The following is a 111,724-nucleotide window of genomic DNA, read 5'->3' as shown; positions in this document are numbered from 1 at the left end:
GCGCCGCCACGAAGCTGCGGATGCCGGGCTGGTCCTCGGCGCCGATCAGCAGGATCTCGCTGGCCGACAATGGGCCCAGCGGCCACAGGCACAGTACCAGCAGGCGCAACAGCAGGCTCATCAGAACTCCAGCTCCGCGCTGACGCTCAGGCGGTGGCGGCTGTCGTAGCGGTTCTGGACTGCCGTGGTCGGCTCATCGTCCAGGCGCTGTTGCCACAACGCCGCCAGCTCCAGGTTGCTGCCATATACCCGGAAACGCTTGGCCAGGCGCAGGTCCAGGCGCTCGTAGCGGTACGCGTTGAGAGCATCGTCGCCGTAGTAGAACAGCGCGCTCGACCAACCTGCACCCCAGTCGCGCATCCACCCGGCCGAACCGCTGTTGCGGGCGCTGAGGCGGCGATCGTCGGGGTTGCTGGCCCAGGCATCGACATAGGCGTAGGTCAGGCGCAGGCGGTCGCGCAGGGTAGGGCGCCAGTCCAGTTGTGCCTCGCTGCCGCTGAAGCGGGCCTTGTTGGCGTTGCTGGCGATGTACTGGTTGTTGCGCAGCGGCTCGCTGATCATGCCGGTGATCTCGTCGTAGAACAGCTTCACGTCCATGCTCAGGTCGATGTCGCTGAAATAGCCGTTGTAGCCCAGTTCGCGCGAGCGCATGCGCTCTTGCTCGAGGTCGCCGGGGCCGCGGGTCTTGACGAAGTATTCGCCGTTTTGCAGGCCGAATGCATTGGGCGTGAGGTTCTTGACCGTGTAGCTCCAGTTGACGTTGTTCTCGAACATGTCGGGCGAGCGCACGGCCTCGGAATACACCGCACGCAGGCCATGGCGCGGGGTGATCAGGTAGTTGACCGCCACACGCGGGGTCAGCGAGCTGCCGGACAGCTGCGAGTCCTCGAACATGGCGCCGCCCTGCAGGATCCAGTGCTCGTCGGCGCGCCATTCCAGTTGCCCGAACAGGCGCCAGGTCTGGTCGTCGACGCTGCCGTTGAAGTAGGTCTGCGAATCGGCCCGGTCATAGCGGTAGTTCATGCCGCTGAGCAGGCGCAGGCTGTCGGTCAGGCTCAGGGTGTCCTGGATTTCCAGGTCGTAGCGGGTTTCGCGGGTACTCTGGTCAACATCGCCGCATACCTGTTGCTTGCCGCCGTTCTGCCATTGCTCCTGCACTTTCTGCAAAAGCCCTTGCAGGGCCGGGTCGTTCGTGGCCAGGGGGGCACCTGTGGCAATGCCGCGCGCCACGCTTTCGGCAAAGTTCGGGTTCAGTTGCCAGAGCTGGGTCAGCTCGGGGCTGAACGACTGCACCGCATCACAGGCGCGCCACACTTGCTGGCGGTCAAAATGTTGCGCCGAGGCCTGAACATAAAGGCTGTGTTCAGCGCTGAATTCCTTGGTCCAGCGCAGCGAGCCGGCGTAGTCCTTGGCGTTGACGTCGGCGTTGTTGCCGGCTTCGTACTGCTGGAAAACCGGCTGGTAGGTGTAGGGCCGTTGATTGCTGCCTTCTTTGGCCGCAAGTTGCCATTCCAGGGTCTGGTCGATGGCCAGGGTATGACTGGCGCTGAGGTTGAAGCGGTTCAAACGGCGGCTGTCGCGGTAGTCCTGGCCGAACTGGTTCTCGTCGAAGCCGTCGTCGCGCTGGCCCGATACCGACAGGCGCATGTCGCCGCCCTCCCAGCCGAAGCCGTGGCTGAGGTAATAGTCGTTGATGCCATCCTGGCCGCGGGTCAGTTTCATCCGCGTGCCATGGCTGTCGGCCGGGTTGCGGGTCAGGATGTTGACCACGGCCATCAGCGCGTTGGCGCCATAGCTGACCGTGTTCGGGCCACGGAACACCTCGATACGCTCGATATCCTCCATGGCCAGGGGAATGTCGCTCCAGTCCACCGTGGCCAGGCCGGCGCGGTACACCGAGCGGCCATCGATCAGCACCTGCATGCGCCGCGCGTCGCTGGCGTTGCTGCCATGGTAGTTGACCGTGGGCTGGTTGCCGGCGCCGTAGCCGATCATCATGCCCGGTACCAGGCGCAGCAGCTCGGGGATGTCACGGGCACCGCTGGCGCGGATCAGTTCGCTGTCGATGACGGTCATGCTGCCCGGTACCGCTGCCGGCGACTGTTTCAGGCGCGTGGCGGTCAGAACCTGGGGCAGGTCGGTGTTGTCGATGAACAGATCCTCGGCCACGGCCGGGCTACCGAGCAGGGCGGTCAATATGAGCAGACGCGGGAAAGGGGGCGTGCCAGGGAACACAGAGCAGCCTTGTCTCAGGATGGAAACAGGCATGGTAACCGACCTTGGCGCAATTGCCAGTGACCCGCCTCAAGCTTCTGGCTGCAGGCATGCCGCGCCAGGCTTTTCTCGCTGCCGGTAGCTCGAAGCTTGCAGCTTGGCTTTATAATGCGCCGGTCGCCACTTACTTTATGGCTTTAACGGATTGAATATGACTGAACAGCAACCTGTTGCAGTTCTGGGCGGCGGCAGCTTCGGCACCGCCGTGGCGAACCTGCTGGCGGAAAACGGTGTGCCGGTGCGCCAATGGATGCGCGACCCGGCCCAGGCCGAGGCCATGCGTGTCAATCGTGAAAACCCGCGCTACCTCAAGGGCATTCGCCTGCACGACGGGGTGGAACCGGTCAATGACCTGCTGGCCACCTTGCAAGCCAGCGAGCTGGTGTTCGTGGCCCTGCCATCCAGCGCATTGCGCAGCGTGCTGGCGCCGCATGCCGAGCTGTTGCGCGGCAAGGGCCTGGTCAGCCTGACCAAGGGCATCGAGGCGCAGAGCTTCAAGCTGATGAGCCAGATCCTCGAAGAGATCGCCCCCCAGGCACGCATCGGCGTGTTGTCCGGGCCCAACCTGGCCCGCGAAATTGCCGAGCACGCGTTGACTGCCACGGTAGTGGCCAGCGAACACGAAGCGCTGTGCCAGCAGGTGCAAACGGTGTTGCACGGGCGTACCTTCCGCGTTTATGCCAGTGCTGACCGATTTGGCGTGGAGCTGGGCGGGGCGCTGAAGAACGTTTATGCGATCATCGCCGGCATGGCCGTGGCCTTGGGCATGGGCGAAAACACCAAGAGCATGCTGATTACCCGTGCCCTGGCCGAAATGACCCGCTTTGCCGTCAGCCTGGGCGCCAACCCCATGACCTTCCTGGGCCTGGCCGGGGTCGGTGACCTGATCGTCACCTGTTCGTCCCCCAAAAGCCGCAACTACCAGGTGGGTTTCGCACTGGGGCAGGGCCAGAGCCTGGAGGAGGCCGTTACCCGCCTGGGCGAAGTGGCCGAAGGCGTCAACACGCTCAAGGTGCTCAAGGCCAAGGCCCAGGAGGTGCAGGTGTACATGCCGCTGGTGGCGGGCCTGCATGCCATTCTGTTCGAGGGCCGCACGCTGAACCAGGTCATCGAGCACCTGATGCGTGCCGAGCCCAAGACCGACGTCGATTTCATTTCCATCAGCGGCTTCAACTGAGCCGAACAGAGCAAGGAGCGGTACATGAACGATACCCCGGAGCGCGCCCAACGCGAGTCGATCATCCTGCGGGTGCTGTGGATGCTGGTGTTCCTGGTGGTTTGGCAACTGGCTGAATTGCTGTTGGGCGGCCTGGTGCTGGTGCAACTGGTCTACCGCCTGGTGTATGGCGCACCCAGCGCCAGCCTGATGAATTTCGGCGACAGCCTGAGCCAGTACCTGGCGCAGATCGGCCGTTTCGGCACCTTCCATACCGACCAGAAACCCTGGCCGTTCGCCGATTGGCCAGCAGCGCGTGCGCCGGAAGGCGAGGCGCCGCACGCCGTAGCCCCGGCCCCGCACCCCGTGCGGGACGAGGAGCCCAAGCTGTGAAACTGTGGGTACTGCGCCACGGTGAGGCCGAACTGCGGGCCAACAGCGATGCCGAACGGCGCCTGACTGCGCATGGTCGCGAGCAGGTGGTGCGCAGCGCTGCCCATCTGCTGGGGCAGCCATTGCAGGCGATCATCGCCAGCCCTTATGTGCGGGCCCAGCAGACTGCGGCGCTGGTGCACGAGACCCTGGGGTTTGCCGAGCCACTGCGCACCGTGCCTTGGCTCACACCAGAGGCCGATGTGCAGCAGGTCATCGGCGCAATCGAGCGGCTGGGGCTGGAGCATGTGCTGCTGGTCAGCCATCAGCCGCTGGTGGGCAACCTGGTCGGGCTGTTGCAACATGGCCACCTGCAACAGCCAGCGGCCATGAGCACGGCCAGCCTGGCCGAGCTGGAAGGGGAATGGCCCCTGGCCGGGCTGATGACCCTGAAGGCGCTCAACGCCCCTGCCTGAGCTTGCGGGGGCCTGGGGCCCCAATACACCGAGATGGCAACTGACATTTTTGCCAGTTGTCCCTCGCGTCGACTGCTTGATAGCGTTGCCCGAAAACCAGCAGTCAGGGAGCGATGCATGAGCGGTGCGATGTGGGAGCTGCTGTGCTCCCTGGACCTGCAACCCACCATGGACCAGGTTGACCAAGGCGTTTCGTTGGACTTCGCCCAGTACAGCCTGCTGCGCGAGGCTGCCGACGCCAAGTTCTACCAGCTGATGCGCAAGGTCGAGGGTTATACGGTGCCGGGGCCGATCGCCCGGCCACAGAGCGAGCACGACCTGCAGACCCTGCAGGATGCCTGCCTGCGGGTATCCCATCTGCTGCAGTCCAGCTGCCTGGCCCTGCGCCGGCTGCAGCTGGATTACCAGGACCAGCGCCTGGCCCGTGAGGCGCTGCAGAGCCAACTGGCCTACATGCAGGCCTGCCTTCGCCGTTCACTGGAGAGTTTCGACCACGCTTCATGGCCTGATAGCCGCCGCCGATGACCTTTCCGGGCATTGCCGAACCGGCTCGCCATGCCGACAATGGGCCATCATTCCCGTCCGGATCAGGCGCCATGTCGCAGCAGATCTTTTTCGCCCATGCCAACGGTTTTCCCTCGGCCACCTACGGCAAGCTGTTCGCCGCGTTGGCGCCGGACTATCAGGTCCAACACCTGACTCAGCACGGCCATGACCCGCGCTTTCCGGTGGATGACAATTGGCAGAGCCTGGTCGATGAATTGCTGCACCACCTGGCGCAGCAGGAGCAGCCGGTGTGGGGCGTAGGCCATTCGCTGGGTGGGGTTTTGCACCTGCACGCGGCGTTGCGCTGCCCCGAGTACTACCGTGGGGTGGTCATGCTCGACTCGCCTGTGCTGACCCGTGCAGACCAATGGTTGCTGCGCACCGCCAAGCGCTTCGGCTTCATCGACCGCATCACCCCGGCCGGGCGCACCTTGGGGCGCCGTCAGCTTTTCACGGACCGCGACAGTGCCCGTGAGTACTTCGCCGGCAAGTCCCTGTTTCGCCAGTTCGACCCCGACTGCCTGGACGCTTACATAGAGCATGGCCTGCAGGCGATGCAGCAGGGCCTGCAACTGCGCTTCGACCCGGCCACCGAGATCAGCATCTACCGCAGTATCCCGCATACCAGCCCCGCCCCGGCGCGACAGTTGCAGGTGCCGCTGGCCATGGTGCGCGGTGACCGCAGCAAGGTCATCCGGCGCCACCATGCCCTGGCGGTGCGTGGCATGCCGCAAGGGGAGTACCACAGTGTGCCAGGGGGGCATATGTTCCCGTTGGAGCGGCCTGCCGATACCGCCAGCCTGCTCAAGGGCCTGTTCGACCGCTGGGGCCAGGCATGAGCGCGCAGGTCGAGGAAGTTCGCCTGAGTTTGGGCCACATCGAACTGGCCGCGCATCTGTTCGGGCCTGTGGACGGTCTGCCGGTGATCGCCCTGCATGGCTGGCTGGACAACGCCAACAGCTTCGCCCGCCTGGCGCCGCTGTTGCGCGGCTTGCGCATCGTTGCCCTGGACCTGGCCGGGCATGGCTATTCGGAGCACCGCCCGCCAGGGGCCAGCTATGCCCTGGCCGACTACGCCCACGATGTACTGCGGGTGGCCGAGCAACTGGGCTGGCAGCGTTTCGCCCTGCTGGGCCATTCGCTCGGCGCCATCATTGCGGTGCAAGTGGCCGGTGCGTTGCCGGAGCGGGTCAGCCACCTGGCCTTGATCGACGGCGTTATCCCACCCACCGGCGCCGAGCAGGATGCCGGTGAGCGCCTGGGCATGGCGTTGCTGGCGCAGCTGCGCCTGGATGGCAAGCGCAAATCGGTGTACACCACCCTCGAGCAAGGTGTGCAGGCGCGCATGAAGGGCATGGTCGCGGTAAGCCGGGAAGCGGCCGAACTGCTGGCGCAGCGCGGGCTGATGCCGGTGCCCGGGGGCTACAGCTGGCGCAGCGACAGCCGCCTGACCCTGCCTTCGCCGTTGCGCCTGAGCGACGCCCAGGCCATGGCCTACGTGCGCCGGGTGAATTGCCCGGCGCAACTGGTGATTGCCGCCGACGGGATGCTGGTGCGCCATACCGCATTGCTGGAGCAGCTACCCTTTGAGCAAATGACACTGCCGGGTGGCCACCACCTGCACTTGAACGATGAGCAGGGCGCGGCCCTTGTCGCAGACTGTTTCAATCGCTTCTTTGGCTTTGCTTGACTTGCACCGGACAAGTGTCGAGGCTTGGCGGGTTGAAAGGGAGACAACCATGCAATTGCCAGACAACCTGGAGCTTCACCTCGGCGCACGGCGCCGCCTGGGTCGCCGATGAGCGCGCCCCTGTCCATCCGCACCGTTGCAGCTGCCTGCCTGGCATTGGCCAGCCCGCTGCTGTGGGCTGGCAGCCTGCCGGTGCCTGCAGACGCCAACGTGGTCGACCAGCGCCCGGCCGTGGAGCAGGAGCGCGTCTACCCGCTGGGCCCATTGCGCAAGATCAGCGGCCGCCTGCGGGTTGACGACAAGGTCGAAAGCCGTGGCCAGGTCAGCTCGGTCACCTACGAGCTGCCGGTCGAACGCACCGCCCGCGAAGCCTTCACCAGCGCCCGCGAGGCGCTGCAGCGCGACGGTGGTTACCCGCTGTTCTGGTGCCAGGGCCGCGATTGCGGCGAGGCCAGCCTGTGGGCCAACGAGGTGTTTGCCAATGCCCGCCTCAACGGGGGGGACGAACAACAGGCGTTCATCCTGCTGCGCCGTTCGGCAGAACAGGCCGACACCCTGGTTGCGTTGTACAGCGTTACCCGCGGCAACCGCCGTGCGTATTTGCATGTGGAAGAGTTCGTCGCCGACAGCCCGTTGGGCGACTTGCTGCCCACGGCGGCCACGGTGCTGCGTGAAATGCGCGATACCGGCAAGCTCGACTACCCGGACCTAGCGGCACCCCAGCCTGCCTGGGCCAACCTGCTGGCACGCAGCCTGAACCTCGACAGTACCCTGCGTGCCAGCCTCAGCGGCGTTCAGGCCGAAGCCTGGCGCGAGGCGCTGATCAAGGCCGGGGTGCGCAACGGTCGCCTTGAAGTGGGCACTGCGCCTACCACTGGCTTGCACCTTGAACTGATTCGTTGAGCGGGTGCTGCGATGGTCAACAATGATCGCCTGCTGGTCCAGATTCTGTTGCTGGCGTTGCTGGGGGCCGGCCTTTGGGTGATGGCACCGTTCATATCGGCATTGCTGTGGGGCGCTATCCTGGCCTTTGCCAGCTGGCCGTTGATGCGCCTGCTCACACGGGTACTGGGGGGGCGCGAGACCCTGGCGGCCAGCCTGCTGACCATGGCCTGGATCCTGATCGTGGCGCTACCGCTGGTGTGGCTGGGTTTCAACCTGGCCGACCACATCCGTGATGCCACCGCGTTCGTCCGTGACGTGCAGGTCGACGGCCTGCCAGATGCCCCGGCCTGGCTGGGGGGGCTGCCGTTCGTGGGCGAGCGCCTGGTCAGCTGGTGGCAGTCGCTGGACCAGCAGGGGGCAGCCTTGCTGGCCTCGGTCAAACCGCACCTGGGGCAGGTTGGCAACTGGTTGCTGGCGCGCAGCGCGCAAATCGGCAGCGGCGTGCTGGAACTCACACTCAGCCTGGTGTTCGTGTTCTTTTTCTACCGTGACGGGCCGCGTTTGTCGGCGTTCGTGCTGCGCCTGCTGCACCGCTTGATGGGCGAGCGTGCCGCGTACTACCTGGAGCTGGTGGCCGCCACCGTGCAGCGGGTCGTCAACGGGGTGATTGGTACCGCCGCGGCGCAAGCGCTGTTGGCGTTGATCGGTTTTCTGATCGCCGGCGTGCCGGGGGCCATTGTGCTCGGCCTGGTGACCTTCATGCTCAGCCTGATTCCCATGGGGCCGCCACTGGCCTGGATCCCGGCCACCGCCTGGCTGGTGTGGAAGGGCGAGTACGGCATGGCGGTGTTCCTCGGTATCTGGGGCACGTTCGTCATCAGTGGCGTGGACAACGTGCTCAAGCCCTACCTGATCAGCCGGGGCGGCAACCTGCCGCTGGTGATCGTATTGCTGGGCGTGTTCGGCGGCCTGCTGGCGTTCGGCTTCATTGGCCTGTTCATCGGGCCTACCTTGCTGGCGGTCGGCTACAGCCTGTTGCTGGACTGGAGCCGTAACGCCGTAGAGCAACCGCCCCAGCACTAGCCTGTACGGGCCCGCTTCGCGCAGGCGTGCGCGAAGCGGGCCGCGCCGCCGCCTCGACACCCTGATCTTTACGCATTCTTTATACCCCTCGCTGCCCCTCCATCTCGTTCCTTTACACCCCTTCCTCGGACAATTCCCCAAAGCGGCCCAAGCCGCATCTCGGGGAGAACCACACATGAACATGCTCGACGGGCTGTCACTGCTACTGGCAGTGGCCTTGGCGTTTTATCTGCTGGTGGCGCTTTTGCGCGCCGATCGCGGCTAAGGAGCGGCCATGCACAGTTACGACTACGCCTTGCTCCTGGCATTCTTCGCCCTGGTGCTACTGCCGGCACCCTGGCTAGGGCGTTTCTATTTCAAGGTCATGGAAGGCCAGCGCACCTGGCTGTCACCCGTACTCGCCCCGGTCGAGCAGGCTTGCTACCGGCTGGCAGGGGTAGACGCGCGCCAAGAGCAGAACTGGCGCCAGTACACCCTGGCGTTGCTGAGCTTCAACCTGGCCGGCTTCCTGCTTCTGTTCACGGTATTGCTGTTGCAGGGCTACCTGCCCCTCAACCCGCAGCACCTGCCTGGCCAGGAATGGTCGCTGGCATTCAATACCGCCGTCAGCTTCGTCACCAATACCAACTGGCAGGCTTACAGCGGCGAGGCGTCGGTCAGCTACCTGAGCCAGATGCTTGGCCTGACGGTGCAGAACTTCGTCAGCGCCGCCACGGGCCTGGCCGTGCTGGTCGCGCTGTGCCGCGGTATTGCCCGGCGTAGCAGCGCAACGCTGGGCAACTTCTGGGCCGACATGACCCGCGCCACCCTTTACGGTTTGCTGCCGTTGTGCCTGTTGCTGGCGCTGCTGCTGGTATGGCAGGGCGTGCCGCAGACCTTTGCCGACTATGCCCACGCGTTGACCCTGCAAGGTGCCGACCAGAGCATCCCGTTGGGCCCGGCCGCCAGCCAGATCGCCATCAAGCAGTTGGGCACCAACGGCGGCGGTTTTTTCGGCGTGAACTCGGCGCACCCGTTCGAGAACCCCACGGCCTGGAGCAACCTGTTCGAGGTGGCATCGATCATCCTCATTCCGGCGGCCCTGGTGTTCACCTTCGGCCACTACGTCAAGGACCTGCGCCAGAGCCGCGCCGTCCTTGCCTGCATGCTCGCATTGTTCCTGATTGGCGGCAGCACGGCGCTGTGGGCCGAGCACCAGCCCAACCCGGCGCTTGCAGGCGAACAGGTCCAGCAGAGCGGCCCCATGGAAGGCAAGGAAAGCCGCTTCGGGACTACCGCTTCGGTGCTGTGGACCGTGACCACCACTGCCGCATCCAATGGCTCGGTCAATGCCATGCACGACAGCCTCAACCCGCTGACTGGCATGGTGGCGATGGTCAACATGATGGTCGGTGAGGTGATTTTTGGCGGTGTCGGCGCAGGGCTGTACGGCATGTTGCTGTTCGTGTTGATCGCCGTGTTCCTGGCCGGGCTGATGATTGGTCGTACGCCGGAGTACCTGGGCAAGAAGCTGCAGGCCCGTGAGGTGCAGTTGCTGGTGGCCACGCTGCTGGTGATGCCGCTGGGTGTGCTGGTGCTTGGCGCCATCGCTGCCAGCCTGCCCGGCCCGGCGGGGGCGGTCAGCAACCCGGGGGCGCATGGTTTCAGCCAACTGCTGTACGCCTACACCTCGGGTGCCGCCAACAACGGCTCGGCGTTCGCCGGGTTCGGTGCCAACACGGTGTACCACAACCTGATGATCGGCTTGGCCATGCTGATCGGCCGCTTCGGCTACATCCTGCCGGTACTGGCCTTGGCCGGCAGCCTGGCGGCCAAGAAGACCGCGCCCCTTGGAGTCAACAGCTTCCCCACCCACGGCCCGCTGTTCACCGGCCTGCTGCTGGTGACCATCCTGCTGGTCGGTGGCCTGACATTTTTGCCGACCTTGGCCCTTGGGCCGATCGCCGAACATTTGAGCCTGGGTTTTTGAGGATCGACCATGAATATGCCCATTCCTGAAATGAAAGCCCGGCACAGTGCCAAAGACCAGACCCGGTTTGCGGCGCTGTGGCGCCCAGCGCTGGTACAGGCCTTGGTCAAGCTCGACCCACGCCAGTTGCAGCGCTCGCCGGTCATGCTGGTGGTGGCGGTGACGGCGCTGCTGACCACGGTACTGTGTTTTGCCCCTGGCAGTGGCGTCAGCCGCGGCGTGGCCGTGCAGATTGCCCTGTGGCTGTGGTTCACCGTGTTGTTCGCCAACTTTGCCGAAGCCCTTGCCGAAGGGCGCGGTAAAGCCCGCGCCGACAGCCTCAAGGCCGGCAGCCAAGGCTTGACCGCCCAGCGCCGTCAGCGTGACGGCCACTATGAAACGGTAGCTGCCGGCGCCTTGCGCAAAGACGATGTGGTGCGTGTAGTGGCCGGTGAAATGATCCCCGCCGATGGTGAGGTGCTCGAAGGGATCGCAGCGGTCAACGAGGCAGCGATCACGGGTGAGTCGGCGCCGGTCATTCGTGAATCCGGTGGCGACCGCTCGGCCGTCACCGGTAACACCCGGCTGGTTTCCGACTGGCTGCTGATCCGCATCACCAGCAACCCGGGCGAGTCCACCCTGGACCGCATGATTGCCCTGGTCGAAGGTGCCAAGCGGCAGAAAACCCCCAATGAAGTCGCCCTCGACATCCTGCTGATCGGGCTGACGCTGATCTTCCTGATCGTGGTGGTGACCTTGCAGCCATTCGCCCACTTCGTCGGCGGCAGCCTGCCGCTGATCTTTCTCGCTGCCTTGCTGGTGACGTTGATCCCCACCACCATCGGTGGCCTGTTGTCGGCCATCGGCATTGCCGGTATGGACCGGCTGGTACGGTTGAACGTGATCGCCCGCTCGGGCCGTGCCGTGGAAGCGGCCGGGGACGTGCATACCCTGATGCTCGACAAGACCGGCACCATTACCTTCGGCAACCGCCGTTGCAGCGCACTGCACGCCGCGCCGGGCGTAACCGCACGGGAACTGGGGGAGGGCGCCCTGCTGGCCTCGCTGGCTGACGATACCGCAGAAGGCAAGTCGATCGTCGAGTACCTGCGTCAGTTGCATGCCGTTGTCGAACCCCCTGCCGGGCACTACGAAGCCGTGGCATTCAGTGCCGAAACGCGTCTGTCGGGCATCGACTTCCAGCAGCGCCGCTACCGCAAGGGGGCCGTCGATGCGGTGCTGGCATTCGTCGGCATGCAGCGCCTGGACATGCCGCCAGCGCTGGCCCGTGAGGTTGAACGCATCGCCCAGAGCGGTGGCACGCCCTTGCTGGTGTGCCTGGACAAGCGCCTGCTTGGGGTGATCCACCTCAAGGACGTGGTCAAGCCTGGCATCCGCGAACGCTTCGCCGAATTGCGCAAGCTGGGTATCCGCACCGTGATGGTGACCGGTGACAACCCGTTGACGGCTGCTGCCATCGCAGCGGAGGCCGGGGTGGATGATGTGCTGGCCGAGGCCACGCCGGAGAAAAAGCTGGCGCGCATTCGCCAGGAGCAGAACGACGGCCGCCTGGTGGCCATGTGCGGCGACGGTGCCAACGACGCCCCGGCGCTGGCCCAGGCCGACGTGGGCATGGCCATGAATGACGGCACCCAGGCGGCGCGCGAGGCGGCCAACATGGTCGACCTGGACAGCGACCCGACCAAGCTGCTGGACGTGGTGCAGGTCGGCAAGCAGTTGCTGGTGACCCGGGGGGCGCTGACCACCTTTTCCATCGCCAATGACGTGGCCAAGTACTTCGCCATCCTGCCGGCGCTGTTCGCTGCCATCTACCCGCAGTTGGGGGTGCTCAACCTGATGCACCTGGCCAGCCCGCAAAGCGCGATCCTCTCGGCCATCGTGTTCAATGCCCTGATCATCGTCGTGCTGATTCCTTTGGCGCTACGGGGTGTCCGGGTCCAGGCGGCCAGCGCTGCCCACCTGTTGCGGCGCAACCTGTTGATCTACGGGCTGGGCGGCATCGTGGTGCCGTTTGCCGGCATCAAGCTGATCGATCTGTTGCTCAACGCCCTGCACCTGGTCTGAGGAGGCCACCATGAACGCTTATCTACGCCCTGCCTTGAGCCTGGCCTTGACGATGACCTTGATCACTGGCGCGCTATACCCCCTGGTGGTGACCGGGGTCGCCCAGGTGGCTTTCCCGGTACAGGCCAACGGCAGCCTGGTGCGCGATGACCAGGGCCAGGTGCGGGGTTCGGCCCTGATTGCCCAGAACTTCCAGGGCGATGGCTGGTTCCATTCACGGCCTTCGGCAGGCGCCTACGCCACCGTGGCCAGCAGCGCCAGCAACCTTGCGCCGAGCAACCCGGCGCTGGTGGCGCGGGTCCAGGGCGATGCGGCGCTGCTGTACCAGGCCCAGCAAGGGCCGGTACCGCAGGCGCTGCTGACCACCTCGGGCAGCGGCCTGGACCCGCACCTGCCACCGGCGGCGGTGGCCTACCAGATTCCCCGGGTCGCAGCGGCGCGGCAGTTGCCCGTGGCGCGCTTGCAAGCCTTGCAGGAAGAGGCCACCCTCAGGCCATTGATCGGCCCGCCGGTGGTCAATGTGCTGGCGTTGAACCGGGCCCTGGAAAAACTCGCCAGCAAGAGCAAAGGATGAAACATGAGTGATTCCGCGCGTGCAGACGCGTTGTTGGCTACCCTGCCGCGCACCGGCCGTGGCCGGCTGAAGGTGTTCCTCGGTGCTGCGCCGGGGGTGGGCAAGACCTTCGCCATGCTGCAAGCCGCGCATGCCCAGCAACGCCAGGGCGTGCAGGTAGTGGCCGGGGTGGTCGAAACCCACGGCCGTGGCGAAACCGAGGCGCTGCTTGCCGGCTTGTTGCAGCAGCCCATGCTGCGCAGCCAGTATCGGGGGGTCACCCTTGAGGAAATGGACCTCGACGGCCTGCTCGCGTGTGCGCCAGCCTTGGCACTGGTCGATGAGCTGGCGCACACCAACGCCCCCGGCAGCCGCCACGCCAAGCGCTGGCAGGACGTGCAGGAGCTGCTGGCCGCGGGCATCGACGTGTACACCACGGTCAATGTGCAGCACCTGGAAAGCCTCAACGACAAGGTGCGCGACATCACCGGCGTGCACGTGCGCGAAACCTTGCCTGACTGGGTGCTGCAGGAAGCCTTCGAGCTGGTGCTGATCGACCTGCCACCGCGTGAGTTGCTGGAGCGCTTGCGTGAAGGCAAGGTGTACGTGCCCGAGCAGGCGCGGGCCGCCATCGATGCGTTTTTCTCGCAAACCAACCTCACCGCTCTGCGCGAACTGGCCATGCAGACGGCAGCCGCCCAGGTCGATGCCGACCTGGCCCATGGCTACCGCCAGCGCGGGCAGGCAGCCCCCGCGTTGCGCGGCCGGCTGCTGGTCGGTGTGGATGGCGATGACCAGGCCGAGCGCCTGGTGCGTCACGCCAGCCGCGTGGCCCAGCGCCGCCACTTGCCGTGGAGCCTGGTGCATGTGGACAACGGCCGTTTGCGTGACGAGGCAGCCCGCCAGCGCCTGCAGGCGGCCCAGCAACTGGCCGAGCGCCTGGGAGGCGAAGTGGTGTTGCTGCGTGCCGGTGAAGTGGCGCGCACGCTGATCCAGCATGCGGCCGAGCGGCGCGCCAGCCTGGTACTGGTCGGCCAGTCGCGCGACCGTGTGCACCGGCGCTGGTTCGGTGCAGGGGTGGCTGCCCGGCTGTTGCGTGAAAGCCATGGGCTGGAAATCAACGTGCTGGACCGCGATGTACAGCCCTCGGCGCCGCGTTCGGCGGTGCGCCGGGTGTGGGTCTGGCGGCACTACCTGCTGGCGTTGCTGGCCACCGGGATGGCCGCAGGCCTGGCTTGGGCCGTGTCGAGCGTGCTGGCACTGCCGAACATCTCGCTGGTGTTTCTGGCCGCGGTGCTGCTGGTGGCGGTACGCAGCAGCCTGGGGCCGGCCCTGGCCTGCGCGGCACTGTCGTTCCTGGCGTATGACTTTCTGTTCATTCCGCCCAATTTCTCGTTCAGCATCCAGCGCGAAGAAGATGTGCTGACGCTGGTGTTCTTCCTGCTGATGGCCGCCCTTACCGGCAACCTGGCCGCCCGCCAGCGCCGCCAGTTGCAGGCGCTGCGCGAAACCCAGGCGCAGACCAGCCAATTGCTCGACCTGTCGCGCAGGCTGACGGTGGCCACTGACCGCCAGGCCGTGTTCAACGCCGCCGGGCAGCACCTGGGCGGCTGGCGCGACCTGCAAGTGTGCCTGCTGCAGCGCACTGCCGATGGCCAGCTGCAGGTGGCCAGCGGCGAGCACCAGGGCTTCAGCGCCACCGAGCGGGCCGCCGCCGATTGGGCCTGGCAACACGGGCAGGCCGCCGGGCACGGCAGCGACACCCTGCCGGAGGGGCGCTGGTGGTGGTGGCCACTGGCGGTGGATGAGCAACCGCTGGCGCTGTTGGGCGTGCGCCCACGCTCAGGCCAGCCGCTGAGCGACCCGCGTCGGCGCCTGCTGATCGCCCTTGGCCAGCCGCTGGCCCAGGCCCTGGCCCGTGCCCGCCTTGCCGAACAACTGGAAGCCGCGCGCTTGCATGGCGAGACCGAGCAGCTGCGCAGTGCCTTGCTGGCTTCGGTATCCCACGACCTGCGCACCCCATTGACGGCCATGCGCGGCAGCATCGACAGCTTGCTGGCGCTGGGCGAAGCGATTCCGCTCGACGACCGCCGCGAGCTGTTGGAGGGCACCCGCGACGAGGCCGAGCGCCTGGACCGCTACATCCAGAACCTGTTGGACATGACACGCCTGGGGCACGGTGGCCTCAAGCTGGCCCGCGACTGGGTGGCGCCAGCCGATATCGTTGGCAGTGCGCTCAACCGCCTGCGCGTGGTGTTGGCGCCGCTTCGCGTGCACACCGACGTGCCTGGCGATCTGCCGCTGCTGTTCGTGCATGCGGCATTGATCGAGCAGGCATTGGTCAATGTGCTGGAGAACGCTGCGCGCTTCTCGCCGGCCAATGGTCGGCTGGAACTGCGGGTGGCGGTGCAGGACGAGCGGCTGTGCCTGACCGTGAGCGACCAGGGGCCGGGCATTCCCGTGGGCGAGCGCGAAAAGATCTTCGACATGTTCTACACCGCCGCCCGTGGCGATCGCGGCGGGCAGGGGACTGGCCTGGGCCTGGCCATCTGCCAGGGCATGATCGGTGCCCATGGCGGGCAGATCCTGGTGGGCGAAGGCATTGATGGCCAGGGCACCGGCATCACTTTATGCTTGCCGCTGCCCCCGCAACCTGCAGCCGAAAGTGAAAGCCCATGAGCCAGCCCGCCACCCTGTTGGTTATCGACGATGAACCGCAGATCCGCAAATTCCTGCGTATCAGCCTGGCCTCGCAAGGCTACAAGGTGCTCGAGGCGGCTACCGGTGCCGAAGGCTTGGCCCAGGCGGCCTTGGGCAAGCCGGACCTGGTCGTGCTGGACCTGGGGCTGCCTGACATGGACGGCCAGCAGGTGTTGCGGGAGCTGCGGGAATGGAGCTCGGTCCCGGTGTTGGTGCTGTCAGTGCGTGCCAGTGAGCTGCAGAAGGTCGATGCGCTGGATGGTGGGGCCAACGACTATGTGACCAAGCCGTTCGGTATCCAGGAATTTCTCGCACGGGTCCGTGCGTTATTGCGCCAGGTGCCGCAAGCCGGGGGCTCGGAAGTGAAGGCCAGCTTCGGGCCGTTGACGGTGGACTTCGCCTTTCGCCGGGTAACCCTGGAGGGCGTGGAAGTGGCGCTGACACGCAAGGAGTACGCGCTGCTGGCGTTATTGGCCGGGCACCCGGGGCGAGTGATGACCCAGCAGCAGTTGCTCAAGGATATCTGGGGGCCCAGCCATGTGGAGGATACCCATTACCTGCGCATCGTGGTCGGGCACCTGCGCCAGAAACTAGGCGATGACCCCACGGCGCCACGCTTCATCATCACCGAAGCGGGGGTGGGTTACAGGCTGGTGGCGCCTGTTGCCTAGCGGAAAGTCGCGCTGGTTGCGGCTGGACCAGGCAGCGCCGACCACGCGGCTGCCTGGGGGGAACAGGTTCTTCGCCCGGTGAATTGAGCATCGGGTGACTTCAAGGGGCTGTTCTTGACTCCAGGTCCATTTCGGCTGGCCATTCCACTTTAGGGGCAAGACGCAGGGCGAACTCACACCAGAGCACGTCGTTGTGATCCTTCGGTTCCCCAGGTGGGGGTAAGGCGCTGGGGCCATGCTGCATGTAAGTGCAGACGTAAGCCCAGGCATGTTGATCCGCCCCCATGGTACTCAGGGGAAACCGGTCGATGACATTGTTCGTTCCGGGTGCGACGATGGACAGCATGACCCCACATTTGAAACTGGGCGCACCGCTTCCCGGCAGGCCACGCTGAAACCAGCGCTCGGCGCGCACTTGCGACCAGTCGTAGCAGACTGGCTCGACTCTCCAGGTTCCGAAAGGCTTCCACCAACAGTATTTGAAGTTGTAGGCATAGATTTTTTTTCGTTTCCGGTTGAAACGAATGGGTTCGTCGCGGGGGAGAGATAGACTGATTCGAATGAAAAAAACGGATCCCCATACTCCGCTGACTAATGAAAAAATGCTAATGATTAGGAACTCAAAGTCAAATTGTTCGAGAGTTTTTATTGTCTCAATGGGTAAGTAGGCAGTGAAAAAAATAACGGGCAGTGAAATTATGGCCATTAATTCCCTGGCTCCGCTTATATTTCTAGCTATTTCAAGGTAGATTGAATCTTGGTGGTTTGGGGGTTGGTAACCTAAGCCAGGTATACTTGTGCAGGGAGCATCGGGTAGGGGAAGGTCTTCCTTCCAACCAGCACAAGGAGGATTCAGTAGCGGCCGGGGCATTAGAAGATACTCCAGGTGGAATTAGTTTTATTCTCGAGTGTTATCACTTTTGCATGGTTCGATTTATCGTGTCTGTTGGGCCAATAGGCAAGAGTCAACTCTATCCCCTCTATATTATGATTGTCCAAAAGGGGAAGTGAACCAGTGATGCGAATGGTTCTGTCGAGGGCTCTGAAGATAAAGTGTTTATCGAGACTCGCAGGCTCAGCGAGGACACCTTCTGAAGCTCTTGAGTTGTATTCGATTCTCCCAGTATCAGAGTTATAAGCGGCGATGCAACATGGTTGACCAACGCGTGATGGGATTATTACAAGATGCCATTCGTACTGCGTCAATTCGGAGGTCGGGTTCGGCAGACTGAGATCTACGTCTAGATAGAAGCCCGCCGCAACAGCGTTTCCGTCATTAAGCATCCCTCCTGCTGAATATGGCGTATTTGCGGTGTGGGAGGAATGAAATCTCGTTTCGATCGACACGTAAGCGTGTAGACCAATGACTGCTGCATTGAATGCGCTAACAGCGTTGTCGAGGTCTTTGTCTTCGATCCAGCGTCGATGGCCCTCTGGCTTTCCCCATTTACTGTGTCGTGTCCACAGCTCTAACAATGAAGACTCATGGTCTTTGGCGTTTATCGCCAGTGCGTAGGCCGCCAGTCCAAATAAAACAACAGTGCCTAGCGCGATGAGAAGAGAGGTCGTCAATATGGCGCTAACAATACCAGCGCCAGCAGAGAGTACTGATGCTGCGGCTGCGTGCTTGTATGAGAGGCTCGCTAACTCATCACCCTCACGGCCAGTTCGAAGGCCGGCATTCCAGTACTGCACGGCATCCATAACACCAGCCATCGCCGCGATGCCACCGCCGTACCGCGCAATACTGATGCCCAAACCCGCCGTTAGGATTTGCCCGGGGCGCTGTGTGCGTGCGAATACCTGCGCAACAACCAGTCCTGCGGCCTCAACACTGGCACCCAGCACCCCCAGCGATGAAGACCAGACCGCCGCCTGCGCCTCGGGGTTGTGCTGATGGGTCTGCTGTAACGCCCGGTAGTTTCTACGCAGGCTGTCCTGCTGAAACCACAGCCCGCCCAGCGCAAGCAGCAGGCCGATGCTGCCCGTACCGGTCGCCGCATCCCGCAGGCTACGCATTGCATCGCTGGCCACGCTTTGCGCCGCCATCGAACTGATCTGCAGCCCGGCAGACACCTGTGCCTTTACCGAGGCTGCACCGATCGCCACATTGCGCACCAGCGCGCCGAAACCTTCGGCCGTCGACGTTTTCAGCTGGACCAACCGTGCCTGTAATTGCTCGGCGCTCTCGAATGTCCACAGCACCACGTCGATCATCTGGTTGCGGTTACCGACCGCGGCGATATTGATTGCGCCGCTCAGCACCATGGCGCGGACCTTGCGCCCCACGGGGTCGCGGAACTGCTGGTCGACCTGCTGCAGAAATGCATCGGTACGGATTTGCAGGGCCTCGTCGAGCACGCTCAGGTACTCGCCGACAGTCAATGAAACGCGCAGCGGGGTTACGTGCTGCCCGGCATACAGCGCGAAAGCCGCACGGTGCACATGGCCGACCAGGGTGCGGCTGCGTTCGCTGAGGTGCTGGGCGAGCGTATTCCCTGCGCTGGTGGTCGCGGCCAGCAGTTGACCGACGGCATCCTGCAGCGGCTTGACCATCAGCAACTGGCCCTCGGGGGTGCCTGCGATGGCTTTGATGATGTCGTAGACCTTGCCGAAGTCGTCGCCTGCCAAGCCGCCGATCACGTGCTGCAGCAGCGTCTGGTTCCTGGCCATCAGCGCCTGGTACAACAAGCTGTGCTCGTCTTCCAGCAGTTGCTGCCAGACGAGCTGCGTCATACCCAGCGGCTGACCTTCCTCGGGCATCAGTTCGCTAGGGCCCCCGGCCAGGCAGTCGGCCATCATCTGGATGAAGTACTCGACCGAGACCGGGTCGGCAGCGTCGTAGTCGAAGCGACCGATCTGGTGAAACGCCGGCTTGGCGTAGTGCAGCGCGTACAGCTGGCCAACCTGGTCGATCATCGACTGCCAGTGGTTCAGTTCACGGTCGTAGCCAGCCTGGAACGCCGCGCGGGCGCTTTCGTCATAGCGCGCTTGCAAGCGGTCCCGGGCCTGCTCCTGGTTGCGGGCGGTGTTGCGGCGGGTCTGCCTTGCGATATCCACTGGCGGCAGGTGCGCCTTGATGCCGACGGGGCTGTCGTTCCACTGTTCGACCTGGCGTGCCTCACGCTCAGCTGCCTCGGCGCCCTGTGCGGCGGCCGTGGCAGCATGCAGTTGCTGGATGCCCAGCAACGCCTGGGAGGTGAAGTACTCGAAGTGCCGCTGCGGCTGCGCGCGCCATGCCTGCATGGCCTGGACCCAACCTGTGCGCTGGGCGTTCAGTTCCACCACCATGCCGACGGGGTCGGGCAAGGTCAGCGCCAGCACACCGTTTGGCAATTGTTCCCGGGCAATGACGGTACGCAGATAGTTGTGGGTTTCGGACCACCGACCCAAACGGCTGTAGAAGCCGTGAGCACTCGTGAACCGGGCCGATGAAAAGGTGGAGAACTCGAGCACGCTCTCCATGCCGAAGCGGAAACTGTCGGTCATGGCGATGCCGAGGCTGGCGGGGTCGTTGCGTGCACGGTGCAGGTCGACTTCGACGAAGCGGGCGAGGGTGGCCGGGTCTGACTGGGCGATGCCTTTGCGGTAGCGGTCGAGCACGGTGCGCGGCCACGGATCGTTGGCGAAGGCAACCCAAGCGGTGCGGTACAGCGACGTGTCGATGTTGATGAACGAGGCGATGACGTCATGGCCTGCGGTGGCACACCCTTTGGGCAATGGCCTGGGTGGCCCCAGCGGCATCTGCGATACCGGAAACCGCTGCAAGCTGGCATCGGCCGCCACTGCGTAGGCCTGCCAGGTGGCCTGGTCGAGCAGAACGTAAACGTAGCCCTGGCGCAACAGGCGGAGCTGGTCGGTATGCATCGGGTGGTAGGTGATTTCGCTATCACTGGCCCAGCGAAACAGGTGCCCGGCATCGGGGCGCGGGGCATAGGCCTCGCGCAGCAGCAGGATGGGCAGGCCAATACGCCCGCAGGCGTTGCAGCCGCCGTGGCTGTTGGGGATTTCTTCCTGCATGGCGGCATGGATGGTTGCACTGATGCTCATGAGTAGCCTCCTGCCTGCGGCAGGTCGGCGACGATGCGCGCCCAGGCACTGTCGCCGTAGCGGGCGAAGCAGGCGGCCAGGCGTTGCTGGCCAGCCACCGCCTGTGCCACGTCGCGCTGGATGGTCGGGTGCTGTAGCAGCAAGGGGTGGACCATGAGCAGGTGCAGGCACATGCACTGGATATCGCCACGATCGCGCAGGCCCTGCTTGAAGGCCCTGATCATCAGGTTCATGACATGGACGGGCGCGTTGGCCGGCAAGCCGGATGAGCCTGGGCATTGGCCACGGGTGGCGCCAGTTTGCGCGGTCGCCAGGCGATGCCAGGCACTGAGCAACTGAATGATCTGTGGCGCGACGCTCTGGGTTGCGCGGACTTCCCGGGTGATGCGCAGCTCGCCAGCCGGCGATGGCCGTTCGAGCACCGTGCAACTGCCGCAACCATCGGGATGCAGCCAGCTGCGAATCGGCCCGAGTACTGCGCCAGCATTGTTCAGGGTGACGCGCAGCAACGCCAGCCTCACGGGTTCGTACCAGGCCGTGATGCCATGCGGGGCGGGCTGATGCAGCACATGGCACTGCTGGCTGATATGCCGGGCAATGGCTTCGGCGGGTTGATCGCTGAGCAGCCAGGCACACACGTAGTGCCAGGTGGCCGTAGCCTCTCGGGCGGCGTAGGTTGCGCTCAATGCGGCCAGAGCGCCGCACGCCTGGCCGGGGCGGGCCAGCCGCACCAGCGCAGGCCAGCGTTCAGGGGCCTGCACCAGGCCGCTGCTGTCGATGCGCGTTACGGCGTCACTGCCCAGCGCCTCGGCCAGCATGGCGATGTCCAGCGGGTGCCCGCCCGGGCAGCCAGCGAAGGGGGCCAGCAGCAGGTAGAAGGCTTCATCGGGGTGGCGGTGCCGGTGCGCGAAGTCATCCACCGACTGCTGGTAGCCGCGTGCGGCTTGGCTCGACATGAGAAGTTCCTTTTCTTCTGGATGGCGAGCGCGAATCTAGCGAGGAATCGCTTCAGTGGGCAGTTACTGGAGTCTTAGCGGGCTGTAAGAATTTTCTTTTTTTGAATCAGGCCGCAGCGTGCCGCCGGCACCCCTTGGCCCGCCCGGCGCTGGGCGACCGCCGTTCAGGCCCTGGGCGGCTCTGCCTCGAAGCACTGGCGCATGACGTCCAGATAACGGCGGGCGCCCAGGCCCAAGGGGCGTGCCTTGAGCCAGATGATGTCCACCCACAAGCGCAAGCGGCTGGCCATGTTGTCGAAGCGCACTTCGGCCAGCGCGCCGGATGCAATCAGCGGTTCCACCAGGGGTTGTGGCAGGTATGCCCAACCCAGCCCGGACTGCACCAGATCCAGGGTGGCCAGGTAGCTGTCGGTCAGCCAGATGCGCCGCGACAGCACCATGCGCGGGTCCGAGCCGGTGGGCTTGCCCGAAGCCACGATGATTTGCCGTTGCTCGGCGAAGGCTTCTTCGGGCAACGGCGTGCCGCTGTTCTGCCCGGCCGGATGGCGCGGCGAGGCCACCGCAACCAGCAGCTGGCTACCGGCTTCGAGGAATGACTCGCGCTCATCGATGCCTGGCCGCTCGAACACCAGTGCCAGTTGCACGCTGCCTTCGTGCAGCAGGCGAATGGCCTCGGTCTGGGTGGCCGAGCGCACTTCCACTTCCAGGCTGGGAAACGCCTGGGCGAGGGTTTCCAGTGGCTGGCTCCAGCGCCCGGTCTGCAGTTCGGGCGCCATGGCGATGGTCAGGCGTTTCTCCAGGCCCTGGTGCAATTGCAAGGCCTGGGCGTCGAGCAGGTTGAGCTGGCAGATCACTTGCCTGGCTTGAGGCTCCAGGGCCAGGGCGGCGCTGGTGGGCAGGGCCTTGCGCGTTGCCCGGTCGAACAGCGGCAGGTCCAGTTCGGCCTCGAGTTGAGCGATTGCCATGCTCACCGCGGACGGCACGCGCCCCAGCTTGCGGGCGGCGGCGGAGAACGAGCCGGCATCCAGCACTGCGAGGAAGATTGCCAGGGAGTCGCTGGAGAAGGCCATGTTCGCTGAACCTGATGTGGAGGCGTTGATAGCCGATGGTACTGGATGGGGTGGCCGGTGGAGGGTTCGAGTTTTTCGAGGCCTGAAATCGCGCGCCTTGAAGGCGAACCCTTCACAATTCAACACTTACCGCGGGGCAGGGCTGCAGCGTGGGAGCGCAGGACTCCCACCGAGGGCGGGGGGGAATCAGAGGTCGATGGCTTTAGCGGCGATGCGTGCCTGGTCCAGCAACACGTTCAGCTCGGCGACCTGTTGGCGCAGTTGGTCACGTTCGTCTTTGAGTTTACGCAGCTCATCACGGCGCACGGAGACATAGAGGGTCTGGGTTGGGGTTGCAGGCATCAAGGTACCCATGAGCACACCTCGCGGTTTTGGCTGGTGACAATTCAAAGCGTAGACGCTTCTGGCGGCCGCATTTTGAATTCTTTCACAAGCCTTGGGAACTTTTTTGTTTATCGTGGTCTTGCCGTTCGTCGCTGAACCCTCGGGCGGCATGCTGGACTAACCTGAACAGCTGGACTGTTGTCATCTATTTCGAAAGGGGAGCATCGGCTCATGCAACTGGGAATCGTCGGGCTGGGCCGCATGGGCGGCAATATCGCAAGGCGCCTGATGCGCGCTGGCCACCGCACCGTGGTGCACGACCGTAACCGCGAGGCGGTTACCGGCCTTGAAGGCGAGGGCGCCCAGGGCGCACACGACCTTGGCGCGCTGGTGCAAAAACTGAAAGCGCCACGCGCGGTATGGGTGATGCTGCCGGCTGGCGAGCCGACCGAGCAGACCATCGCGCAACTGGCCGAGCTGCTGGAGCCGGGCGATGCCATCATCGACGGCGGCAACACCTTCTACAAGGACGACATGCGCCGCGCCGCCGAGCTGGCCAAGCGTGGCCTGCGTTACCTGGACGTAGGTACCTCTGGCGGGGTATGGGGCCTGGACCGCGGCTACTGCATGATGATCGGTGGCGAGAAGGACGTGTTCGAGCGCCTGGAACCGCTGTTCAAGGCGTTGGCACCGGGTGTAGGCGACATTCCGCGCACCCATGGCCGCAGCGGCGAACACCAGCGCGCCGAGCATGGTTATATCCACGCTGGCCCACCGGGCGCCGGCCACTACGTGAAAATGGTGCACAACGGCATCGAATACGGCCTGATGCAGGCCTATGCCGAAGGCTTCGACCTGCTGCGCAGCAAAGGCGGCAACGAACTGCCGGAAGACCAGCGCTTCGACCTCGATGTGGCCCAAATCGCCGAGGTATGGCGCCGGGGCAGTGTGGTTACCTCGTGGCTGCTCGACCTCACCGCCGATGCGCTGGTGGCCGATCCGCAGCTGTCGCAGTTCAGTGGCTCGGTATCCGACAGTGGCGAGGGCCGCTGGACCATCGATGCCGCCGTGGAGCAGGCAGTGCCGGTACCGGTCCTGTCCAGCGCATTGTTTGCCCGTTTCCGCTCGCGTCAGCAGCAGGGCACCTACGGTGACAAAGTGCTCTCGGCCATGCGCCTGGGCTTCGGTGGCCATGTCGAGAAAAAAGACGAATGACTAAAAAGAGCACTCCGGCCGCACCCCCCTGCACGCTGTTTCTGTTCGGCGCCAATGGCGACCTGGTCAAGCGCTTGCTCATGCCTGCGCTGTACAACCTCAGCCGCGACGGTTTGCTCGACCGCAACCTGCGCATCGTTGGCGTTGACCACAACCCTGCCACGGCCGAGGAGTTTGCCGCACGCCTGCATGCGTTCATGGCCGAGCGGGACAAGGGCGGCGAAGGCGCCGCCCAGTGCCTGGACGAAAAACTCTGGGCGCGGCTGGCCAAGCGCCTGGACTACCAGACGGGCGATTTCCTCGACCCGGCCACTTACCAGGCCCTGGGCAAGCGCATCGACAAGACCAGCCACGGCAACGCCATCTTTTACCTGGCCACCTCGCCGCGTTTCTTCCCTGAAGTGGCCCAGCGCCTTGGCGAGGCCGGCTTGCTCGACGAGTCTGCCGGCGGCTTTCGCCGGGTCGTGGTGGAGAAGCCGTTCGGCACCGACCTGGCCAGTGCCGAGGCGTTGAACGCCTGCCTGCTGAAGGTGATGGGCGAGCGGCAGATCTACCGTATTGACCACTACTTGGGCAAAGAAACGGTGCAGAACATTCTGGTCAGCCGGTTCTCCAATGGGTTGTTCGAGTCGTTCTGGAACAACCACTACATCGACCATGTGCAGATCACCGCCGCGGAAACCGTCGGTGTCGAGACGCGGGGTGGCTTCTACGACGCCACCGGCGCCTTGCGCGACATGGTGCCCAACCACCTGTTCCAGCTGCTGGCGATGGTTGCCATGGAACCGCCGGCAGCGTTCGGCGCCGACGCCGTGCGCGGCGAAAAGGCCAAGGTGATCGGCGCCATCCGCCCGTGGTCGGCGAAGATGGCGCTGAAGCATTCCGTGCGGGGCCAGTACAGCGCCGGCAAGCAGGGGCGCAAGCACCTGCCCGGCTACCGCGAGGAGGCCAACGTCGCGCCCGACAGCCAGACCGAAACCTACGTGGCGCTGAAGGTGATGATCGACAACTGGCGTTGGGCGGGCGTGCCGTTCTACTTGCGTACCGGCAAGCGCATGAGCGTGCGTGACACCGAGATTGCCATCTGCTTCAAGCCGGCACCGTACGCGCAGTTCCGCGAGTCGGAGCTGGAGCGGCCCAAACCCAACTACCTGAAAATCCAGATTCAGCCCAACGAAGGCATGTGGTTCGACCTGCAGGCCAAGCGCCCCGGGCCGGAGTTGGTAATGGAGAACGTCGAGCTGGGCTTTGCCTACAAGGACTTCTTCAAGATGACCCCGGCGACCGGCTACGAGACCTTGATCTATGACTGCCTGACCGGTGACCAGACCCTGTTCCAGCGGGCCGACAACATCGAGAACGGCTGGCGTGCCGTGCAGCCGTTCCTCGACGCCTGGGCCCAGGGGGGCGAGGTGCACGAGTACCCGGCGGGTGAAGATGGCCCCGAGGCGGGCAATGACCTGCTGAGCCGGGACAAGCGGGAATGGCACCGATTGGGGTAACAGGTTTTTCGGCGTGTGCCGGCCGCTTGGCGAGTGACCCCCCTCTGACAGGTGCTGCACAACCCCTTGGGCGGTGCAGCCCTGTGGGGCGGGTTGACAAGCGAAAGGGCCAGCACAGGCAACCACTTTAAGGAAACGCGATGCCCGCCCACATAGAAGATTACGCCCTGTTGGGCAATTGCCGCAGCGCCGCCCTGGTCAGCCGGGATGGCTCGCTCGACTGGCTATGCCTGCCACGCTTCGACGCCCCGGCGGTGTTCGCCGCCTTGCTGGGCAACGAAGAAAACGGCCGCTGGCGCCTGGCCCCTTGCGACCCGGTCGAGCACTGCAGCCGGCAGTACCTGAACGACACGCTGGTGCTGGAAACCACGTGGGTCACTGCCACTGGCCGAGCCCGCGTACTCGATTTCATGCCGCTGGGTGACGTCAACGCCGTGGTGCGCATCGTCGAAGGCCTCTCGGGCGAAACCAATTTCGAAATGGACCTGGTCATGCGCTTCGACTACGGGCGCAGCGTGCCATGGGTCGAACGCCTGGACCCGCTCACCCTCAGCGCGGTGGCCGGCCCCGACCGCCTGATCCTGTGCAGCACCGTACCGCCCCATGCCCGCGACCACCACACCGGCGCGCGCTTTCGCGTGGCGGCCGGCCAGCGCCAGGTGTTCAGCCTGCGCCACCAGCCCTCGCACCTGCCGGTGCAGCCCGGCTGCGATGCCGACGCGGCCCTGGCCCATACCTGCGAACACTGGCAGGCGTTCGCCGACCGCTGCCCTCAGGTAGGCCCCTACAGCGCACTGGTCCGTCGCTCGTTGCTCACCCTGAAAGCCATGACATATGCGCCTACTGGCGGCATCGTTGCGGCCGTCACCACGTCGTTGCCGGAACAACTCGGCGGCGAGCGCAACTGGGATTACCGTTTCTGCTGGCTGCGCGACGCCACCATGACCTTGCTGGCATTCATGAACCTGGGCTATTTCGACGAGGCCCAGGCCTGGCGCGAATGGCTGCTGCGCTCGGTGGCCGGCAACCCCGAACAGATGCAGATCATGTACGGCCTGGGTGGCGAGCGCGATCTGCAGGAATACACCTTGCCCTGGTTGCCGGGGTACGAGCACTCGCAACCGGTGCGGGTGGGCAATGCCGCGTCGGCCCAGGCGCAGCTGGATATCTATGGCGAACTGGCCGATGCCATGAGCCAGGCAATCAAGGGCGGCTTGCCGCGCCATCCGCGTAGCGCCGCCATCTCTCGGCTGATCCTGCCCTATGTGGAGCGTATCTGGCGCGAGCCGGACGAAGGGATCTGGGAGGTGCGCGGCGGCCGCCAGCAGTTCGTGCACTCCAAGGTGATGGCCTGGGTGGCGTTCGACCGCGCTGCCGGCTTGGCAGACACCACCGAAGAAGGCCGTGAGCATGGCCAGCATTACCGCCAGGTGGCCGACCAGATCCGCCGTGAAGTGTGTGAGCAAGGGCTCGACAGCAGCGGCAGTTTCTTCGTTCAGGCCTATGGTTCGCACGAGATGGACGCCAGCCTGTTGCAGATCGCCCTGACCGGCTTCCTGCCTGCCGATGACCCGCGCTTTCTGCGCACACTGGAACAGATCGAGCAACGCTTGCTGAAAAACGGTTTGCTGATGCGCTACGACAGTGACAGTGCCGGGGATGGCCTGACCCCAGGCGAAGGTACGTTCCTGGTCTGCTCGTTCTGGCTGGCCGACGTCTACATCCTGCTGGGCCGGATGGCGCAAGCGCAGGCGTTGTACGAGCGTTTGACCGGCCTGTGCAACGACGTGGGCCTGCTGGCCGAGCAATACGACCCGGCCTGCCAGCGCATGCTTGGCAACTACCCGCAGGCGTTCAGCCATATCGGCATCATCAATACCGCCCTGAACCTCCAGCAGGCCCGCTGCCCGGCCCGCGACCGGGCCAGTTGCGGTTGAGCCGGCTGCACCGAATTTGTGCACGCTCCGGCAAGCGAGCGGGGTAGACTAGGTCAAATCTCATTCGGCAAGGAGCGTCCATGGGTATCCGCGGTTCGGATCGGCAGATCGACAACATCGAGTTCAATGTCAGCGATATCGCACGCAGCAAGGCGTTCTATGGGCATGTTTTCGGCTGGCGCTTTACCGACTACGGGCCAACCTACAGCGAATTCAGCGACGGCCGCCTGACGGGCGGCTTTACCACGGGGGAGCCGGTGCGCACGGGGGGGCCGCTGATCATCCTTTACGCCGATGACCTGCAAGCCACGCAGCAGCGCGTGACCGCGGCGGGGGGCAGTATCAGCCGCGCGACCTTTGCCTTCCCCGGTGGGCGGCGTTTCCATTTCATTGACCCGGACGGTCATGAACTGGCGGTGTGGACGGCTCAAGCCTGATGGCCAATCACAAGATCGAAATTCGCCGGCGCAACGTTGGCAAGATCCTGCACGCGGCGGAAAAGGTGTTCGCCGAAAAAGGCTACGGCGCGACCTCCATGGGCGATATCGCCGAGCAGGCCGAACTGCCGCGTTCCAACCTGCATTACTACTTCAGCACCAAGGACGATCTGTTCCGTGCGGTGCTGCAGGACCTGCTGGATGTGTGGAAGCAGGACGCGCTGTGTTTCGAGAATTTCGACGACCCACGGGTGGTGCTGACCAGCTACATCCGCGCGAAAATGGGGCATTCGCGGTCACGGCCGCTAGGCTCGAAGATCTGGGCCGAGGAAATGCTGCATGGGGCACCGGTGCTGGGGGGCAACCTGGATGACAGCCTGGTGCCGTGGGCAAAGCTGAAGGAGGCGAAGATCCGCCGCTGGGTGGAGGAGGGGCGCATTCTGCCGGTCGAGCCCTCGGCGCTGCTGTACATGATCTGGGCCTCGACCCAGCATTACGCCGACTTCGGTTACCAGGTGCAGTTGCTCAACGGCGGCGATGAACTGTCGGACCTGGCGTTCGAAAGTGCGGTGCAAACGGTGACCAGTGTGATCCTGCGGGGGATTGGCCTGGAGCCGTGACCGGCCATGCCTGCCGCGCACGGTCTTTTTGCTGCCCACAAAAAGGCCGTGCCAGTGCGGCAGGCGCCGGTCTACATCAGCTCGCTTCGCGGTAGGGGTTGCGCGGGTCCTGGGTCCAGTTCAGGTAAGGCTTGCCAGTGTCCTGCGCCTGCATGTCGATGCAGTTCTCCACCGGGCAGGTGATCTGGCACAGGTTGCAGCCCACACATTCTTCCTCGATCACGCTGTAGGCATGCGTACCGTCTGCCTTCAGCGTACTGGCGATGGCCTGGTGCGAAGTGTCCTCGCAGGCGATGTGGCAGCGACCGCAACCGATGCACGCCTGCTGGTCGATATGCGCCACCGACTTGTAGTTGATGTCCAAGTACTTCCAGTCGGTGGTATGCCCTACCGCCTGGCCACGGAACGCCTCGATGTTGGCGTGGCCGTGCTGGTCCATCCAGCGGGCCAGGCCGTCTTTCATGTCTTCGACGATGCGAAAGCCATGCAGCATGGCCGCCGTGCACACCTGCACCGCGCCGCTGCCCAGCGCCATGAATTCGGCCGCGTCGCGCCAGTTGCCGATGCCGCCGATGCCGCAAATCGGCAGGCCATGGGTGGCCGGGTCACGGGCAATCTCCGCCACCATGTTCAGCGCGATCGGCTTCACCGCCGAGCCGCAGTATCCGCCATGGGTGCTCTGGTCACCGACGATGGGGTGAGCGACCATGCGGTCAAGGTCGACGCTGGTGATCGAGTTGATGGTGTTGATCAGCGACACTGCATCGGCCCCGCCGCGATGCGCAGCCCGTGCCGATTGGCGGATGTCGGTGATGTTCGGCGTCAGCTTGACGATCACCGGCAGCGAGCAGTGCTGCTTGCACCAGCGGGTGACCATTTCCACGTACTCCGGCACCTGGCCGACCGCCGCGCCCATGCCGCGCTCCGGCATGCCGTGCGGGCAGCCGAAGTTCAGCTCGATGCCATCGGCACCGGTGGCTTCCACCAGCGGCAGGATGAACTTCCACGACGCTTCCTCGCACGGCACCATCAGCGACACGATCAACGCGCGGTCGGGCCAGTCCTTCTTCACCTGGGTGATTTCGCGCAGGTTGATTTCCAGTGAACGGTCGGTGATCAGTTCGATGTTGTTGATACCCTGCACCTGGCGGTTGGCGCCGTAGTGGGCCGAGTAGCGCGACGAGACGTTGACCGCGGCCGGGTCTTCGCCAAGGGTCTTCCACACCACGCCACCCCAGCCGGCTTCAAAGGCGCGGACCACGTTGTAGGCTTTGTCGGTGGGCGGCGCGGACGCCAGCCAGAACGGGTTGGGGGCCTTGATCCCGGCGAACACGATAGACAAATCGGCCATTATGCTGCCTCCACGTTGAGCATGAGTTGGGCATGGATGGCTTCGGCGGCCACTTTGCCGTGTTGTACGGCCTGAACGGTGAGGTCCTGGCCCAGCGCGGTGCAGTCGCCACCGGCGTATACCCCTGGCAGGCTGGTCTGCATGTTCACGTCAACGCGAATGCGCTCACCGTCGCGGGCCAGTTGTGCGGCCACAGGGTCGGCGAGGCTGCTGTCGTCGAAACGCTGGCCGATGGCCTTGAAGATCGCGTCGGCGGCCAGTTCGAAGGTTTCGCCGGTGTCGCACAGGCGGCCGTCGGCCAATTCGGTACGGGCAAAGCGCATGCCGCGCACGTTGCCGGTGTCATCCAGCAGCACGCTGTCGGGGCGGGCCCAGGTGTGCAAACGCACCTGGTTGGCCTTGGCGATGTCCTGCTCGTGCCCGGTGGCCCCCATGTCGGCGTGGCCGCGGCGGTACACCAGGTTGACGTCGCGGGCACCCAGGCGGCTCATTTGCACTGCCATGTCGATGGCGGTGTTGCCAGCACCGATCACCAGGCAGCGCTCGGCCAGCGGCAGTTGGCTGAGGTCGTCTGCCTGGCGCAACTCGCGGATGTAAGCGGTGGCGGCGAGCAGGCCGGGGGCCTCTTCATCGGCCAGCCCCAGCTGGCGCACGGCATTCAGGCCCAGGCCAAGGAACACCGCATCGTATTGTTCGCGCAGTTCGCCCAGGCTGAGGTTGCCCCCCAGGCGCTGGCCATGGCGCAGCTCGATACCGCCGATACCCAGCAGGAATGCCACTTCCCGCTGGGCATAATCGTCAACCAGCTTGTAGCGGGCGATGCCGTATTCATTGAGGCCACCCGGCTTGTCACAGGCTTCGAACACCACCACGTCATGGCCATGCATGGCCAGCCGGTGTGCGCAGGCCAGCCCCGCAGGGCCAGCGCCGACCACCGCAATGCGCTTGCCCGTGGCCGGTGAACGCTGGAACGGGTGGTCGCTGAACTGGGCATTGTCCAGGGCGTAGCGCTGCAACTGGCCGATCAGTACCGGGGCGCATTCCTGCGCGTTGTTGCGCACACACGCTTGCTGGCACAGGATTTCGGTCGGGCACACGCGGGCACAGCTGCCGCCGAGAATGTTGGCCGACAGAATCCGTTCGGCAGCGCCTTGCACGTTCTCGTCGCTGATGCGGTGGATGAATGACGGGATGTCGATTTCGCTGGGGCACGCGTTGACGCAGGGCGCGTCGTAGCAATACAGGCAGCGGGCGCTTTCCACGGCGGCCTGGCGTGCGGTGAGGGGTGGGGCCAGGTCGCTGAAGCACTCGGCCAATTGGTCGGCGCCGGCCCGGGGGCGCGGCAAATGGTTCAGGGCGTCGATCACGGTTGTAGCCTCTCTATTTTTTTAGGGTTCAGGCGACAGCTGTTGTGGTGGGATCGGGGGCCGCTGTGCGGCCCATCGCGACGCAAGGCCGCTCCTACAAGGGACCGCGCATTCCTGTTGGAGCGGCCTTGTGTCGCGATGGGCTGCGCAGCAGCCCCAATGGCTTCAGCGCTGAACGGGCGTCGGCCGCTGCTGGTCGGCCCGACGCTCCAGCACCTCATACACCGACGGATACGCCGGCCGCTCCACATAGCGCCCCGCGCCCGCCTCGGCGCGCAGGTCACCATCAGCCCAGACCACTTTGCCCTGGCTGATGGTGTGGCTGGGGACGCCACGTACAGTGCGGCCTTCGAAGATGTTGAAGTCCACCCGTTGGTGGTGGGTCTGGGCCGAGATGGTGCGCGTGCCTTGCGGGTCCCATAGCACCAGATCGGCATCGGCCCCTACGCGGATGGCGCCCTTGCGTGGGAACAGGTTGAAGATCTTCGCCGTGTTGGTAGAGGTCAGTGCCACGAACTCGTGCATCGACAGGCGCCCGCTGTTGACCCCGGCATCCCACAGCACCGCCATGCGGTCTTCGATGCCGGCGGTGCCATTGGGGATGCGGCTGAAGTCATCCCGGCCCATGGCTTTCTGTTCGGCGCAGAAGCAGCAGTGGTCGGTGGCTGTGGTGTGCAGGTTGCCCGCCTGCAGGCCGCGCCACAGCGCCTCCTGGTGCTCGCGCGGGCGGAACGGCGGGCTCATGACGTAGCCGGCGGCTGTGGCCCAGTCCGGGTCACGGTAGACGCTGTCATCCAGCAGCAAGTGGCCAGGCAGCACTTCGCCGTAAACCGGTTGGCCCTTGGCCCGCGCATAGGCGATTTCATCCAGCGCCTCGCGGCTGGAAATGTGCACCAGGTACAGCGGTGTGCCGAGGGTTTCGGCAATGCGGATGGCGCGGCTGGCTGCCTCGCCTTCAACCTGCGAAGGGCGCGACAGGGGGTGCGCTTCCGGCCCGGTCAGGCCCTGTGCCAGCAGCTTTTTCTGCAGGTGGAACACCAGCTCGCCATTTTCGGCATGCACGGTGGGCACTGCACCTAGCTGCAGGCAGCGCTCGAAGCTGGCCACCAAGGTGTCATCGGCCGCCATGATGGCGTTCTTGTAGGCCATGAAGTGCTTGAAGCTGTTCACCCCATGCTTGGCCACCAGTTCGCCTATCTCTTCGGCCACCTGCTCGCTCCACCAGGTGACGGCGACGTGGAAGCCATAGTCGCTGGCACTTTTCTGGGCCCAGCCGCGCCAGGTGTGAAAGGCCTCCAGCAGTGACTGCTGCGGGTTGGGAATGACGAAGTCGATGATCGATGTGGTGCCGCCCGCCAGGCCGGCCGCGGTACCGCTGAAGAAGTCTTCACTGGCCACGGTGCCCATGAACGGCAATTGCATATGGGTGTGCGGGTCGATGCCGCCCGGCATCAGGTGTTGCCCGCTGCCGTCGAGGATCTCGCAATCGGTCGGCGCTTCCAGGCCAGGCCCGACTGCACGGATCAGGCCATCGGCACACAGCACATCGGCGGGGTAACTCTCTTCGTGGGTAACAACGGTGGCGCCACGGATCAACAGGGACATGCCGTTTTCCTCGCAGGCTGACCGGTCTTGGCCGGTTCTTGGAATTTTCGGAAGCAGGGCGGGCAGGGGTTAATCCTGTCATACCTGACAAGATTCGAGGCTAGATGCTGATCCTGAATTCGGCAAGAAAATTTCCTATTTATTTTGTGGTTTTTAAATCATTGATTTACATGAATTAAATATTTAGAGCCCGCTGAATTCGGGGCCTCCAGGGTTTTTGACTAACTTGACAAGATAGAAAATTGGTCGAGATTTCTAAGGCACTCATACGCGTGTGTACTCCGGCCATCGAATTAGCCCGATGAGCAGACAACTCGAAAAAGTCTGGAGAAAGGCCCATGCAACAGAGCAGATCGCAAGTGGTCGAGCAGGATGGCCTGTTCGAGCTGGCCGAGGGCAGTGATGTTCTCGACAGCCCGCGCTACAACCACGACATCGCACCGACCAAGGTGCACCAGCGCACCTGGAACAAATGGCACATCACGGCCCTGTGGGTAGGCATGTCCATCTGCGTGCCAACCTACACCCTCGGCGGCGTGCTCACAGCCTACTTTGGCCTGAGCGTTGGCGAGGCGCTGCTGGCGATCCTGCTGGCCAACATCATCGTGCTGATCCCGCTGACCCTCAACGCGTTCCCCGGCACCAAGTACGGCATCCCGTTTCCGGTGCTGCTGCGCTCGTCGTTCGGCATTCTGGGCTCCAACGTGCCGTGCCTGATTCGCGCCGTGGTGGCCTGTGGCTGGTTCGGGATCCAGACCCTGTTCGGCGGGCTGGCCATCCACCTGTTCCTGGGTTCGGTGTTCGACGGCTGGAAGGCCCTGGGCGGTGTCGGCGAGGTGATCGGGTTCATGATCTTCTGGTGCCTGAACCTGTGGGTGGTACTGCGGGGCGCCGAGTCGATCAAGTGGCTGGAGACGCTTTCGGCGCCGCTGCTGGTGGCCGTTGGGCTGGGCCTGCTGGTGTGGGCCTTGCCACACATGTCGATGACCGAACTGCTGGCGCAACCGCCCAAACGCCCTGAAGGCGCCAGCGTGGTCAGCTACTTCTGCGCTGGGCTCACGGCCATGGTCGGCTTCTGGGCCACGCTGTCGCTGAACATTCCCGATTTCAGCCGCTATGCCCGCAGCCAGAAGGACCAGATCCTCGGGCAAATCTTTGGCCTGCCGCTGACCATGTTCCTGTTCGCGGCCTTGGGTGTGGTGCTGACTGCGGCCTCGGCGTCGCTGGTGGGTGAAACGGTATCCGACCCGGTCAGCCTGATCGGCAAGATCCACAGCCCGTTCTGGGTCGCCCTGGCCATGGCGCTGATCGTGATCGCCACGCTGTCAACCAACACTGCGGCGAACATCGTGTCGCCGACCAACGACTTCCAGAACATCGCCCCGCGCCTGATCGGGCGCAGCCGTGCGGTGTGGCTGACCGGCTTCATCGGCCTGGCGCTGATGGGCCACGAGTTGCTGAAGAAACTGGGCTGGATCGTGTCCGACCTGAGCCTGGAAAGCGTGTACTCCAATTGGTTGCTGGGCTACTCCAGCCTGCTCGGGCCGATAGCCGGGATCATGGTGGTGGATTACTTCCTGATCCGCCGGCAAAAGCTGGACCTCGCCGGGCTGTACCGCGACGACGTGTACCCGGCGTGGAACTGGGCCGGCTTCGCCGCCTTCGTGCTGCCCGTGGGGTTGACGGTGCTGGCGATCGGCAACAGCAGCTTCAGCTGGTTCTACGACTATGGCTGGTTCACCGGCTCGCTGCTGGGGGCGGCGTTGTACTACGTGTTCGCCGGCTTGGCGGCGCGCAGCCCGGCGCGGCTGGTCAAGCCCTTGCCCTGAGACCGTGCCTGCTTCTTCGCGGGCATGCCCGCTCCTACAGGTACTACGCAGTACTGGAAAACCTGTGGCGATCTGGTGGGAGCGGGCATGCCCGCGAAGAGGCCCGAACAGACAACAAAAAAGCCTGAAGGAGAAACCCGTGACCCCTTTCCAAGACATCCTCAAGACCACCGCCCACCACATCGACAGTGCCCGCCTCTGGCAATCGCTGATGGACCTGGCCCGCCTCGGCGCCACGCCCAAGGGGGGTGTCTGCCGCCTGGCCCTGACCGACCTCGACCGCCAGGCCCGCGACTTGTTCGTGCAGTGGTGCGAGGCGGCCGGTTGCACGGTCAGCGTCGATGCCGTGGGCAATATCTTCGCCCGTCGCCCTGGGCGTAACCCCAAGCTGCCACCGGTGATGACCGGCAGCCATATCGATACCCAGCCCACTGGCGGCAAGTTCGACGGCTGTTTCGGCGTGATGGCCGGGCTGGAAGTGCTCCGTACCCTCAACGACCTGGGCGTGGAAACCGAAGCACCGCTGGAGGTGGTGGTGTGGACCAACGAAGAAGGTTCGCGCTTTGCCCCCTGCATGATGGGGTCGGGTGTGTTCGCCGGCAAGTTTACCCTGGAAGAAACCCTGGCCAAGCGCGATGCCCAGGGCACCAGTGTGGGCGAGGCGTTGAACGCCATTGGCTACGCCGGCCCACGTGCGGTGCTCGGGCACCCGGTGGGGGCATATTTCGAAGCGCATATCGAGCAAGGGCCGATACTCGAGGACCAGGCCAAGACCATTGGGGTGGTCCTCGGTGCCCTTGGCCAGAAGTGGTTCGACCTGACCCTGCGCGGCGTCGAAGCCCATGCCGGCCCCACCCCCATGCACCTGCGCAAGGATGCCCTGGTGGGTGCCGCAGCGGTGGTCGAAGCGGTCAACCGCACAGCCCTCGGCCACCAGCCGCATGCCTGCGGCACGGTGGGTTGCTTGCAGGCCTACCCGGGCTCACGCAACGTAATCCCTGGCGAAGTGCGCATGACCCTGGACTTCCGTCACCTTGAGGGCGAGCAACTGGATGCGATGATCGCCGAGGTACGAGGGGTCATCGAGGCGACCTGCGCCAAGCATGGCCTGAGCCACGAACTGGTGCCCACCGCGGACTTCCCGGCATTGTACTTTGACAAGGGCTGTGTCGATGCCGTGCGCGATTCGGCCAAGGCCCTGGGGTTGCCGCACATGGACATCGTCAGCGGGGCAGGGCATGACGCGATCTTCCTTGCGGAGCTGGGGCCGGCGGGGATGATTTTCGTACCGTGCGAGAACGGCATCAGCCACAACGAAATCGAAAACGCCGCACCCGATGACCTGGCGGCGGGTTGCGCGGTGTTGTTGCGGGCGATGCTGGCTGCTTCGCAGGCGATTGCCAGCGGCCGCCTGGCAGCTTGATCAGGCGTAAGGGCCGCTCCTTCACTGGTCGTGTTTGGCCATAGATCGGCGGAGCCGCACCGTCCGTTTGTAGGAGCGGGTTCACCCGCGAACACCGGCGTAGCCGGTGCCAGCCACCGCGCTGGATTCTTCGCGGGCGCGCCCGCTCCCACACAGGCCGCGTCGCGCTTACGAATTCAGTTCTCTGCGCGACCGCGCAGCCCGTAGTGCTGTGTTATCTCCTACAGGGCTGGTTCCAGGTAGCCGTCACGGCCGATGTGATAGCGCTGCAGGTCCTGCGCCAGCACCAGCCGGCCGCGGTAGTGGGCCAGTGCCTCATCACGCACGTCGTTGATGCTCGGGCTGCGCCTTGGGTCGCTCTGATAGCGGGCACTGAAGTGCGTCAGCACCAGGTTGCGCACGCCTGCCGCCTCGGCAAAGCGCGCCACTGCCGCCGCAGTGCTGTGGCCAAAGGTGACCCCGGTGCGCTCCACCACCGCCTGCGTGAAGGTTGCCTCATGCACCAGCACATCGGCGCCACGGGCGGCGTCGGCGAGCAATTGCGGGTTGTCATTGTCACCACACACGATAATCCGCCGGGGCGGGCGCGAGCCACGCAGGTATTCATTGCCATGCAGCAGCTGCTCGCCGAATTGCACGGTACGCCCCTTGGCCAGCTCGCCCCACATCGGGCCACGCGGTATGCCCTCAGCCTCCAGGCGCAGGGTGTCCAGGCGGGGTTCGGGGTTGAGTTCGGTAAACACGAAACCTACGCTCGGCACCCGGTGCGACAAGCGCACCGCTGTCACCTGCAGGGTCTGGTTGCGCCAGCCCTGCCAATCTTCCACGGCCAGCAGGCGCAGCTCGAACGGCAGGAAGGTATCACTGGCGGCCAGGCCTTGTCGTAGCCAGCCATGCAGCGCGGCAGGCAAGACAATATCCAGCGGTTGGTTACGGCCACTCATGCCGGCACTGGCGAGCAGCCCGGGCAGGCCAAAACAATGGTCACCATGAACGTGGGTAATGAAGACCGCCTGCAGGTCGCGAACCGACAGCGGCGTGTGCAACAGTTGGTGCTGGGTGCCCTCGCCGCAGTCGACCAGGTACCAGTGGCTACCACTGGCTTCGACTACGGCGGTGGCGCTGACGTTGCGGGCTTTGGTCGGCACCCCGGCGGAGGTACCGAGAAACAGCAGGTCCATGTTGCGGCTCCTTGTGCCAGTCCAGTCGCGCAAAATCGCGCAATACGCAGGGCCTCGTTCCTTCGAGACGAACAACGCCGCACACCTTAGCCGGATTGCCGCAGGCCGTCGATTGCCCGCTAGTCAGCCTGCCGCCAGACCAGCTTGCTGGTGTCGTAGCCTTGCTCGCGGGCAATGCTCAGCAACTGTTCGCGCTGCTGGTCGGTGACCGCAGGGGTGCGCGACAGCAGCCACAGGTACTCACGGTTGGGGTGGCCGACCAGTGCCACGCGGTAATCCTTGTCGTGGTACAGCACCCAGTACTCACCCTTGGTCAGGCCAGGGGCCAGGCGGCTGAACCAGTTGTCGAAGCGTACCCACAATTTGTCAGTCCTGCCCGGCTGCTGGGCTTCAGCAATGCCTTTGGCTTCGTTCACCTCACCGTCCTTTTCCTTGCAGCGGTTGGTCACGTCGATACGGCCATCGGCGCGTAGCCCATAATGAGCCTCGGACTGTACGCAATTACGCTGGAAGAACATCGGCAGCCGCGCCAGTTCGTACCAAGTGCCCTGGTAGCGTTGCAGGTCCACCTGCTGGGTGCGCGGCGGTGCGGGGTGGTCGTTGCCGGCGCAGCCGAGCAAGGCAAGGGTCATGCAGGAAAGCAGCAGCGTGGTGCGTAGCGCCATGGTTGATCTCCTTGAAACGGATGAGGGCTTACCTGGGGTTCGATCCCGCGGCGGGGCAAAAGTTGTATGCGCAAACCATTGTCTGCTCCAGCTGGGTTACCATCCACGATGGTGAACCATCCAACCCTAGGAGTTCCGTTCGTGACCGAATACACCGCATTCAAGGTCGAGCTGACCGATAGCATCGCCCACGTTCAGATCAACCGCCCGGAGAAGGTCAACGCGATGAACGCGGCCTTCTGGGAAGAGATTGTCGATATCTTCCAGTGGATCGACGACACCGACGCCGTGCGTGCGGTGGTCATCAGCGGTGCCGGCAAGCACTTCTCGGCCGGAATCGACTTGATGATGCTGGCCTCGCTGGCCGGGGAGATGGGCAAGGACGTGGGCCGCAATGCGCGCTTCCTGCGCAAGACCATACAGCGCCTGCAAGCCTCGTTCACCGCCGTGGACAGCTGCCGTAAACCGGTGCTGGCGGCGGTGCAGGGCTATTGCATCGGTGGCGCCATCGACCTGATCTCGGCCTGTGACATGCGTTACTGCAGCAGTGACGCGCAATTCTCGATCAAGGAAATCGACATGGGCATGGCCGCCGATGTCGGCACGCTGCAACGTTTGCCACGTATCATCGGCGACGGCATGATGCGTGAGCTGGCGTTCACCGGGCGCAATGTCGCGGCGGACGAGGCGCTGCGCATCGGCCTGGTGAACCGGGTCTATGATGACCACGCCGCGCTGCTGGACGGGGTTTTTGCCATCGCCCGCCAGATTGCTGCAAAATCGCCGATCGCGGTGGCGGGCACCAAGGAAATGCTCAGCTACATGCGCGACCACCGCATCGACGATGGCCTGGACTACATCGCCACGTGGAACGCCGCGATGCTGCAGTCCGAAGACCTGCGCGTGGCTGTGGCCGCGCACATGAGCAAACAGAAACCGACGTTCGCCGACTGATCGGGCCGGCGCACGCGCAGTAAAGGAAACCCGAGATGTCAGCACGCTGGACTACCGCAGTACTCGACCCTCAGATCACCGGCGGGCTGGCCGTGGCGCGCAGCCCGGAAGGGTTTCTGCACGACGCCAACGGCGCGTTGTTCGCTCGTGACTGGCTCAAGCGCCAGGGCCTGGATGTGTTGTGCGAACACGGCATTGGCCACTTCGACGGCCAGCCTGTGTTCCTGCTGGAACTGCGCGCTGCCAGCGACGTGCCCGGTTGCAACTGGCGCGGCCTGCGCGCGTTCATGCTGGAGGGTGACTTCGACACCTACAAGGTTCTGGGGTATGCCGCGCAGATCGGCACCTGGGCTCGCGAGCACCGTTTCTGCGGCAGCTGCGGGCAGGCGATGACACAAATCCGCTGGGAGCGGGCGATGTACTGCCAGCCTTGCGACCTGCGCAGCTACCCGCGTATTTCCCCCAGCATGATCGTGCTGGTAACCCGTGGCGACGAAATCCTGCTGGCACGCTCGCCGCGCTTCGTCACGGGGGTATACAGCACCCTGGCAGGCTTTGCCGAGCCGGGCGAGTCGGCCGAGGACTGCCTGGTGCGCGAAGTGCGTGAAGAAGTGGCGGTGGAGGTGCAGAACATCCAGTACGTCGGCAGCCAGTGCTGGCCGTTCCCGCACTCGATGATGCTGGGCTTCCATGCCGAATACGCGGGTGGCGAGATCGTCATGCAGCCGGACGAGATCGAGGACGCCCAGTGGTTCAGCGTGCACGACTTGCCGCCGCTGCCGGCTGGGCGCTCTATTGCGCGCTACCTGATCGACCTCTATGTCGCTCGCCGCTTAGGCCTGCCCGAACCAGTGCTGCCACGCTAGGCGCACGGTCAATGCCAGCACCACGGTGATGAACACCGGGCGGATGAACTTGCTGCCGCCGCTGATCGCCGTGCGTGCGCCAAAGAAGGCACCGACCATCACCGACAAGCCCATGCACAGGCCGACGATATAGTCGACCTGCCCGGAAATGATGAACACCGTCAGCGCCGCGATGTTGCTGACGAAGTTCATGCTGCGCGCCACGCCGCTGGCGCGAACCAGGTCGATGGGGTACAGCAGCAGGGTGCTGACCGTCCAGAACGCCCCGGTGCCCGGACCGGCCACGCCGTCATAGAAACCCAGGGTAAAGCCCTGTGGGGCCTGCCATTTTTTTCTGATCGGGGCATCGGCGTCCAGCGGTGCCTTGGGCGTGCCGCCGAACAGCAGGTACACGCCACAGGCGAAGACGATGACCGGCAGCATCTTGTTCAGCCATTCGGCTGGCATGTAATGGGCCACGATCGCCCCGATCAACGCGCCCACCAGCGTGGCGAACAGCGCCGGGCGCCACTGCGCCGGGTGGAACAGCTTGCGTTTGTAGTAGGTGAAGCTGGCGGTGGCCGAGCCGAAGGTGGAACTGAGCTTGTTGGTACCCAGTACCAGGTGCGGCGGCATGCCGGCGGTGAGCAGCGCCGGGGTGGTGAGCAGGCCGCCGCCGCCGGCGATGGCATCGATGAAACCGGCGACGAAGGCGACCAGGGCCAGGATCAGCAGGGTGAGGGGTTCTACGGTGAGTTCGAAGGGCATGGGTTTTTGGCAGGTGCAGGAAAGAAGGCCGGAGCGGGAATGGCTGCTCCGAGGTCCGGGATGGTAATCCTCGCAGGCCAAGGTTGCCAGCATCAGTTTTGCCCTTCAGACGCGGTCCCGCACCCGGTACCAGGCCTTGGCGGCGGCCTCCAGCGGTGCCGCCAGCAGGTTACCGCCGGGGAAGTGGCCATTGTCGATGCCTTGGTACAGCGTCAGCAGGTCGTCATCGCCAAGGATGGCGTCGCTGACTGCCCGTGCCGCTGCCAGGGTCGGCAGCACGCCGTGGCCGGAGAAACCCTGCAGCCAGTAGCGTTGGTCCGCGCGGCCGACGTCCGGGGTGCGCTGGATGCTGCAGTCGATGTGGCCGCCCCAGGCATAATCGATGGCCACCCCGGCCAGTTGCGGGAACACACGCTCCAGGTGTGGGCGGGTGGCGCTGGCGACATCCTTGGGAATACCGCCCAGGTAGGTGCAGCCGCCGCCGAACAGCAGGCGGCGGTCCGGGGTCAGGCGGAAGTAGTCGGGGACGAACTGGTTGTCGATCACGCAGCTGTTGCGCGGCAGCAGCGAGCGGGCGAGGTCGGCGTCCAGCGGTGCCGTGGCTACCTGATAGGAACCAACCGGCAACAGGCGGCGCGCCAGGCCGCGGTCGAGGCGGTCGATATAGGCGTTGCAGGCCAGCACCAGCACGTCGCAGCGTACTTCGCCTTGCTCGGTACGGGCGACGTAGCCGCTGCCGGCCTGCTGGTAGTCGAGCACCTGGCTCTGCTCGTAGATGCCCCCGCCAGCGGCCTCGATGGTGCTGGCCAGGCCCTGGGCCAGCTTCAGCGGGTTGAGGTGAGCACCTTTGGCGTCGTACAGCGCGGCTTGGTAGCGTGAGCTGTGGATCCATTGCGGCAGCTCGTCGCGACCGATCAGGCGCAGGGCGTCGTAGCCCCATTTGTGCTCGGCGTCGTGCAGGGCTTCTGCGAGTATCTTCACACGGCGCGGCAGCACGGCGGTCCACAGGCTGCCCTGCCGGTAATCGATGTCGAAGCCATGGCGTTCGGGCAGTTCGCGCATTTCGTCGGCGGCCCAGCACATGCTGGTCCACAGCCGCCGGGTGCGTTCGACGCCCAGGGCCTTTTCCAGCGGCGCCATATCGCAGGACCAGCCCAGTAGCGCCTGGCCACCGTTGCGACCGGACGCGGCCCAGGCCACGCGGCTGGCTTCCAGCAGCGTCACGCGCTTGCCTGCCTGGGTCAGGCGCAGGGCGGTGTGCAGGCCGCTGAAACCGGCGCCGATGATCAGCACCTCGGTGTCGTGGCGACCTTGCAGGGTAGGGCGCAGAGGGATGCTGGTGGGGTAGGTCTGGGCGTAGTAGCTGGCGACGTGCTGAGCGGATTGCTTGAACATGCGTGGGCCTTATGAAATTTATTATGATTATTTTCATGAAAATCTAGCATCGTATTTTCATGAAGCCAACCTGTTCGTTTTTCCACCGTGGTTGGATATATGATCGGATGCCGCTTTGCGGCCCTTGCGCGACACAAGGCCCTATCAGGAAAACACCATGCGCCGCCTGCCTTCATTGACTGCCTTGCGCACCTTCGAGTGTGCTGCCCGCCACGGCCACTTCGGCCGCGCCGCCGCCGAATTGTGTGTCACCGACAGCGCTGTCAGTCACCAGATTCGCCAACTCGAGGAGCAACTCGGTGTTGTCCTGTTCGGGCGTGTCGGCCGCCAGGTACGCCCCAGTGCCGAAGCCGGGCGCCTGCTGCATCACCTGCAACAAGCCTTCGAACTGATCGGCAAGGCCTGCGACGAACTGCGTGACCCTGGCTCCCAGGCGGTGTTGCGGGTGGCGGTGACCGCTGAATTGGCACAAAAATGGCTGGTGACGCGCCTGGCTGACTTCAGCAGCCGTTACCCGCACATCACTTTGCACCTGCACGATCAGCCGATCGATGCCGGCGCTCCGGCACTGGATGTCGACCTGGCCATCACTTACGGTACCAGCGCCCTGGACGCCAGCACGCACTTCGTCCGGCCCTTGCCGCTGCTGCAGTTCTTCCCGGTGTGCAGCCCGGGGCTGTTCAACCAGGGCGGCCTCAAGCGCCCGCGCGATCTGGTGCGCCACTGCCTGCTGCATGATGACCAGGACGGCCGCACCTGGACCACCTGGTTGGCCACCCACGCCGAAGACGCCTTGCCCATCCGCCAGTTGTATTTCCCCCATGCCGCCCTGGCCCTGGAGGCCGCATCGCTGGGGCAAGGCATTGCGATGGGGGACAACCTGACCTGTCAGGCTGATTTGCAGAGCGGCCGGCTGGTACGTCCGTTCAGTGCCAGTGTGACGGCACAGGGGCAGTACGCGCTGGTGTGCGAGCGGCTGCGCCTGGAACGGGCGCCGGTGGCCGAATTCATCGACTGGTTCATTGAACAGCTGGGTGACAGTTGAATTGAATTCAGCTATCGCTGAGTTTTCATCGTTGGATGCCCAGCGCGGGGCGGCGTAGCGTGTAGTCATCGCTCACCGACACGAGGTTGATCCATGGCACGTTCGCTCACCACCACCCCCAAAGCCGATGGTTTCCGCTTGCCTGGCGAATTCGAGCGCAAGGCGCGATGCTGGCTCGGTTGGCCCGAGCGCCCGGACGTATGGCGCAATGGTGCCAAGCCTGCGCAGAAAGTCTGGGTCGATATCGTCAGCGCAATCGCGTCCAGTGAGCCCGTCACGGTCTGCGCCTCTGCTGCCCAGTACGCCAACGCCCGGCGCATGCTGCCGCCGCAGGTGCGGGTGGTGGAAATGACCTGCAACGACACCTGGTTTCGCGACAGCGGTGCTTGCTTCATGGTCAACGACAGCAGCGGTGAGGTGCGCGGCGTCGACTTCGAGTTCAACGCCTACGGTGGGCTCGACGGTGGCCTCTACTACCCGTGGGACAAGGACGACCAGATCGCCCAGAAAATGCTCGAAATCGAAGGCCTGGACCGTTACCGCGCCCCATTGATCGCCGAGCTTGGCGGTATTCAGAGTGACGGCCAGGGCAGCCTGTTGACCACCGAGCAGTGCCTGCTCAACCGTAATCGCAACGCGCACCTGGGCAAAGCCGAGGTCACCCGCCGCCTGGAGGATTACCTGGGCGCGGACCAGGTGATCTGGTTGCCCCGTGGCTGCAAGTTCGACGAGACCGATGGCCATGTCGACGACCTGGCGTGCTTCGTGCGCCCAGGCGAAGTGGTGCTGCAGTGGACCGATAACCGCGATGACCCGCAGTGGGAGATCTATCAGGAGGCCTACGACATCCTGCGCAGCACCCGCGATGCCCGCGGTCGAGAGCTGAAGGTGCACAAGCTGCCCCAGCCCGATGTATTGCAGTGGACTGCCGAGGAGGCGGCAGGCCTGGACCAGGTCGAAGGGACTCACCTGCGCGAGGCCGGGACCCGCATCTGCGCGTCGTACATCAACTACTACGCCGGCAACTCGGCTATCGTCGTGCCGTTGTTCGGTGACCGCAACGACAGCGTCGCCCAGGCGACCCTTGCCGAACTGTTCCCCGAGCACCGCATCATCGGCATCGACAACTCCCGCGAAATCCTGCTCGGTGGCGGCAACGTCGCCTGCATCACCATGCCGCAATACGCCGGAGGCCGCCGCTGATGAAACTGACCACGCTGGCGGCTGCGGTCGCCCTGGGCTGCACGGCATCGGTGGCCCTGGCGGCCGACGCACAACAGCCCAGCGTCAATCTGTATATCTGGGGCGAATACCTCGCCCCGGATACCCTGCGCAATTTCGAGAAGGAAACCGGCATCCGGGTGGTCGCCGACCATTTCGACTCGCTGGAAACCGCTGAGACCAAGCTGCTGACCGGGGGTAGCGGGTACGATGTTGTGCTCAGTGCCGGCCAGCACCTGAGCCGCGCGATCGCCAGCGGCGCCTTGGAGCCGCTGGACAAAGCCAAGTTGCCGCACCTGGCGGGTATCGGCGAGGAATTTCGCCAGCACATGGCTGTGTTCGACCCAGGCAACCGCTACGCCGGGACCTATGCCTGGGGCACCACCGGCGTGGGTTACCAGCAGCAGGCCGTGACCATGCGCATGGCCGACGCACCGCTGGGCAGTTGGGCTATGCTGTTCGACCCGCAAGTGGTGGCGAAATTCGCCGACTGCGGGGTAAGCCTGCTCAACGACCCCAATGAAGTGTTCGCCGCGGTGATGCGCTACATGGGCCTGGACATCAACCAGCAGCGCCTTGAAGATCTGAAGGCGGCAGAAGCGCAGTTGCGCAAGGTCCGCCCGTACATTCGTTACTTCGACAACGATCGCAACATCAACGACCTGGCCAATGGCGAAACCTGCGTGGCGATGTCGTGGAACGGCAATGTGGCTATCGCCCAAGGGCAGGCGCAGCAGGCGGGCAAGGCGTTCGTGCTGGATTACAGCATTCCGCAGGAAGGCACGTTGATCTGGCTCGATGCGCTGGTGGTGCCCAAGGATGCGCCGCATCCCGAGGCGGCCTGGAAGCTGATGGACTACCTGATGCGCCCGGAAGTGATCGCGCCGATTACCGATACCATTCACTACGCCAATGCGATCACCGCGGCTGATGGCCTGGTGGATGCAGATATTCGCAATGCCCCGGGAATCTACCCACCGGCTGAGGTGAGGGCGCGGTTGTATAGCAAGAATGACAATGGCAAGGCATTCAACCGCGAGCTCACCCGGGCGTTCAGCCGGTTGAAAAGCGGTACCTGATGGGTGATTTGCAGTGACCGTACTCGCCTCTTCGCGATTGAACCCGCTTCCACAGGTGAGAGCTGCTTAAGCCGCGAAGAGGCCGGTACTTGCAATGCACAAGTGTCAGGTTGCCGCCTTCCTCCGAGGCTGACGCGGCTTGCCAGCCGCCGGCTTGCTCCCAGTCGGTTTGCTTTTTCCAGCACCGCTACGCCGCTTCTTCTTCCACGGCGGCGCCGCCCCGGCTGCCGGCCCGCTGATGGTCATGCGCATACCCTGGCAACGCTCCACCAACTTGCCCATCCATGCCGACTGCCGGGCGACGAAGTCTTCCAGGCTCATCTCGCCACTCTGCACCATGTCCAGGGCCTGTTCCCAGATGGCCGTCGTGCCTGGGTCCGCGATGGCACGGGGCACGGCGTCGATCAGGCTGAACGCGGCAGGCGTGGCCGACAATGCCTTGCCGTTCTTCACCAGGTAGCCGCGGTCTAGCAGCCCCTGGATGATGCTCGCCCGAGTGGCCTCGGTGCCGATGCCGGTGGTTTCCTTGAGCTTTTGTTTCAGCCGCGGGTCGTCCACCAGCTTGGCGACGTTCTTCATTGCCTTGATCAGGTCGCCTTCGGTGAAGGGCTTGGGTGGCTGGGTCCACAGGTCTTTGAGTTGCAGGCCTTGCACGCTGCAGTCCTGGCCTTCGCGTAATGCTGGCAGCACCTGGGCGGGGGGCGCCTCGCGGCCTTTGCCCGGGGTCAGGGCTTCGGGCAGGGCGCGGCGCCAGCCGGGCTCGACGATCTGCTTGCCCACCGCGCGCAGGGCATGGCCCGCGCAGTCGAAGTCGGCCTGGGTGCGGTCGAACTCGTGGTTGGGCAGGAACTGCGCCAGGTAGCGGGCGCGGATCAGGGTGTACACCGCCTTGTACTTGGCTGGCAGGCGCGCCGGGTCGCTGGCAGCGGCAGTGGGGATGATGCCGTGGTGGGCACTGACCTTGGCGTCGTTCCAGGCCCGCGAGCGGCGTTGCGGCTCGAGGTAGGGCTGCAGGGGCGCCAGGCTGGCATCGGCCCGTTGCAGCGCGGCGAGGATGGCTGCTGCCTCGGCGTGCTGGCTTTGCGGCAGATAGCCACAGTCGCTGCGCGGGTAGGTGATCAGCTTGTGGGTTTCGTACAGCGCCTGGGCGATGTCGAGGGTTTCCTGGGCGCCGAGGCCGAATTTTTTCGAGCACAGCTCTTGCAGGGTACCGAGATCGAAGGGCAATGGTGCTGCTTCGCGCACACGCTCGGTGGCCACCTTCATGGCCGTTGCGGTGGCGGCCTGGCCGATATCGGCAGCCGCTCGTTGCGCCAGTGCCTGGTTCAGGCAGCGCCCCTGGTCGTCACAGGCGTCTTCCGGCGCCCGCCATTGCGCGTTGAAACCCTGGCCGGCGTGTTCCAGTTGCACGTCGATAGCCCAGAACGGCACCGGCACGAAGTTCGCGATGCTGCGGTCGCGGTCAACCACCAGGCGCAGGGTGGGCGTTTGCACCCGGCCCACGGGCAGCACGCCCTGGTAGCCGGATTGCCGGCCCAGCAGGGTAAATAGCCGGCTCATGTTCATGCCGATCAGCCAGTCGGCGCGGGAACGGCCCAGCGCCGAGTGGTACAGGTTGAAGGTTTCGTGGCCGGGCAGCAGGCGCGCCAGGGCCTTGCGGATGGAGGCGTCGTCCAGCGCCGACAGCCACAGGCGCTGCACCGGGCCACGGTAGCGACAATGTTCGACCAGTTCGCGGGCGATCATTTCCCCTTCACGGTCGGCGTCGGTGGCAATTACCAGCTCGCGCGCTTCGCCAAGCAGGCGCTTGACCGCCTTGAACTGGCTGGCGGTCTTGGGTTTGACCAGCATCTTCCATTTGTCTGGAATGATCGGCAGGTCGGCCAGGTTCCAGCGCTTGTAGCGTTCGTCGTAGCTGTCGGGCGGGGCGGTTTCCAGCAGGTGGCCGATGCACCAAGTTACGCAGACGTTGGTGCCTTGCCAGCAGCCGTCGCCCTTGCGGGTGGCGCCGAGCACTTTGGCGATGTCTTTTGCCTGGGAGGGTTTTTCGCAGAGGAACAGGCGCATGGCCGGGAACGCTTCATCGAGGAATGATGAGCACTAGGATGCGCAAGCAGGGGCGCGGAGGCAAGTTTTATCTGGATGGATGTACAGCTTTTTGTGAGTGAGCATGTCACCTGCCTTTACCGGCCTCTTCGCGGGTTTCCCGCGAAGAGGCCGGTAAAAGCTATGGGTCAGGGGCGCGAGTCGCGCACCATGTCTACGTGCGGGATGCCGGCTTCGAGGAACTCTTCGCTGACTACGCGGAAGCCCAGCCGCTCGTAGAACGGCGTGGCGTGGACCTGGGCGCTGAGCATCTGCTGCTTCAGGTCACGGTTCTGCGCTTCGACGATCACCGCATTCATCAGTGCGTCACCCACCTTCAGCCCACGCCAGTCCTTCAATACCGAGACCCGGCCGATGGTGCCATCGGGCAGCAGGCGGGCGGTGCCGATCGGATAGTCCCCTTCCAGGGCCAGGAAGTGCACGGCGGTCGGATCTTCCGAGTCCCATTCCAGCTCCGGCGGCACGTGCTGTTCGGCGATGAACACCGCTTCACGGATACGGCGGATGTCGGCGTTGTCCTTGTGCCAGTCGGCGAGGCGCACACGAATCTTATTCATTGGCGAATCCCAGGCTTCCTTGTTTCACCAGTTGCTGTACCAGCATAAGGCCATCTTCATCCTGCAGCCATTCGCCGAGGTTGTCGATGTGCAGTGCGTCGGCCGCGCACACCAGTTTCAGCAGCTCGCGCAGCTTGCCAGGCAGTGGGCAGCTGCGGCCGCTGGCGAACAGCAGCAGGTCGTCTTCGAATTCCGACCAGGCCAGGCGGGCACTCGGGTTGCGGATCAGGATGGCGCCTTGCTCCAGCGCATCGACCAGCTCCTCTTCGCTCAGCTCTTCACCGACGATCTGTTCCGGGTAGCGCGGTTCGGTCATGAACTGGCCAAACCAGGTCAGCAGCAGGTCTTTGTCGTTCATGTGCTTGTCGAGCAGCGCCTTGAGGCGGTCGAGGGCGTCATGCTGGATCTGGTGCGGGTCGCTGGCAGGCTGGGCGTCGGCGTCGCTGTAGCGTTCTTCGTCGGGCAGGAACTGGCCGAGGAAGTCGGTGAAGTGGGTGAGTACTTCGGCGGCGCTAGGGGCACGGAAGCCAACCGAGTAGGTCAGGCACTCGTCCACGGCAACGCCGTAGTGGGCCAGGCGTGGTGGCAGGTACAGCATGTCACCTGGCTCCAGGGTCCATTCTTCGCCCTGCTCGAACTCGGCCAGGATACGCAGGTCGGCATGCTCCAGCAGCGCACTGTCGCTGCTGCACATCTGGCCGACCTTCCAGTTGCGCTGGCCGTGGCCCTGCAACAGGAACACGTCGTAGTTATCGAAGTGCGGGCCAACGCTGCCACCAGGGGCAGCGAAGCTGATCATCACATCATCGATGCGCCAGCTGGGCAGGAAGCGGAAGTTCTCCAGCAGCTCGGCGACTTCCGGAACGAACTGGTCGACGGCCTGTACCAGCAGGGTCCAGTCTTTTTCCGGCAGCTCGGCGAAGGTCTCTTCGGTGAACGGGCCACGGCGCAGTTCCCACGGGTGGGCGCCATGCTCCAGCACGATACGCGACTCGACTTCTTCCTCCAGGGCCAGGCCAGCCAGCTCGTCGGGGTCGATTGGGCTGATGAAGTCCGGGAAGGCCTGGCGCACCAGCAGCGGCTTTTTCTGCCAGTAGTCGCGCATGAATTCGCGGGCCGAGATGCCGCCGAGCAGCTGCAGTGGAGTATCAGGATTCATGTTCAACCTATTGAAAAAACGTAATTTTCGTACGGGAATAAAAACGCCCGGCCAGGCCGGGCGTTGTATGCGGCGGTCTGCTTAGACGCGTTTGGCCTGGGCTGCCGCGTTACCGATGTAGGTAGCAGGGGTCAGCAGCTTGAGCTCGGCCTTGGCTTCGGCTGGCATGTCCAGGCCGTCGATGAAGGTCAGCAGCGCTTGTGGGGTGATGCCCTTGCCACGGGTCAGCTCTTTGAGCTTTTCGTAGGGGTTTTCGATGTTGAAGCGGCGCATCACGGTCTGGATCGGTTCGGCCAGCACTTCCCAGCAGGCGTCCAGGTCGGCGGCGATGCGGGCTTCGTTCACTTCCAGCTTGCCGATGCCTTTGAGGCTGGCTTCGTAGGCAATGACGCTGTGGGCGAAGCCCACGCCCAGGTTGCGCAGCACGGTCGAGTCGGTCAGGTCACGCTGCCAGCGCGAGATTGGCAGTTTGCTGGCCAGGTGCTGGAACAGGGCGTTGGCGATACCCAGGTTGCCTTCGGAGTTTTCAAAGTCGATCGGGTTGACCTTGTGCGGCATGGTCGAAGAGCCGATTTCGCCGGCCACGGTCTTCTGCTTGAAGTAGCCCAGCGAAATGTAACCCCATACGTCACGGTCGAAGTCGATCAGGATGGTGTTGAAGCGGGCGATGGCGTCGAACAGTTCGGCGATGTAGTCGTGCGGCTCGATCTGGGTGGTGTACGGGTTGAACTGCAAGCCCAGCTCGTCTTCGATGAAGGCGCGGGCGTTGGCCTCCCAGTCGATCTGCGAGTAGGCCGACAGGTGGGCGTTGTAGTTGCCCACGGCGCCGTTGATCTTGCCCAGCAGCGGTACGGCGGCAACCTGGGCGATCTGGCGCTCCAGGCGGTACACGACGTTGGCCAGTTCCTTGCCCAGGGTGGTCGGCGAAGCCGGCTGGCCGTGGGTGCGCGACAGCATCGGCACGTCGGCGTGGGCGTGGGCCAGGGTACGAATGGCCTCGGCGATCTGGCGCATCAGCGGCAGCAGCACGTCGTCACGGCCAGCGCGCAGCATCAGGGCGTGGGACAGGTTGTTGATGTCCTCGCTGGTGCAGGCGAAGTGGATGAACTCGCTGACCTTGGCCAACTCAGGCAACTGGGCGGCCTGCTCCTTGAGCAGGTATTCGATCGCCTTGACGTCGTGGTTGGTGGTGCGCTCGATTTCCTTGACGCGCTCGGCGTGCTCAAGCTTGAAATCGCTGGCAAGGGTGTCCAGCAGTGCGTTGGCCTCGGCGGAGAACGCCGGCACTTCGCCAATTTGCGGGTGGGCGGCCAGGCGCTGCAACCAGCGCACTTCGACCAGGGCGCGGAAACGGATCAGGCCGAATTCGCTGAAGATGGGGCGCAAGGCCTGGGTTTTGCCGGCGTAACGGCCGTCTACAGGGGAAACCGCAGTGAGCGAAGAAAGCTGCATGGGGTGTTCTCGGACAGTCAGGCTTTTGGAAGGGCGCGTATCATACATGAAAAAGGCAGGCGGCGAGCTTCAAGCTGCAAGTAGCAAGTAAAAGCCGACGTGCTGCTTCTGCTTGCTGCTTGTAGCTTAGAGCTTGCAGCTTACCCTCGCATCATGTCGTACAGCTCGTTCAACAGTTTGCGCCGGCTGAACACCAGTTGCCAGCGGTGCCCGCCCAGCTGGCGCCACAGGCGCGCGGCGCGAATGCCGGCGAGCAGCAGGGCGCGGATTTTCGAGGCGTTGCTGGCCTGCTGCAGGAAGCGCATGTCGCCGTGTACCTGGATGCGCTGGCGCAGGGTGCTCAAGGTGTCCTGGTACAAGGCTCCGCTGGAAGCGATGACATTTTCGTGAACCAGGCCGAAATGATCGGCCTGCGACTGGATTTGTGGCAGGCGGTTGCCGATGGTGTCGAGCAGGTCGCCACGCTTGTTCAACTGGCGCTCCAGGCCCAGCATCGACAGGGCGTAGCGCAGGGGCTCGCGCTGCAGGCTGCTGGGGTCGCGCTCCAGGGCGCCGACCAGCGCGCGATAGCCATCGCGCAGGTTCAGGTCGTCGCCGCCGAACACTTCCAGGGTGTCTTTGGGGTCGCGTACCAGCAAGCTGCCCAGCATGCAGCCGATGTTGGCCTCGCTGGCCTGGCCGGTGCGGGCGATGCGGTCAACCAGCACGGCTGCCTGGAAGACGCCGCCCAGGGCAATCAATTGCTCGCGCAGTGTGCTCATGCCCGCGGGCTCCACGGCTCGGCCGCCTCGATCACGCCGCCACCCAGGCACACCTCGCCATCATAGAACACCACCGACTGGCCCGGCGTCACGGCGCGCTGGGGCTCGTCGAACACGGCGCGGTAGCCGCCGTCGGTCAGCGCCAGGGTGCAGCGCTGGTCGCTCTGCCGGTAGCGTACCTTGGCGGTGAGCTGGCGCGGGCTGCTCAGGTCTACCGGGTTGACCCAGAAGATTTCCGACGCGAGCAGGGCGCGGGAGAACAACCATGGGTGTTCGTTGCCCTGGCCGACCACCAGCACGTTGCGGGTCAGGTCTTTGTGCAGCACGTACCAGGGCTCGTCACCGGCGTCCTTCAGGCCGCCGATACCCAGGCCCTGGCGCTGGCCGATGGTGTGGTACATCAGGCCATGGTGGCGGCCGATCACCTCGCCTTCGGTGGTTTCGATATTACCTGGCTGGGCGGGCAGGTACTGCTTGAGGAAGTCGCTGAAGCGGCGTTCACCAATGAAGCAGATGCCGGTGGAGTCCTTTTTCTTGGCAGTGGCCAGGCCGTGTTTTTCGGCAATGGCGCGGACCTCGGGTTTTTCCAGTTCGCCCACCGGGAACAGCGTGCGGGCGATTTCCTTGCCGCCAACGGCGTGCAGGAAATAGCTCTGGTCCTTGTTCGGGTCCAGGCCTTTGAGCAGTTCGGTAACGGCGCCGGTGTCGCGGCGGCGTACATAGTGGCCGGTGGCAATCAGGTCTGCACCCAGCGACAGGGCATAGTCGAGGAACGCCTTGAACTTGATTTCGCGGTTGCAGAGGATGTCCGGGTTGGGCGTACGGCCGGCCTTGTACTCTTCGAGGAAGTGCTCGAACACGTTGTCCCAGTACTCGGCGGCGAAGTTGGCGGTGTGCAGCTTGATACCGATGCGGTCGCACACGGCCTGGGCGTCGGCCAGGTCTTCACGGGCGGTGCAGTATTCGGTGCCGTCGTCTTCTTCCCAGTTCTTCATGAACAGCCCTTCCACCTGGTAGCCCTGCTCGATGAGCAGAAGGGCGGAGACGGAAGAGTCCACGCCGCCGGACATGCCGACGATGACGCGGGTCTTGGCGGGGTCTTTGAGTGCTGGGCTGGTCATGGGTACCGGTGTGTATCAAGGGGGGAAAACGCCGATTCTATCAAAGCCGCGGCGCTACGTCAGTCGCGCAGCAGCGCAAGGCTGTGCAGCGGGCCTGCAAGGTAGTCGTCCAGGCAGCGCGGCACCAGCTCGCTGCGCCAGCGGGTGGGGTCGGCCAGCAGCTCTTCGCGGGTCAGCCAGACAGCGCGGACGATGTCGCTGTCCAGGGCCAGGTCGGCATGGTGGCGCACGGGGCGGGCGGCAAAGCAGATGCGCTGGTAGGTCACGCCGTTGCTGGGCGCAGTGTACAGGTAGATGCCGACCACGCCGGTGAGCTCGACTTCCCAGGCGGTTTCTTCCAGGGTTTCGCGCAGGGCGGCCTGGGGCAGGGTCTCGTTGGCTTCCAGGTGCCCGGCGGGCTGGTTGAAGACGTGCCGGTCGGCTTTGAATTCTTCGACGAACAGGAATTTGCCGTCCTGCTCGACGATGGTGGCGACGGTGATGTGGGGTTGCCATGACACGGTCGATTCTCTCCCTAAGTAGCAAGTAGCAAGTAGCAAGTAGCAAGTAGCAAGTAGCAAGTGGCAAGTGGCAAGTGGCAAGTGGCAAGTGGCAAGTGGCAAGTGGCAAGTGGCAAGTGGCAAGTGGCAAGTGGCAAGTAGCAAGTTGAAGCAATCCGCGTACCGCTTCGACTTGTAGCTTGTAGCTTGTAGCTTGAAACTTACAGCTGAAAAAGCACAAACCCCGGTGCGTGGCCGGGGTTTGTGCTGTTACGTCAAGCGGACCTTACAGGGCGGCGATGGCGCTGTTCAGGGTCTGGCTTGGGCGCATCACCTTGGCGGTCAGCTCGGCATCCGGGGCGTAGTAGCCACCGATATCGGCTGGCTTGCCCTGAACGGCGTTGAGCTCGGCGACGATGGTCTCCTCGTTCTCGGTCAGGGTCTTGGCCAGTGGGGCGAAGCGTGCCTGCAGGGCGGCGTCGTCGCTCTGTGCAGCCAGGGCCTGGGCCCAGTACAGGGTCAGGTAGAAGTGGCTGCCGCGGTTGTCGATACCGCCGACTTTGCGCGATGGCGACTTGTTGGTGTCGAGGAACTTGCCGGTTGCCTGGTCCAGGGTGCTGGCCAGAACCTTGGCGCGCGGGTTGTCGTAGGTGTTGCCCAGGTGCTCCAGGGAAGCGGCCAGGGCCAGGAATTCACCCAGCGAGTCCCAACGCAGGAAGTTCTCTTCGACCAGCTGCTGCACGTGCTTGGGGGCCGAGCCGCCGGCGCCGGTTTCGAACAGGCCGCCACCACTCATCAGCGGCACGATCGACAGCATCTTGGCGCTGGTGCCCAGTTCCATGATCGGGAACAGGTCGGTCAGGTAGTCGCGCAGTACGTTACCGGTAACCGAGATGGTGTCCTTGCCTTCGCGAATGCGGGCCAGGGAGAACTTGATGGCGTCGACCGGGGCCATGACACGAATGTCCAGGCCGGTGGTGTCGTGATCCTTCAGGTACTTTTGCACCTTCTCGATCATCACGCCGTCGTGGGCACGGGCCGGGTCCAGCCAGAACACCGCTGGGGTGTTGCTCAGGCGGGCACGGTTGACGGCCAGCTTGACCCAGTCCTGGATCGGCGCGTCCTTGGTCTGGCACATGCGGAAGATGTCACCGGCCTCGACGTTCTGCTCCAGAACCACGTTGCCCTTGCTGTCGACCACGCGAACCACGCCGTCGGCCTTGACCTGGAAGGTCTTGTCGTGGGAACCGTACTCTTCGGCTTTCTGCGCCATCAGGCCAACGTTCGGCACGCTGCCCATGGTGGTAGGGTCGAAGGCGCCGTTGGCCTTGCAGTCTTCGATGGTGGCCTGGTAGATGCCGGCGTAGCAACGGTCCGGGATCACTGCCTTGGCGTCTTGCAGCTCGCCAGCGGTGTTCCACATCTTGCCCGAGTCACGGATCATGGCCGGCATCGAGGCGTCGACGATCACGTCGCTCGGTACGTGCAGATTGGTGATGCCCTTGTCGGAGTTGACCATGGCCAGGGCCGGGCGCTGGGCGTACAGGGCCTGGATATCGGCTTCGATCTCGGCCTGCTTGTCAGCTGGCAGGTCCTTGATGCGGGCGTACAGGTCGCCGATGCCGTTGTTGGCGTTGAAGCCCACTTCGGCCAGGGCGGCGGCGTGCTTGGCCAGCACGTCGTTGTAGAACTCTTCGACGATGACGCCGAACATGATCGGGTCGGAGACCTTCATCATGGTGGCTTTCAGGTGTACCGACAGCAGCACGCCGGTGGCCTTGGCGTCGGCGATCTGCTCGGCGATGAAGGCCTTCAGGGCCTTGCGGCTCATGGTTGCGCAGTCGATGACTTCGGCAGCCTTGACCGCGGTCTTTTCCTTCAGCACGGTGGTGCTGCCGTCTTTGCCGACCAGTTCGATACGTACGCTGTCGTCAGCTTCGATCAATGCAGCCTTTTCGCTGCCGTAGAAGTCGCCTTGGGTCATGTGGGCGACGTGCGACTTGGAGTCGGCGGCCCAGGCGCCCATCTTGTGCGGGTGCTTGCGCGCGTAGTTCTTGACCGACAGCGGTGCGCGGCGGTCGGAGTTGCCTTCACGCAGGACCGGGTTCACGGCCGAACCTTTGATGCGGTCGTAGCGGGCGCGGGATTCTTTCTCTTGCTCGGTGGCCGGCTCGTCGGCGTAGTCAGGGATGTTGTAGCCCTTGCCTTGCAGCTCCTTGATCGCGGCTTTGAGCTGCGGTACCGAGGCGCTGATGTTCGGCAGCTTGATGATGTTGGCTTCGGGGGTGGTAGCCAGCTGGCCCAGTTCCGCCAGGTGATCGCCTACTTGCTTCTCTGCGCCCAGTTGCTCCGGGAAGGCGGCAAGGATACGGCCAGCCAGGGAGATGTCGCGAGTTTCGACAGCGATGTCAGCCGAAGCGGTGAACGCTTCGATGATCGGCAGCAGCGAGTAGGTGGCGAGGGCAGGGGCTTCGTCGGTGAAGGTATAGATGATCTTGGAACGGGTGGGCATGCGGGTTAACTCTCTGTGTGCTGAGCGTGCTCGAGTCTCGTGGTGCGCAGGGTAAGGCGCATCGCCCTGGCAAGCCATGAGCGGAAAGTCGAGAAGCTGCGAGCGGTGATGGTGGATGCATCAGTCGAGCGTCAAGTGCTGAACTGCGGTAACAGCCCAGGCTTTGGCAGCCAGGCGGAAAAGGCCCGGCTTTTCGGCCGATCACGGCCCAGGGCGGTCCGCATTTTCCTGGGATTCGCCCCGATGACCCAACGGTCGCGGCGGAGTATACCAAACCATTTGGCCTAATCAGCAAGGCCAAGTGATATCGGCCCATTTATAAGACCAAAGACTGAGGGGCAATGTGGCGTAATGCCGCAGTGCTGGCGAGGTGTTCTGCGCGGGCGCGCCCGCGCCCCCGCCGTCAGCTTGCAGGTCGGCAGATGTGGTTTAGGCTCATTGCTACGCTTGATGTCCAACCCACACCCGATAGCGGAGTAGTGCAAGCATGGCATACCAGAAAATCAAGGTTCCGACCGACGGCGCCAAGATCACCGTCAATGCAGACCATTCGCTCAACGTGCCCGACCAGCCGATCATTCCCTACATCGAAGGCGACGGGATCGGCGTTGACGTCTCACCGGTGATGATCAAGGTGGTCGATGCCGCTGTGCAGAAAGCCTATGGCGGCAAGCGCAAGATCGCCTGGATGGAGGTGTACGCCGGCGAAAAGGCCACCCAGGTCTACGACCAGGACACCTGGCTGCCGCAGGAAACCCTCGACGCCGTGCGTGAGTATGTGGTGTCGATCAAGGGCCCGCTGACTACCCCGGTGGGTGGCGGCATCCGTTCGCTGAACGTGGCTTTGCGCCAGCAGCTGGACCTGTATGTGTGCCTGCGCCCTGTGCTGTGGTTCCAGGGCGTGCCAAGCCCGGTGAAAAAACCGGGGGATGTCGACATGGTGATCTTCCGGGAAAACTCCGAAGACATCTATGCCGGCATCGAATGGAAGGCCGGTTCGCCGGAAGCAGACAAGGTGATCAAGTTCCTCAAGGAGGAAATGGGCGTTACCAAGATCCGTTTCGACCAGGACTGCGGCATTGGTATCAAGCCGGTTTCCCGCGAAGGGACCAAGCGTCTGGTACGCAAAGCCCTGCAATATGTGGTGGATAACGACCGCGAGTCGCTGACGCTGGTGCACAAGGGCAACATCATGAAGTTCACCGAAGGTGCCTTCAAGGACTGGGGCTACGAAGTGGCGCGTGACGAGTTCGGTGCCGAGTTGCTCGACGGCGGGCCGTGGATGAAGTTCAACAACCCCAAGACCGGCCGCGAAGTCATCGTCAAGGACGCGATTGCCGACGCCATGCTCCAGCAGATCCTGCTACGCCCGGCCGAGTACGATGTTATCGCCACGCTCAACCTCAATGGCGACTATTTGTCTGACGCCCTGGCGGCGGAGGTGGGCGGCATCGGTATCGCCCCGGGGGCCAACCTGTCCGACACCGTGGCCATGTTCGAGGCTACCCACGGCACGGCGCCCAAGTATGCCGGGCAGGACAAGGTCAACCCGGGTTCGGTGATTCTTTCGGCAGAAATGATGCTGCGCCACATGGGCTGGACCGAGGCCGCCGACCTGATCATCAAAGGCACCAATGGCGCGATTGCGGCCAAGACCGTGACTTACGACTTCGAGCGCCTGATGGACGGTGCCACGCTGGTGGGAAGTTCGGGCTTCGGCGATGCCATGATCAAACATATGTAAGCGAATGTGAAACGGCCGCTTCTGGTAAAGAAGCGGCCTTTCTTATCGTTTACCGCTGGCAGGGCAGTCGGTCAGGCGCCGGCCGTGCTGCCCACGGGCTGTGCACTGGCCGGCGCGGGCGCAGCCGTGGATGCACTTCTGATGTTGACGGCATGTAAACCTTTCGGGCCTTGGATGACATCGAAGGTCACGGCTTGGCCGGCCTTGAGCGTCTTGTACCCGTCCATCTGGATGGCTGAATAATGAGCGAACAAGTCGTCGTTCTTGCCCTCTTCATTGACGAATCCATAGCCCTTGGCATTGTTGAACCACTTGACTTTACCGCTTGCCATCCCTATGTCCCTCTGCAAAGGACTCCATCACTGGAGTATCATCCACTTCATCCGCATACGAACCTTGCGAAAAAATCTGGTTGACTGCGCGGATCTTTATCGACCACGGTGGGTTCCTATTGGTTGTAACACCGTTTTGCCGATAGTCAAGGTCATGCAGCGGCTGCACCAATGGCCGTTCGCAGGGTCAACCCACAACCTTAACCTGTCGATGTGATGAAATTCTTTCCATGCATGCACACAGCCAGATTCGACTAACATTCAATCAGGATCGTCCTCAATCGAATGAGGACGATGGCTCCGGTCTGGCGGTTCAGGAAGCCAAGCCGATCCTGCAGGCGCCACCGATGTACAAGGTGGTTTTGTTCAACGATGACTACACACCGATGGATTTCGTCGTCGAAGTGCTCGAGACGTTCTTCAGTCTGAACCGCGAGCTGGCGACCAAGATCATGCTGACCGTCCATACCGAGGGGCGGGCAGTGTGCGGATTGTTTACCCGTGACATCGCCGAAACGAAGGCTATGCAGGTCAACCAATACGCCAGGGAAAGCCAGCATCCGCTACTCTGTGAAATCGAGAAGGACGGTTAATCGCCGACCACTTGGGTATGAGGTGAAGCTATGTTAAACCGCGAGCTCGAAGTCACCCTCAATCTTGCCTTCAAGGAGGCCCGTTCGAAGCGTCATGAATTCATGACCGTCGAACATCTGCTGCTGGCACTCCTGGACAATGAGGCTGCCGCGACCGTTCTGCGCGCCTGTGGCGCCAATCTCGACAAGCTCAAGCACGACCTGCAAGAGTTCATCGATTCGACCACGCCGCTGATTCCTGTCAACGATGAAGACAGGGAAACCCAGCCAACCCTGGGCTTCCAGCGTGTGCTGCAACGCGCCGTGTTCCACGTACAAAGCTCTGGCAAGCGTGAAGTGACCGGCGCCAACGTACTGGTGGCGATCTTCAGCGAACAGGAAAGCCAGGCCGTGTTCCTGCTCAAGCAGCAAAGCGTGGCCCGCATCGATGTGGTCAACTACATCGCCCATGGCATCTCCAAGGTGCCGGGGCATGGCTCGCAATCCGAGAGCGACCAGGACATGCAGGACGAAGAGGGTGGTGAAACCTCTTCTTCCAGCAACCCGCTGGACGCCTATGCCAGCAACCTCAACGAGCTGGCGCGTGCTGGCCGCATCGACCCGCTGGTTGGCCGCGAGCAGGAAGTGGAGCGCGTTGCGCAGATCCTTGCCCGCCGCCGCAAGAACAACCCGCTGCTGGTGGGTGAGGCCGGGGTGGGCAAAACGGCGATTGCCGAAGGGCTGGCCAAGCGTATTGTCGATGGCCAGGTGCCTGACCTGCTGGCACAGAGCGTGGTGTACTCGCTCGACCTGGGCGCGCTGCTGGCCGGTACCAAGTACCGCGGCGACTTCGAGAAGCGCTTCAAGGCGCTGCTTGGCGAGCTGCGCAAGCGGCCTCAGGCCATTCTGTTCATCGATGAGATCCACACCATCATCGGTGCCGGTGCGGCGTCGGGTGGGGTAATGGATGCGTCCAACCTGCTCAAGCCGCTGTTGTCTTCGGGTGAAATCCGCTGCATCGGCTCCACGACCTTCCAGGAATTTCGTGGCATCTTCGAGAAGGACCGTGCCTTGGCGCGGCGCTTCCAGAAGGTAGACGTCAGCGAACCCTCGGTTGAAGACACCGTGGGCATCCTGCGTGGCCTGAAAGGGCGGTTCGAAAGCCACCACAATATCGAGTACAGCGACGAAGCCCTGCGCGCCGCCGCCGAGCTGGCCTCGCGCTACATCAATGACCGGCACATGCCGGACAAGGCCATCGACGTGATCGACGAGGCTGGCGCCTACCAGCGCCTGCAGCCGGAAGCCAGCCGCGTCAAGCGCATCGACGTGCCGCAGGTGGAGGATATCGTCGCCAAGATTGCGCGAATTCCCCCGAAGCATGTCAGCAGCTCCGACAAGGAACTGCTGCGTAACCTGGAGCGCGACCTGAAGCTGACCGTCTTCGGTCAGGGCCAGGCCATCGATTCGCTGTCCACGGCCATCAAGCTGTCGCGTGCCGGCCTCAAGGCACCTGACAAGCCAGTGGGTTCGTTCCTGTTTGCCGGCCCTACCGGCGTCGGCAAGACCGAAGCGGCCCGGCAATTGGCCAAGGCGCTGGGTGTGGAGCTGGTGCGCTTCGATATGTCCGAGTACATGGAGCGCCATACCGTTTCGCGCTTGATCGGTGCACCGCCCGGCTATGTCGGGTTCGACCAGGGTGGTCTGCTGACCGAGGCGATTACCAAGCAGCCGCACTGCGTGTTGCTGCTCGACGAAATCGAGAAGGCGCACCCGGAAGTCTTCAACCTGCTGCTGCAGGTGATGGACCACGGTACCCTTACCGACAACAACGGGCGCAAGGCCGACTTCCGTAACGTGATCCTGATCATGACCACCAACGCCGGCGCGGAAACCGCGTCGCGGGCCTCGATCGGCTTCACCCATCAGGACCATGCGTCCGATGCGATGGAAGTGATCCGCAAGAGCTTTACGCCAGAGTTCCGCAACCGCCTGGATACCATCATCCAGTTTGGCCGCCTGAGCACCGAAACCATCAAGAGCATCGTCGACAAGTTCCTTATCGAACTGCAGGCGCAACTCGAAGACAAGCGCGTGCTGCTTGAGGTCAGCGACGAGGCCCGCGGCTGGCTGGCGGCCTCGGGGTATGACGCGCAGATGGGCGCGCGGCCGATGGCGCGGTTGATTCAGGACAAGATCAAGCGGCCGTTGGCCGAGGAGATCCTGTTCGGTGAGTTGGCCGAGCATGGCGGTGTGGTGCACGTCGACTTGCGCGATGGCGAGTTGGTGTTCGACTTCGAGACCACGGCTGAAGTAGCGTGATACATGGGGCTGCCACGCAGCCCCTTACAAACTTGAAGCCATGAAAAAGCCCGGCACTTGGCCGGGCTTTTTCATGGCTGGAGCTTAGCGCGCACGGTAGGTGATGCGGCCCTTGCTCAGGTCATAAGGCGTCAGCTCGACGCGGACCTTGTCGCCAGTGAGAATACGGATGTAGTTTTTGCGCATCTTTCCGGAGATGTGCGCGGTTACGACGTGCCCGTTTTCCAACTCCACGCGGAACATGGTGTTGGGCAGGGTGTCGACGACAGTACCTTCCATTTCGAAGCTGTCTTCTTTCGACATGCAGTTGAGCCCTCGGTGTCCAGTGTTGGCCCGACGCATATCCGCACCGGGCAAAAAAGTGGCGTGGATTATGCCGGAAAACTGTGTGTCAAGCCAATGCTTTCAGTTGAGGGTGACCCAGCGCTGGTTTATCAACAATTCGATGGGCCGATACTGTGTCTTGTAGTTCATCTTCTTGCAGTTCTTGATCCAGTAGCCCAGGTACACCGCCTCCAGATCCTTGCGCAGGGCTTCGCCGATCTGCCAGAGAATGGCGAAACGGCCCAGGCTGCGGCGCTCTTCGTCGGGCTCGTAGAAGGTGTAGACCGCTGACAGGCCATTGGGCAGCACGTCGCACACGGCCACTGCCATCAGCCGGCCGGCCAGGCGAAATTCGTAGAACCAGCAGAAGGGCAGGTCCCGCACCAGGAAGGTGGAAAACTGGTCGCGGCTGGGTGGGTACATGTCACCGTCGGCATGGCGGGTTTCGATATAACGCCGGTACAGCTCGAAGTACTCTTCCTTGAACGCCGGGCGCGCTGCGCTCACGGTGAGGTCGGCATTGCGCTTGAGAATGCGCCGCTGCTGGCGGTTGGGAATGAAGCGGGCCGCGGGAATGCGCGCCGGTACGCAGGCGTTGCAGTTCTGGCAGTGGGGGCGATACAAGTGGTCGCCACTGCGGCGAAAACCCATGTCCGACAAGTCGGCATAGACGTTCACGTCCATCGGCTGGCTGGGGTCGAGGAACAGCGTGGTTGCCTGCTCGTCGGGCAGGTAACTGCAGGAGTGGGGTTGAGTGGCATAGAACTTCAACCGCGCCAACTCTGTCATGATCAACCCCTCGGTGAGACTTTGTTCTAAGTGTAAGCCAGCCAGGGAAAACCGCCTAGGCAACCACCCAGGTCGCGCTGTTGGGCTGGTCGAGGTGGCGGGCCAGGTAGCGGGCGAACTCGGCGCGGCTGATGGCATGGGCGCCGAGGCTGTGCAGGTGGTTGGTGGGCATCTGGCAATCGATCAGTACGAAGCCGGCCTGGCGCAGGTGCTCGACCAGGGTCACGAAACCGACCTTGGAGGCGTTGTCGGCGCGGCTGAACATCGATTCGCCGAAGAACAACTGGCCCATGGCCAGGCCGTACAGGCCGCCGACCAGTTCGCCGTGCTGGCGTACTTCGACCGAGTGGGCAATGCCGCGACGGTGCAGTTCGCAGTAGGCGTTGCGCATGGTATCGGTGATCCAGGTGCCGTCGGCGTAATCGCGGGGGGCGGCGCAGGCGTCGATGACCGCCGGGAAGTCGCTGTCGAAACTGACCTGGTAGCGCCCCTGGCGCATCAGCTTGGCCAGCGAGCGCGATACGTGAAGCTGGTCGGGCAGCAACACCGTGCGCGGGTCGGGTGACCACCACAGGATCGGCTGGCCGTCCTGGTACCAGGGGAAGCAGCCATGGCGGTAGGCCTGCACCAGCCGTTCGGGGCTCAGGTCGCCGCCGGCGGCGAGCAGGCCGTTGGGTTCGTGCAGGGCCTTTTCCAGGGGCGGGAAGGTCAGCGAGTCGCGGGTCAGCCAGGTGAGCATGGTCTATCGTGCGGTGGGGGAGGGGAGCGGGCAGCATGGCGTGCGCGCCCGGCAGGGTCAATGGCTGAGCGCCGGCAGCGGCGGCCAGGGCCGGCACGGCCGCGGAATTCGGGCAATTTCCTGCACATTGATGAAACCACAGGCACCATCCGCTACATTTGCTGTCATACCTGTGCAAAAACACAGCATAAGCCTTTGTCACGAAAGAAAATGCGTGCTCAAATTGCAGGCATGTGAGAGTCGCCCCCGCTTGAGCGCCATATGGCGCGCCGTCATGGCAGTGGGCGGGCAGTAATGTTAAAAGTAGTGGTTCATTGGTCGCACTGCCGGCCGAGCACTATTGGACGCGCAACACGCGCAGGAATAGACGTGTTTTGAAGAAATCCACCGCAACCCCAGCTCCCTTGCCCGTGCCCCTGTGGCGGCAGCAGCTGCATTATCGCCTCAAGGAAGGTGCGTTGATCGCCGTTGGCGCTCTGTGCCTGTACCTGTGGATGGCGCTGCTGACCTACGACACTTCGGATCCGGGCTTCAGCCACACCGCCACCGTCGACCAGGTGCAGAACGCCGCCGGGCGTGCCGGTGCCTACTTTGCCGACATCCTGTTCATGGTGTTGGGTTACTTCGCCTATATCTTCCCGCTGCTGCTGGCGGTGAAAACCTGGCAGATCTTCCGCCAGCGCCATCAGCCCTGGGACTGGAGCGGCTGGCTGTTTTCCTGGCGGCTGATCGGCCTGGTGTTCCTGGTGTTGTCGGGGGCGGCGCTGGCGCATATCCACTTCCATTCGCCTGCGAGCTTGCCATTTTCTGCCGGCGGCGCCCTGGGCGAGAGCCTTGGCGACCTGGCGCGCAACCTGCTGAACGTGCAGGGCAGTACGCTGATGTTCATTGCCCTGTTCCTGTTCGGCCTGACCGTGTTCACCGACCTGTCATGGTTCAAGGTGATGGACCTGACGGGCAAGATCACCCTCGACCTGTTCGAACTGGTGCAGGGCGCCGCCAATCGCTGGTGGGAAGCCCGCAACGAACGCAAGCGCCTTGAAGCGCAGTTGCGCGAGGATGAGCCCGTGGTGAAGGCCGCGCCAACGGTCGCCGAGAAACGCGAACCCGCCAAACCGGCGCTGCGTGAGCGCATCTTCAAGCGCGAAGAGGCGCCGGCGGCGGTGGTCGAGCCCCGCGAGCCGACCCTCGGGCGCGAGCCCGTTGCCCCGGTCCGCGAACCGGCCCTGGCCCGCGAGCCGGTGGTCCCGCCCCGCGAGCCAAGCCTTGCCCGTGTGCCGTCGTCCACGCCAACCATCGTGCCCCCGGCCGTAGACAAGGCGCCAGAGCCGAGCAAGCGGGTGATGAAAGAGAAGCAGACGCCGCTGTTCATCGACAGCGCCGTGGAGGGCACGCTGCCGTCTATTTCCATCCTCGACCCGGCCGAGCAGAAGAAGATCGAGTACTCGCCAGAATCCCTGGCCGGTGTCGGTCAGCTGCTGGAAATCAAGCTCAAGGAGTTCGGCGTTGAGGTCTCGGTGGACTCCATCCACCCAGGCCCGGTGATCACCCGTTACGAAATCCAGCCTGCCGCTGGCGTCAAGGTCAGCCGTATCGCCAACCTGGCCAAGGACCTGGCGCGGTCGCTGGCGGTGACCAGCGTGCGTGTGGTCGAGGTCATCCCCGGCAAGACCACCGTGGGTATCGAGATCCCCAACGAAAACCGCCAGATGGTGCGTTTCTCCGAAGTGCTGGCCACGCCGCAGTACGATGAGCAGAAGTCCCCTGTCACCCTGGCCCTGGGCCACGACATTGGCGGCAAGCCGGTGATTACCGACCTGGCCAAGATGCCCCACCTGTTGGTGGCCGGTACCACGGGTTCCGGTAAGTCGGTGGGGGTCAACGCGATGATCCTGTCGATCCTGTTCAAGTCCAGCCCGGAAGACGCGCGGCTGATCATGATCGACCCGAAAATGCTCGAGCTGTCGATCTACGAAGGCATTCCGCACCTGTTGTGCCCGGTGGTCACCGACATGAAGGACGCCGCCAACGCCCTGCGCTGGTGCGTGGCCGAGATGGAGCGCCGCTACAAGCTGATGGCGGCCATGGGTGTACGTAACCTGGCCGGCTTCAACCGCAAGATCAAGGATGCCCAGGAAGCCGGGGAAATCATCCACGACCCGCTGTACCGCCGCGAAAGCATGGACGACGAGCCGCCGGCGCTGAAAACCCTGCCGACCATCGTGGTGGTGGTCGACGAATTCGCCGACATGATGATGATTGTCGGCAAGAAGGTCGAAGAACTGATCGCCCGTATCGCGCAGAAAGCGCGTGCGGCGGGCATTCACCTTATCCTCGCCACCCAGCGCCCCTCGGTGGACGTGATCACCGGTCTGATCAAGGCCAACATCCCGACCCGCATGGCCTTCCAGGTGTCGAGCAAGATCGACTCGCGGACCATCATCGACCAGGGCGGTGCCGAACAACTGCTGGGCCACGGTGACATGCTGTACATGCCGCCGGGCACCAGCCTGCCGATCCGGGTGCATGGCGCGTTCGTTTCCGACGACGAGGTGCACCGCACGGTCGAGGCGTGGAAGCTGCGCGGCGCCCCAGACTACAACGACGACATTCTCAATGGCGTGGAAGAAGCCGGCAGCGGCTTCGACGGCGGCGGCGGTGGCGGTGATGGCGACGATGCCGAAACCGATGCGCTGTATGATGAAGCGGTGCAGTTCGTGCTCGAGAGCCGTCGTGCTTCCATTTCTGCGGTACAGCGCAAACTGAAGATCGGCTACAACCGTGCCGCCCGCATGATCGAGTCGATGGAAATGGCCGGCGTCGTTACCCCGATGAACAGCAACGGCTCGCGGGAAGTAATTGCCCCAGGCGGCCCGCGCGACTGATGAACACCCTGCCGGGCGCCAGTGTTGGTGCCCGGCCCTTTCAATGCTCAATGAGGATTCCCATGCGCGCGATTCGCATGCTGTTGGTTTCTGCCCTGACCCTGGGCTCGGTTACCGCTTATGCCGGTGAGCAGGATGTGCAACGCCTGACCCAGTTGCTGGAAAAGTCACAGACCATCGAGGCCAATTTCTCCCAGCTGACCTTGGGCGCCGATGGCACCAGCCTGCAGGAAACCTCGGGCAAGATGACCGTCAAGCGTCCGGGCCTGTTCTACTGGCATACCGACGCACCGCAGGAGCAAGTGGTGGTGTCGGACGGCAAGAACGTCACCCTGTGGGACCCGGACCTGGAACAGGCCACCATCAAGAAGCTCGACGTGCGCCTGAACCAGACCCCGGCGCTGCTGCTGTCGGGTGATGTATCGAAAATCAGCCAGAGTTTCGACATCACCTCGAAGGAGCAGGGCGAAGTCATGGACTTCACCCTCAAGCCGAAAACCAAGGACACCTTGTTCGACTCGCTGCGCGTGTCGTTCCGCAAGGGCCTGATCAATGACATGCAGCTGATCGACAGCGTCGGCCAGCGCACCAACATCCTGTTCAATGGCGTCAAGGCCAACCAGGCGGTGCCGGACAGCAGGTTCAAGTTCGACATTCCCAAAGGCGCGGACGTGATCAAGGAGTAACCAGAGCTCGCCATGGACCTGTTTCGAAGCGAACCTGTCGCCCAGCCTCTGGCGGCCCGCCTGCGCCCGTCCAACCTGGACGAGTACGTAGGCCAGGAGCACCTGCTGGCGCGCGGCAAACCGCTGCGCGAGGCATTGGAGCAAGGCGCGCTGCACTCGATGATCTTCTGGGGCCCGCCAGGGGTAGGCAAAACCACCCTGGCGCGGCTGCTGGCGCAGTTCTGTGATGCGCATTTCGAAACCGTGTCGGCGGTACTGGCCGGGGTGAAGGAAATTCGCCAGGCGGTGGAGGTTGCCAAGCAGCAGGCAGGGCAATACGGCCGCCGCACCATTCTCTTCGTCGACGAGGTGCACCGCTTCAACAAGTCGCAGCAGGATGCCTTCTTGCCCTACGTGGAAGACGGCACCCTGCTGTTCATTGGCGCCACCACCGAAAACCCCTCGTTCGAGCTTAACAACGCACTGTTGTCGCGGGCGCGGGTGTACGTGCTCAAGAGCCTGGACGAGGCGGCGTTGCGCAAGCTGGTCGACCGCGCCCTCACCGAGGAGCGTGGCTTGGGCAAGCGCAACCTGCGGGTGGGCGACGATGCCTTCAAGATGCTGATGGCCGCCGCAGACGGCGATGGCCGGCGCATGCTCAATTTTCTCGAAAATGCCTCGGACCTGGCCGAAGACGGCAGTGAAATCGACGTCGAGATGCTGCAGAGCCTGTTGGGCGACAGCCGTCGCCGTTTCGACAAGGGCGGCGAAGCCTTCTACGACCAGATTTCCGCGCTGCACAAATCGGTACGCGGTTCCAACCCGGACGGCGCGCTGTACTGGTTCGCGCGCATGCTCGACGGCGGCTGCGACCCGCTGTACATCGCCCGCCGTGTGGTGCGCATGGCCAGCGAAGACATTGGCAACGCCGACCCGCGGGCACTCGGCTTGTGCCTGGCCGCCTGGGATGTACAAGAGCGCCTGGGCAGCCCCGAAGGCGAGCTGGCGGTGGCCCAGGCCATTACCTACCTCGCCTGTGCGCCGAAGAGCAACGCGGTGTACATGGGCTTCAAGACCGCCCTGCGCGAAGCCGCCGAGCATGGCTCGCTGGAAGTGCCACTGCACTTGCGCAATGCGCCCACCAAGCTCATGAAGCAACTGGGTTACGGCGACGAGTACCGCTACGCCCATGACGAGCCCGACGCCTATGCGGCCGGTGAGGACTACTTCCCCGATGCACTCGAGCCACGCCAGTACTACCAGCCGGTGCCGCGCGGCCTGGAACTGAAAATCGGCGAGAAGCTGCGCCACCTGGCCGACCTGGACCGCAACAGCCCCCGTCAGCGGAGAAAACCATGATTGCCTTGATCGCTGCCGTAAGTGCCGGGGGCGTCGCCGGTACGTTGCTGCGCTTTGCCACCGCCAATTGGGTCACCGCCCACTGGCCACGGCACTTCTATGCCGGTACGCTGGCGGTCAACCTGGTTGGCTGCCTGCTGATCGGCCTGCTTTACGGCTTGTTCCTGCACAAGCCACTGGCGCCGGTCGAGTTGCGCGCCGGCTTGATCGTCGGCTTCCTTGGTGGCCTTACGACTTTTTCCTCTTTTTCGCTCGACACCGTGCGCCTGATGGAAAGCGGGCAAGTACCGCTGGCCTTGGGCTATACCAGTATCAGCGTAGTGGGCGGGCTGCTCGCGACCTGGGCCGGCCTGTCCCTGACCCGTTTCTGAACCAACACCTACCTATAACGAGAGAACGATATGCTCGATTCCAAACTGTTACGCGGCCAACTTCAGGAAGTGGCGGATCGCCTGGCCTCCCGTGGCTTCAGCCTGGATGTCGCGCGCATCGAATCACTGGAAGAACGCCGCAAGGCGGTGCAGACCCGTACCGAGCAACTGCAGGCCGAGCGTAACGCCCGTTCCAAGTCCATCGGCCAGGCCAAAGCCAAAGGCGAGGACATCGCCCCACTGATGGCCGATGTCGAGCGCATGGCCAATGAGCTGGCGGCCGGCAAGGCCGAACTGGACGAGATCCAGGCCGAACTGGACGGCATTCTGCTGACCATCCCCAACTTGCCGGATGCCAGCGTACCGGTCGGTGCCAGCGAAGACGACAACGTTGAAGTGCGCCGTTGGGGCACCCCGCAAACCTTCGATTTCGACATCAAGGACCACGTTGCCCTGGGTGAACTCAGCGGTGGCCTGGACTTCGAGGCCGCTGCCAAGCTGTCCGGCGCACGCTTTGCCGTGCTGCGCGGGCCGATTGCCCGCCTGCACCGCGCCCTGGCGCAGTTCATGATCAACCTGCACACCGGTGAGCACGGTTACGAGGAACACTACACCCCGTACCTGGTGCAGGCCCCAGCGCTGCAGGGCACTGGCCAGTTGCCGAAGTTCGAAGAAGACCTGTTCAAGATCACCCGCGAAGGCGAGGCTGACTTCTACCTGATCCCGACTGCCGAGGTGTCGCTGACCAACCTGGTGGCAGGCGCAATTCTGGACGCCAAGCAACTGCCGCTGAAGCTGGTTGCCCACACCCCGTGCTTCCGCAGTGAAGCGGGCGCTTCCGGCCGGGACACCCGCGGCATGATCCGCCAGCACCAGTTCGACAAGGTCGAGATGGTGCAGGTGGTCGAGCCGGCGAAATCGATGGAAGCCCTGGAAGGGCTGACGGCCAACGCCGAGCGCGTGCTGCAGCTGCTGGAGTTGCCGTACCGCGTGCTGGCCCTGTGCACCGGCGACATGGGCTTCGGCGCGGTGAAAACCTATGACCTGGAAGTGTGGGTGCCGAGCCAGGACAAGTACCGTGAAATCAGCTCGTGCTCCAACTGCGGCGACTTCCAGGCGCGCCGCATGCAGGCCCGCTGGCGTAACCCGGAAACCGGCAAGCCAGAACTGGTACACACCCTCAACGGGTCCGGCCTGGCGGTTGGCCGTACCTTGGTGGCGGTGCTGGAAAACTACCAGCAGGCCGACGGCTCGATCCGCGTGCCAGAAGTGCTGAAGCCTTACATGGGCGGCGTCGAGGTCATCCGCTAAATGGATTATCTGCCGCTGTTCCACAAGCTGCAGGGCGGCCGTGTACTGGTCGTCGGCGGCGGTGAGATCGCCTTGCGCAAGGCGCGCTTGCTGGCCGATGCCGGGAGTGTGCTGCGCGTGGTGGCGCCGGACGTCGACGGCCAGTTGGCTGCGTTGGCCCGGGAAGGTGGCGGTGAGGTGCTGGTGCGTGGCTACCAGGCCGCCGACCTGGTCGGGTGCCGGCTGGTGATCGCCGCCACTGACGACCCTGGGCTGAACGCGCAGGTATCGGCCGATGCGCAGGCCGTCAGCCTGCCAGTCAACGTGGTGGACGCGCCAGCCTTGTGCACGGTGATCTTCCCGGCGATTGTCGACCGTTCACCGTTGGTGATTGCGGTGTCCAGTGGCGGGGATGCTCCGGTGCTGGCGCGTCTGATTCGCGCCAAACTGGAGGCCTGGATCCCGGCTGCCTACGGTGAGCTGGCCGGGCTGGCGGCGCGGTTCCGGCACAAGGTCAAGTCCTTGTATCCGGATGTGAACCAGCGCCGTGGCTTCTGGGAGACCGTGTTCCAGGGCCCGATCGCCGAGCGCCAGCTGGCCGGGCAGGGCGCCGAAGCCGAACGCCTGTTGCAGGCGATGGTGGAGGGCGCGCCGGTGCAGCAGGGGGGCGAGGTTTACCTGGTAGGTGCGGGCCCGGGCGACCCGGACCTGCTCACCTTCCGCGCCTTGCGCCTCATGCAGCAGGCCGATGTGGTGCTGTATGACCGCCTGGTGGCCCCGGCGATCATCGATATGTGCCGGCGTGATGCCGAGCGTATCTACGTTGGCAAGCGCCGCGCTGACCACGCCGTACCGCAGGACCAGATCAACCGCCTGTTGGTTGACCTGGCCCAGCAAGGCAAGCGCGTGCTGCGCCTGAAGGGCGGCGACCCGTTCATCTTTGGCCGCGGTGGCGAAGAGATCGAAGAGCTGGCCGAGCATGGCATCCCCTTCCAGGTGGTTCCGGGTATTACGGCGGCCAGTGGCTGTTCCGCCTATGGCGGCATTCCATTGACCCATCGCGACCATGCCCAGTCGGTGCGCTTCGTGACCGGGCACCTCAAGGATGGTACCAGCAACCTGCCATGGAACGACCTGGTAGCGCCGTCGCAGACCCTGGTGTTCTACATGGGTTTGGTGGGCTTGCCTACGATCTGCGCAGAGCTGATTCGCCATGGGCGTGCGGCCAGTACCCCGGCGGCCCTGGTGCAGCAGGGCACTACGCGTAACCAGCGGGTGTTCACCGGTACCTTGGCGGACTTGCCGGAGCTTGTGGCCCAGCATGAAGTGCATGCGCCGACCCTGGTGATTGTTGGGGAAGTGGTGCAGTTGCGCGACAAGCTGGCCTGGTTTGAAGGTTCGCAGAACAGCTGAAACCGCCGGGGCCGCTTTGCGGCCCATCGCGACACAAGGCCGCTCTTACACTAGGCACTGCGCGGTCCCCTGTAGGAGCGGCCTTGTGTCGCGATGGGCTGCAAAGCAGCCCCCAGTGCCTCAACCCTGCCAAATCCCTTTACCCACCAACCGCTCCCGATCATGCGGCTGGTTGAAATCCTGCAACGGCCCCTTTGGCACAATCCCGTTCGGGTTGATGGTCTTGTGGCTCATGTAATAGTGCTTCTGGATATGCTCCATATCCACCGTCCCCGCCACCCCCGGCCACTGGTACAGCTCACGCAGCCAGTTCGACAGGTTGTGATAATCGCTGAGGCGGCGCAGGTTGCACTTGAAGTGCCCGTGATACACAGCGTCGAAGCGCACCAGCGTGGTGAACAGGCGCACATCGGCTTCAGTCAGGTATTCGCCCGCCAGGTAGCGATTGCGGCCTAACAGCTCTTCCAGGTAATCCAGTTCGTTGAACACATCATCGAACGCCGCCTCGTAGGCCTCCTGCGTAGTCGCGAAGCCGGCGCGATAGACGCCGTTGTTCACCGCCGGATAGATACGTTCATTCAGCGCCTCGATGGCCGGGCGCAGCGGCGCTGGGTACAGGTCGAGGGTGTTGCCGGTCAACGCGTTGAACGCGCTGTTGAAAATGCGAATGATCTCAGCCGACTCATTGTTGACGATGCGTTTCTCTTTCTTGTCCCACAGCACGGGTACTGTCACCCGGCCGGTGTAGTGCGGGTCGTCCTGGGTGTAACGCTGATGCAGGTACTGCAGTGCATCGATGTGATCGCCGCTGGAGCCTTGCTGCTGGTCGAAGGTCCAGCCATGGTCTTGCATCAGCCAGCTCACTACCGAAACGTCGATCAACGGCGCCAGGCCTTTGATGGCGCGGAAGATCAACGTGCGGTGCGCCCAAGGGCAGGCCAGCGACACGTACAGGTGGTAACGGCCGGCTTCGGGGGCGGGCAACGAATGGCGGCGCTGGGCGTTTTCGCGTTTGAAGGTGCCGTCCTTGCCGTTTTCATACCACTGATCATGCCAGCGGCCGTCGATCAAAAGGCCCATGGTGAGCTCCTGGAACAAAGGGTTTGTCGTTGGAGCCCAGTCTAGGCCAGATCGTTCGAAGAAATAGCGCAAAGATCGGCGTGGTATTATCGACTAAATCGATCTATCACGGTTATCCCAATAGGCCTGCGCGTTCGTGAAGGCTTGTTCCCGGGTCTGCTCCAGGCCGCGCAGTGCCAAGGCCATGGTCGCGATCAGCGCTTTCTCGCCGTAGCTGTCTTGCACTTCACCACGCCAGAAGGCGAGCAAATGCTCCGGTTGCAGCGTGGCGGGCTTGACGTGACGGCGCTCGCTGAGCGCCGGCCATTCCTCATCCCAGGCTACGCCGGCAGTGGTGCCGTAGAGGTGGCTGATGACGTCCGGGTTGACCTCGATCTCGCCGCCATCGCCCTTGATCACCACGGCATGGTCGCCCAGCAGGCGGCTGGCCTCACGGTGTACCGCCTGGTAACCGGGGTGGAAGATGCTTTGCAGGCCGCACCGCGCGCCCAGCGGGTTGAGCACCCGCGCCAGGGAGTGAATGGGCGAGCGCAGGCCCAGGGTGTTGCGCAGGTCGATCATGCGCTGCAGTTGCGGCGCCCAGTCGTGCAAGGGGAAAAACGCCAGCTGATGTTGGCCCAGCGCGGTGTCGACCGCTGCCCAGTCGCGGCACAGGGGGATATGCAACAGGTCGAGCAGTTGCTCGGTATACAGGCGCCCGGCTGTGTGTGCACCGCCGCCATGCATCAGGATGCGAATACCATTGCCGGCCAGGCATTTGGCGGCCAGCAGGTACCAGGGCAAGTGGCGCTTCTTGCCAGCGTAGGTTGGCCAGTCCAGGTCCACGGCAATGCGCGGGGCCTGCAGGTGGTCGCGTAGCGCTTCGGTGAAGCCGGCCAGCTCTTCGGCGCTTTCTTCCTTGTGCCGCAGCAGCATCAGGAAGGCGCCCAGCTGGGTGTCCTCGACCTTGCCTTCCAGCAGCAGGGTCATGGCAGCCCGTGCTTCCTCGCGGGTAAGGCCGCGCGCGCCGCGCTTGCCTTTGCCAAGAATGCGCACGAATTCAGCGAACGGGTGTTCGGCCGGAGTTTCCAGGGTCAGCGGGCGGGCTTGATTCAAGGGTGGCAGGGTCATATGCAATTGGTCGGCTTGGGCAGGCCCGCCAGCTTGGCGGCAAGTTTGGCGGGGGTGCCATTGAACAGGCGGTTCAGGTGCGGGCTATTGCCCTTGTCAGGGCCTAGCTTCAGGGCGGTGTACTTGATCAGTGGGCGGGTGGCCGGGGACAGCTGGTACTCCTGGTAGAACTGTCGCAGCAGTTCGAGGATTTCCCAGTGGTCCGCGGTCAGCGCAATGCCCTCGCGCTCGGCAAGGGCCTCGGCGGCTGCATGGGACCAGTCTTGGAGGTCGACCAGGAAGCCGTCCTTGTCCAGGGCGATCGCCTGATCGGCAACGGTGAGGGTATTCATAGCCAGCTGTTGACCTTGTCGTAGTGCAGCGACAGTTCGACGAACCCGGCGTAGTCCACGGCCTTGGCCAGGTCGTTGCCGACCGCGCGGGCTTGCAGGTCTTCGTCCAGGGCGAACAGGCGCTGGGCCAGGCTGGCGGCTTGCAACTGGCGGTACGCTTCGCTGCCGCTGCGCAGGGCGTACACCGCATCGCCGCACAGCAGCAGGGCGTCGTGCGCGCCAAGCAGGCGCAGGCAACTGGCCAGGCGCTCGTCGCCGAACGGGGAGTGGGCAATTACGTGCAGGGTCGTCATCAGAGCGTTACCACCTGGTCGAAACGGGCGATCAGTGCGGTCAGTGCCGCGTCATCCAGCACTTGCACTGGCAGTGCCAGGCTGTCGGCGGCCAGGCCACGGCGGGTGAGGCTGTGGTTGCAGGCGAACAGTTCTTCGACGCCGAACATCGGCAACGCCTGCAGGTTGGCGGCCAGGTTCTTATGTTGCACGGCGGCAGGTTGCTGGTTTGGCGCCAGCTGGAACACGCCATCGTCGAGGAACAGCATGCCCAGCGGCAGGTCGAACGCGCCACCGGCCAGGGCGATGTCCAGCGCCTCGCGGGCAGATGGGCCGTTCCACGGCGCCTGGCGGCTGATGATCAACAAGGATTTGGCCATTTCAGTCGCCTCCAAAGCAGACAAGGCGGTCGGCGACTTGCGCGGCCTCGTGCAGTTGCCCCAGGCCGGACAACTCCCATGGCCTGGGCAGGTTCACGGCCGGGCGCTGATAGCGGTTGGCCTCGGCCTCGTCGAGCACGCCACGGCGCAAGGCGGCGGCGATGCACACCACGGCATCCAGCTGGTGGGTCTCGATAAAGGCACGCCACTGCGCGGCCACGTCCACTTCATCCTGGGGCGCGACCACGTTGGCCGAGGCACTGTGTACCCCGTCCTGATAGAAGAACAGCCGGGCAATCTCATGCCCGCCGGCCAGCACCGCCTCGGCATAGCGCAAGGCGCGCCGCGAGGAGGGCGCATGGGCCGGGGAGAACACCGCGATAGCGAATTTCATGGGTAACTCATGCAAAGGAATACCGCCATGATAAAGCAAAAAAGCCCGCGCCCGCTTGTGCATGCGGGCGCGGGCTTTTGTAGGAGGCCTTGTGTCGCGATGGGCTGCAAAGCAGCCCGGGGCTTCAGCGCAGATGCACAAATTGCTGGGGCTGCTTTGCAGCCCATCGCGACACAAGGCCGCTCCTACAGGGATTGCGCAAGGCCCTGTCAGAAGGGAACAGGCCTCAAGCCTGTTCCTTGCTCTCCGGCAGGAACCAGTTCAGCACCAGGGCACAGATGCCACCGGTCGCCACCCCTGACTCCAGCACATTGCGCACCGCCGCCGGCATATGCGCCAGGAACTCCGGCACCTGCGCCACACCCAGGCCCAGCGCCAACGACACGGCAATGATCAGCAGCGCACGCCGGTCCAGGCGGGTGCTGGCCAGAATATTGATGCCCGACGCTGCAACCGCGCCAAACATGACCATTGCCGCACCCCCCAGCACCGGCTCTGGCACCGCCTGAATCACCCCGGCAACACTGGGGAACAGCCCCAATATCACCAGCATTACGGCAATCCACATGCCGATATGGCGGCTGGCAATACCGGTTAGCTGAATCACGCCGTTATTCTGCGCAAAGATTGAACTCGGGAAGGTGTTGAACAAGCCCGCCAACAGCGAGTTGGCGCCGTTGACCAACACGCCACCCTTGATCCGCTGCATCCATACCGGGCCTTCGACTGGCTGGCGCGACACCTTGCTGGTGGCGGTCACGTCACCAATGGCTTCCAGCGACGTCACCAGGTAGATCACCAGCATCGGAATGAACAGCGCCCACGAGAAGCTCAGGCCGAAGTGCAGCGGCGTCGGTACCTGAAACAGCGCGGCCTCATGCATACCGGTGAAGTCCAGGCGGCCCATATAGCCCGCCAGCGCATAGCCGACCGCCAGGGCAATAACGATGGCACAGCTGCGCATCCACACCACCGGAATACGGTTGAGGATCACGATAATGGCCAGCACCACACCCGACAACAGCAGGTTCTCGCCATTGGCGAAGGTGCCATTGGCCATGGCACCGAAGCCGCCACCCATACTGATCAGGCCGACCTTGATCAGCGTCAGGCCGATCATCAGCACGACAATGCCGGTGACCAGCGGGGTGATCAGGCGTTTGACGAAGGGCAGGATGCGCGAAACGCCCATTTCGACGAACGAGCCAGCGATGACCACGCCAAAGATGGCGGCCATCACACCTTCGACTGGCGTGCCTTGCTTGACCATCAGCGCACCCCCGGCAATCAGCGGGCCCACGAAGTTGAAGCTGGTGCCCTGCACGATCAGCAACCCGGCGCCAAACGGCCCGAAGCGCTTGCACTGCACGAATGTGGCGATACCGGAGATTACCAGCGACATGGAGACGATCAGGTTGGTATCCCGCGCGGACACCCCCAGCGCCTGGCAGATCAACAGCCCGGGCGTCACGATCGGCACGATGATCGCCAGCAGGTGTTGCAGCGCCGCCAGCAGCCCGATCAGCAGCCGAGGCTTGTCCTCGAGGCCAAGCACCAGCTCATTGGCGGGGGCCGATGCTGCTGGGCTGTGTTCATGTGTGCTCATGGCTGAAAGCTGCCCCTGAAGAAAAAAGGAGCGCATTCTACGGGGTGAAGGCAGATTGCGGTAGAGCAAAGCACGATGCCTACATGATCGGCGACCCTATGCCTAATTACCTGACCTTTCAGTCAAAAACCGCCTGCCGCGAATGTGCACTGTCGCGCCGGTTAACTCATGCTAAAGACGGCCACCGGCATGCCTTTCCCACACCCACAAAAAAGCCCGCCGAAGCGGGCTTTCTCACAACCTACAACAATCAGTCATCACGCCCCATGATGCCAAACAGCTGGAGCAGGCTGACGAACAGGTTGTAGATCGACACATACAGGCTGATGGTGGCCATGATGTAGTTCCGCTCACCACCGTGAATGATCGCGCTGGTCTGGAACAGGATGCACACCGACGAGAACAGCACGAAGCCAGCGCTGATCGCCAGTTGCAGGCCGCTGATCTGGAAGAAGAAGCTGGCCACGACCGCACCCAGCAGCACGAAGAAGCCGGCAGTGATGAAGCCACTGAGGAAGCTCATGTCCTTGCGGGTAATCAGTACGTAAGCCGACAGACCACCGAACACCAGGGCAGTCATGGCAAATGCCGAACTGACAACCTCGGCACCACCGGCCATGCCCAGGTAGCGGTTGAGGATTGGGCCGAGAATGAAGCCCATGAAGCCGGTGAGGGCGAAGGTGGAGACGAGGCCCCAGGCCGAATCACGCAGCTTGTTGGTCAGGAAAAACAGCCCGTAAAAGCCGATCAGCACCACGAACACGTTCGGGTAGCCGACACGCATTTGCTGGGCAACGAAGGCCATGACGCCGCTGAAGGCGAGGGTGAGCGCCAGCAGACTGTACGTGTTGCGCAGGACCTTGCTGATCTCCTGCTGCTCGACCTGCTGGCCGTGATGTACGGCATAATCCTGTTCGCGCATGGCGACACTCCTTGGTAAACCTGTGGTTTCGAACGTTCAGATGCTGGGAGTCTACCAGAGCCATTGCAACCCGCGACACAGAGAGTTTGACAGCTTGTTTCATTACGGTATTATGGCGGCCGCAAACGAGCTGGAAGCGTGGCCGAGTGGTTTAAGGCAACGGTCTTGAAAACCGTCGATGGGCAACTATCCTAGAGTTCGAATCTCTACGCTTCCGCCATATTCAAAGCCCTGATGATTCAGGGCTTTTTGCGTTTCTGAGGGGCGGAAAACTCGACGCTGAAAAGGCCAAGTGTTCCGCAACTTTTCGATGGTGTTCCGCAACTCTTCCGCAAAAAAGGTTTCATCGGGTTGGTTTCACGATCTCTCCGACGCGGCGGTAAACGGTCTGCGTGATCCGCTTATCGGTATGCCCTAGTAGTCTACTCGCGTGCGCCAGGCCTTCAATTTCGCTCGCTGCTTTGGGCCGGATATCGCGAAACTGGAATTGACGAATGCTATCGGCCAGGACGCTATCAAGGTCTTCCATCGCTTTGGCGGCGGCCTTGGATCTCGCATCGTCAAAGCGAAGGCGCAGCATCGCTTGCGTCACGTTGCGGCCGTTCTCTGTCACGATTAGCTAAGGGTTGCGAACCCCTCGCGCCTTGCGTTGGCTCAGAAGGCGCTCAACCAGTACCCCCAACTGGCTGGTCTCTGTTTCCGTGCCAAGACGTATCCTCAGCTTTTTCGTCGTTTTGCCTTGGGCGAATTGTAGGAAACCATCAACCACGTCCGAGGCTCGAGTGGCGAGCACGTCCGCTGGGCGTTGCCCGGTCAAATAGCCCAGGTCCATGGTATCGCGCAATTCAGGAGCAGCGTATTCGTAGACAGCATCCCAGATCGCCGGCCCAGCATAGAAGTCCCTAGGAGTCTCCTTGTTCTTGCGGATACCGGTCGCTGGGTTTGGGCGGTCAGTAATGCCCCACTCCCTTGCCATGTTGAAGATGTGAGAGAGAAGGGCGATCTCTCGATTCGCCCTAACCTTGCCTGTCCGTCGATCTCGATACTGAGCAAGTATTTGAGGTGTAATCAGCTCCATCGGGGCATCATCGAAGGCTTTGCGCAACTGTTTGAGCTCAGCCAGGTTGTCCTTCTGGGTTCGCGGCTTTTTACCCGGGATGACATCCCTTTCATAGCGATCAAATAGCTGACCCATCAAGCGCGTTATCTTTGGAATGGCCTTCCTGTCGAGCTTCGCCCATTCTACTTTGGCGATGTCCAGGTCGTTACCTAAAGGTATCTCTCGACGCCTGCCATCTTCGTCCCTCCCGTCGTAGTAGTAAGCAACCCAGATGTTGCCGTTTTTGCGTTTTCGCGTACGCCGAATCATTCGCGGCGGAAGATCTCTATTAGCGGTTTGTTTCGGACGCATCTTGCTAACCCACCCGAGACAAATCGAAAGTCCACGTCTCTGCGACGGCGCTCATTGTTGTTGGCTTAACGCCAGCCAACTTGAGGCGAGCGTACACTCGGCCAACGACCGGACGTCTATCGCTTGATTTTTACTGGTGATCCCTTGCGGAGGATTTGGTCATGATCATCCGCAAGGGAGGACTTTCGAGATCTTACTGCTAGAAGGCTTGCTCAAACTTATCGATGGTCGGTTGCTCGGCCAGCATACTCGCAGCTTTGAAAGAAAAATTTTGATAGTGCGGCTGCAGCGTGTTCTCATCCAAAGCTTTCTGACTTTTCCAGATTTCATAAATCATGAAGTCGGTAGGTACACCCTCTAATTTATGTAGGACGTACTGAATACATCCCTCTTCTTTTTTAGAGGCCTCGACCAAGCTGCGGAGCTCGGTTAACAGGTCTTCTTCCAGACCTTCTTCCGCTTTCAATCTTGCGATAATCACAATGGGTAAATTGTTAGGCATATGATCTTGCTCCAAGGGGGAAACCGGTTTACCGAGTGATGACGACTTTACCTATAGCCTCTCCGGACTCCAGGCGGGCATGAGCTGCCTTTACACCTTCAGCTGTGAATGGATGTCGTTCGTCGATAAGGGGCTTGACTAAGCCGCGATCCACTAATCTGCTCAGCTTTGTGAGAATCTTGCCGTGATGACTACGGTCAAGATCATGGATGATTGATACAGCCATGAAGACTAAGTCCAGCCGTAGTGCCTTGAAATGCATATCTGTGAGGTCGTAAGTGTCATAGCCGATGATGGATATGACATGGCCCTTGAGCTTGGCAGCCTTCAGCGAGTTTGTGAGCACTGTGCCACCGAGCGTATCGAACACTGTGTCAAAGCCAGAGCCGTTGGTAATACGGCGGGTGTATTCTTCTGGCGATTCTTCTCGGTAAAAGGCGACATCGTCGGCACCCAGGGAGCGGGCAATCTCTGCTTTCTGTACATTCGAGACTGTAGTGGCAATACGGGCTCCCATGAGTTTTGCCAGCTGAATGCCGATGTGGCCGACGCCACCCGTTCCGCCATGAACCAAGACTGCATCATCTGGCTGGATGGAGGCCCGATCAATCAAAGCTTCCCAGGCGGTGATTGCCACGAGCGGAAGACTCGCCGCATCAGCAAAATTCAATGAGGCGGGCTTGAGAGCGATTAATCTTGCGTCTGCTTCAACTTGCTCCGCCAAGGCGCCAGGAATGCCCACGATGCCTCCGACGCATCCATAGACCTCATCCCCCACCTTGAATTGGCTAACGCCTTCACCCACCGAACTGATGATGCCAGAGACGTCCATATGCAGGATGGCGGGAAAGGTGAGACCTGCGGTGCCTTCGCTCCCGCTGCGAATCTTGGTATCAACCGGGTTGACACTGGTGGCCATAACATCAATGACGACGTGGCCTGGGCGTGCTGAAGGGCGAGCTGTTTCGATTTCTTCAAATACATCCGACTGGCCGTGCTGGTTTATCACGATTGCTTGCATCGATTATCGCTCCGCTTGAAAACCCAAAATCTATCAGCAATGCAAATTCGCGAATATGCTATTCTTGTTGCTTCATTCGGTCTTAAAAGTTGTTAATTTTTATGCTCGACTCCCTTGATGAGCTTCGCTTGTTTCTTGCCGTTTATGAGGAGGGAACCATCCGTGCGGCGGCGCAGCGACTGGGTCTCACAGCGGCGGGCGGGAGCAAGAAATTGCTTGCCCTTGAGGATCGACTAGGGCGAAGGCTTTTTAACAGAACGACTCGGAAATTGAGTCCAACCGCTGATGCCGAAAAGCTCCAACGGTTTGCCAGGCAGATACTGGATGGCGTCATGGAGGCGGAGCGGACTTTTTCTGAAGCGCAGGACGTCTCAGGATCTTTACGTATCACAGCTTCTGCCACATTCGCACAGGGCTATCTTGCTCGCGTGCTGAGCAGCTTTCTAGCTGCCTATCCGAAGGTTGTAGTAGATCTTCACCCTACCGACCAGGTCGTCGATGTTGTTGCAAAGGGCTTTGATTTGGCCATCCGTCATGGAGTGTTGGCGGATTCTTCCATGATTGCACAGCGTATAAGCGATTCGCGGCGAGTCATCTGCGCTGCGCCCGTGTATTGGGACAAGGTCGGCGTACCACGGTTGCCCAGAGATCTTACGAATTTGGAAGGTCTCATTGTCGGGAAAGAGGTTAATTGGTCACTGTCCAAAGGTGGTAGTCAGCAATCGATCAAGATTAAACGCCCTCCCACTCTTACTTTTTATGATTCGCGTTTAACGGATAGAGAACTTTCACCATGGTTGGCTCAAGGAGCCAGTCGGTAGTTTTTTTGCGGTAGCCCAGATAGTGCTCCGTCAGCTTGTGAGCCTTAAAAGCAGCTTCGTCCCTGTAGCTTTCAATCAGATAGAAATCGCTATCTGTATCGGAAACGAAGAGATCGTAACTAATATTTCCCAACTCGGTTCGTGTGGCTTTCACCAGTGCTTGCAGAGCTTTCTCTACATTAATTCGGTACTCTGGCTTAGGTTGTAAAGTAGCAAACACATGAACGGTCATTACGGTATCCTTAAAAGCGGTTATGTCGACATGTGTGTCTGAGTCAAACTTGACATCACCGTTAAGCCGATAGGCATAGGCTGCCCACCTCAGTGAGTAGCAGCGCTTTAATGAGCTATTCGTCTGACTATCACGCCTTGATACCAAGCGCCTCTATCAGAATCTCGGCAACCTTCGCTGAGGACTGCGGGTTTTGGCCGGTAATCAACTGGCCATCACGAATGGCGAAGGGTTGCCAGTTATCGCCGCCTTCAAAAACACCGCCCAGTTCCCGCAATCGAGTCTCCAGCATAAAGGGCACCACGCCTGCCAGGCCAACCTCAACCTCTTCGGCATCGGTGAATGAATTGACGCGCTTGCCATGTACCATCGGCAGCCCATCGCTTCGAACCGCAGAAACCAGACCGGCAGCGCCGTGGCATACCGATGCAATGAGCCGGCCATTTTCAAAAGCTGACTCCACCGCGACCTTCACACTTTGCTCGGTAGGCAGATCCCACATCGTGCCGTGGCCACCCGGGAAGAAAACGGCGTCGAAATCTTCGCTTCTTAGCTCGCTGACAGGCAATGTCCTTTCGATCTGAGCCAGCAACGAGTCATCAGCCAACATACGTTCAACATCGGGATCGTTCGCCCCTTTAGCTTTAACACTGCCGGCATCGATCGGCGCTTTGCCACCGGCAGTTGAGCCAATTACTACCGACGCACCTGCATCGACTAGCGCGTAGTAGGGCACGGCAAGTTCTTCAGCCCAGAGGCCAGTGGGCTTGTCAGTGTTACCCATACGGCTGCTGGACGTCACGATCATCAGAATTTTAGGAGCCATGAAGTTTTCCTTTGTTCAGCTATTAATCAGGGGGCAATGTTGGTTCAGTGATTTGATAAACTCGGTTGCTTGAGCATGGTCGGAGAAGGGGGTCTGGCCAGTGATCAACTCACGATCCACTACAACCTTGGGCTGCCATGCATCAGCAAACTGCATCTGGCCACCTGCCTGCGCCATCGCTTTTGCCGGGTAGTAGCGCAGTTTTTCGCCTTTCAGCGAATCTTCAAAAACCTTCTCTTCGGCATCTGAAAAGATCGTCATACGGTAGCCGCTGTAGGCCCAGTTCCGCGCCTGATCCAGCCGGCTATTGACCAGAGTCTGCTCATAGCTGCCTGGATCATCCTGAGCAGCCAGAAGCGCGATCGGGCCACGGCAGATTGGGGCAGTCGGCTTGCCTTGCGCATGAAAATGCTGCAGCAGCTGTCCGACCTTTGGATTGTTCGAGAGATCAATAAGCTCCGCGTGCCGGCCCGGGATGAAAACGCCGTCATAGCGGCCTAGTCCAGATTTCATTACTTCAGCCAGAGACCTGACGTGATCGGGCGCGGTTAGACTCTCAACGCCACCCTGTATACGGCGCATTTCGCCAGCCTTGCCGGCGAAGTAAACCGGATCAATAGAACGCGGATCTGCCTTGGGCTGGTTTCCTTTCGGAGTGGCTACCGTTAACTGGTAACCGGCACGTAACAGAGCATCAGCGGGAACGCCGAATTCATTGAGGTAGTAACCCGTCGGCAAAGTCTTGCCGTCCTGAAGGGGCAATTCGGTTTCACTGGAGAGCAGCACCAGTACCTCGCCTTTGGGCGCAGCATGAGAAGTAGCAGAAATAGCAAATGCCAATCCGAGTAATAGTGATTTGCACAGCGATTTCATGACGATCTGTCCGTTCCTGTGGGTAAAAGATAGTCTTTGCTGAAGGCCAAAGTGGTCGCTTGTGTGAGCCAACTGTATTGATAGAGCTGATGCAGATAAACTGGCTAGAAAGCAATTCATTAATTACACTGGTGAACAAATGAGAGCCTTTGACCCCGTCCAACTGGGCAGCATCGAGCTGTTCTGCAAGGCAGCGGAACTCGGCAGTTTCACCGCCGCCGCCGAAGTGTTGGGGCTGACGCCAGCATCGGTCAGCCGCTCAATCAGCCGACTGGAGGCGAGATTAGGTGTCCGGCTTTTTGCGCGTACAACTCGACACATCCGTCTAACCACTGAGGGCGAGCTTTACCGGCAGCAGTGTCAGCAAGCGCTGGAGCAGATAGCGGAAGCGGAACGAATAATTACTGGAAACCAAAAAGTCCCCAGTGGAGTGCTACGCCTTAGCGTCGGCACCCCCTATGCGCATTACCGGCTGCTTCCTCTGCTGCCTGAATTTCAAGCCATGTATCCCCAGGTCGAGATCGAGCTGAGTATCTCGAATCGCGTGGTGGACTTTGTCGATGAGGGATTTGATCTGGCCATCAGGTTGGGCATTCCGCAAGACTCCAGGCTAATTGCGCACACCCTTGAAGATGCCACTCTGGGGGTTTTTGCCGCCCCCTCCTACTTAAAAGCGCGCGGAACACCGTCGACGCTGGCCGATCTGAATGGCCATGACTGTCTACAGTTCGTGCTTCCAAGCACTGGACGGGCTATGCCCTGGATTTTCAGGGACGTGGCCGGCAAAGATATCGACTTTACCTTCCGAAGCCAGAAGCGGGTTCATGACGACGTGCTTGGCTGTGTCAACTGGGCGATTGCAGGCGGGGGACTATTTCAGATTTATCATTTCATCGCCCAAGCAGCCGTCAACCGGGGCGAACTTGTTGAGGTTTTGCACAGTGCTGGCGGACGTACTCGCCGGTTCTCCATCCTTTATCCCCAGAACCGGCACCTCTCAGCTCGGGTGCGCGCATTTGTAGACTTCATCGTGCGAGCTGTACGCCACCCCTAGCTGGTGTGTCAAATACTGGATATCTAGCATAGTCATAGAGCTTCGCGACTGTATGCTTCAGTCATGAATGACCGTATCCATCGTTGTCCTTCATCTCGCTCCGTTCTTCCATGCCAAACCATTGCTTTCGTGAACCCAGGAATATCGACTGGTGGCTCTCTCACGACAAGTGTTTCATCCGCTGGAGTCAGCCGCTCTGGTGCTACAGCGATCAGATCACCGGTGCTTAGCAACTCTGGGAGTATGAGGAAGCTGGGGACAGAGACGGAGACTCTTCGCCGTCGATTAATCTTTGACAGCGCTTCATCGGTCACCGCGTGGCTTATTGAAAACTTGGAAGGTGGCCGAGTTCGGATACTCACCCAAGAGACCCAGATCGGAAAGCCTGCACAGGAGCTTGCACAGGCCCAGCCGAACCCTATGATCAACGGCCATCAGAATTGGTTAAATGGACTGGTCGATGCTGCAAAGGGCCTGAGCTTTTAACCGAATCTTAAAACTCAAATGCGGCAGTTGGTTACATTCAGGTGTTGTTGCATCTGATCAACGACTCGCCTGGCTCTGGACGACAGAGGCCACTCTGATCTGTAGATGAGCCAGAGCGTGTCCACAACGGGGATCCCACTCTCCACCACCTGCAAAGTATTTTGTTTGTGGAAGGCGCGCCTGGCGAACCTCGGCAGCACAGTAAAGCCCAAACCTCTTGAAACCGGCTCCAAGATGAGGCCTACCTGATTACTGAAGCCTCGTTTCTGGATTGCTTGAATACCCGGTGCTTCTGGATACATTCGGCTGAGTAGGCGCGTTGCCATAGCGGCCCCGTCGGGGTGATCGATGAAGCCAAGTTCGGAGAGCGTTTCGAACCCCACGAAGGGTTTAGCGGTTGGCAGTATCAACTCCAATGGCTCCTCGGCAAACCTCTGTGCTTCGATCCTCTCGTTGTCTGGCTTGTAAGTCACAATTCCCATTTCGAAACGATTGCTCAGTACTGCTGCGAGCACCTCCGCGTCAGGGGCGAACCTGTGGCGAATGATCAGTCCAGGATGGGCTTGTTGATAGTCCAGCAGGAGCGGATACAGTGCCAATCCTATACTGCCGGGGGACACTAAGCTGATATCACCTACGTCTTGTTCTTCTGCGCTCAGGCGGGCATCGAGTGCACGGCCAGCGCGCTCCATTTCTCTGAAGTATTCCAACAAGGCATTCCCCGCAGGGGTCAGCTCAACGTGCCGGTGGTGACGGATGAATAGACTACCGTACTGCTGTTCCAAGTGTCGTATGTGCTGACTCACGGCAGCCTGGGTCAGATTCAGATGCTCGGCAGTGCGGGTGAAATTCCCAAGATCGGCAAGCACTGCGAAGGATCGGAGCCACTGCGGGTTAACCATCATGAAGTCTTATCGTAACCATAACGTGATCGTTGTTTTCATTATACGTCGCGGGGGATAGGGTAGGGCCAACTGTTTTGGAGGCTAGCCGATATGTCCGTTTATCCACGCAATTTCTCTCACATTGGCCTGTCGGTCACCGATCTGGACGGCGCCGTCAAATTCTATACAGAGGTACTGGGGTGGTACCTGATCATGCCGCCGACCACCATCACTGAAGACCAAACCGCAATTGGCATAATGTGCACGGATGTTTTTGGTGAGGGGTGGGGCTCGTTCCGCATCGCCCACCTGTCCACGGGTGATCGTATCGGCGTCGAGATATTTGAGTTTCCCAACGCCGAGCGTCCGGAGAATAACTTTGAATACTGGAAAACGGGGGTTTTCCACTTCTGCGTACAAGATCCGGATGTCGAAGGCCTAGCCGCCAAGATCGTCGCTGCGGGCGGTAAGCAGCGGATGCCGGTGCGTGAATACTTTCCAGGTGAGAAGCCGTACCGCATGGTTTACATGGAGGATCCGTTCGGGAACATCCTTGAAATCTACAGCCACAGCTACGAGCTCACCTACTCGGCGGGAGCTTATCAATCATGATTCTGGCAACAACACACCGCGCTTTTACCTGGCATGGCAGCGCTGACCCAGCAGAGCTGAGACTCAATGAGATCCCTCTTCCTAGGCCGGAAGCGGGCGATGTGCTCATTCGTAACGTCGTGATCGGCCTCAATCCTGTGGATTGGAAAGTCTTGGGTGGGCGTCTGGTCAGTTGGCAGCCAGGTCACGTACCAGGTGTAGATGGTGCGGGTGTTGTGGTTGCTGTCGGTGAGAATGTCCCAGCTTCTTGGATTGGCCAACGTGTTGCTTACCACCAAAGCCTTAGTCGTCATGGTAGTTTTGCGGAATATACCTCTGTGAAAGCCAGAGCAGTCCTTCGGGTTCCGGCAAGCGTGAGTTGGGAACAAGCAGCCAGTCTCCCGTGCCCAGCACTCACCGCGTGGTTGGCTCTCGAAAAGCTACCACAGTCATGTCAGACGCTGCTGGTGAGTGGGGCTGGTGGATCTGTTGCAAATCATCTGATTCAGATAGCTGTGCGGCGAGGGTTCAAGGTCAGCTCGCTGAGCCACCCGCGGCATGCGCAACGGCTGACCGATCTGGGGGTGTTCGACTGCATGGAGGGCCCTCTCGTTGAGGCATGGGATGGGCCCATGGTGTTCGACGCTGTAATAGACACGGTGAACGCTCAACATGCTGCGCGACTCGTGGCCGCGCTTAGGGCCAACGGTCACTTGGTATGCGTTCAAGACCGGCTCCAGGCGTCTCCAGTACCACCTTTCACTCGGACGATTTCGATGCACGAGGTGGCACTGGGTGCGTTGCATACGTTCGGTGACGATCGTGCCTGGCAAGACCTCGTAGATGCAGGCGAGAGTATCCTCACCTCAGTGGGGAGGGGCGAGTGGGAGCCTGAGAGTTTTAATGTCGCCTCGTTCGAGCGTCTTCCAGATCATCTTGAAGGCCTGCAGCATCGAGCCTTTAGCGGTAAAGGCTTGGTCCGCATCACGAGCGATGAGTTGGGCAACTTGCCGTGACGTGTGCAATGTCTCAAGCTTTCCCCAGTGCTCATGACTGAATGATGAACCGTCCAATTCGAGTGCTGAGTATTTCCACCCCGTCGTTTGCTAACCAAAGGTATCGCAATGCACAGTGCCCCCGAAGGAAATGAGTTCATCATTGGCGCCGACTTGGGTGGTACTAAGCTGCTGCTATTATGCGGAGCTCATTCAAGACGTTTTGAAACGGGGCCCGGCTACACACCTGAAGACTTTGCTACCCAACTCTACGCCTTCATCGAAGATGTGGGTCTAAGCCCGGTTCGTATTGGAATCGCGGTGCCTGGTCTGGTCGCTCGCGACGGCGAGATCGTTAGCTGCGATGTCCTACCCTGTCTGACAGGCTGGCGTCCAGAAACCTCCCTCAAAGCACTTGGGTGCCAAATAACAGTTATCAATGATGTCGAGGCGGCACTGCAGGAAGAAATGCAGGATGTTGGTAATGATTTTACTGGTGGCGTGATTATGGCGGGCACTGCCATCGGTGCTGCATTCATGACTCACGGACGGGAATTACGTGGTGTTAATGGCTGGGCTGGGGAGCTTGGGTATTTACCGCTACACGTTGATGGTTCAGTCAAGAGGCTGGATGAGATAGCCGGTGGCGGCGCTATGGCCAACTTGCTTGGCATCAGTGGAGAAGCCCTCGCTCGATTGGCGAATGATGATGACCCTATCGCCACGGCAACAGTGAGGGCCGGTGGTGAGGCGTTGGGTCTAGGGATGGCCAGTATCATAAATTTGCTCAACCCCTCGCGTCTGGCAGTGGGTGGTGGCAGTTTGAAACTGAAAGGCTACTGGGAAGCTGCTTTGCTTGCAGCCGAGACTTATGCTATTCCATCACTATGGAACGCTTGCATTGTCAAACGAGTGAAGTCGGAAGATTTTGTAGCGGCGCTAGGATCTATACGAGCAGCTCAGCGGGATGCAGCTTAATCAGGTGCGAGATTTTGAATAGCCAAAATGCATCAATGTAGAACAGCAATGCTCACGTCGTCGGAGGTCATAGCTCTGAGCCGTGGCGCACACAAGGATCTGAAGTCGTGGTCGTTGTTCGTGGCGCTGACGGAGTTTGTCTGGCAGAACACAACCCTGGTCTCGAATGCAGCTAGGTGGGCGTCTATTTGGTTTGAGATGGAGATCGTCAACGCACTCGCGTTGGCTGAGTGGGAGGAACAGGGTTCTCCTTTGGCATGGCACGAGCGGTGGTGCGAAGGTTACCAGGCGGATGCTCAGGCCTTATTGTCTGAACTCACCTGCCTGATCGTCACGCAGGCACCAACTCAATAGTTCATCGTGGCGATTAGGTAAGCGACCGGCCATAGGGTTACCGCTTTCAGAGCAGAATCTGAGCAAGATGCTTATGCCTGAAGCTCACCGCACAAACAGACATTGCTGGTGCCCTAAGTGTAGAGAACGGCCTTGGGAATGGCTGAGGCGGGAGAGTCCCTCTTGAAGCAAACTCTTCAGGCGATACGGGCCCATCAGCAAGCCGTTGATGACGCCCGGCCAGTCGACGAGATGGAACGTCTTGAGCAGGTATTTCTTAGCCAGCAGTCGGCATGGCTACAGTCGTACACTCGACAAAGGCACTGAACTGTTACTGCGGGGCATGAGTGCCATTGACACGTGGGACCCTCATTAACAAGAAAATGAGGACTAGTAAGCCACTTCGTGTGGGGCTGATTGGGAATATGGAGCGAGAAAAAGGCAACCAGCCCCCCAGATCCTCCTTTGTACCACAGGCCATAGAGGCCAGGAGGCGCTCAAGCGGCGCGGCTGCTTCTGTCGATTGCAAAGGGCCGCAGGGCCTGTGCTGGCCGGGGCATTTCAGCTCCGGCCAGAACTGGCCTGTGCAGGCTTTGCTAGGTTGACGAACCCAGGTTGCCTGCAGGGGCTGCACGGCGCACGCTACATACGCCCCAGGTCAGCCCCAACACCGCCGCGATCACCGAGGCCGATAGCACGCCAAGTTTGGCTGCCCCCAGTGAGCCGGGGTCGACGAACGCCAGGTTGGCGATGAAGATCGACATGGTGAAACCGATACCGGCCAACAGGCCCACCAGCGTGATGCTGCGCCAGTTCACCCCGGCGGGAAGCGCGCACCAGCCCAGGCGTACCATCAACCAGCTGACGCTGATGATGCCCAAGGGCTTGCCTGCGACCAGGGCGACTACCACGGCGATCATGACCCATTGTGGGCCCGCTGCGGACAGGTCGACCCCAGCCAGGCTGACCCCGGCATTGGCCAGGGCAAACACTGGCATGATGCCGTAGGCTACCCAAGGGTGCAGCGTGCCTTGCATCCGTACCACCGGCGGCAGCAGTTCTCGCTGTGCCAGGCGCAGGCGTTTCAGTGGGTCGATGAGTTCGCTGGCATCGCGCTCTGGTGCTTTGGCGCGGCCCAGCAACTCGTTGGTGAAGCGGCTAATGGCATCCAGAGGGCGCTCACGCATCGGCATGGCGGCTACCGGGGTCATCAGCCCGAGCACAACGCCGGCGAGGGTCGGGTGGGCACCGGTCAACAGGATGCCCAGCCAAACGATCGCACCGGGCACGATATAGGCGTAGGCCGACCCCACACCGATCTTCTGCAGCGCGATTACCATCAGCAGGCCGATTGCCGCGACGCCGAAACCGCTGTAGTCGAGGCCACCGGAGTAGAAGACCGCGATGATCAGCACAGCGATAATGTCATCGATGATCGCCAGGGCAAGCAGAAACACGCGTACGTTGGACGGAATCGACTTGCCCAGCAGGGCCAGTACGCCTACCGCAAAAGCGATATCGGTGGCCGTTGGCACTGCCCAACCCTGATGGTCGGCTGGCGAATGAACGATACCGAGGTAGAGAAGTGCCGGTGCGATTACCCCGCCGACAGCAGCGGCCATGGGCAGCATGGCCTGGCGCAGGCTGGCCAGTGCGCCCTCGTGGATTTCGCGGCGGATCTCCATGCCCACCACCAGGAAAAAGATGGTCATCAGCCCATCATTGACCCAGAAATGCAGGGACTGCGAATACACATACGAGCCCACGCCGAACGTTATCGGGGCGTGCCACAGGGCTTCATAACTGTGTGCGGCAGGGGAATTTGCCCAGATCAGGGCGGCGACAGCGGCAACCAACAGGACGATGCCACTGACTGCTTCGATGTGCAAAAAGCGTTGAAGGCTGGCGAAGGCGCGCTCGGCCAGTTTCTGGGCGCGAGGCAAATCTGTTTTAGGCATAGGCGCAAGTACTCCCGCATGGCGGCCCGACCTGCGCTGTTCTTTAACCTGCCTCACTGCACCATGCAGCAGACACCCGGGCGTTAGTCTACCGAATAACCGCATTCAGATGAACCCGAATGCGGTTATCGATCATTAGCCGCGGGGCTGCCTGGACAGCGGGCGCCTGCGCTCGATCACTGGATCAGTGGCACACCGCTGAGTTTCTGCAGTTCATCGAAGTCGATGTCTGCGCAGATTTCGATCACTTTCAACCCATCAGCCGTGACTTCCAGCACTGCCAGGTCGGTGTAGATACGGCTGACGCAGCCAATACCGGTCAGCGGGTAGGTGCATTCAGGCACCAGCTTGCTTTCGCCTGTCTTGGTCAGGTGGTCCATCATCACGAACACCTGGCGCGCGCCGGTGGCCAGGTCCATCGCGCCGCCCACCGCCGGGATCGAACCCTCGGCGCCGGTGTGCCAGTTGGCCAGGTCGCCCTTGACCGAAACCTGGAAGGCACCCAGTACCGCGATGTCCAGGTGGCCACCGCGCATCATCGAGAACGAGTCCGCATGGTGGAAGAAAGCGCCACCGGTCAACAGCGTCACGTGCTGCTTGCCGGCATTGATCAGGTCATCGTCTTCTTCGCCCGGGGCCGGGCTAGGGCCCATGCCCAGCAGGCCGTTTTCGCTGTGCAGGAATACTTCCTTGTCACCCAGGTAATTGGCCACCAGGGTCGGTGCGCCGATGCCGAGGTTTACGTAGGCACCTTCCTGAATGTCTGCGGCCACGCGCTTGGCCATCTCGGTACGGGAGAGCTTTTTGGTGATGGTCATGGCAGGCCTCATTCAGCGGTGGCAAGCGAAGCAGCGCTGGTGCCGGTGACGGCGACGACGCGCTGGACGAAGATACCCGGGGTAATGATGTGTTCCGGGTCCAGTTCACCCAGTTCGACAACCTGGTCGACCTGGGCGATGGCCGTCTTGGCGGCCATGGCCATGATCGGGCCGAAGTTGCGCGCCGCCTTGCGGTAGACCAGGTTGCCCCAACGGTCGCCTTTGTGCGCCTTGATCAGCGCAAAGTCGGCGTGCAGCGGCATTTCCAGTACGTACATGCGGCCGTCGATTTCACGGGTTTCCTTGCCTTCGGCCAGCAGCGTGCCGTAGCCGGTCGGCGAGAAGAACGCACCAATGCCCGAGCCCGCTGCGCGGATACGCTCGGCCAGGTTGCCCTGGGGTACCACCTCCAGTTCGATCTTGCCGGCGCGGTACAGTTCGTCGAACACGTACGAGTCGGACTGGCGCGGGAACGAGCAGATCACCTTGCGCACGCAGCCGGCCATCAGCAAGGCTGCCAGGCCGATCTCGCCGTTACCGGCGTTGTTGCTGATGATGGTGAGGTCGCGGGCGCCGGTGGCGATCAGACCATCAATCAGCTCGGACGGCATGCCGGCAGTGCCGAAGCCACCGACCATGATGGTCGATCCGTCGGTGATCCCTTCCACCGCGCTGGCGATGGACTCGTACGTTTTATTGATCAAGGCGAGCTCCTGGTTGTTCCTGGAGTTGGAGTTGTCGGGCTGGCCGGCGCCTGTAAAGCGATTGGCCTGTCAGCATGTGCAATTGCTTGCTGACTTTGGCCATAGCGTGCCGCAAGACAGGGCTACAGTAGAGGGGGTTTGGCGGAATTCGTGCGATTATCGAACTGTTGTGCGATCTGCGAGCATCCCGAACGGCGGTGCAGTCCCGTGCGCTCAGGGGCTTGGCGCCTCACTTTGCACCTGAATGGTGCTACCCGCCACCCGAATGGTGTGTTTTTGCACCGCTAGCGGGCGGGATGCGGTGGTAGACCGTGATTCTACCCCGATGCCTCTATTGGCCTGCGACTTGCTATCAAATTGCCATTCGATGTCGCGTATGGTGAAGATAATGTCGCTTTCCAGTGGTTCCATGCAGTTGTCATCCCAAGAGAAGGGCTGGCTGCCCTGGTTTGGCAGAACCGGCAAGTTCAGCATGGGCTGGGCATGCCACTTGAACCGGGCAAATTATCCGCAAATCGAGCAAACCTTCGAGGCCATTGCCCAGACCCGCGTCCGTTTGCTGCAGGAGTGGGCGCACGAACAATGGGAGCACCTGGCCGAGCTGGCCGAGCAACTCGCCCCCGGCTTTGACCGGCTGGGCAGCGCGCAATTGCAGGACAAGCTGGCCCAGGCCGAGGACTTCTCCGAGCTGTTCGTCGTCGACCCCACTGGCAAGGTGCTTGCCTCGACCTGGCCGCAACGGGCAACAGCGCCCGTCGAGCACACCCGTGCGCTGGCGCAGGGGCTGAAGGCGCCATTTTTGCACGGCCCCTATTGCGACCCGCTGACCTTGAGCATCGGCCCGTCCTCTTCGCGCTTTCACGACGAGGTAACCCTGATGTTCTACCAGCCTGTGAAGGTTACCGGCAACGTCGTGGGTTGCCTTTGTGGTCGCGTACCCAACGATGTGCTGGGCGATCTGATCCAGCGCGAGGCTGGGCATATTTACGCCGAATCGGGTGACAACTACCTGTTCATGGCGCAGTCGCGCTTCGACCCGACGATCCAGCCGGGTACGGCGTTGTCGCGCTCGCGTTTCGAAGATTCAACCTTCACCCACGGCGAGAACCTGAAAAACGGCGTTCACACGGCGTGGGGCACCGTGCAAGTGCAGCGCCATACCGAGCTGGAGCTGCGTTTTACCGACCCATCCACCCGCGAGCTGCACCCGGGGGTACGCGAAACCATCCGTTGCGGCGCCAATGTGTTCGTTACCTACCCCGGGTATTCCGACTACCGTCATGTGCCAGTGGTGGGCAAGGGCGTGACCTTCCAGCTGCCGGGCTCGCCGGACCGCTGGGGAATGATGTGCGAGGCAGACCTCGAGGAAGTGTACCGGCGCCGCTCGCTCAGTTATGGCTTGATGAAGCCCTACCTCGCGACGATGGTCGGCCTGTTCGGTTGCAACTACCTGGTGCAGCACTACGCGGGCCTGCCGCAGGGCCTGAACGAGGTGGTCGAAGCCTTGGCCATGCTCGCCGCCGCGGTGCTGTTCGGCATGCTCGGGCCGCGCCGTGTGGCGGCGCGCCTCAATGGCATGAGCAATGTGCTGCGGACCATCGCCGAGGGTGAGGGCAACCTGCGCCAGCGGCTGGATACCCGCACGGTGGGCAACGATGAAAGCGGCGACATGGCCCGCTGGATCAACAGCTTCATCGACCGCCTGGATGCAGTGGTAGGGCAGGTGGTCAAGGCCAGCCACACGGTGGGCGTCACCAACCAGATGATGCTGGGCCGTAGCCAGGATGCCAGCGTCACTTCGGCTGACGTGGCCGAGGCCGTGCATCAGATGATGATCATCATGGAAGAGCAGTTGGGCGAATTGCAGCAGGCCTCGGTCAGCGCCGAGCAGATGAAGCAGGCCATGGACGAAGTGGTCACCCGCGCCCGCGAGCAGTTCCAGGCGGTGCAGGCCGGTACGCAGTCGATCCGCGACGTGGTGGCGCGCTCGTCCTCCAGTGTGCAACGCCTTGACAGCCGCATGGTCGAGATCGACAACATCACCGGGTTGATCAGTGACATTACCAACCAGACCAACCTGTTGGCGCTCAATGCTGCGATCGAGGCGGCGCGCGCTGGCGAGCACGGCCGTGGTTTTGCCGTGGTGGCCGACGAGGTGCGCAGCCTGGCGGCGCGAACGGCGCGGGCTGCCGATGACATACGCACCATGGTCGAGAGCCTGCAGGGTGAGACCCGTCATGCCGTGAGTTTCATGGAGCGGGGCGTGCAGGACGTGGACAGCAGCCTGCGCCTGGCCGAGGACGCCTCGTCCGAAAACGTGCAACTGCACCAGGCGGTGGAGGGTATGTTCGCGATCATCCAGCAGCTCAACCGGCGCAGCCTGGAATATGGCAAGACCATCGAGCAGGTCAACCAGTCTTCCCACGAGATGCGCCAGACTGCGGTGGTGTTGCAGAGCAGTGCGCAGAAGGTGCGGGTGGATGCCGGCAAGTTGCAGAAGCTGGTCGGGCAGTTCGAGACCAGCGAAGAGGGCAAACGGGCGGCTGCCGCTTGAGTGCCGAAGCTGGCCAGGGCTGTTGTCAGCGCCGCAGTTCGGCAGCGAACTGGCCAGCCTGCAGGTGCACCTGTGCAGGCCCGCCCCAGAACGCGCCGTGGCGGACGATCACCCGTTCATGAATGGCAGCCGCCACCGCGGCCGCCGCATTGGGCGCCCTCAACAACACGAAGCTGGCCTCGTTACCCAGGTGCAGGCCGTAATCCTGCTTGCCCATGACCGCGGCACTGGCCTCGGTCGCCATCTGCAGCGCCACCCGCAGCTCTTCGTCGGTGTTGAACCCCGAGCAGTAACCGACCAGCATCGCCCGCTGCAGCATGTCGCCATTGCCATACGGCCACCAGGCATCCTGGATGTTGTCGTTGCCGGTGAACACCTGCACACCCCCGGCGCGCAAGCGCAGCACCGGCGGAAAGGCCCGGTCGCCCGGGGCATTGGTCATGATTGAGATACCTGCGCCCGCCAACGCTTCGGCGGTGTGGTCGACCACCGCGTCGGTGACGTCGCCCAGGCCGTAGGCGTGGCTGACCGCAACCAGGCCTTGCATGCCCAGGGCCTGGGTGCGCGCGGCAATGCGCTGAAGTTGGGCGATGCAGATATCGCCGGGTTCATGCAGGTGGATATCGACTTTAACGCCATGCCGCTCAGCGATGCCGAAGACGATATCCAACTGGGCGTCAGCGTCGCCGTCCAAGGTGGTGGGGTCGATGCCGCCAACCACCTGAGCCCCTTCGCCGATAGCGGCCTCCATGACCTGGGCGGTGCCAGGGCAGGTGACCACGCCGGCCTGGGGGAAGGCCACCAGCTCGATGTCGAGCAGGTGTTTCCAGCTGTCCCGGGCTTCGAGCATGGCGTGCAGGTGACTCAGGCCGGTGGTGGCGTCCACGTCCACATGGCAACGCATGGCCAAGGTGCCGTACGCAGCTGCCTGACGCATCAGCGCGTCGGCGCGCTCGATGATGGGCGGTGCGCTCGCCAGCTCACGTTTTTCCACGGCCAGGCGCTCGCGCAGGCTGGCGACAGGTTGGTGCGGGCGCCAGCGATCACCCACGAAGCTCTTGTCCAGGTGAATGTGGCCATCAACGAAACCCGGCAATACCAGCAAGCCTTCCAGGTCGATCGTTTCGCGGGCCGGGGTGCCGGCGCGCTGCGCGCCAATGTGGCTGATGCGGCCGTTGCTGACAGCAATGTGCAGGGGCAGGCCATCGGCATCGATGGCATTGATGAACTCACGGTCGTTCATGGAACTGGCCTTTTCTACTGGGGCTTGGTGGCTTGCCACGGTAAGGCGGATGAGCGCTTGCCTCCAATTAATTATCAGGATCAAGGCCAGTGGAATTGTGGATGCGGGGTAGCGTCAGCCGGCCGCAGGGGATCGTTGTGCGGGCCCCCAGGCGGCGCTTTTCAGCCCGGCAGGCTTCACCGGCTGGGGGCACCGCGTGGGTATTCTTACTGCAAGGTGTTTGGTTTGAGGTCATCTGGCAACTGCTGCAGAGCCGCCTCCAGTTGCGCGACAGATTGGGCAAGTTGATCAGCTTCCTGGTGTTTGCCCGCACTTCTCAGGCGGTCCCGCTCAATGCGCAGGTTCAGCAGGTTTTTCTGCAGTTTCAGGGCTGAAGCGTTGAAAGGGTCCATGGGCTTCTCACACTGTGGGCTTCCGTGCCGTTGTAGGAAACATGGACCGTAGCAGCTCGAATTACCTCTAGAAACTGATGTTTCATACAGGAAAATCTGGTGTTCGCGGTATTTCCTACATTGAGCGGTAAAGTTTCCTACAAGATGCATTTCTGTATATGTCGCCACGTGCCGTCTGGCATCCAGTATCCGCTGGGTTGGACCGGTTCTCCCTCGGCAGGCCCACTGCGCAGGGCTCGATCAGCTTTGGAAATGTTATGTTGCACTTACCTTGCACACCCAGCAGGTGCCGGGCCTTCAGCGACCTGCGCGGGACCTACCCAGAGCCGGTGCAACTTCTGCAAAACAGGGGCTGTCACAATGCTCTGCATGCCGCAGGAAACACCGTGGCATTTGGTATGTATCATTGCCGTTGTCGCCCCATACATGCGCCGATGACGGGCGGTATCTGCCGCCTGAGCCTGGCGCGAAGGTTTTCCGGCCAAGGAGAGGCCCATGCACTACGTTGTGATCGAATCCCACCGCAGTGAGTACCCGCGGCCTATCCGCTTTGCCAAAGGCACTTTGCTGGAGATTGGCCCGCGCTATGAAGGCGAGCCTGGCTGGCAGGACTGGTATTTGTGCAGTTGCACCGGCCAGGAGCCCGGCTGGGTGCCCGCGCAGCTGATTGAACGGCTCAGCGTTTGCCAGGGGCGGGCGCTCGATCATTACTGTGCGCACGAACTGGACGCCGACCCGGGGCAACTGGTGGAGATGGTGCGGCCGCTCAATGGGTGGCTGTGGTGTCGGCGCCATGGTAACGGCGAGCTGGGCTGGTTACCGGCAGAGAAGCTTCAGGAATTGGGCTGAGGGGCGCCCCAACGCTGCCACGTGCCGTGCGCTGCATCTGATACGCTTTTTTTGCGCCAACCTGAATCTGTAACCGTATCAGCCCAGGCCCGACAATACGCCCATTCCCGCTTCACAACTGTCGAGGTTCTAATGGGCAAGCTGGCGCTGTTCCTGGGGGGTTTTCTGCTACTCACTATTCTTATCGGCCTGCTTGGCACCATTCCGCCAAGCTGAGGGTGATCGGTTTTTTTCTGCGCGGCCCGTCTACTTCAAGCTCGGGCCCAATTTCCTGGCAAATAGCCACTATTCCCTTCGTCAGCATCGCTGGACCAGCGGTCGCTGCATGGCATTTTCAAGCATTAATACCTCGTGTAGTCTCCCGCCGCCGCTCATTCGGGTCGGCCTTTTCCGCTGGGAGTCGACACATTAATGGAATGCAAGAAAGGCGCCTGCGCCGCCCTGGAGTGGCGTAGCCGTTTCCTCGCCGAGGGCACGTTGGATGAGCACGGTTACGAGCAGGCGCTGCGCAATGCACAAGCGCTGGAGCAGGCTGGGGATATCAGCACGTCAGAGTGGATCGAGCTGGTAAAGCTGGCCAATGCGGCATTGCTGGGTGTGGGATAAGTCATTCTTTGCGTTGGGAAATCTGTCCACAAAAAACGTGGGTAGGTCTGTGGATAAAGTGCTGTAAGCCATGCCAGTGGCGGGCTCTGTTAAATTGAGCAGAAATTGAACAGCCTTTTCGAAGGGCTGTTCATGGCGCCCGGCCGGCCTGGCGCAGGGCTATCAGCAAGTCGCGCACCCGGGCGGGCAGCTCGCCAGCCGGGTATACCGCGTGCATCTGCGGGTCCTGGCCAGTGCTGGAGGTCAGGCGGTATGGCGCGCATACCCGCACCAGGCGCCCGGCCTTGACCTGCGCCTCGCCTACCCAGGCTGCCAGGCGCGCGATACCGGCACCCGCCAGGGCGCCGTGGTACACCGCAGTGCCCGAGGCCAGGCGCAACCGCGGCCTGGGCCGCACGCTGGTGATCTGGCCATCGCGGCAAAAGTGCCAGGCTTTGAGGATGCGCGGTGCGGTATGCAGGATCAGCGAGTGGCCTTCCAGCTGTTCGGGATGCGCCGGCGTACCGGCCAAGGCCAGGTACGCCGGGCTCGCATACAAGTGCCGCTGGTAGGGCCAAAGCGGGTAGCCGATCAGTTCGCTGGACTGCGGGAAGGCGCCGCGGACTGCGAAATCCAACTTGCCCAGCAGTGGGTCGAGCGCTTCGTCGCTGTACTGCACATCCAGCGTGACTTGGGGGTGGCGACGGGAAAAATCCGCGAGCACTTGGGGCAACAGGTGTTCGGCCAACAGTTGCGGCACGGCGAAGCGGATCCAGCCTTGTGCGTTCCCGCTGAGCGCAGCCAGTTCGTCGGCTGCATCGCGTTGCACATCCAGCAAGCGCTCGGCGTGCGGCAGCAAGCGTTCGCCCGCTGCGGTCAGGGTGACCGCATTGGCGTTGCGGTTCAGCAACTTGCTCCCGGCGTTGTCTTCCAGGGTTTGCACCGCGCGTGTAACCGCGCTGGGCGAACGCCCTAACGCCCGGGCCGCGGCGACAAAGCTGCGCTTGTGCGCGACGCTGACGAACGCCTGAATTTCCCGCAGCATGTCCAATGCCATGCGCTGCTCCTTGTTGCAGTTTTCGCAATATGGCATTTCAACACAGCCACGCCCTTTTGGTTAGCCTTGCACCTGTACCCACTGCCTGGAACCGCGTCATGATGGATATCGCTGTACTTTCTGTATTCGCCTTTGCCGCCGGCCTGATCGATGCGGCCGTGGGCGGCGGCGGCTTGATCCAGATTCCCGCGTTGTTCAACGTGCTACCCACCGCGCAACCGGCGGCATTGCTAGGCAGCAACAAGCTGGCTTCGGTGTGTGGCACGGCCTTCGCAGCGCGTTCGTTCATCCGCAAGGTCACGTTGGACTGGGGCTTGATCGTGCCCGCGGCGGTCAGCGCCTTTGTCATGTCGTTCGCTGGTGCTGCCACGGTGTCGCTGCTGCCGCCGGGGGTAATGCGCCCGGCGGTGTTGGTGCTGATCGTGCTGATGGCGGTGTACACGTTCTGCAAGAAAGACTTCGGCACCCTGCACAAACCGGCCCGAATCGGCCGCAAGGAGCAATGCCTGGCAGTGCTGATCGGTGGGGCGATCGGTTTCTACGATGGCCTGTTCGGCCCTGGCACCGGCAGCTTCCTGATCTTCCTGTTCATCCGCTTCTTCGCCCTGGATTTCCTGCACGCATCGGCCTCGGCCAAGGTCGTGAACATTGCCACCAACCTGGCGGCGCTGGTGTTTTTCGTGCCGTCGGGCAACGTGCTGTACGCCATTGCCCTGCCCATGGCCCTGTGCAATATCCTTGGCGCGTTGACTGGCACCTGGCTGGCCGTGCGCAAGGGCGCGGACTTCGTTCGCGGGCTGTTCCTGGTGCTGTTGTGCGTGCTGATCGCCAAGCTGTCGTGGGATGTGTTCGTCGGCTGACTCACACCACCTGGCGCTGCGGGTCGGCATGCTCCACACAGTTGCGGCCGTGGGCCTTGGCCCGGTACAGCGCCTGGTCGGCGCTGGCCAGCAGCAGGTCCAGGCTGGGTGACGGCATGTGCGCTTCGCAGCCGGCCACGCCAATGCTGACCGTAATTTGCAGGCATTTGTCGCCCTGGACCACGTGCAGGTCCTGCACGGCACGGCGCAGCCGTTCGGCGGTGAACGTGGCCCGCTCGGGCGCAAGGCCTGGCATCACCACGACGAACTCCTCGCCGCCCAGGCGGGCAAACAGTTCATTGTTGTGCAACTGGTCTTGCAGGGCGCCGGCGAACTGGCGCAACACCTGGTCGCCCACGGCATGGCCATGGACGTCGTTGATCGACTTGAAGTGGTCGATGTCCAGCATCATCAGGGTCAGTGGCAGTGCCTGGGCCTGCTGCCGGCTGTCCAGCAGCGCGCTCGCGCGGCGGGTGAAGGCGCTGCGGGAGAGCGCGCCGGTGAGGTGGTCGATGGTGGCCTGGTGGGCCAGGCGGGCCATGAGGCTGCGGTTGGCCTGGCTGACGCAGGCCACCACCAGCGGCCCGAGCACCAGCATGGCAATGCCCAGGCGCGCGGACAACAGTGTCGTCACCCCCGGCGCACTTTGCGGCACGCTGAAATGCATGAGGTTTTGTGCCACGGCCACGATCAGCGTACTCCCAGCGGTAAGCGCCAGCAGCGACACCAGAAACGGCGAGTAGGTCCAGGCACACCACAGCAGTGCGGCGATGGGGAAGGCGATGGCGCCAGGGCCGCCGAAGGCAATGCTGAACGCCAGTGAGGCCAGCAGCCCCAGCAGTGGTGCCAGCCGTACAGGCTGCGCGCCACCGCGTATAAGGGCTCGCATCGAGGGTGCAGTGAGCAGTACGGGCAGGATCAGCACACTGGTCGAGAACTGTTCGCTGAACCACGCCCGCCAGGTGGCGCCAAGGGACTGTTCAAACCAGGGCGCGGCCATGGCTGCTGCCATGCTGGCCGCGACCACGGCGCCGGCGGCACAGGCGGCGAACACGCTGAGTACACCCTGGGGGGTGCGCAAGCGCCGGTGCACACGGGGCAGGCGCGACAGTAGCAGCCAGAGAGTGACCACGACACCCAGGTTGCACAGGTTGAACCACAGTGCGGGCAGCCAGGCGCTGCCGCACAGCAGGTCGGCGCCGACCATGGCCAGCCACACCAGGCTGAAGCCGGCCAGCGTGGCTTGGCGCGGGTGCCGCAGCAACACGCCGGCCAGTACCGCATTCACAGGCCAGAACAATGACAGGGACTCGATCGGGCGCGCAAGAATGCCGCCCAAGGTAAGGCCGAAGGTCAGGCATAGCAGAGCAACGTAGGGCAACAGGCGCGATGGGGCTGGGAAAACCATGGGCTCGACCGGCAAGCGGAGACGAAATCCAGGACAACGCCTTGTAGCACCTGGGACTTTGCTCGGCAGTGTGTTTCGTCATGGCAGTTGATGTCAATCTGCCGCGGCCGGTCGCAATAATGCCAAATTGCCACTACTGCTTGGCGTTTTTACTGCAGGCCGAAGAACCACGGCACCATCAGCACGGTGACCAGCATCACCAGCACGGTGAACGGCACACCGATCTTGACGAAATCGGCGAAGCGATATTGGCCCGGGCCCAGCACCAACGTGTTGACCGGCGAAGACACCGGCGTCATGAACGCCGCCGATGCAGCCAGCGCCACGGTCATGGCAAACGGGTAGGGCGACATGCCCAGCTGCGCCGCCGTGCTGACCGCAACGGGTGCCATCAGCACGGCCGTGGCGGTGTTGGAGATGAACAGGCCGATCACCGCGGTAACCGCAAACAGGCAGGCCAGAATGGCACTGGGGCCGGCTCCGCCCAGCACGCTGACCAGGCCGCCCACGGCCAGGTCGATGCCGCCGGTTTTCTGCAGTGCCTGGGCAAATGGCAGCATGCCCACGATCAGCACCAGGCTCTGCCAGTGGATGGCGCGGTAGGCGCTGTTCATGTCGATGCAACGGCCTGCGCCCATCAGCAGGCAGCCGATCAGCGCGGCGATGACGTTGGGTACCACGCCGCTGACCATCAGCCCCACCATGACTGCCAGGCTCAGCAACGCCTGCGGTGCGCGAGTGCGGGCTGGTGCTACCTGGTCGATCTCTGCAGGCAGGCTCAGTACCAGGAAGTCCTTGGGTTTGCCCTGCAGCAGGCGCACAGCCTTCCACGGGCCGACCACCAGCAGGGTGTCGCCAAGGCGCAGCTTTTCTTCTACCAACTGGTCTTCAATCGCCGCTTGCTCGCGGCGCAGGCCGACCACGTTGAGGTCATAGCGGGTACGAAACGCCAGTTCAAGGATGCTTTTACCGATCAGCTGCGAGCCAGGCGGCAGCGACACCTCGGCCATGCCCAGTTCCTGGGACTGGTCGATGAAATAAGCCGCCTTGAAGTGCAGGGGCTCCAGTTGCATGGTCTGGCACAGGCTACGCAGGTTGTCATGGTTGGCGAACAGGTCGAGCAGCAGTACGTCGCCCTGGTGCAGCACCGTGTTGGAATCGGCGGTGATGACCCGGGTGGTGAACTTGTGCTGGCGCTCGATACCGATCACGTTGGCGCCATGCCGCGTACGCAGTTCCAGTTCGCCAAGGGTATGGCCGATCAGCGGCGAGTGTGGGCGAATACGCAGGCGCCGCTCGCGCCCGTTGAGCTTGTAGTCCAGTACCAGGTCCAGCAGGGTGCGGCGGCTTTCCACGCGGCCGTCCTTGCGCACTTCGCCATTGAGCCAGTTGCGGGTCAGTAGCATGTAGCCGACACCCAACACCAGCACCACCAGGCCGAAGGGGGTGAAACTGAAGAAGCTGAAGCCGGCGTGGCCATGGCGTACCAGCTCGCTGTGCACCACTACGTTGGGTGGCGTGGCGACCAGGCTGAGCATGCCGCTGATCAGGCCGGCGAAGGCCAGCGGCATCATCAGGCGGCTGGGCGAGAGCTGCAGGCGCGCGGCAATGCTCAGCACCACCGGGATGAAAATGGCGACCACGCCTGTGGAACTCATGATCGAGCCCAGGCCGGCTACCGCCACCATCAGCAGCACCAGCAGGCGCGCCTCGCTGTTGCCGGCCCGCTCGCTCATCCACTCGCCAATGCGGTAGGCAATGCCGGTGCGGACCAGGCCCTCGCCGATCACGAACAAGGCGGCGATCAGCACCACATTCGGGTCGCTGAAGCCGGCCAGTGCCTGCTCCACGCTGAGGATGCCCAGCAGCGGCAGGGCAAGGATCACCATCAGCGCAACCACGTCCATGCGTGGGCGGTTGATGACGAACAGGACAATGACGATGGCCAGCAGGCCAAGCACCCAAAGCAACTCTTGGTTCATGGGGAGGGGGTGTTCCTTCACACAGGGGCACGTTAGACAGTAGCAGCCAGTGTGCCAGCTTGCGGTGAAGGGGGTGTTGATGTACTGCAGGGTTCAAGGCCGCTGCTGACGATCGGCGTCAGCGGCCCCGTCCAGCTCGGCTGGTCAGTGACGGTGCCGGCGGTGCTTCTTGCCGCCACGGTCGTCGTCGCCCAGATGGTTGCCCAAGGCGCCCCCGGCGGCGCCACCCAGGCCTGCGCCTACGGTCGAGCCGGTCTGCCCGCCAACTGCACCGCCCAGCAATGAGCCGCCCGCCGAGCCCAGGCCGCCGCCCAGCGCCGCTTCGGTACGGTTGCCCTTGCGAGCCCCTACCGCACTGCCTGCTGCGCCGCCAACGCCAGCACCAATGGCTGCGCCGGTCTTGCCGCCCAGTTGCTGACCAACCACATTACCCAGTACGCCACCCAGGCCACCGCCGATGGCGGCATTACCATCACCGGCGAAAGCGCCTTGGCATAGCAGCAGGCCAAGGGCAACGGAAGGCAGAGTCAGACGCATGATATGAACCTCGAAAATTTCACCAGGTTAAGGTGCCGCCTGAACGGCGGCGAGCCGGGGCTGTAGCCGCTTCAGCGTTAGTAGCGGTCGCCGCGGTATTGACGCTCGTCATCGTCGCGGTCATGCCGGTGGTGGCGATGGTCACGGTCGCGATCACGCCAGCCATCGTCGTTATGGTAGCGATGGCTGTGGCAACCTGCAGTCAGCAGTACAACAGCAACCAGCGAAAGGCTTGCCAGACGGTTTGTCACGAGATAGGTCCTTGATCCACAAAGGTTTACCGCACACTTTCTGAGACCCGGATCGATCCATTTGGTTTCCTGGGCGGGCAAAAATTTGTGCTATCCACGATCTTCCACGTGCTTCTCGGTTGCTGTTCTGTCCCGTACGGTCATGGCCGGGCGCCCGTGGCGGCTCTAGACTGCACGGTAAGCCGCAGCCAAGACGGCATTCTGCCACTCAGTGAATCATGATGATCGCGCATACTCCTACCTTGTTCGCCGCTGTTGCTTTGGTTGCCACCATCCTGGCGTTCTGCCTGTTGCTGGTCGGGCACGGCAACCGCCGCGACAACCTGATGCTCACCGGTTGCGGGTTGCTGGTGCACGCGCTGGCTTACGTCTGCTACACCCTTTACGCCCAGGCCCCCCTGTGGCTCAGCTACGGGCTGGGCAACAGCCTGCTTTCGCTGGCGCTGGCCTTCTATACGGCCAGCTTGTTCCGTGTGCGCGAGCGGGTAGTGCCCTGGCGGGTCATTTTTATCATCCCGGCGTTCATGCTGGTGGGGTTGATGCTGCTGCTCGATACCCTGGAGCCGCGCATGTTGCTGGCGACCCTGGTGCTGATGTTGCAATGTGCGCTGATCCTTTATTGGGCATGGCGCCATGGCGAACGACCGGGCAAAGCGCACCTGCTGCTGGAGATCGGTGCGCTGATCAGCCTGGTAGGCCTGGGCATGCGGGTGGTTGCGGTGGCCAATGGCACGGCTGTGGAAATGCGCTATGACACCAGCAACCTGAAACAGAGCATCTCGGTAGCCATTGGCACCGTGACGGTCATGATGTATTCGATCGGGCTGGTGCTGATGGCCAAGGAGCGCAGTGAATCGCGCCTGCAGCACCTGGCTTTGCATGATGTGCTCACCGGTACCCTCAACCGTCGGGCGATTCTCGAGCGCTTTGCCAGCGAACTGGACCGCGCACGCGGGCAGCAGGCGAGCCTTGCGGTGGCGATGATCGATATCGACCATTTCAAGCGCATCAACGACTTGTATGGGCACTTGGCCGGTGACGAAGTGTTGTGCCATTGCGTACGCCAGTTGCAGCAACGCCTGCGCCAGGGCGATAGCCTCGGGCGTTACGGTGGAGAGGAGTTTCTGTTGCTGCTGCCTGCTACCGACCGCGCCGGGGCGCTGACTGCCGTGCAAGGGCTGCGCGAGGCCATTGCGCGCAGCCCGGCCCGGTTTGCCGGTGACCACATCGAGCTACGTTTCAGCGTTGGCCTGTGGTGCGGTGTGCCGGGGAACAAAGACAGCACCGCCAGCCTGTTGGCGCAGGCCGATGCGGCGCTTTACCAGGCCAAGGCCGCCGGGCGCGACACCGTGCACATGGTGGCGCTGGACGCAGCGGGTTGAATCAGGACGCAGGCTGAATGGCCAGCACCACGCCGTTGGTAATCTGTATCAGCACATAGTGATCGCCCATGCGCACCCAGTGGCTTTCCTTCTCAGGCTGTGGCAGGCCCTTGGCTTTCCAGTTCTTGATGGCTTCCTCGTCACGCTTGTACTGGTCTGGCGCTTTGTCACCGACCTTCAGCTCGCGGTTGTGGGTTTCCGGCGCAGTGACGCTTTCTTCGCTCGAGGGGGCAGCGGTGGCGGCCAATGGCAGGCAGGGCAGGGCGGCTAACAGTAGATAGTGCAGTTTCATGGCAATGTCCTTATGACGGCTTGTATTGTCTGCGACAGCGGAATACGCGTGACAATTCACTCGCGCTGCGTGCCAATGCTAGAGTCGCTTCTTTTTCAAACCCCCGAGGATGGAACATGCGTGCGATTCTGCCGATGGCTGCGGCGCTGATGCTGGTTGGTTGTGCTGCTGCGACCATGGACACTGCCCGCGGCGGCAAGCCGACGGCGCAGCTCGACTCGCAGAAGGCGCCAGAGCTGGTGGCCCAGTGCATTCAGTACAGCTGGCAGGAAGAGAGGGTGTTCGGTGACGATGCCAGTGGCTACCTGCAGCCGCGCAAGCAGGGTGGGTTGACGGTGTATACGCGTGAAGCCGAAGCGTTCGTGGATGTGTACCCGCAGGCCGGTGGCACGCGGGTCGACTACTACGCGCAGAAGCACGACGGCGTGGCGCTGCAGCGCCGGGCAGCGGCAGCGACCTGCTTGTAAGGGTATTTGGCTACCCTTTGGCGGACAGAGACAGCTGGTTTACATTTTTTTGCAAGGTAGTTCTGTCGGCCAGTGAGTGCGGCGTCTAGCATCAATTGCTCGCATTCAAGGAAGACACCATGGACCATTCCCTGCAACTCAACCGTGCCAGTTGGGATGAACGCGCCCCGCTGCATGCTGCCTCGAAGGACTACGCAATCGAACAGCTCGTCCGCGACCGCGACCGGCTGTCCGACACCGTGCGTTTTGATTTGCCATTGTTGGGCGATATCGACGGCCTTGATGTGATCCACCTGCAGTGCCACATCGGCACCGACACCCTCTCCCTGGCCCGCCTTGGCGCACAGGTGTGCGGGTTGGACTATTCTGCCGCTTCGTTGGCCGAGGCCAGGGTGTTGGCAGCACGCTGCAAAACGTCTATCGAGTATGTCGAGTCTGATGTTTACGCGGCTGACAAGGCGCTGCCAGGGCGCACCTTCGATCTGGTCTACACCGGTATTGGCGCGCTCTGCTGGCTGCCTCGCATCGAGCCCTGGGCCCGTACCGTCGCGGCCTTGCTGAAACCGGGCGGGCGGCTGTTCCTGCGCGATGGCCACCCCATGCTGATGGCTGTCAACGAGGACCACCAGGACCGCTTGCAGCTCGAATACCCCTATTTCGAGCAGCAGGAGCCAACGGTGTGGCATAGCGACCAGACTTACGTCGAAACCGATCAGCGGCTGGCTCACAGCGAAACCCACGAATGGAACCACGGTCTTGGCGAGGTGATCAGTGCCTTGCTGAGCCACGGCCTGCACCTGACCACGCTGGTCGAGCACCAGAGCATTCCCTGGGAGGCGCTGCCAGGGCAGATGATCAAGGGCGACGACGGCGAGTATCGCCTTCGCGAACAGCCCGCACGCCTGCCCCTGAGCTATACCCTGGTGGCGGTCAAAACCTGATCAGGACAGAAAACCACCGTCGACGTTCAGCGCGGTGCCGGTGGTATAGCTGGAGGCATCGCTGGCCAGGTAGAGCACCGCGCCGGCCATCTCCTTGGGGTCGGCCACGCGTTTGAGGGGGATCTGCTGCAAGGCCGTGTTGAGAATGGCATCGTTCTTCACCAGCGCCGAGGCGAACTTGGTGTCCGTGAGGCCCGGCAGCAGGGCGTTGCAGCGGATACCGAACTGGGCGCATTCCTTGGCGAACACTTTGGTCATGTTGATGACCGCTGCCTTGGTTACCGAATAGATACCCTGGAACAGGCCTGGCGAAACCCCGTTGATCGAGGCCACGTTGATGATGCTGCCGCCGCCATGTTCGCGCATCAGCTTGCCGGCCTCGACCGACATGAAGAAGTAACCGCGGATGTTGACGTCCACGGTTTTCTGAAAGGCGCCCGCGTCGGTGTCCAGCACGTTGCAGAATTGCGGGTTGGTGGCGGCGTTGTTGACCAGCACATCCAGGCGCCCGAACTGCTCGCGGATGCCGGCAAACACGTGCTGGATCTGCTCCAGTTCACCGATGTGGCAGGCCACCGCCGTAGCCTTGCCCCCTGCAGCGGTGATGGCGTCCGCAACTTGCTGGCAGCCCTCCAGCTTGCGGCTGGAAACGATCACGTGGGCACCTTGCTGCGCCAGCAAGTGCGCAATGGCCTCGCCAATGCCACGGCTAGCGCCGGAAACGAAGGCAATTTTGCCATCGAGGTCGAACAGGTGGGTCTTGGGCATGCTGTTTTCCTTGTAATCCGTGGTGGGCGGGGCTCAAAGGCTGGACTTGGCGATGACCTGCAGGGTCATCTGTTCCAGCAAGCGGTTCATGTGGATGAACTGGGCGAAGCGCTTGTCCTGGGTCTGGCCGTGGTAGTAGCGGTAGTAGATCTGCTGGACGATGCCGGCCAGGCGGAACAGGCCGTAGCAGTAGTAGAAATCGAAGTTTTCCAGGCGTATTCCGGCCCGCTCGGCGTAGTAGTCAACGAACTGCCGACGGCTGAGCATCCCTGGTGCATTGCTGGGTTGGCGGCGCATGAGTTGCACTGGGGCCGGGTCACCGGCTTCGATCCAGTAGGCGAGGCTGTTGCCCAGGTCCATCAAAGGGTCACCCAGGGTGGCCATTTCCCAATCCAGTACACCGATGATGCGCATAGGGTTGTCCGCGTCGAGGATCACGTTGTCGAAGCGGTAATCGTTGTGCACGATGCCGGGCCGCGGGTGGTCGGCGGGCATTTTCTCGTGCAGCCAGGCGGTCACGTGTTGCCAGTGCGGCGCATCCCGTGTCAGGGCCTTCTCGTAACGGTTGGTCCAGCCTTCTACCTGGCGCTGCACGTAGCCTTCCGGCTTGCCCAGGTCGGCCAGGCCGCAGGCGCTGTAGTCCACCTGGTGCAGTTCGACCAGCCGATCGATGAAGCTTTTGCACAAGGTTTCGGTGCGCTCGGCATCCAGCTTGAGTTCAGCCGGAATGTCCGAGCGCAGGATGACGCCCTTGACCCGTTCCATCACATAGAATTCGCTGCCGATCAGGCTGGTGTCGGTGCAGTGTACGTAGGCCTTTGGGCAGTACGGGAAGCCGCTGTTCAGTTGGTTGAGGATACGGAACTCGCGGCCCATGTCGTGGGCGGACTTGGCCTTCTGGCCGAACGGCGGGCGGCGCAGCACCAGGTCGCGACCAGGGTAGCTGACCAGGTAGGTGAGGTTGGAAGCGCCGCCCGGAAACTGGCTGATGCTGGGCTGGCCATCAAGGCCGGCGATGTTGGCCTTCAGATAAGAATCGATGACGCCCGCGTCGAGCTCTTCGCCGGGGCGTGCCTGGGTGGACTGGTCGGTGAGCGTCATGCGTTTTCCTTATTCTCGATCGCAGGAACTATTGGCTAATCTAATGGCCTGCCCGTTATGGAACAAGCGTCCCAGGTGCGTAATAGGTGGGGGTGTTGCTGTACGATCAGCTGCCTTGATGCAGCCATTGATGGGTGGTGCAGGCAAAAAAAAACCGAAGCCGGTCAGGCTTCGGTTTTCGATCATGCGCTGTTCCCGGCCTTCAGGATGGGAACAGTTCGCTCAACTTCATCGACAACATCATGTCGCCTTCTACGCGCAGCTTGCCGCCCATGAAGGCCTGCATGCCGTCGGTTTCGCCACTGACGATGCCCTTCAGGGTTTCGCTGTCCATCACCAGGGTGCAGTTGGCATCCGGGTTTTCACCTTCCTGCAGTTCGCAGGTGCCGTCCTTGACGATCAGTGCGTAGTGCTTGTCTTCATCGGTGATGTTGAAGCCGAACACCAGGTCCAGGCCGGCGGCAGCGGATGGGTTGAACTTCTCTTGCATCTTTTTGACGGCATCAGCTACGGAGGTCATGGCGCATTCCTTATTGAGTGATTTACACGTCCCCGCAGGGACATAACTAGCCGGCTTTATCGGTAAGTGACAAGCTCCGGCGCCCTCAACAGCTGCACATGGGCCTGGCTGTTGAAGGAAGCCAACGCCACGTCGCGGCCGCGAAACTTCAGCTGGCTGAGCGACGTGTTGATGATCTGCCAGTTCAGCGCGAACGCCTGGCTGGGGGTGATACGGGTCACCAGGTGGAGCAGGGCAGCAATGGTGCCCCCCGAGGTGAAGATAGCGATGTTGTCGCCGCTGCCGGCTGCATCCAGCACGCGTTGCAGGCCGGCGTGCACACGGCCGGTGAAGGCCTGCCAGGTTTCCAGGTCATCGCCGCCGTGCTCGCCATCGTGCCAGCGCTGCACCATCAGTGCGAACAGGCGCTGGAACTCGCTGCGGTGCTCGGCACCATTGCGCAGCACTTGCAGCGCATCGGGCTCTGCCGGCAGCAGCCCAGGCAGCATGGCCCGGATAACACCGTCGGCATCGAACTCGTTGAATGCCACGTCGGTCTCTACAGCGGGTACCGGGCAACCCGTAGCGTGCAAGGCCTGCAGCGCCAGGCGCGCGGTGTCCTGCTGGCGGCGCAGGTCCCCAGCTACGCAGCGGTCCAGCCGCACGCCGAGTTGGGCCAGGTGTTCGCCCAGCGCCAGGCTCTGACGTTCGCCCACTGGCGAAAGTACGTCGTAGTCAGCGGCACCGAAAGAGGCTTGGCCGTGTCGGATCAGGTAGAGGTTGCCCACGGAAGGTTCCGGCCTGTAGGAGGTTGCTGCGAGGTTAGGACGCGGCACAGAGGCTGTCAACGAAAAACATACAAGCGTTTGAAAAGGTTGTTTGAAAGATGTTGCCAGCGTTTGCGTACGCTGGCAGCACGCTAGATGCACCGGTATGCTTGCAACAGTTACGCGCCGTGATGGCGCTGGTATTTAAGGAGTCAACGTGGAGTTTCTTGCCAACTGTCCTTGATCTCGGGTAAAGCCAAGCAGCACGGGGCTTCCACCCAAAATGTCCATCCTTACCGCTGAATCCAGTGTCACAAATCGTCCCAACGTGTCACAAATCGCAGTGCCCTACGTCTACCGTAGAGCCTCTGGGCGCTATCACCTTCGAGTTCGCCTCAAGGGCTGCCACACCTCCTGCACGATCTCGCTCAAGACCACCAATCGACCTGCTGCCATGACAACTGCCAAGCACCTGCTTCAGACCCTCAAAGCGTTCCACCTCGACAACCCAGAGGCATCTTGGGGGGAACTACGGGATAACCTTCGGGACATCGCTGAGGAAGCCTTGGGCAACCCACAAGGCGAAGCCTATGGGCTGGTCCTGTCTGAGGTCTCCGAGAACCTCGCTCAGATAGCCGAGACGATGCCCATGAGGTTAGCCCAAGCGCAGGCCGTTCTGATGGCTCAGAGGGTTCTGGAGGCTGCTCAAGGGCGGCACAGCGGAGACCTGAGAGAGCTGGTCGAGCTGCTCAATGGGGACCTGAAGGGACCTATAGGCAGTGTTAATCAAGTAGGAGATGTCGATAGTCGTGAGCCTGTGCCTGTCCCTGTCCCTATCTGTAAGTCGCTCTCCACGGACAGCTCTACGACCACATTCCAGTCCCTCTACGAAGCCTTCAAGGCTGAGCGTGGCGGGGACAAGTCGGCCAATACCTTGAAGAACTGGAAGAGCAGCACCAGCACCATCGTTGCGCACCTCAGGGACACCGATATGTCCAAGCACACAAGGGCAACCTTTGTGGGCCTTCGTGATGCTCTCTTGGCTGATGGTCGTAAGCCATCCTCTGTTAACAAGGTCATGACCCATGCCTCCACTGTCATTGGCTGGGCTGTGGCTACGGGTCTCATTGAGCGTGACTACTCCAAGAAGCTGACTATCACCAAAGGGGCGGATAGCGACCGCACAGCCTTCACTGGGGACCACCTAAAGGCTCTCCATGACTGGGCAATGGGCAACCTTGGGAACGACTGGAAAGCATCTGTCATTGCCCTTGGGGTTGCCACCGGGGCACGCATTGGAGAGATTCACCAGCTCACCGGCAGTGACATCTATGAGGATGGCGGTCACTGGGTCATGGACATCAACGACAAGGACGGGAAGACCCTCAAGAACTCATTCAGTCGTCGCACAGTGCCACTGCTGGGAATCCCAGAGGACCACCTTGAGAAACTCTCGCAGACCCAAGGGCGGTTGTTCACTCAGTCCAAGAGTGGCTTCGATCAACTCACCAATCAGATGATCCGAGACCTGCTGGGCACTAAGACCGGGGGAGGGCTGTCGTTCCACTCGTTGAGGCACTCTATGGCGTCCGATCTGAAGGCCGCTGGCGTGTCTGTGGGGATCGTCCAGGCCATCTTGGGGCACAGCTCTGGGTCACTTGCATTCGATGTCTACGGGGGCAATGCGGCTGCTTCGAGGGGCCTTATGGTCGAGGCGCTGGGGATGATTCGATAACGGGGCGCGTCTCAGGGAGCACCACAAAGACCTAAATGCCGGATTACAGAGGGCTCCTAAGCGGCTCTCCTTGAAGTGCTTGTGGAGGCGTTCCGTTTAGATATCCGTTAAAATCAAATTGCCATCAAGCCAGACTAATAGGTAAGCTGCTTGTACAGGGAAGTGAAAGCGCCTCAAAAGGTTTTTCTTAAGATGCTTCGCGCCCATGTTGAAAGAAAACTTAAGAATTGTAGGTCGATCAATGAATGCAAGGGAAATAGTTTGTGCGGCAATCCTGGTGCTCCCTGTGGTGGCGTTGGGGGGGCAGGTTGAAGATGAGTTGTATGGGCTAACTAAAAAGACAAGCTCTAACTTCTGCTTTATCACTATACAGAACGACTCTGCGAAAAGTGATGCATTAAATCATTTGAGGATTAGCCCGTCTTCAGTATGTGAGTGCACGTCAATTGAAACAGCTAACGCGATGCAAGCTAATCCGCATTATCATGCCTACCTCAGGAATCTAATTAGAAACGCCAACATTCAGCAAGGTCAGCCACCATCGTTTGAGTACAGTCCAGATCAAGATGTTGCAGTGGCGGAGTATACCAAGGTGTTTAATAATTCTTGGGTTAATTGTGTGACTCGCTTAAAAAAGAGCTGAAGCGCAAGGCTTGAGCTTAAAGCTGTTTCGTAAGTAGGTGTCGTAAAAACCCTCACTATGGCTGCACGTTCGCAGCGGCCATATGAGGACCACTATCATGACCCTGCTCACCCAACCCGGACCATTACACCGCCACGTCGATCACGAAACCGGCACCATCCTTCACATTGACCCAATCACTGGCGAGGTCATCCGCCGCAAGGACATGGTACGACCCGCAAACCTCGAAGCCCAGTATCAGGCATGGGCCGCTGAGCGTCGTGCCGATGAGTCCCTCTCTGAGGACCAACAGAAAGCCGCCAAGGGCCTGACCAACGGCACCCAAGGGCAACCCCAAGAGACCCCAAGCGATGAACCCAAGCGAGGCCGTGGACGCCCAAAGGCCACCTTCGCTAACCCTGTCGCAGCCTACATGCACCTCCTTGCGATTCCCGATCCGCTGCCATGGGTAGACGACATCATTACCGGGTCAATCATCACCAGTGCCGGAGTCACCAACGGAAAGATCAACGTCAAGGCACGAGCGGTCATCGGTGCGTTGTTCCTTTCGGAGATCACAGCGGACGCCTGTAAGACCAATGAGTATTCCTTGAGGACC

General features: G+C 62.4%; 106 protein-coding genes, 1 tRNA gene and 1 pseudogene (1 of these 108 cut by a window edge). 52 read left to right on the top strand and 56 right to left on the bottom strand.

What is annotated here, in order from left to right:
- Positions 1-121: the 5' portion of an ABC transporter substrate-binding protein gene (locus QME24_RS06445; RefSeq protein WP_009683175.1), read on the bottom strand. The gene continues 770 nt to the left of window position 1, outside the view; only the first 121 of its 891 coding nucleotides appear in the window; the start codon lies at positions 119-121; its stop codon lies beyond the left edge, outside the window.
- Positions 121-2,268 (bottom strand): TonB-dependent receptor, encoded by a 2,148-nt coding sequence (locus QME24_RS06440; RefSeq protein WP_192440348.1) that lies wholly within the window; start codon positions 2,266-2,268, stop codon positions 121-123. Before QME24_RS06440 ends, QME24_RS06445 begins: the two co-directional genes overlap by 1 nt.
- A gap of 157 nt (positions 2,269-2,425) precedes the next feature.
- Between QME24_RS06440 and QME24_RS06435 the strand changes: the two genes are divergently transcribed.
- The 14 genes from QME24_RS06435 (at position 2,426) to QME24_RS06370 (ending at position 16,439) form a co-directional block, all read left to right on the top strand.
- The gene (locus QME24_RS06435) at positions 2,426-3,451 is read left to right on the top strand and encodes an NAD(P)H-dependent glycerol-3-phosphate dehydrogenase (protein WP_009683173.1); all 1,026 of its coding nucleotides are present in this window, start codon (positions 2,426-2,428) and stop codon (positions 3,449-3,451) included.
- A 24-nt stretch (positions 3,452-3,475) separates the two neighbouring features.
- Positions 3,476-3,823, top strand: a complete 348-nt coding sequence (locus QME24_RS06430) for a DUF4389 domain-containing protein (RefSeq protein WP_029887739.1) — start codon at positions 3,476-3,478, stop codon at positions 3,821-3,823.
- Positions 3,820-4,278, top strand: a complete 459-nt coding sequence (gene sixA / locus QME24_RS06425) for a phosphohistidine phosphatase SixA (protein ID WP_054904245.1) — start codon at positions 3,820-3,822, stop codon at positions 4,276-4,278. Before QME24_RS06430 ends, sixA begins: the two co-directional genes overlap by 4 nt.
- A gap of 129 nt (positions 4,279-4,407) precedes the next feature.
- A complete protein-coding gene (locus tag QME24_RS06420; protein WP_192441814.1) occupies positions 4,408-4,803 on the top strand; it encodes a hypothetical protein in 396 nt (131 codons plus the stop codon).
- A 71-nt stretch (positions 4,804-4,874) separates the two neighbouring features.
- On the top strand, positions 4,875-5,663 hold the full coding sequence (locus QME24_RS06415) for an alpha/beta hydrolase (RefSeq protein WP_054904243.1): 789 nt from the start codon (positions 4,875-4,877) through the stop codon (positions 5,661-5,663).
- Entirely contained in the window at positions 5,660-6,514 is an 855-nt protein-coding gene (locus QME24_RS06410) for an alpha/beta hydrolase (RefSeq protein WP_009683168.1), read from the top strand. Before QME24_RS06415 ends, QME24_RS06410 begins: the two co-directional genes overlap by 4 nt.
- Before the next feature lie 108 nt (positions 6,515-6,622).
- Positions 6,623-7,417 carry a DUF4892 domain-containing protein gene (locus QME24_RS06405; protein WP_047149932.1) on the top strand — a complete coding sequence of 265 codons (795 nt, stop codon included), beginning with the start codon at positions 6,623-6,625 and terminating at the stop codon, positions 7,415-7,417.
- A gap of 12 nt (positions 7,418-7,429) precedes the next feature.
- Positions 7,430-8,482 carry an AI-2E family transporter gene (locus QME24_RS06400; protein WP_054904242.1) on the top strand — a complete coding sequence of 351 codons (1,053 nt, stop codon included), beginning with the start codon at positions 7,430-7,432 and terminating at the stop codon, positions 8,480-8,482.
- 175 nt (positions 8,483-8,657) lie between these two features.
- Positions 8,658-8,747 (top strand): K(+)-transporting ATPase subunit F, encoded by a 90-nt coding sequence (kdpF, locus tag QME24_RS06395; protein ID WP_033690477.1) that lies wholly within the window; start codon positions 8,658-8,660, stop codon positions 8,745-8,747.
- A 9-nt stretch (positions 8,748-8,756) separates the two neighbouring features.
- Complete coding sequence (gene kdpA, locus QME24_RS06390; protein ID WP_235767893.1) at positions 8,757-10,451, top strand: potassium-transporting ATPase subunit KdpA; 1,695 nt, start codon at positions 8,757-8,759, stop codon at positions 10,449-10,451.
- Between the two features lie 9 nt (positions 10,452-10,460).
- Entirely contained in the window at positions 10,461-12,515 is a 2,055-nt protein-coding gene (kdpB, locus tag QME24_RS06385) for a potassium-transporting ATPase subunit KdpB (RefSeq protein ID WP_054904240.1), read from the top strand.
- Between the two features lie 10 nt (positions 12,516-12,525).
- Positions 12,526-13,089, top strand: a complete 564-nt coding sequence (kdpC, locus tag QME24_RS06380; protein WP_047149930.1) for a potassium-transporting ATPase subunit KdpC — start codon at positions 12,526-12,528, stop codon at positions 13,087-13,089.
- 3 nt (positions 13,090-13,092) lie between these two features.
- Entirely contained in the window at positions 13,093-15,747 is a 2,655-nt protein-coding gene (locus tag QME24_RS06375) for a sensor histidine kinase KdpD (RefSeq protein ID WP_054904239.1), read from the top strand.
- Positions 15,744-16,439 (top strand): response regulator, encoded by a 696-nt coding sequence (locus tag QME24_RS06370; protein WP_009683157.1) that lies wholly within the window; start codon positions 15,744-15,746, stop codon positions 16,437-16,439. The genes QME24_RS06375 and QME24_RS06370 overlap by 4 nt, the downstream gene beginning before the upstream one ends.
- Before the next feature lie 100 nt (positions 16,440-16,539).
- Here QME24_RS06370 and QME24_RS06365 read toward each other — a convergent pair whose 3' ends face one another.
- The 5 genes from QME24_RS06365 to QME24_RS06345 form a co-directional block, all read right to left on the bottom strand.
- Entirely contained in the window at positions 16,540-17,145 is a 606-nt protein-coding gene (locus tag QME24_RS06365) for a DUF6708 domain-containing protein (protein WP_235767892.1), read from the bottom strand.
- A 164-nt stretch (positions 17,146-17,309) separates the two neighbouring features.
- Complete coding sequence (locus QME24_RS06360; protein ID WP_280091392.1) at positions 17,310-20,489, bottom strand: T6SS effector BTH_I2691 family protein; 3,180 nt, start codon at positions 20,487-20,489, stop codon at positions 17,310-17,312.
- Positions 20,486-21,445, bottom strand: coding sequence for a hypothetical protein (locus QME24_RS06355; protein WP_235767890.1), 960 nt, complete (start codon positions 21,443-21,445; stop codon positions 20,486-20,488). Before QME24_RS06355 ends, QME24_RS06360 begins: the two co-directional genes overlap by 4 nt.
- Positions 21,446-21,609: 164 nt before the next feature.
- Positions 21,610-22,515: a LysR family transcriptional regulator gene (locus QME24_RS06350; protein WP_125854609.1), complete on the bottom strand. Its 906-nt coding sequence runs from the start codon at positions 22,513-22,515 to the stop codon at positions 21,610-21,612.
- Between the two features lie 186 nt (positions 22,516-22,701).
- The gene (locus tag QME24_RS06345) at positions 22,702-22,869 is read right to left on the bottom strand and encodes a DUF6026 family protein (RefSeq protein ID WP_009683150.1); all 168 of its coding nucleotides are present in this window, start codon (positions 22,867-22,869) and stop codon (positions 22,702-22,704) included.
- A gap of 201 nt (positions 22,870-23,070) precedes the next feature.
- On the opposite strand from QME24_RS06345, the gene gnd reads away from it, so the two are divergent.
- From gnd to QME24_RS06320, 5 genes are all read left to right on the top strand, one after another.
- Positions 23,071-24,054 carry a phosphogluconate dehydrogenase (NAD(+)-dependent, decarboxylating) gene (gnd, locus tag QME24_RS06340; RefSeq protein WP_280091391.1) on the top strand — a complete coding sequence of 328 codons (984 nt, stop codon included), beginning with the start codon at positions 23,071-23,073 and terminating at the stop codon, positions 24,052-24,054.
- Entirely contained in the window at positions 24,051-25,556 is a 1,506-nt protein-coding gene (zwf, locus tag QME24_RS06335; protein ID WP_009683147.1) for a glucose-6-phosphate dehydrogenase, read from the top strand. Before gnd ends, zwf begins: the two co-directional genes overlap by 4 nt.
- A gap of 140 nt (positions 25,557-25,696) precedes the next feature.
- Entirely contained in the window at positions 25,697-27,493 is a 1,797-nt protein-coding gene (locus tag QME24_RS06330; protein ID WP_280091390.1) for a glycoside hydrolase family 15 protein, read from the top strand.
- An 80-nt stretch (positions 27,494-27,573) separates the two neighbouring features.
- Positions 27,574-27,930: a VOC family protein gene (locus tag QME24_RS06325; protein WP_192440339.1), complete on the top strand. Its 357-nt coding sequence runs from the start codon at positions 27,574-27,576 to the stop codon at positions 27,928-27,930.
- Positions 27,930-28,550: a TetR/AcrR family transcriptional regulator gene (locus tag QME24_RS06320; protein WP_009683144.1), complete on the top strand. Its 621-nt coding sequence runs from the start codon at positions 27,930-27,932 to the stop codon at positions 28,548-28,550. The genes QME24_RS06325 and QME24_RS06320 overlap by 1 nt, the downstream gene beginning before the upstream one ends.
- Positions 28,551-28,626: 76 nt before the next feature.
- Here the strand turns inward: QME24_RS06320 and preA are convergent, their stop codons facing one another.
- The 3 genes from preA to hydA all read right to left on the bottom strand — a co-directional run bounded on the left by preA (position 28,627) and on the right by hydA (position 32,873).
- Positions 28,627-29,904 carry an NAD-dependent dihydropyrimidine dehydrogenase subunit PreA gene (preA, locus tag QME24_RS06315; protein ID WP_192441810.1) on the bottom strand — a complete coding sequence of 426 codons (1,278 nt, stop codon included), beginning with the start codon at positions 29,902-29,904 and terminating at the stop codon, positions 28,627-28,629.
- The gene (locus tag QME24_RS06310) at positions 29,901-31,268 is read right to left on the bottom strand and encodes an NAD(P)-dependent oxidoreductase (RefSeq protein ID WP_054904230.1); all 1,368 of its coding nucleotides are present in this window, start codon (positions 31,266-31,268) and stop codon (positions 29,901-29,903) included. Before QME24_RS06310 ends, preA begins: the two co-directional genes overlap by 4 nt.
- 165 nt (positions 31,269-31,433) lie before the next feature.
- Positions 31,434-32,873: a dihydropyrimidinase gene (gene hydA / locus QME24_RS06305; RefSeq protein WP_280091389.1), complete on the bottom strand. Its 1,440-nt coding sequence runs from the start codon at positions 32,871-32,873 to the stop codon at positions 31,434-31,436.
- A gap of 338 nt (positions 32,874-33,211) precedes the next feature.
- Between hydA and QME24_RS06300 the strand changes: the two genes are divergently transcribed.
- A complete protein-coding gene (locus QME24_RS06300; protein WP_009683140.1) occupies positions 33,212-34,702 on the top strand; it encodes an NCS1 family nucleobase:cation symporter-1 in 1,491 nt (496 codons plus the stop codon).
- Between the two features lie 139 nt (positions 34,703-34,841).
- A complete protein-coding gene (locus tag QME24_RS06295; RefSeq protein ID WP_029887470.1) occupies positions 34,842-36,125 on the top strand; it encodes a Zn-dependent hydrolase in 1,284 nt (427 codons plus the stop codon).
- A gap of 221 nt (positions 36,126-36,346) precedes the next feature.
- Here the strand turns inward: QME24_RS06295 and QME24_RS06290 are convergent, their stop codons facing one another.
- Together QME24_RS06290 and QME24_RS06285 are read right to left on the bottom strand one after the other, a co-directional pair.
- On the bottom strand, positions 36,347-37,306 hold the full coding sequence (locus tag QME24_RS06290) for a ribonuclease Z (protein ID WP_054904229.1): 960 nt from the start codon (positions 37,304-37,306) through the stop codon (positions 36,347-36,349).
- Positions 37,307-37,425: 119 nt separating this feature from the next.
- Positions 37,426-37,971 (bottom strand): lipocalin family protein, encoded by a 546-nt coding sequence (locus tag QME24_RS06285; RefSeq protein ID WP_009683136.1) that lies wholly within the window; start codon positions 37,969-37,971, stop codon positions 37,426-37,428.
- A 141-nt stretch (positions 37,972-38,112) separates the two neighbouring features.
- Here QME24_RS06285 and QME24_RS06280 point away from each other — a divergent pair, with 141 nt between their 5' ends.
- Positions 38,113-38,925: a crotonase/enoyl-CoA hydratase family protein gene (locus QME24_RS06280; protein ID WP_047149924.1), complete on the top strand. Its 813-nt coding sequence runs from the start codon at positions 38,113-38,115 to the stop codon at positions 38,923-38,925.
- A gap of 35 nt (positions 38,926-38,960) precedes the next feature.
- Positions 38,961-39,791, top strand: a complete 831-nt coding sequence (nudC, locus tag QME24_RS06275; protein ID WP_054904228.1) for an NAD(+) diphosphatase — start codon at positions 38,961-38,963, stop codon at positions 39,789-39,791.
- Here the strand turns inward: nudC and QME24_RS06270 are convergent.
- Both QME24_RS06270 and QME24_RS06265 read right to left on the bottom strand, forming a co-directional pair.
- A complete protein-coding gene (locus QME24_RS06270; protein WP_054904227.1) occupies positions 39,759-40,538 on the bottom strand; it encodes a TSUP family transporter in 780 nt (259 codons plus the stop codon). The genes nudC and QME24_RS06270 overlap by 33 nt on opposite strands.
- Before the next feature lie 105 nt (positions 40,539-40,643).
- On the bottom strand, positions 40,644-41,933 hold the full coding sequence (locus tag QME24_RS06265; RefSeq protein ID WP_054904226.1) for an FAD-binding oxidoreductase: 1,290 nt from the start codon (positions 41,931-41,933) through the stop codon (positions 40,644-40,646).
- A gap of 157 nt (positions 41,934-42,090) precedes the next feature.
- Between QME24_RS06265 and QME24_RS06260 the strand changes: the two genes are divergently transcribed.
- The 3 genes from QME24_RS06260 to QME24_RS06250 all read left to right on the top strand — a co-directional run bounded on the left by QME24_RS06260 (position 42,091) and on the right by QME24_RS06250 (position 45,278).
- Positions 42,091-42,978 carry a LysR substrate-binding domain-containing protein gene (locus QME24_RS06260; RefSeq protein WP_054904225.1) on the top strand — a complete coding sequence of 296 codons (888 nt, stop codon included), beginning with the start codon at positions 42,091-42,093 and terminating at the stop codon, positions 42,976-42,978.
- Positions 42,979-43,071: 93 nt separating this feature from the next.
- Positions 43,072-44,181, top strand: a complete 1,110-nt coding sequence (gene aguA / locus QME24_RS06255; RefSeq protein ID WP_054904224.1) for an agmatine deiminase — start codon at positions 43,072-43,074, stop codon at positions 44,179-44,181.
- The gene (locus tag QME24_RS06250) at positions 44,181-45,278 is read left to right on the top strand and encodes an extracellular solute-binding protein (protein ID WP_054904223.1); all 1,098 of its coding nucleotides are present in this window, start codon (positions 44,181-44,183) and stop codon (positions 45,276-45,278) included. Before aguA ends, QME24_RS06250 begins: the two co-directional genes overlap by 1 nt.
- A 105-nt stretch (positions 45,279-45,383) precedes the next feature.
- On the opposite strand, the gene QME24_RS06245 is transcribed toward QME24_RS06250, so the two are convergent.
- From QME24_RS06245 to QME24_RS06210, 8 genes are all read right to left on the bottom strand, one after another.
- Entirely contained in the window at positions 45,384-47,345 is a 1,962-nt protein-coding gene (locus QME24_RS06245) for a DNA topoisomerase III (RefSeq protein ID WP_054904222.1), read from the bottom strand.
- Between the two features lie 167 nt (positions 47,346-47,512).
- Complete coding sequence (locus QME24_RS06240; RefSeq protein WP_009683126.1) at positions 47,513-47,941, bottom strand: GNAT family N-acetyltransferase; 429 nt, start codon at positions 47,939-47,941, stop codon at positions 47,513-47,515.
- Positions 47,934-49,100, bottom strand: a complete 1,167-nt coding sequence (locus QME24_RS06235) for a cupin domain-containing protein (RefSeq protein WP_009683125.1) — start codon at positions 49,098-49,100, stop codon at positions 47,934-47,936. Before QME24_RS06235 ends, QME24_RS06240 begins: the two co-directional genes overlap by 8 nt.
- Positions 49,101-49,181: 81 nt before the next feature.
- The gene (gene purB, locus QME24_RS06230) at positions 49,182-50,552 is read right to left on the bottom strand and encodes an adenylosuccinate lyase (protein ID WP_154211427.1); all 1,371 of its coding nucleotides are present in this window, start codon (positions 50,550-50,552) and stop codon (positions 49,182-49,184) included.
- A 140-nt stretch (positions 50,553-50,692) separates the two neighbouring features.
- On the bottom strand, positions 50,693-51,313 hold the full coding sequence (gene hflD / locus QME24_RS06225; protein ID WP_029887825.1) for a high frequency lysogenization protein HflD: 621 nt from the start codon (positions 51,311-51,313) through the stop codon (positions 50,693-50,695).
- Complete coding sequence (mnmA, locus tag QME24_RS06220; RefSeq protein ID WP_029887826.1) at positions 51,310-52,434, bottom strand: tRNA 2-thiouridine(34) synthase MnmA; 1,125 nt, start codon at positions 52,432-52,434, stop codon at positions 51,310-51,312. The genes hflD and mnmA overlap by 4 nt, the downstream gene beginning before the upstream one ends.
- Before the next feature lie 59 nt (positions 52,435-52,493).
- Positions 52,494-52,934, bottom strand: coding sequence for an NUDIX hydrolase (locus QME24_RS06215; protein WP_054904219.1), 441 nt, complete (start codon positions 52,932-52,934; stop codon positions 52,494-52,496).
- A 265-nt stretch (positions 52,935-53,199) separates the two neighbouring features.
- The gene (locus QME24_RS06210) at positions 53,200-55,425 is read right to left on the bottom strand and encodes an NADP-dependent isocitrate dehydrogenase (protein ID WP_054904218.1); all 2,226 of its coding nucleotides are present in this window, start codon (positions 55,423-55,425) and stop codon (positions 53,200-53,202) included.
- Positions 55,426-55,912: 487 nt separating this feature from the next.
- Here QME24_RS06210 and icd point away from each other — a divergent pair, with 487 nt between their 5' ends.
- Complete coding sequence (icd, locus tag QME24_RS06205) at positions 55,913-57,169, top strand: NADP-dependent isocitrate dehydrogenase (RefSeq protein ID WP_054904217.1); 1,257 nt, start codon at positions 55,913-55,915, stop codon at positions 57,167-57,169.
- Positions 57,170-57,240: 71 nt separating this feature from the next.
- Here the strand turns inward: icd and cspD are convergent, their stop codons facing one another.
- Positions 57,241-57,501: a cold shock domain-containing protein CspD gene (cspD, locus tag QME24_RS06200; RefSeq protein ID WP_280091814.1), complete on the bottom strand. Its 261-nt coding sequence runs from the start codon at positions 57,499-57,501 to the stop codon at positions 57,241-57,243.
- Between the two features lie 230 nt (positions 57,502-57,731).
- Here cspD and clpS point away from each other — a divergent pair, with 230 nt between their 5' ends.
- Positions 57,732-58,094, top strand: a complete 363-nt coding sequence (gene clpS / locus QME24_RS06195) for an ATP-dependent Clp protease adapter ClpS (RefSeq protein ID WP_009683116.1) — start codon at positions 57,732-57,734, stop codon at positions 58,092-58,094.
- 30 nt (positions 58,095-58,124) lie between these two features.
- Entirely contained in the window at positions 58,125-60,395 is a 2,271-nt protein-coding gene (clpA, locus tag QME24_RS06190) for an ATP-dependent Clp protease ATP-binding subunit ClpA (protein ID WP_280091815.1), read from the top strand.
- An 84-nt stretch (positions 60,396-60,479) separates the two neighbouring features.
- Here the strand turns inward: clpA and infA are convergent, their stop codons facing one another.
- From infA to aat, 3 genes are all read right to left on the bottom strand, one after another.
- Positions 60,480-60,698 (bottom strand): translation initiation factor IF-1, encoded by a 219-nt coding sequence (infA, locus tag QME24_RS06185; protein WP_002553999.1) that lies wholly within the window; start codon positions 60,696-60,698, stop codon positions 60,480-60,482.
- Positions 60,699-60,800: 102 nt separating this feature from the next.
- Positions 60,801-61,508 (bottom strand): arginyltransferase, encoded by a 708-nt coding sequence (locus tag QME24_RS06180; RefSeq protein WP_054904215.1) that lies wholly within the window; start codon positions 61,506-61,508, stop codon positions 60,801-60,803.
- 55 nt (positions 61,509-61,563) lie between these two features.
- Positions 61,564-62,247 carry a leucyl/phenylalanyl-tRNA--protein transferase gene (gene aat, locus QME24_RS06175; RefSeq protein ID WP_054881605.1) on the bottom strand — a complete coding sequence of 228 codons (684 nt, stop codon included), beginning with the start codon at positions 62,245-62,247 and terminating at the stop codon, positions 61,564-61,566.
- Between the two features lie 374 nt (positions 62,248-62,621).
- Between aat and QME24_RS06170 the strand changes: the two genes are divergently transcribed.
- The 6 genes from QME24_RS06170 to cysG all read left to right on the top strand — a co-directional run bounded on the left by QME24_RS06170 (position 62,622) and on the right by cysG (position 70,230).
- Complete coding sequence (locus tag QME24_RS06170; RefSeq protein WP_166524967.1) at positions 62,622-65,132, top strand: DNA translocase FtsK; 2,511 nt, start codon at positions 62,622-62,624, stop codon at positions 65,130-65,132.
- A 62-nt stretch (positions 65,133-65,194) separates the two neighbouring features.
- A complete protein-coding gene (gene lolA / locus QME24_RS06165) occupies positions 65,195-65,818 on the top strand; it encodes an outer membrane lipoprotein chaperone LolA (RefSeq protein WP_009683108.1) in 624 nt (207 codons plus the stop codon).
- A gap of 12 nt (positions 65,819-65,830) precedes the next feature.
- Positions 65,831-67,156 carry a replication-associated recombination protein A gene (locus QME24_RS06160; RefSeq protein ID WP_054904213.1) on the top strand — a complete coding sequence of 442 codons (1,326 nt, stop codon included), beginning with the start codon at positions 65,831-65,833 and terminating at the stop codon, positions 67,154-67,156.
- Positions 67,153-67,527 carry a fluoride efflux transporter CrcB gene (gene crcB / locus QME24_RS06155; protein WP_009683106.1) on the top strand — a complete coding sequence of 125 codons (375 nt, stop codon included), beginning with the start codon at positions 67,153-67,155 and terminating at the stop codon, positions 67,525-67,527. Before QME24_RS06160 ends, crcB begins: the two co-directional genes overlap by 4 nt.
- 30 nt (positions 67,528-67,557) lie before the next feature.
- Entirely contained in the window at positions 67,558-68,838 is a 1,281-nt protein-coding gene (gene serS / locus QME24_RS06150) for a serine--tRNA ligase (RefSeq protein ID WP_009683105.1), read from the top strand.
- Entirely contained in the window at positions 68,839-70,230 is a 1,392-nt protein-coding gene (cysG, locus tag QME24_RS06145; RefSeq protein ID WP_009683104.1) for a siroheme synthase CysG, read from the top strand.
- A gap of 120 nt (positions 70,231-70,350) precedes the next feature.
- On the opposite strand, the gene QME24_RS06140 is transcribed toward cysG, so the two are convergent.
- The 8 genes from QME24_RS06140 to QME24_RS06105 form a co-directional block, all read right to left on the bottom strand.
- Entirely contained in the window at positions 70,351-71,310 is a 960-nt protein-coding gene (locus tag QME24_RS06140; RefSeq protein ID WP_280091826.1) for a glutathione S-transferase family protein, read from the bottom strand.
- 93 nt (positions 71,311-71,403) lie between these two features.
- The gene (locus QME24_RS06135) at positions 71,404-72,405 is read right to left on the bottom strand and encodes a glycosyl transferase family protein (RefSeq protein ID WP_054904248.1); all 1,002 of its coding nucleotides are present in this window, start codon (positions 72,403-72,405) and stop codon (positions 71,404-71,406) included.
- Positions 72,406-72,416: 11 nt separating this feature from the next.
- Positions 72,417-72,752, bottom strand: coding sequence for a TusE/DsrC/DsvC family sulfur relay protein (locus tag QME24_RS06130; protein WP_029887836.1), 336 nt, complete (start codon positions 72,750-72,752; stop codon positions 72,417-72,419).
- Complete coding sequence (gene tusB, locus QME24_RS06125) at positions 72,749-73,045, bottom strand: sulfurtransferase complex subunit TusB (protein WP_029887837.1); 297 nt, start codon at positions 73,043-73,045, stop codon at positions 72,749-72,751. The genes QME24_RS06130 and tusB overlap by 4 nt, the downstream gene beginning before the upstream one ends.
- Positions 73,045-73,404 carry a sulfurtransferase complex subunit TusC gene (gene tusC / locus QME24_RS06120; protein WP_009682095.1) on the bottom strand — a complete coding sequence of 120 codons (360 nt, stop codon included), beginning with the start codon at positions 73,402-73,404 and terminating at the stop codon, positions 73,045-73,047. Before tusC ends, tusB begins: the two co-directional genes overlap by 1 nt.
- Before the next feature lies 1 nt (position 73,405).
- Positions 73,406-73,798 carry a sulfurtransferase complex subunit TusD gene (gene tusD, locus QME24_RS06115; protein WP_029887839.1) on the bottom strand — a complete coding sequence of 131 codons (393 nt, stop codon included), beginning with the start codon at positions 73,796-73,798 and terminating at the stop codon, positions 73,406-73,408.
- Positions 73,799-74,024: 226 nt separating this feature from the next.
- Positions 74,025-75,404: a uracil-xanthine permease family protein gene (locus QME24_RS06110; RefSeq protein WP_054881911.1), complete on the bottom strand. Its 1,380-nt coding sequence runs from the start codon at positions 75,402-75,404 to the stop codon at positions 74,025-74,027.
- A gap of 250 nt (positions 75,405-75,654) precedes the next feature.
- Positions 75,655-76,326, bottom strand: coding sequence for a Bax inhibitor-1/YccA family protein (locus QME24_RS06105; RefSeq protein ID WP_003251184.1), 672 nt, complete (start codon positions 76,324-76,326; stop codon positions 75,655-75,657).
- Positions 76,327-76,458: 132 nt separating this feature from the next.
- Between QME24_RS06105 and QME24_RS06100 the strand changes: the two genes are divergently transcribed.
- Positions 76,459-76,546, top strand: a tRNA-Ser gene (locus QME24_RS06100).
- Positions 76,547-76,669: 123 nt separating this feature from the next.
- Here the strand turns inward: QME24_RS06100 and QME24_RS06095 are convergent.
- The 3 genes and pseudogenes from QME24_RS06095 to QME24_RS06085 all read right to left on the bottom strand — a co-directional run bounded on the left by QME24_RS06095 (position 76,670) and on the right by QME24_RS06085 (position 79,260).
- A pseudogene (locus QME24_RS06095) lies at positions 76,670-77,737 on the bottom strand (integrase).
- Positions 77,738-77,936: 199 nt separating this feature from the next.
- Positions 77,937-78,239, bottom strand: coding sequence for a putative quinol monooxygenase (locus tag QME24_RS06090; protein ID WP_280091653.1), 303 nt, complete (start codon positions 78,237-78,239; stop codon positions 77,937-77,939).
- Positions 78,240-78,267: 28 nt separating this feature from the next.
- Positions 78,268-79,260, bottom strand: coding sequence for a zinc-binding dehydrogenase (locus QME24_RS06085; protein ID WP_280091652.1), 993 nt, complete (start codon positions 79,258-79,260; stop codon positions 78,268-78,270).
- Between the two features lie 101 nt (positions 79,261-79,361).
- On the opposite strand from QME24_RS06085, the gene QME24_RS06080 reads away from it, so the two are divergent.
- Complete coding sequence (locus QME24_RS06080; RefSeq protein ID WP_280091651.1) at positions 79,362-80,081, top strand: LysR family transcriptional regulator; 720 nt, start codon at positions 79,362-79,364, stop codon at positions 80,079-80,081.
- On the opposite strand, the gene QME24_RS06075 is transcribed toward QME24_RS06080, so the two are convergent.
- From QME24_RS06075 to QME24_RS06065, 3 genes are all read right to left on the bottom strand, one after another.
- Positions 80,011-80,313, bottom strand: coding sequence for a putative quinol monooxygenase (locus tag QME24_RS06075; protein ID WP_192440330.1), 303 nt, complete (start codon positions 80,311-80,313; stop codon positions 80,011-80,013). The two genes, QME24_RS06080 and QME24_RS06075, sit on opposite strands and share 71 nt — an antisense overlap.
- Positions 80,314-80,443: 130 nt before the next feature.
- Complete coding sequence (locus QME24_RS06070) at positions 80,444-81,139, bottom strand: type 1 glutamine amidotransferase domain-containing protein (RefSeq protein ID WP_280091650.1); 696 nt, start codon at positions 81,137-81,139, stop codon at positions 80,444-80,446.
- A gap of 15 nt (positions 81,140-81,154) precedes the next feature.
- Positions 81,155-82,012 (bottom strand): type 1 glutamine amidotransferase domain-containing protein, encoded by an 858-nt coding sequence (locus QME24_RS06065; protein ID WP_280091649.1) that lies wholly within the window; start codon positions 82,010-82,012, stop codon positions 81,155-81,157.
- A 139-nt stretch (positions 82,013-82,151) separates the two neighbouring features.
- Here QME24_RS06065 and QME24_RS06060 point away from each other — a divergent pair, with 139 nt between their 5' ends.
- Positions 82,152-83,066, top strand: coding sequence for a LysR family transcriptional regulator (locus QME24_RS06060; RefSeq protein WP_280091648.1), 915 nt, complete (start codon positions 82,152-82,154; stop codon positions 83,064-83,066).
- Positions 83,067-83,566: 500 nt separating this feature from the next.
- On the opposite strand, the gene QME24_RS06055 is transcribed toward QME24_RS06060, so the two are convergent.
- Positions 83,567-84,457, bottom strand: a complete 891-nt coding sequence (locus QME24_RS06055) for a LysR family transcriptional regulator (protein ID WP_280091647.1) — start codon at positions 84,455-84,457, stop codon at positions 83,567-83,569.
- A gap of 90 nt (positions 84,458-84,547) precedes the next feature.
- On the opposite strand from QME24_RS06055, the gene QME24_RS06050 reads away from it, so the two are divergent.
- From QME24_RS06050 to QME24_RS06035, 4 genes are all read left to right on the top strand, one after another.
- Positions 84,548-85,048, top strand: a complete 501-nt coding sequence (locus tag QME24_RS06050; RefSeq protein WP_054904601.1) for a lactoylglutathione lyase family protein — start codon at positions 84,548-84,550, stop codon at positions 85,046-85,048.
- Positions 85,045-86,043: an alcohol dehydrogenase catalytic domain-containing protein gene (locus QME24_RS06045; RefSeq protein WP_029885011.1), complete on the top strand. Its 999-nt coding sequence runs from the start codon at positions 85,045-85,047 to the stop codon at positions 86,041-86,043. Before QME24_RS06050 ends, QME24_RS06045 begins: the two co-directional genes overlap by 4 nt.
- Before the next feature lie 108 nt (positions 86,044-86,151).
- Positions 86,152-87,000, top strand: a complete 849-nt coding sequence (locus tag QME24_RS06040) for an ROK family protein (RefSeq protein WP_280091646.1) — start codon at positions 86,152-86,154, stop codon at positions 86,998-87,000.
- A 48-nt stretch (positions 87,001-87,048) separates the two neighbouring features.
- A complete protein-coding gene (locus QME24_RS06035; protein WP_225624695.1) occupies positions 87,049-87,354 on the top strand; it encodes a hypothetical protein in 306 nt (101 codons plus the stop codon).
- Between the two features lie 575 nt (positions 87,355-87,929).
- Here QME24_RS06035 and nhaA read toward each other — a convergent pair.
- The 3 genes from nhaA to QME24_RS06020 form a co-directional block, all read right to left on the bottom strand.
- Entirely contained in the window at positions 87,930-89,291 is a 1,362-nt protein-coding gene (gene nhaA / locus QME24_RS06030) for a Na+/H+ antiporter NhaA (protein WP_280091645.1), read from the bottom strand.
- Between the two features lie 176 nt (positions 89,292-89,467).
- Positions 89,468-90,109: a 3-oxoacid CoA-transferase subunit B gene (locus tag QME24_RS06025; protein WP_009682099.1), complete on the bottom strand. Its 642-nt coding sequence runs from the start codon at positions 90,107-90,109 to the stop codon at positions 89,468-89,470.
- A gap of 8 nt (positions 90,110-90,117) precedes the next feature.
- Complete coding sequence (locus QME24_RS06020; protein WP_009682100.1) at positions 90,118-90,813, bottom strand: 3-oxoacid CoA-transferase subunit A; 696 nt, start codon at positions 90,811-90,813, stop codon at positions 90,118-90,120.
- Between the two features lie 388 nt (positions 90,814-91,201).
- On the opposite strand from QME24_RS06020, the gene QME24_RS06015 reads away from it, so the two are divergent.
- The gene (locus tag QME24_RS06015; RefSeq protein WP_280091644.1) at positions 91,202-93,367 is read left to right on the top strand and encodes a methyl-accepting chemotaxis protein; all 2,166 of its coding nucleotides are present in this window, start codon (positions 91,202-91,204) and stop codon (positions 93,365-93,367) included.
- A gap of 25 nt (positions 93,368-93,392) precedes the next feature.
- Here QME24_RS06015 and QME24_RS06010 read toward each other — a convergent pair whose 3' ends face one another.
- Both QME24_RS06010 and QME24_RS06005 read right to left on the bottom strand, forming a co-directional pair.
- Positions 93,393-94,610, bottom strand: a complete 1,218-nt coding sequence (locus tag QME24_RS06010; RefSeq protein ID WP_280091643.1) for an amidohydrolase family protein — start codon at positions 94,608-94,610, stop codon at positions 93,393-93,395.
- A gap of 206 nt (positions 94,611-94,816) precedes the next feature.
- Positions 94,817-95,002 (bottom strand): hypothetical protein, encoded by a 186-nt coding sequence (locus tag QME24_RS06005; protein ID WP_029885004.1) that lies wholly within the window; start codon positions 95,000-95,002, stop codon positions 94,817-94,819.
- Positions 95,003-95,497: 495 nt separating this feature from the next.
- Here QME24_RS06005 and QME24_RS06000 point away from each other — a divergent pair, with 495 nt between their 5' ends.
- Both QME24_RS06000 and QME24_RS05995 read left to right on the top strand, forming a co-directional pair.
- Positions 95,498-95,851 (top strand): SH3 domain-containing protein, encoded by a 354-nt coding sequence (locus QME24_RS06000; protein WP_232892885.1) that lies wholly within the window; start codon positions 95,498-95,500, stop codon positions 95,849-95,851.
- 411 nt (positions 95,852-96,262) lie between these two features.
- Entirely contained in the window at positions 96,263-96,457 is a 195-nt protein-coding gene (locus QME24_RS05995) for a hypothetical protein (RefSeq protein WP_054904596.1), read from the top strand.
- 130 nt (positions 96,458-96,587) lie between these two features.
- On the opposite strand, the gene QME24_RS05990 is transcribed toward QME24_RS05995, so the two are convergent.
- Positions 96,588-97,493 (bottom strand): LysR family transcriptional regulator, encoded by a 906-nt coding sequence (locus QME24_RS05990; protein WP_182389094.1) that lies wholly within the window; start codon positions 97,491-97,493, stop codon positions 96,588-96,590.
- 98 nt (positions 97,494-97,591) lie between these two features.
- Here QME24_RS05990 and QME24_RS05985 point away from each other — a divergent pair, with 98 nt between their 5' ends.
- A complete protein-coding gene (locus QME24_RS05985) occupies positions 97,592-98,353 on the top strand; it encodes a TSUP family transporter (protein ID WP_280091642.1) in 762 nt (253 codons plus the stop codon).
- A 1-nt stretch (position 98,354) separates the two neighbouring features.
- Here QME24_RS05985 and QME24_RS05980 read toward each other — a convergent pair whose 3' ends face one another.
- The 4 genes from QME24_RS05980 to QME24_RS05965 all read right to left on the bottom strand — a co-directional run bounded on the left by QME24_RS05980 (position 98,355) and on the right by QME24_RS05965 (position 102,531).
- Positions 98,355-99,776 (bottom strand): GGDEF domain-containing protein, encoded by a 1,422-nt coding sequence (locus QME24_RS05980; RefSeq protein ID WP_054904593.1) that lies wholly within the window; start codon positions 99,774-99,776, stop codon positions 98,355-98,357.
- Positions 99,777-99,910: 134 nt separating this feature from the next.
- Positions 99,911-101,743, bottom strand: a complete 1,833-nt coding sequence (locus QME24_RS05975) for an SLC13 family permease (protein ID WP_029884999.1) — start codon at positions 101,741-101,743, stop codon at positions 99,911-99,913.
- A 144-nt stretch (positions 101,744-101,887) separates the two neighbouring features.
- Entirely contained in the window at positions 101,888-102,280 is a 393-nt protein-coding gene (locus QME24_RS05970) for a glycine zipper domain-containing protein (protein WP_054904592.1), read from the bottom strand.
- Between the two features lie 77 nt (positions 102,281-102,357).
- Positions 102,358-102,531: a hypothetical protein gene (locus QME24_RS05965; RefSeq protein ID WP_280091641.1), complete on the bottom strand. Its 174-nt coding sequence runs from the start codon at positions 102,529-102,531 to the stop codon at positions 102,358-102,360.
- Positions 102,532-102,752: 221 nt separating this feature from the next.
- On the opposite strand from QME24_RS05965, the gene QME24_RS05960 reads away from it, so the two are divergent.
- Entirely contained in the window at positions 102,753-103,913 is a 1,161-nt protein-coding gene (locus QME24_RS05960) for a diguanylate cyclase (protein WP_192440315.1), read from the top strand.
- A gap of 1 nt (position 103,914) precedes the next feature.
- On the opposite strand, the gene QME24_RS05955 is transcribed toward QME24_RS05960, so the two are convergent.
- Complete coding sequence (locus tag QME24_RS05955; RefSeq protein WP_054904590.1) at positions 103,915-104,205, bottom strand: RcnB family protein; 291 nt, start codon at positions 104,203-104,205, stop codon at positions 103,915-103,917.
- A 116-nt stretch (positions 104,206-104,321) separates the two neighbouring features.
- Here QME24_RS05955 and QME24_RS05950 point away from each other — a divergent pair, with 116 nt between their 5' ends.
- Together QME24_RS05950 and QME24_RS05945 are read left to right on the top strand one after the other, a co-directional pair.
- Positions 104,322-104,672, top strand: a complete 351-nt coding sequence (locus QME24_RS05950; protein ID WP_029884996.1) for a hypothetical protein — start codon at positions 104,322-104,324, stop codon at positions 104,670-104,672.
- Positions 104,673-104,791: 119 nt separating this feature from the next.
- Positions 104,792-105,613 carry a class I SAM-dependent methyltransferase gene (locus QME24_RS05945; RefSeq protein WP_192440313.1) on the top strand — a complete coding sequence of 274 codons (822 nt, stop codon included), beginning with the start codon at positions 104,792-104,794 and terminating at the stop codon, positions 105,611-105,613.
- On the opposite strand, the gene QME24_RS05940 is transcribed toward QME24_RS05945, so the two are convergent.
- From QME24_RS05940 to QME24_RS05925, 4 genes are all read right to left on the bottom strand, one after another.
- On the bottom strand, positions 105,614-106,381 hold the full coding sequence (locus tag QME24_RS05940) for an SDR family oxidoreductase (RefSeq protein ID WP_047149840.1): 768 nt from the start codon (positions 106,379-106,381) through the stop codon (positions 105,614-105,616).
- A 33-nt stretch (positions 106,382-106,414) separates the two neighbouring features.
- On the bottom strand, positions 106,415-107,482 hold the full coding sequence (locus QME24_RS05935) for a phosphotransferase family protein (RefSeq protein ID WP_280091640.1): 1,068 nt from the start codon (positions 107,480-107,482) through the stop codon (positions 106,415-106,417).
- A 202-nt stretch (positions 107,483-107,684) separates the two neighbouring features.
- Positions 107,685-108,002 (bottom strand): SCP2 sterol-binding domain-containing protein, encoded by a 318-nt coding sequence (locus QME24_RS05930; RefSeq protein ID WP_009682121.1) that lies wholly within the window; start codon positions 108,000-108,002, stop codon positions 107,685-107,687.
- 56 nt (positions 108,003-108,058) lie between these two features.
- Positions 108,059-108,769: a histidine phosphatase family protein gene (locus QME24_RS05925; protein WP_029884992.1), complete on the bottom strand. Its 711-nt coding sequence runs from the start codon at positions 108,767-108,769 to the stop codon at positions 108,059-108,061.
- 433 nt (positions 108,770-109,202) lie between these two features.
- On the opposite strand from QME24_RS05925, the gene QME24_RS05920 reads away from it, so the two are divergent.
- From QME24_RS05920 to QME24_RS05910, 3 genes are all read left to right on the top strand, one after another.
- Positions 109,203-110,483: a tyrosine-type recombinase/integrase gene (locus QME24_RS05920; protein ID WP_054903458.1), complete on the top strand. Its 1,281-nt coding sequence runs from the start codon at positions 109,203-109,205 to the stop codon at positions 110,481-110,483.
- A gap of 205 nt (positions 110,484-110,688) precedes the next feature.
- Complete coding sequence (locus tag QME24_RS05915) at positions 110,689-111,126, top strand: hypothetical protein (protein WP_135192339.1); 438 nt, start codon at positions 110,689-110,691, stop codon at positions 111,124-111,126.
- A 97-nt stretch (positions 111,127-111,223) separates the two neighbouring features.
- Positions 111,224-111,724: hypothetical protein (locus QME24_RS05910; protein WP_281690793.1), on the top strand; the 501-nt coding region annotated here is incomplete at its 3' end.

Origin of the sequence: Pseudomonas sp. PARCl1 (genome assembly GCF_947311875.1) — a bacterium.
GTDB classification, from domain to species: Bacteria; Pseudomonadota; Gammaproteobacteria; order Pseudomonadales; family Pseudomonadaceae; genus Aquipseudomonas; species Aquipseudomonas juntendi.
This window is presented reverse-complemented; position numbering and strand designations above follow the sequence as displayed.

What these genes read in the sequence shown, in the direction of transcription:
- QME24_RS06440 (WP_192440348.1), bottom strand. Translation starts at nt 2,268, where the DNA reads ATGCCTGTTTCCATCCTGAGACAAGGCTGCTCTGTGTTCCCTGGCACG.
- QME24_RS06435 (WP_009683173.1), top strand. Translation starts at nt 2,426, where the DNA reads ATGACTGAACAGCAACCTGTTGCAGTTCTGGGCGGCGGCAGCTTCGGC.
- QME24_RS06430 (WP_029887739.1), top strand. Translation starts at nt 3,476, where the DNA reads ATGAACGATACCCCGGAGCGCGCCCAACGCGAGTCGATCATCCTGCGG.
- QME24_RS06420 (WP_192441814.1), top strand. Translation starts at nt 4,408, where the DNA reads ATGTGGGAGCTGCTGTGCTCCCTGGACCTGCAACCCACCATGGACCAG.
- QME24_RS06415 (WP_054904243.1), top strand. Translation starts at nt 4,875, where the DNA reads ATGTCGCAGCAGATCTTTTTCGCCCATGCCAACGGTTTTCCCTCGGCC.
- QME24_RS06410 (WP_009683168.1), top strand. Translation starts at nt 5,660, where the DNA reads ATGAGCGCGCAGGTCGAGGAAGTTCGCCTGAGTTTGGGCCACATCGAA.
- QME24_RS06405 (WP_047149932.1), top strand. Translation starts at nt 6,623, where the DNA reads ATGAGCGCGCCCCTGTCCATCCGCACCGTTGCAGCTGCCTGCCTGGCA.
- QME24_RS06400 (WP_054904242.1), top strand. Translation starts at nt 7,430, where the DNA reads ATGGTCAACAATGATCGCCTGCTGGTCCAGATTCTGTTGCTGGCGTTG.
- kdpF (WP_033690477.1), top strand. Translation starts at nt 8,658, where the DNA reads ATGAACATGCTCGACGGGCTGTCACTGCTACTGGCAGTGGCCTTGGCG.
- kdpA (WP_235767893.1), top strand. Translation starts at nt 8,757, where the DNA reads ATGCACAGTTACGACTACGCCTTGCTCCTGGCATTCTTCGCCCTGGTG.
- kdpB (WP_054904240.1), top strand. Translation starts at nt 10,461, where the DNA reads ATGAATATGCCCATTCCTGAAATGAAAGCCCGGCACAGTGCCAAAGAC.
- kdpC (WP_047149930.1), top strand. Translation starts at nt 12,526, where the DNA reads ATGAACGCTTATCTACGCCCTGCCTTGAGCCTGGCCTTGACGATGACC.
- QME24_RS06375 (WP_054904239.1), top strand. Translation starts at nt 13,093, where the DNA reads ATGAGTGATTCCGCGCGTGCAGACGCGTTGTTGGCTACCCTGCCGCGC.
- QME24_RS06370 (WP_009683157.1), top strand. Translation starts at nt 15,744, where the DNA reads ATGAGCCAGCCCGCCACCCTGTTGGTTATCGACGATGAACCGCAGATC.
- QME24_RS06365 (WP_235767892.1), bottom strand. Translation starts at nt 17,145, where the DNA reads ATGGCCATAATTTCACTGCCCGTTATTTTTTTCACTGCCTACTTACCC.
- QME24_RS06360 (WP_280091392.1), bottom strand. Translation starts at nt 20,489, where the DNA reads ATGAGCATCAGTGCAACCATCCATGCCGCCATGCAGGAAGAAATCCCC.
- QME24_RS06355 (WP_235767890.1), bottom strand. Translation starts at nt 21,445, where the DNA reads ATGTCGAGCCAAGCCGCACGCGGCTACCAGCAGTCGGTGGATGACTTC.
- QME24_RS06350 (WP_125854609.1), bottom strand. Translation starts at nt 22,515, where the DNA reads ATGGCCTTCTCCAGCGACTCCCTGGCAATCTTCCTCGCAGTGCTGGAT.
- QME24_RS06345 (WP_009683150.1), bottom strand. Translation starts at nt 22,869, where the DNA reads ATGGGTACCTTGATGCCTGCAACCCCAACCCAGACCCTCTATGTCTCC.
- gnd (WP_280091391.1), top strand. Translation starts at nt 23,071, where the DNA reads ATGCAACTGGGAATCGTCGGGCTGGGCCGCATGGGCGGCAATATCGCA.
- zwf (WP_009683147.1), top strand. Translation starts at nt 24,051, where the DNA reads ATGACTAAAAAGAGCACTCCGGCCGCACCCCCCTGCACGCTGTTTCTG.
- QME24_RS06330 (WP_280091390.1), top strand. Translation starts at nt 25,697, where the DNA reads ATGCCCGCCCACATAGAAGATTACGCCCTGTTGGGCAATTGCCGCAGC.
- QME24_RS06325 (WP_192440339.1), top strand. Translation starts at nt 27,574, where the DNA reads ATGGGTATCCGCGGTTCGGATCGGCAGATCGACAACATCGAGTTCAAT.
- QME24_RS06320 (WP_009683144.1), top strand. Translation starts at nt 27,930, where the DNA reads ATGGCCAATCACAAGATCGAAATTCGCCGGCGCAACGTTGGCAAGATC.
- hydA (WP_280091389.1), bottom strand. Translation starts at nt 32,873, where the DNA reads ATGTCCCTGTTGATCCGTGGCGCCACCGTTGTTACCCACGAAGAGAGT.
- QME24_RS06300 (WP_009683140.1), top strand. Translation starts at nt 33,212, where the DNA reads ATGCAACAGAGCAGATCGCAAGTGGTCGAGCAGGATGGCCTGTTCGAG.
- QME24_RS06290 (WP_054904229.1), bottom strand. Translation starts at nt 37,306, where the DNA reads ATGGACCTGCTGTTTCTCGGTACCTCCGCCGGGGTGCCGACCAAAGCC.
- QME24_RS06285 (WP_009683136.1), bottom strand. Translation starts at nt 37,971, where the DNA reads ATGGCGCTACGCACCACGCTGCTGCTTTCCTGCATGACCCTTGCCTTG.
- nudC (WP_054904228.1), top strand. Translation starts at nt 38,961, where the DNA reads ATGTCAGCACGCTGGACTACCGCAGTACTCGACCCTCAGATCACCGGC.
- QME24_RS06270 (WP_054904227.1), bottom strand. Translation starts at nt 40,538, where the DNA reads ATGCCCTTCGAACTCACCGTAGAACCCCTCACCCTGCTGATCCTGGCC.
- QME24_RS06265 (WP_054904226.1), bottom strand. Translation starts at nt 41,933, where the DNA reads ATGTTCAAGCAATCCGCTCAGCACGTCGCCAGCTACTACGCCCAGACC.
- QME24_RS06260 (WP_054904225.1), top strand. Translation starts at nt 42,091, where the DNA reads ATGCGCCGCCTGCCTTCATTGACTGCCTTGCGCACCTTCGAGTGTGCT.
- aguA (WP_054904224.1), top strand. Translation starts at nt 43,072, where the DNA reads ATGGCACGTTCGCTCACCACCACCCCCAAAGCCGATGGTTTCCGCTTG.
- QME24_RS06250 (WP_054904223.1), top strand. Translation starts at nt 44,181, where the DNA reads ATGAAACTGACCACGCTGGCGGCTGCGGTCGCCCTGGGCTGCACGGCA.
- QME24_RS06245 (WP_054904222.1), bottom strand. Translation starts at nt 47,345, where the DNA reads ATGCGCCTGTTCCTCTGCGAAAAACCCTCCCAGGCAAAAGACATCGCC.
- QME24_RS06240 (WP_009683126.1), bottom strand. Translation starts at nt 47,941, where the DNA reads ATGAATAAGATTCGTGTGCGCCTCGCCGACTGGCACAAGGACAACGCC.
- QME24_RS06235 (WP_009683125.1), bottom strand. Translation starts at nt 49,100, where the DNA reads ATGAATCCTGATACTCCACTGCAGCTGCTCGGCGGCATCTCGGCCCGC.
- purB (WP_154211427.1), bottom strand. Translation starts at nt 50,552, where the DNA reads ATGCAGCTTTCTTCGCTCACTGCGGTTTCCCCTGTAGACGGCCGTTAC.
- hflD (WP_029887825.1), bottom strand. Translation starts at nt 51,313, where the DNA reads ATGAGCACACTGCGCGAGCAATTGATTGCCCTGGGCGGCGTCTTCCAG.
- mnmA (WP_029887826.1), bottom strand. Translation starts at nt 52,434, where the DNA reads ATGACCAGCCCAGCACTCAAAGACCCCGCCAAGACCCGCGTCATCGTC.
- QME24_RS06210 (WP_054904218.1), bottom strand. Translation starts at nt 55,425, where the DNA reads ATGCCCACCCGTTCCAAGATCATCTATACCTTCACCGACGAAGCCCCT.
- icd (WP_054904217.1), top strand. Translation starts at nt 55,913, where the DNA reads ATGGCATACCAGAAAATCAAGGTTCCGACCGACGGCGCCAAGATCACC.
- cspD (WP_280091814.1), bottom strand. Translation starts at nt 57,501, where the DNA reads ATGGCAAGCGGTAAAGTCAAGTGGTTCAACAATGCCAAGGGCTATGGA.
- clpS (WP_009683116.1), top strand. Translation starts at nt 57,732, where the DNA reads ATGCATGCACACAGCCAGATTCGACTAACATTCAATCAGGATCGTCCT.
- clpA (WP_280091815.1), top strand. Translation starts at nt 58,125, where the DNA reads ATGTTAAACCGCGAGCTCGAAGTCACCCTCAATCTTGCCTTCAAGGAG.
- infA (WP_002553999.1), bottom strand. Translation starts at nt 60,698, where the DNA reads ATGTCGAAAGAAGACAGCTTCGAAATGGAAGGTACTGTCGTCGACACC.
- QME24_RS06180 (WP_054904215.1), bottom strand. Translation starts at nt 61,508, where the DNA reads ATGACAGAGTTGGCGCGGTTGAAGTTCTATGCCACTCAACCCCACTCC.
- aat (WP_054881605.1), bottom strand. Translation starts at nt 62,247, where the DNA reads ATGCTCACCTGGCTGACCCGCGACTCGCTGACCTTCCCGCCCCTGGAA.
- lolA (WP_009683108.1), top strand. Translation starts at nt 65,195, where the DNA reads ATGCGCGCGATTCGCATGCTGTTGGTTTCTGCCCTGACCCTGGGCTCG.
- QME24_RS06160 (WP_054904213.1), top strand. Translation starts at nt 65,831, where the DNA reads ATGGACCTGTTTCGAAGCGAACCTGTCGCCCAGCCTCTGGCGGCCCGC.
- crcB (WP_009683106.1), top strand. Translation starts at nt 67,153, where the DNA reads ATGATTGCCTTGATCGCTGCCGTAAGTGCCGGGGGCGTCGCCGGTACG.
- serS (WP_009683105.1), top strand. Translation starts at nt 67,558, where the DNA reads ATGCTCGATTCCAAACTGTTACGCGGCCAACTTCAGGAAGTGGCGGAT.
- cysG (WP_009683104.1), top strand. Translation starts at nt 68,839, where the DNA reads ATGGATTATCTGCCGCTGTTCCACAAGCTGCAGGGCGGCCGTGTACTG.
- QME24_RS06140 (WP_280091826.1), bottom strand. Translation starts at nt 71,310, where the DNA reads ATGGGCCTTTTGATCGACGGCCGCTGGCATGATCAGTGGTATGAAAAC.
- QME24_RS06130 (WP_029887836.1), bottom strand. Translation starts at nt 72,752, where the DNA reads ATGAATACCCTCACCGTTGCCGATCAGGCGATCGCCCTGGACAAGGAC.
- tusB (WP_029887837.1), bottom strand. Translation starts at nt 73,045, where the DNA reads ATGACGACCCTGCACGTAATTGCCCACTCCCCGTTCGGCGACGAGCGC.
- tusC (WP_009682095.1), bottom strand. Translation starts at nt 73,404, where the DNA reads ATGGCCAAATCCTTGTTGATCATCAGCCGCCAGGCGCCGTGGAACGGC.
- tusD (WP_029887839.1), bottom strand. Translation starts at nt 73,798, where the DNA reads ATGAAATTCGCTATCGCGGTGTTCTCCCCGGCCCATGCGCCCTCCTCG.
- QME24_RS06110 (WP_054881911.1), bottom strand. Translation starts at nt 75,404, where the DNA reads ATGAGCACACATGAACACAGCCCAGCAGCATCGGCCCCCGCCAATGAG.
- QME24_RS06105 (WP_003251184.1), bottom strand. Translation starts at nt 76,326, where the DNA reads ATGCGCGAACAGGATTATGCCGTACATCACGGCCAGCAGGTCGAGCAG.
- QME24_RS06090 (WP_280091653.1), bottom strand. Translation starts at nt 78,239, where the DNA reads ATGCCTAACAATTTACCCATTGTGATTATCGCAAGATTGAAAGCGGAA.
- QME24_RS06085 (WP_280091652.1), bottom strand. Translation starts at nt 79,260, where the DNA reads ATGCAAGCAATCGTGATAAACCAGCACGGCCAGTCGGATGTATTTGAA.
- QME24_RS06080 (WP_280091651.1), top strand. Translation starts at nt 79,362, where the DNA reads ATGCTCGACTCCCTTGATGAGCTTCGCTTGTTTCTTGCCGTTTATGAG.
- QME24_RS06075 (WP_192440330.1), bottom strand. Translation starts at nt 80,313, where the DNA reads ATGACCGTTCATGTGTTTGCTACTTTACAACCTAAGCCAGAGTACCGA.
- QME24_RS06070 (WP_280091650.1), bottom strand. Translation starts at nt 81,139, where the DNA reads ATGGCTCCTAAAATTCTGATGATCGTGACGTCCAGCAGCCGTATGGGT.
- QME24_RS06065 (WP_280091649.1), bottom strand. Translation starts at nt 82,012, where the DNA reads ATGAAATCGCTGTGCAAATCACTATTACTCGGATTGGCATTTGCTATT.
- QME24_RS06060 (WP_280091648.1), top strand. Translation starts at nt 82,152, where the DNA reads ATGAGAGCCTTTGACCCCGTCCAACTGGGCAGCATCGAGCTGTTCTGC.
- QME24_RS06055 (WP_280091647.1), bottom strand. Translation starts at nt 84,457, where the DNA reads ATGATGGTTAACCCGCAGTGGCTCCGATCCTTCGCAGTGCTTGCCGAT.
- QME24_RS06050 (WP_054904601.1), top strand. Translation starts at nt 84,548, where the DNA reads ATGTCCGTTTATCCACGCAATTTCTCTCACATTGGCCTGTCGGTCACC.
- QME24_RS06045 (WP_029885011.1), top strand. Translation starts at nt 85,045, where the DNA reads ATGATTCTGGCAACAACACACCGCGCTTTTACCTGGCATGGCAGCGCT.
- QME24_RS06040 (WP_280091646.1), top strand. Translation starts at nt 86,152, where the DNA reads ATGCACAGTGCCCCCGAAGGAAATGAGTTCATCATTGGCGCCGACTTG.
- QME24_RS06035 (WP_225624695.1), top strand. Translation starts at nt 87,049, where the DNA reads ATGCTCACGTCGTCGGAGGTCATAGCTCTGAGCCGTGGCGCACACAAG.
- nhaA (WP_280091645.1), bottom strand. Translation starts at nt 89,291, where the DNA reads ATGCCTAAAACAGATTTGCCTCGCGCCCAGAAACTGGCCGAGCGCGCC.
- QME24_RS06025 (WP_009682099.1), bottom strand. Translation starts at nt 90,109, where the DNA reads ATGACCATCACCAAAAAGCTCTCCCGTACCGAGATGGCCAAGCGCGTG.
- QME24_RS06015 (WP_280091644.1), top strand. Translation starts at nt 91,202, where the DNA reads ATGTCGCTTTCCAGTGGTTCCATGCAGTTGTCATCCCAAGAGAAGGGC.
- QME24_RS06010 (WP_280091643.1), bottom strand. Translation starts at nt 94,610, where the DNA reads ATGAACGACCGTGAGTTCATCAATGCCATCGATGCCGATGGCCTGCCC.
- QME24_RS06005 (WP_029885004.1), bottom strand. Translation starts at nt 95,002, where the DNA reads ATGGACCCTTTCAACGCTTCAGCCCTGAAACTGCAGAAAAACCTGCTG.
- QME24_RS06000 (WP_232892885.1), top strand. Translation starts at nt 95,498, where the DNA reads ATGCACTACGTTGTGATCGAATCCCACCGCAGTGAGTACCCGCGGCCT.
- QME24_RS05995 (WP_054904596.1), top strand. Translation starts at nt 96,263, where the DNA reads ATGGAATGCAAGAAAGGCGCCTGCGCCGCCCTGGAGTGGCGTAGCCGT.
- QME24_RS05990 (WP_182389094.1), bottom strand. Translation starts at nt 97,493, where the DNA reads ATGGCATTGGACATGCTGCGGGAAATTCAGGCGTTCGTCAGCGTCGCG.
- QME24_RS05985 (WP_280091642.1), top strand. Translation starts at nt 97,592, where the DNA reads ATGATGGATATCGCTGTACTTTCTGTATTCGCCTTTGCCGCCGGCCTG.
- QME24_RS05975 (WP_029884999.1), bottom strand. Translation starts at nt 101,743, where the DNA reads ATGAACCAAGAGTTGCTTTGGGTGCTTGGCCTGCTGGCCATCGTCATT.
- QME24_RS05970 (WP_054904592.1), bottom strand. Translation starts at nt 102,280, where the DNA reads ATGCGTCTGACTCTGCCTTCCGTTGCCCTTGGCCTGCTGCTATGCCAA.
- QME24_RS05960 (WP_192440315.1), top strand. Translation starts at nt 102,753, where the DNA reads ATGATCGCGCATACTCCTACCTTGTTCGCCGCTGTTGCTTTGGTTGCC.
- QME24_RS05955 (WP_054904590.1), bottom strand. Translation starts at nt 104,205, where the DNA reads ATGAAACTGCACTATCTACTGTTAGCCGCCCTGCCCTGCCTGCCATTG.
- QME24_RS05950 (WP_029884996.1), top strand. Translation starts at nt 104,322, where the DNA reads ATGCGTGCGATTCTGCCGATGGCTGCGGCGCTGATGCTGGTTGGTTGT.
- QME24_RS05945 (WP_192440313.1), top strand. Translation starts at nt 104,792, where the DNA reads ATGGACCATTCCCTGCAACTCAACCGTGCCAGTTGGGATGAACGCGCC.
- QME24_RS05940 (WP_047149840.1), bottom strand. Translation starts at nt 106,381, where the DNA reads ATGCCCAAGACCCACCTGTTCGACCTCGATGGCAAAATTGCCTTCGTT.
- QME24_RS05935 (WP_280091640.1), bottom strand. Translation starts at nt 107,482, where the DNA reads ATGACGCTCACCGACCAGTCCACCCAGGCACGCCCCGGCGAAGAGCTC.
- QME24_RS05930 (WP_009682121.1), bottom strand. Translation starts at nt 108,002, where the DNA reads ATGACCTCCGTAGCTGATGCCGTCAAAAAGATGCAAGAGAAGTTCAAC.
- QME24_RS05920 (WP_054903458.1), top strand. Translation starts at nt 109,203, where the DNA reads ATGACAACTGCCAAGCACCTGCTTCAGACCCTCAAAGCGTTCCACCTC.
- QME24_RS05915 (WP_135192339.1), top strand. Translation starts at nt 110,689, where the DNA reads ATGTTGAAAGAAAACTTAAGAATTGTAGGTCGATCAATGAATGCAAGG.